This window comes from Natronorubrum halobium (assembly GCF_051351675.1).
Lineage (GTDB): Archaea > Halobacteriota > Halobacteria > Halobacteriales > Natrialbaceae > Natronorubrum.
Window position 1 is genome coordinate 2,252,585 of sequence record NZ_CP195595.1, and the last position, 115,343, is coordinate 2,367,927.

96 protein-coding genes, 1 tRNA gene and 2 pseudogenes (2 of these 99 running past the window's edge) are annotated in these 115,343 nt (G+C 64.2%); 53 read left to right on the forward strand and 46 right to left on the reverse strand.

Annotated features, from left to right (window positions below):
* The 4 genes from ACSFC7_RS11230 to tuf form a co-directional block, all read right to left on the reverse strand.
* Positions 1–239: the 5' portion of an NADH-quinone oxidoreductase subunit A gene (locus ACSFC7_RS11230; protein WP_436347769.1), read on the reverse strand. The gene continues 175 nt to the left of window position 1, outside the view; the window shows 239 of its 414 coding nt (coding positions 1–239); its start codon is at positions 237–239; its stop codon lies beyond the left edge, outside the window.
* Positions 240–555: 316 nt separating this feature from the next.
* Positions 556–1,188: an AIR carboxylase family protein gene (locus tag ACSFC7_RS11235; RefSeq protein WP_436347770.1), complete on the reverse strand. Its 633-nt coding sequence runs from the start codon at positions 1,186–1,188 to the stop codon at positions 556–558.
* A 55-nt stretch (positions 1,189–1,243) separates the two neighbouring features.
* Positions 1,244–2,458: a 5-(carboxyamino)imidazole ribonucleotide synthase gene (locus ACSFC7_RS11240; protein WP_436347771.1), complete on the reverse strand. Its 1,215-nt coding sequence runs from the start codon at positions 2,456–2,458 to the stop codon at positions 1,244–1,246.
* Between the two features lie 165 nt (positions 2,459–2,623).
* Positions 2,624–3,895 (reverse strand): translation elongation factor EF-1 subunit alpha, encoded by a 1,272-nt coding sequence (gene tuf, locus ACSFC7_RS11245; protein ID WP_436347772.1) that lies wholly within the window; start codon positions 3,893–3,895, stop codon positions 2,624–2,626.
* Positions 3,896–4,075: 180 nt separating this feature from the next.
* Between tuf and ribH the strand changes: the two genes are divergently transcribed.
* Entirely contained in the window at positions 4,076–4,507 is a 432-nt protein-coding gene (ribH, locus tag ACSFC7_RS11250; protein ID WP_436347773.1) for a 6,7-dimethyl-8-ribityllumazine synthase, read from the forward strand.
* Between the two features lie 18 nt (positions 4,508–4,525).
* Entirely contained in the window at positions 4,526–5,674 is a 1,149-nt protein-coding gene (locus ACSFC7_RS11255) for a pyridoxal phosphate-dependent aminotransferase (RefSeq protein ID WP_436347774.1), read from the forward strand.
* 364 nt (positions 5,675–6,038) lie between these two features.
* Here ACSFC7_RS11255 and ACSFC7_RS11260 read toward each other — a convergent pair whose 3' ends face one another.
* From ACSFC7_RS11260 to ACSFC7_RS11275, 4 genes are all read right to left on the reverse strand, one after another.
* Positions 6,039–6,644, reverse strand: coding sequence for a DUF420 domain-containing protein (locus ACSFC7_RS11260; protein ID WP_436347775.1), 606 nt, complete (start codon positions 6,642–6,644; stop codon positions 6,039–6,041).
* A 103-nt stretch (positions 6,645–6,747) separates the two neighbouring features.
* A complete protein-coding gene (locus ACSFC7_RS11265) occupies positions 6,748–7,542 on the reverse strand; it encodes a J domain-containing protein (protein WP_436347776.1) in 795 nt (264 codons plus the stop codon).
* A gap of 120 nt (positions 7,543–7,662) precedes the next feature.
* Positions 7,663–7,959 (reverse strand): HalOD1 output domain-containing protein, encoded by a 297-nt coding sequence (locus ACSFC7_RS11270; protein WP_436347777.1) that lies wholly within the window; start codon positions 7,957–7,959, stop codon positions 7,663–7,665.
* 193 nt (positions 7,960–8,152) lie between these two features.
* The gene (locus tag ACSFC7_RS11275; RefSeq protein ID WP_436347778.1) at positions 8,153–10,948 is read right to left on the reverse strand and encodes a class I tRNA ligase family protein; all 2,796 of its coding nucleotides are present in this window, start codon (positions 10,946–10,948) and stop codon (positions 8,153–8,155) included.
* Positions 10,949–11,141: 193 nt separating this feature from the next.
* Between ACSFC7_RS11275 and ACSFC7_RS11280 the strand changes: the two genes are divergently transcribed.
* Together ACSFC7_RS11280 and ACSFC7_RS11285 are read left to right on the forward strand one after the other, a co-directional pair.
* Complete coding sequence (locus tag ACSFC7_RS11280; RefSeq protein ID WP_436347779.1) at positions 11,142–11,573, forward strand: PPOX class F420-dependent oxidoreductase; 432 nt, start codon at positions 11,142–11,144, stop codon at positions 11,571–11,573.
* A gap of 220 nt (positions 11,574–11,793) precedes the next feature.
* The gene (locus ACSFC7_RS11285) at positions 11,794–12,759 is read left to right on the forward strand and encodes a hypothetical protein (RefSeq protein ID WP_436347780.1); all 966 of its coding nucleotides are present in this window, start codon (positions 11,794–11,796) and stop codon (positions 12,757–12,759) included.
* 259 nt (positions 12,760–13,018) lie between these two features.
* On the opposite strand, the gene ACSFC7_RS11290 is transcribed toward ACSFC7_RS11285, so the two are convergent.
* Positions 13,019–13,201 carry a hypothetical protein gene (locus tag ACSFC7_RS11290; protein WP_436347781.1) on the reverse strand — a complete coding sequence of 61 codons (183 nt, stop codon included), beginning with the start codon at positions 13,199–13,201 and terminating at the stop codon, positions 13,019–13,021.
* A 124-nt stretch (positions 13,202–13,325) separates the two neighbouring features.
* Here ACSFC7_RS11290 and ACSFC7_RS11295 point away from each other — a divergent pair, with 124 nt between their 5' ends.
* Positions 13,326–14,372, forward strand: coding sequence for an FkbM family methyltransferase (locus tag ACSFC7_RS11295; RefSeq protein WP_436347782.1), 1,047 nt, complete (start codon positions 13,326–13,328; stop codon positions 14,370–14,372).
* A 74-nt stretch (positions 14,373–14,446) separates the two neighbouring features.
* Entirely contained in the window at positions 14,447–15,685 is a 1,239-nt protein-coding gene (locus ACSFC7_RS11300; RefSeq protein WP_436347783.1) for a sensor histidine kinase, read from the forward strand.
* 25 nt (positions 15,686–15,710) lie between these two features.
* Here ACSFC7_RS11300 and ACSFC7_RS11305 read toward each other — a convergent pair whose 3' ends face one another.
* Entirely contained in the window at positions 15,711–16,676 is a 966-nt protein-coding gene (locus ACSFC7_RS11305) for a glycosyltransferase (RefSeq protein ID WP_436347784.1), read from the reverse strand.
* Between the two features lie 343 nt (positions 16,677–17,019).
* Here ACSFC7_RS11305 and ACSFC7_RS11310 point away from each other — a divergent pair, with 343 nt between their 5' ends.
* From ACSFC7_RS11310 to ACSFC7_RS11320, 3 genes are all read left to right on the forward strand, one after another.
* Positions 17,020–18,000 (forward strand): glycosyltransferase family 2 protein, encoded by a 981-nt coding sequence (locus ACSFC7_RS11310; RefSeq protein ID WP_436347785.1) that lies wholly within the window; start codon positions 17,020–17,022, stop codon positions 17,998–18,000.
* A 217-nt stretch (positions 18,001–18,217) separates the two neighbouring features.
* On the forward strand, positions 18,218–19,462 hold the full coding sequence (locus ACSFC7_RS11315; RefSeq protein ID WP_436347786.1) for a polysaccharide deacetylase family protein: 1,245 nt from the start codon (positions 18,218–18,220) through the stop codon (positions 19,460–19,462).
* 265 nt (positions 19,463–19,727) lie between these two features.
* Positions 19,728–20,666 (forward strand): carboxypeptidase-like regulatory domain-containing protein, encoded by a 939-nt coding sequence (locus ACSFC7_RS11320; RefSeq protein WP_436347944.1) that lies wholly within the window; start codon positions 19,728–19,730, stop codon positions 20,664–20,666.
* Positions 20,667–20,934: 268 nt separating this feature from the next.
* On the opposite strand, the gene ACSFC7_RS11325 is transcribed toward ACSFC7_RS11320, so the two are convergent.
* The 3 genes from ACSFC7_RS11325 to ACSFC7_RS11335 all read right to left on the reverse strand — a co-directional run bounded on the left by ACSFC7_RS11325 (position 20,935) and on the right by ACSFC7_RS11335 (position 27,512).
* Positions 20,935–24,042, reverse strand: a complete 3,108-nt coding sequence (locus ACSFC7_RS11325; protein ID WP_436347787.1) for an MEDS domain-containing protein — start codon at positions 24,040–24,042, stop codon at positions 20,935–20,937.
* Between the two features lie 217 nt (positions 24,043–24,259).
* On the reverse strand, positions 24,260–26,068 hold the full coding sequence (gene glmS, locus ACSFC7_RS11330; protein ID WP_436347788.1) for a glutamine--fructose-6-phosphate transaminase (isomerizing): 1,809 nt from the start codon (positions 26,066–26,068) through the stop codon (positions 24,260–24,262).
* 802 nt (positions 26,069–26,870) lie between these two features.
* Positions 26,871–27,512, reverse strand: coding sequence for a helix-turn-helix transcriptional regulator (locus tag ACSFC7_RS11335; protein ID WP_436347789.1), 642 nt, complete (start codon positions 27,510–27,512; stop codon positions 26,871–26,873).
* A gap of 344 nt (positions 27,513–27,856) precedes the next feature.
* Here ACSFC7_RS11335 and ACSFC7_RS11340 point away from each other — a divergent pair, with 344 nt between their 5' ends.
* The 4 genes from ACSFC7_RS11340 to ACSFC7_RS11355 are packed head-to-tail and all read left to right on the forward strand — an operon-like array spanning position 27,857 to position 33,270.
* Positions 27,857–29,257 (forward strand): nucleotide sugar dehydrogenase, encoded by a 1,401-nt coding sequence (locus ACSFC7_RS11340; protein WP_436347790.1) that lies wholly within the window; start codon positions 27,857–27,859, stop codon positions 29,255–29,257.
* 6 nt (positions 29,258–29,263) lie between these two features.
* Positions 29,264–30,331: a DUF354 domain-containing protein gene (locus tag ACSFC7_RS11345; protein WP_436347791.1), complete on the forward strand. Its 1,068-nt coding sequence runs from the start codon at positions 29,264–29,266 to the stop codon at positions 30,329–30,331.
* Positions 30,332–30,338: 7 nt separating this feature from the next.
* On the forward strand, positions 30,339–31,301 hold the full coding sequence (locus ACSFC7_RS11350; protein WP_436347792.1) for a glycosyltransferase: 963 nt from the start codon (positions 30,339–30,341) through the stop codon (positions 31,299–31,301).
* Positions 31,294–33,270 carry a DUF2206 domain-containing protein gene (locus ACSFC7_RS11355; RefSeq protein WP_436347793.1) on the forward strand — a complete coding sequence of 659 codons (1,977 nt, stop codon included), beginning with the start codon at positions 31,294–31,296 and terminating at the stop codon, positions 33,268–33,270. Before ACSFC7_RS11350 ends, ACSFC7_RS11355 begins: the two co-directional genes overlap by 8 nt.
* A 714-nt stretch (positions 33,271–33,984) precedes the next feature.
* Here the strand turns inward: ACSFC7_RS11355 and ACSFC7_RS11360 are convergent.
* Entirely contained in the window at positions 33,985–34,563 is a 579-nt protein-coding gene (locus tag ACSFC7_RS11360) for a metal-dependent hydrolase (protein WP_436347794.1), read from the reverse strand.
* Entirely contained in the window at positions 34,564–35,553 is a 990-nt protein-coding gene (locus ACSFC7_RS11365; protein WP_436347795.1) for a DUF1616 domain-containing protein, read from the reverse strand. It lies immediately after the preceding gene.
* A 388-nt stretch (positions 35,554–35,941) separates the two neighbouring features.
* Here ACSFC7_RS11365 and ACSFC7_RS11370 point away from each other — a divergent pair, with 388 nt between their 5' ends.
* Positions 35,942–36,532 carry a DUF7344 domain-containing protein gene (locus ACSFC7_RS11370; RefSeq protein ID WP_436347796.1) on the forward strand — a complete coding sequence of 197 codons (591 nt, stop codon included), beginning with the start codon at positions 35,942–35,944 and terminating at the stop codon, positions 36,530–36,532.
* Between the two features lie 27 nt (positions 36,533–36,559).
* Here ACSFC7_RS11370 and ACSFC7_RS11375 read toward each other — a convergent pair whose 3' ends face one another.
* Positions 36,560–37,087: a hypothetical protein gene (locus ACSFC7_RS11375; protein WP_436347797.1), complete on the reverse strand. Its 528-nt coding sequence runs from the start codon at positions 37,085–37,087 to the stop codon at positions 36,560–36,562.
* A gap of 138 nt (positions 37,088–37,225) precedes the next feature.
* Positions 37,226–38,920 (reverse strand): asparagine synthase-related protein, encoded by a 1,695-nt coding sequence (locus ACSFC7_RS11380; RefSeq protein WP_436347798.1) that lies wholly within the window; start codon positions 38,918–38,920, stop codon positions 37,226–37,228.
* Between the two features lie 221 nt (positions 38,921–39,141).
* Here ACSFC7_RS11380 and ACSFC7_RS11385 point away from each other — a divergent pair, with 221 nt between their 5' ends.
* Complete coding sequence (locus ACSFC7_RS11385; protein ID WP_436347799.1) at positions 39,142–40,479, forward strand: polysaccharide deacetylase family protein; 1,338 nt, start codon at positions 39,142–39,144, stop codon at positions 40,477–40,479.
* A 160-nt stretch (positions 40,480–40,639) separates the two neighbouring features.
* Here ACSFC7_RS11385 and ACSFC7_RS11390 read toward each other — a convergent pair whose 3' ends face one another.
* The 3 genes from ACSFC7_RS11390 to ACSFC7_RS11400 all read right to left on the reverse strand — a co-directional run bounded on the left by ACSFC7_RS11390 (position 40,640) and on the right by ACSFC7_RS11400 (position 44,430).
* Positions 40,640–41,956, reverse strand: a complete 1,317-nt coding sequence (locus ACSFC7_RS11390; RefSeq protein WP_436347800.1) for a PKD domain-containing protein — start codon at positions 41,954–41,956, stop codon at positions 40,640–40,642.
* Positions 41,957–42,102: 146 nt separating this feature from the next.
* Positions 42,103–43,290 carry a sugar-transfer associated ATP-grasp domain-containing protein gene (locus ACSFC7_RS11395; protein WP_436347801.1) on the reverse strand — a complete coding sequence of 396 codons (1,188 nt, stop codon included), beginning with the start codon at positions 43,288–43,290 and terminating at the stop codon, positions 42,103–42,105.
* Positions 43,291–43,440: 150 nt separating this feature from the next.
* Positions 43,441–44,430, reverse strand: coding sequence for a glycosyltransferase family 2 protein (locus tag ACSFC7_RS11400; protein WP_436347802.1), 990 nt, complete (start codon positions 44,428–44,430; stop codon positions 43,441–43,443).
* A 192-nt stretch (positions 44,431–44,622) separates the two neighbouring features.
* Between ACSFC7_RS11400 and ACSFC7_RS11405 the strand changes: the two genes are divergently transcribed.
* A complete protein-coding gene (locus tag ACSFC7_RS11405) occupies positions 44,623–45,879 on the forward strand; it encodes a polysaccharide deacetylase family protein (RefSeq protein ID WP_436347803.1) in 1,257 nt (418 codons plus the stop codon).
* A complete protein-coding gene (locus tag ACSFC7_RS11410) occupies positions 45,879–46,967 on the forward strand; it encodes a glycosyltransferase family 2 protein (RefSeq protein ID WP_436347804.1) in 1,089 nt (362 codons plus the stop codon). The genes ACSFC7_RS11405 and ACSFC7_RS11410 overlap by 1 nt, the downstream gene beginning before the upstream one ends.
* 247 nt (positions 46,968–47,214) lie before the next feature.
* Here the strand turns inward: ACSFC7_RS11410 and ACSFC7_RS11415 are convergent, their stop codons facing one another.
* The gene (locus ACSFC7_RS11415) at positions 47,215–47,427 is read right to left on the reverse strand and encodes a hypothetical protein (RefSeq protein ID WP_436347805.1); all 213 of its coding nucleotides are present in this window, start codon (positions 47,425–47,427) and stop codon (positions 47,215–47,217) included.
* A gap of 12 nt (positions 47,428–47,439) precedes the next feature.
* On the opposite strand from ACSFC7_RS11415, the gene ACSFC7_RS11420 reads away from it, so the two are divergent.
* Positions 47,440–47,730, forward strand: coding sequence for a hypothetical protein (locus tag ACSFC7_RS11420; RefSeq protein WP_436347806.1), 291 nt, complete (start codon positions 47,440–47,442; stop codon positions 47,728–47,730).
* A 123-nt stretch (positions 47,731–47,853) separates the two neighbouring features.
* On the opposite strand, the gene ACSFC7_RS11425 is transcribed toward ACSFC7_RS11420, so the two are convergent.
* Together ACSFC7_RS11425 and ACSFC7_RS11430 are read right to left on the reverse strand one after the other, a co-directional pair.
* The gene (locus tag ACSFC7_RS11425; RefSeq protein ID WP_436347807.1) at positions 47,854–49,485 is read right to left on the reverse strand and encodes a flippase; all 1,632 of its coding nucleotides are present in this window, start codon (positions 49,483–49,485) and stop codon (positions 47,854–47,856) included.
* Between the two features lie 171 nt (positions 49,486–49,656).
* The gene (locus ACSFC7_RS11430) at positions 49,657–51,291 is read right to left on the reverse strand and encodes a right-handed parallel beta-helix repeat-containing protein (RefSeq protein ID WP_436347808.1); all 1,635 of its coding nucleotides are present in this window, start codon (positions 51,289–51,291) and stop codon (positions 49,657–49,659) included.
* Between the two features lie 356 nt (positions 51,292–51,647).
* Here ACSFC7_RS11430 and ACSFC7_RS11435 point away from each other — a divergent pair, with 356 nt between their 5' ends.
* Complete coding sequence (locus ACSFC7_RS11435) at positions 51,648–52,148, forward strand: zinc ribbon domain-containing protein (protein WP_436347809.1); 501 nt, start codon at positions 51,648–51,650, stop codon at positions 52,146–52,148.
* 13 nt (positions 52,149–52,161) lie between these two features.
* Here ACSFC7_RS11435 and ACSFC7_RS11440 read toward each other — a convergent pair whose 3' ends face one another.
* From ACSFC7_RS11440 to ACSFC7_RS11460, 5 genes are all read right to left on the reverse strand, one after another.
* On the reverse strand, positions 52,162–52,824 hold the full coding sequence (locus tag ACSFC7_RS11440) for a helix-turn-helix domain-containing protein (RefSeq protein ID WP_436347810.1): 663 nt from the start codon (positions 52,822–52,824) through the stop codon (positions 52,162–52,164).
* Positions 52,825–52,923: 99 nt separating this feature from the next.
* Positions 52,924–54,609, reverse strand: a complete 1,686-nt coding sequence (locus ACSFC7_RS11445) for an alkaline phosphatase family protein (protein WP_436347811.1) — start codon at positions 54,607–54,609, stop codon at positions 52,924–52,926.
* A 270-nt stretch (positions 54,610–54,879) separates the two neighbouring features.
* Positions 54,880–56,205, reverse strand: a complete 1,326-nt coding sequence (gene glmM, locus ACSFC7_RS11450; RefSeq protein WP_436347812.1) for a phosphoglucosamine mutase — start codon at positions 56,203–56,205, stop codon at positions 54,880–54,882.
* Positions 56,206–56,396: 191 nt separating this feature from the next.
* Positions 56,397–57,029, reverse strand: coding sequence for a DUF7344 domain-containing protein (locus ACSFC7_RS11455; RefSeq protein WP_436347813.1), 633 nt, complete (start codon positions 57,027–57,029; stop codon positions 56,397–56,399).
* 659 nt (positions 57,030–57,688) lie between these two features.
* Complete coding sequence (locus ACSFC7_RS11460; RefSeq protein ID WP_436347814.1) at positions 57,689–58,741, reverse strand: DUF4352 domain-containing protein; 1,053 nt, start codon at positions 58,739–58,741, stop codon at positions 57,689–57,691.
* Between the two features lie 178 nt (positions 58,742–58,919).
* Between ACSFC7_RS11460 and ACSFC7_RS11465 the strand changes: the two genes are divergently transcribed.
* The 4 genes from ACSFC7_RS11465 (at position 58,920) to ACSFC7_RS11480 (ending at position 64,039) form a co-directional block, all read left to right on the forward strand.
* On the forward strand, positions 58,920–59,552 hold the full coding sequence (locus ACSFC7_RS11465; protein ID WP_436347815.1) for a hypothetical protein: 633 nt from the start codon (positions 58,920–58,922) through the stop codon (positions 59,550–59,552).
* Between the two features lie 149 nt (positions 59,553–59,701).
* A complete protein-coding gene (locus tag ACSFC7_RS11470; RefSeq protein ID WP_436347816.1) occupies positions 59,702–59,830 on the forward strand; it encodes a hypothetical protein in 129 nt (42 codons plus the stop codon).
* A 154-nt stretch (positions 59,831–59,984) separates the two neighbouring features.
* Entirely contained in the window at positions 59,985–61,874 is a 1,890-nt protein-coding gene (locus ACSFC7_RS11475) for a hypothetical protein (protein ID WP_436347817.1), read from the forward strand.
* A 281-nt stretch (positions 61,875–62,155) separates the two neighbouring features.
* Entirely contained in the window at positions 62,156–64,039 is a 1,884-nt protein-coding gene (locus ACSFC7_RS11480) for a hypothetical protein (protein WP_436347818.1), read from the forward strand.
* Between the two features lie 747 nt (positions 64,040–64,786).
* Here the strand turns inward: ACSFC7_RS11480 and ACSFC7_RS11485 are convergent.
* Positions 64,787–64,981 (reverse strand): hypothetical protein, encoded by a 195-nt coding sequence (locus tag ACSFC7_RS11485; RefSeq protein ID WP_436347819.1) that lies wholly within the window; start codon positions 64,979–64,981, stop codon positions 64,787–64,789.
* A 163-nt stretch (positions 64,982–65,144) separates the two neighbouring features.
* A complete protein-coding gene (locus ACSFC7_RS11490) occupies positions 65,145–66,191 on the reverse strand; it encodes a Gfo/Idh/MocA family protein (protein ID WP_436347820.1) in 1,047 nt (348 codons plus the stop codon).
* Between the two features lie 573 nt (positions 66,192–66,764).
* Between ACSFC7_RS11490 and ACSFC7_RS11495 the strand changes: the two genes are divergently transcribed.
* From ACSFC7_RS11495 to ACSFC7_RS11510, 4 genes are all read left to right on the forward strand, one after another.
* Entirely contained in the window at positions 66,765–67,583 is an 819-nt protein-coding gene (locus tag ACSFC7_RS11495) for a hypothetical protein (protein ID WP_436347821.1), read from the forward strand.
* 602 nt (positions 67,584–68,185) lie between these two features.
* Entirely contained in the window at positions 68,186–71,440 is a 3,255-nt protein-coding gene (locus ACSFC7_RS11500) for a bacterio-opsin activator domain-containing protein (protein ID WP_436347822.1), read from the forward strand.
* A gap of 165 nt (positions 71,441–71,605) precedes the next feature.
* Entirely contained in the window at positions 71,606–71,779 is a 174-nt protein-coding gene (locus tag ACSFC7_RS11505) for a hypothetical protein (protein ID WP_436347823.1), read from the forward strand.
* 519 nt (positions 71,780–72,298) lie between these two features.
* On the forward strand, positions 72,299–72,508 hold the full coding sequence (locus ACSFC7_RS11510) for a hypothetical protein (RefSeq protein WP_436347824.1): 210 nt from the start codon (positions 72,299–72,301) through the stop codon (positions 72,506–72,508).
* Between the two features lie 60 nt (positions 72,509–72,568).
* On the opposite strand, the gene ACSFC7_RS11515 is transcribed toward ACSFC7_RS11510, so the two are convergent.
* Positions 72,569–74,953 carry a S8 family serine peptidase gene (locus ACSFC7_RS11515; protein ID WP_436347825.1) on the reverse strand — a complete coding sequence of 795 codons (2,385 nt, stop codon included), beginning with the start codon at positions 74,951–74,953 and terminating at the stop codon, positions 72,569–72,571.
* Between the two features lie 756 nt (positions 74,954–75,709).
* Here ACSFC7_RS11515 and ACSFC7_RS11520 point away from each other — a divergent pair.
* From ACSFC7_RS11520 to ACSFC7_RS11545, 6 genes are all read left to right on the forward strand, one after another.
* Positions 75,710–78,229, forward strand: coding sequence for a bacterio-opsin activator domain-containing protein (locus tag ACSFC7_RS11520; RefSeq protein WP_436347826.1), 2,520 nt, complete (start codon positions 75,710–75,712; stop codon positions 78,227–78,229).
* A gap of 677 nt (positions 78,230–78,906) precedes the next feature.
* A complete protein-coding gene (locus ACSFC7_RS11525) occupies positions 78,907–79,086 on the forward strand; it encodes a DUF7563 family protein (RefSeq protein ID WP_436347827.1) in 180 nt (59 codons plus the stop codon).
* A gap of 16 nt (positions 79,087–79,102) precedes the next feature.
* The gene (locus ACSFC7_RS11530) at positions 79,103–81,538 is read left to right on the forward strand and encodes a bacterio-opsin activator domain-containing protein (protein WP_436347828.1); all 2,436 of its coding nucleotides are present in this window, start codon (positions 79,103–79,105) and stop codon (positions 81,536–81,538) included.
* Positions 81,539–82,020: 482 nt separating this feature from the next.
* On the forward strand, positions 82,021–82,632 hold the full coding sequence (locus tag ACSFC7_RS11535; protein WP_436347829.1) for a class I SAM-dependent methyltransferase: 612 nt from the start codon (positions 82,021–82,023) through the stop codon (positions 82,630–82,632).
* Between the two features lie 99 nt (positions 82,633–82,731).
* Positions 82,732–83,679 (forward strand): winged helix-turn-helix domain-containing protein, encoded by a 948-nt coding sequence (locus ACSFC7_RS11540; RefSeq protein ID WP_436347830.1) that lies wholly within the window; start codon positions 82,732–82,734, stop codon positions 83,677–83,679.
* 190 nt (positions 83,680–83,869) lie between these two features.
* Entirely contained in the window at positions 83,870–84,583 is a 714-nt protein-coding gene (locus tag ACSFC7_RS11545; RefSeq protein ID WP_436347831.1) for a hypothetical protein, read from the forward strand.
* 523 nt (positions 84,584–85,106) lie between these two features.
* On the opposite strand, the gene ACSFC7_RS11550 is transcribed toward ACSFC7_RS11545, so the two are convergent.
* The 3 genes from ACSFC7_RS11550 to ACSFC7_RS11560 form a co-directional block, all read right to left on the reverse strand.
* A tRNA-Gln gene (locus ACSFC7_RS11550) sits at positions 85,107–85,179 on the reverse strand.
* 232 nt (positions 85,180–85,411) lie between these two features.
* Positions 85,412–86,185 carry an ABC transporter permease gene (locus tag ACSFC7_RS11555; protein ID WP_436347832.1) on the reverse strand — a complete coding sequence of 258 codons (774 nt, stop codon included), beginning with the start codon at positions 86,183–86,185 and terminating at the stop codon, positions 85,412–85,414.
* Complete coding sequence (locus ACSFC7_RS11560; protein WP_436347833.1) at positions 86,182–87,180, reverse strand: ABC transporter ATP-binding protein; 999 nt, start codon at positions 87,178–87,180, stop codon at positions 86,182–86,184. The genes ACSFC7_RS11555 and ACSFC7_RS11560 overlap by 4 nt, the downstream gene beginning before the upstream one ends.
* A gap of 254 nt (positions 87,181–87,434) precedes the next feature.
* Between ACSFC7_RS11560 and ACSFC7_RS11565 the strand changes: the two genes are divergently transcribed.
* The 3 genes and pseudogenes from ACSFC7_RS11565 to ACSFC7_RS11575 all read left to right on the forward strand — a co-directional run.
* The gene (locus ACSFC7_RS11565) at positions 87,435–88,532 is read left to right on the forward strand and encodes a GNAT family N-acetyltransferase (protein ID WP_436347834.1); all 1,098 of its coding nucleotides are present in this window, start codon (positions 87,435–87,437) and stop codon (positions 88,530–88,532) included.
* 105 nt (positions 88,533–88,637) lie between these two features.
* Complete coding sequence (locus ACSFC7_RS11570; protein WP_436347835.1) at positions 88,638–89,594, forward strand: TIGR03557 family F420-dependent LLM class oxidoreductase; 957 nt, start codon at positions 88,638–88,640, stop codon at positions 89,592–89,594.
* Between the two features lie 86 nt (positions 89,595–89,680).
* Positions 89,681–90,598 (forward strand): annotated as a pseudogene (locus ACSFC7_RS11575) (formate/nitrite transporter family protein); the annotation flags it as partial.
* Positions 90,599–90,817: 219 nt separating this feature from the next.
* Here ACSFC7_RS11575 and ACSFC7_RS11580 read toward each other — a convergent pair.
* Both ACSFC7_RS11580 and ACSFC7_RS11585 read right to left on the reverse strand, forming a co-directional pair.
* Positions 90,818–91,225, reverse strand: coding sequence for a universal stress protein (locus ACSFC7_RS11580; protein WP_436347836.1), 408 nt, complete (start codon positions 91,223–91,225; stop codon positions 90,818–90,820).
* A 149-nt stretch (positions 91,226–91,374) separates the two neighbouring features.
* A complete protein-coding gene (locus tag ACSFC7_RS11585) occupies positions 91,375–91,707 on the reverse strand; it encodes a HalOD1 output domain-containing protein (protein WP_436347837.1) in 333 nt (110 codons plus the stop codon).
* 135 nt (positions 91,708–91,842) lie between these two features.
* Between ACSFC7_RS11585 and ACSFC7_RS11590 the strand changes: the two genes are divergently transcribed.
* Both ACSFC7_RS11590 and ACSFC7_RS11595 read left to right on the forward strand, forming a co-directional pair.
* Positions 91,843–92,847, forward strand: coding sequence for an aldo/keto reductase (locus ACSFC7_RS11590; protein WP_436347838.1), 1,005 nt, complete (start codon positions 91,843–91,845; stop codon positions 92,845–92,847).
* Positions 92,848–93,035: 188 nt separating this feature from the next.
* Entirely contained in the window at positions 93,036–94,661 is a 1,626-nt protein-coding gene (locus ACSFC7_RS11595; protein ID WP_436347839.1) for a potassium channel family protein, read from the forward strand.
* Here ACSFC7_RS11595 and ACSFC7_RS11600 read toward each other — a convergent pair.
* From ACSFC7_RS11600 to ACSFC7_RS11610, 3 genes are all read right to left on the reverse strand, one after another.
* On the reverse strand, positions 94,642–95,049 hold the full coding sequence (locus ACSFC7_RS11600; protein ID WP_436347840.1) for a hypothetical protein: 408 nt from the start codon (positions 95,047–95,049) through the stop codon (positions 94,642–94,644). The two genes, ACSFC7_RS11595 and ACSFC7_RS11600, sit on opposite strands and share 20 nt — an antisense overlap.
* Positions 95,050–95,192: 143 nt before the next feature.
* Complete coding sequence (locus tag ACSFC7_RS11605) at positions 95,193–95,834, reverse strand: DsbA family protein (protein ID WP_436347841.1); 642 nt, start codon at positions 95,832–95,834, stop codon at positions 95,193–95,195.
* Positions 95,835–95,900: 66 nt separating this feature from the next.
* Positions 95,901–97,334 carry a heme o synthase gene (locus ACSFC7_RS11610; RefSeq protein ID WP_436347842.1) on the reverse strand — a complete coding sequence of 478 codons (1,434 nt, stop codon included), beginning with the start codon at positions 97,332–97,334 and terminating at the stop codon, positions 95,901–95,903.
* Between the two features lie 184 nt (positions 97,335–97,518).
* Here ACSFC7_RS11610 and ACSFC7_RS11615 point away from each other — a divergent pair, with 184 nt between their 5' ends.
* Complete coding sequence (locus ACSFC7_RS11615) at positions 97,519–97,872, forward strand: DUF7410 domain-containing protein (protein ID WP_436347843.1); 354 nt, start codon at positions 97,519–97,521, stop codon at positions 97,870–97,872.
* A 34-nt stretch (positions 97,873–97,906) separates the two neighbouring features.
* On the opposite strand, the gene ACSFC7_RS11620 is transcribed toward ACSFC7_RS11615, so the two are convergent.
* Positions 97,907–98,215 (reverse strand): DUF7111 family protein, encoded by a 309-nt coding sequence (locus ACSFC7_RS11620; protein WP_436347844.1) that lies wholly within the window; start codon positions 98,213–98,215, stop codon positions 97,907–97,909.
* 145 nt (positions 98,216–98,360) lie between these two features.
* Here ACSFC7_RS11620 and ACSFC7_RS11625 point away from each other — a divergent pair, with 145 nt between their 5' ends.
* The 3 genes from ACSFC7_RS11625 (at position 98,361) to ACSFC7_RS11635 (ending at position 99,918) form a co-directional block, all read left to right on the forward strand.
* Positions 98,361–99,269 carry a DUF3267 domain-containing protein gene (locus ACSFC7_RS11625; protein WP_436347945.1) on the forward strand — a complete coding sequence of 303 codons (909 nt, stop codon included), beginning with the start codon at positions 98,361–98,363 and terminating at the stop codon, positions 99,267–99,269.
* A 59-nt stretch (positions 99,270–99,328) separates the two neighbouring features.
* The gene (locus tag ACSFC7_RS11630) at positions 99,329–99,628 is read left to right on the forward strand and encodes a PadR family transcriptional regulator (protein WP_436347845.1); all 300 of its coding nucleotides are present in this window, start codon (positions 99,329–99,331) and stop codon (positions 99,626–99,628) included.
* 65 nt (positions 99,629–99,693) lie between these two features.
* Positions 99,694–99,918, forward strand: a complete 225-nt coding sequence (locus ACSFC7_RS11635; RefSeq protein ID WP_436347846.1) for a hypothetical protein — start codon at positions 99,694–99,696, stop codon at positions 99,916–99,918.
* 35 nt (positions 99,919–99,953) lie between these two features.
* Here ACSFC7_RS11635 and ACSFC7_RS11640 read toward each other — a convergent pair whose 3' ends face one another.
* Both ACSFC7_RS11640 and ACSFC7_RS11645 read right to left on the reverse strand, forming a co-directional pair.
* On the reverse strand, positions 99,954–101,102 hold the full coding sequence (locus ACSFC7_RS11640; protein WP_436347947.1) for an acyl-CoA dehydrogenase: 1,149 nt from the start codon (positions 101,100–101,102) through the stop codon (positions 99,954–99,956).
* A gap of 211 nt (positions 101,103–101,313) precedes the next feature.
* Positions 101,314–101,958, reverse strand: a complete 645-nt coding sequence (locus tag ACSFC7_RS11645) for an SDR family oxidoreductase (RefSeq protein ID WP_436347847.1) — start codon at positions 101,956–101,958, stop codon at positions 101,314–101,316.
* Positions 101,959–102,242: 284 nt separating this feature from the next.
* Here ACSFC7_RS11645 and ACSFC7_RS11650 point away from each other — a divergent pair, with 284 nt between their 5' ends.
* Complete coding sequence (locus ACSFC7_RS11650) at positions 102,243–103,289, forward strand: phytoene/squalene synthase family protein (protein ID WP_436347848.1); 1,047 nt, start codon at positions 102,243–102,245, stop codon at positions 103,287–103,289.
* Here ACSFC7_RS11650 and ACSFC7_RS11655 read toward each other — a convergent pair.
* Both ACSFC7_RS11655 and ACSFC7_RS11660 read right to left on the reverse strand, forming a co-directional pair.
* A complete protein-coding gene (locus tag ACSFC7_RS11655) occupies positions 103,283–104,530 on the reverse strand; it encodes a hypothetical protein (RefSeq protein ID WP_436347849.1) in 1,248 nt (415 codons plus the stop codon). The two genes, ACSFC7_RS11650 and ACSFC7_RS11655, sit on opposite strands and share 7 nt — an antisense overlap.
* Positions 104,531–104,678: 148 nt before the next feature.
* Positions 104,679–105,533, reverse strand: a pseudogene (locus ACSFC7_RS11660) (3-hydroxyacyl-CoA dehydrogenase family protein).
* A 139-nt stretch (positions 105,534–105,672) separates the two neighbouring features.
* Here ACSFC7_RS11660 and ACSFC7_RS11665 point away from each other — a divergent pair.
* Positions 105,673–105,981, forward strand: a complete 309-nt coding sequence (locus tag ACSFC7_RS11665) for a hypothetical protein (RefSeq protein ID WP_436347850.1) — start codon at positions 105,673–105,675, stop codon at positions 105,979–105,981.
* A 51-nt stretch (positions 105,982–106,032) separates the two neighbouring features.
* Here the strand turns inward: ACSFC7_RS11665 and ACSFC7_RS11670 are convergent, their stop codons facing one another.
* Positions 106,033–106,782: a nucleotidyltransferase family protein gene (locus tag ACSFC7_RS11670; protein WP_436347851.1), complete on the reverse strand. Its 750-nt coding sequence runs from the start codon at positions 106,780–106,782 to the stop codon at positions 106,033–106,035.
* Positions 106,779–108,008 (reverse strand): molybdopterin molybdotransferase MoeA, encoded by a 1,230-nt coding sequence (locus ACSFC7_RS11675; protein WP_436347852.1) that lies wholly within the window; start codon positions 108,006–108,008, stop codon positions 106,779–106,781. The genes ACSFC7_RS11670 and ACSFC7_RS11675 overlap by 4 nt, the downstream gene beginning before the upstream one ends.
* Positions 108,009–108,172: 164 nt before the next feature.
* Here ACSFC7_RS11675 and ACSFC7_RS11680 point away from each other — a divergent pair, with 164 nt between their 5' ends.
* The 9 genes from ACSFC7_RS11680 to ACSFC7_RS11720 form a co-directional block, all read left to right on the forward strand.
* A complete protein-coding gene (locus ACSFC7_RS11680; RefSeq protein WP_436347853.1) occupies positions 108,173–108,295 on the forward strand; it encodes a hypothetical protein in 123 nt (40 codons plus the stop codon).
* Positions 108,295–108,687 carry a molybdopterin cofactor-binding domain-containing protein gene (locus ACSFC7_RS11685; RefSeq protein ID WP_436347854.1) on the forward strand — a complete coding sequence of 131 codons (393 nt, stop codon included), beginning with the start codon at positions 108,295–108,297 and terminating at the stop codon, positions 108,685–108,687. The genes ACSFC7_RS11680 and ACSFC7_RS11685 overlap by 1 nt, the downstream gene beginning before the upstream one ends.
* Positions 108,684–109,724: an AAA family ATPase gene (locus ACSFC7_RS11690; protein WP_436347855.1), complete on the forward strand. Its 1,041-nt coding sequence runs from the start codon at positions 108,684–108,686 to the stop codon at positions 109,722–109,724. The genes ACSFC7_RS11685 and ACSFC7_RS11690 overlap by 4 nt, the downstream gene beginning before the upstream one ends.
* A complete protein-coding gene (locus ACSFC7_RS11695) occupies positions 109,721–111,157 on the forward strand; it encodes a VWA domain-containing protein (protein WP_436347856.1) in 1,437 nt (478 codons plus the stop codon). The genes ACSFC7_RS11690 and ACSFC7_RS11695 overlap by 4 nt, the downstream gene beginning before the upstream one ends.
* Positions 111,154–111,525: a Rossmann-like domain-containing protein gene (locus ACSFC7_RS11700; RefSeq protein WP_436347857.1), complete on the forward strand. Its 372-nt coding sequence runs from the start codon at positions 111,154–111,156 to the stop codon at positions 111,523–111,525. The genes ACSFC7_RS11695 and ACSFC7_RS11700 overlap by 4 nt, the downstream gene beginning before the upstream one ends.
* Entirely contained in the window at positions 111,522–112,691 is a 1,170-nt protein-coding gene (locus ACSFC7_RS11705; RefSeq protein WP_436347858.1) for an XdhC family protein, read from the forward strand. Before ACSFC7_RS11700 ends, ACSFC7_RS11705 begins: the two co-directional genes overlap by 4 nt.
* Before the next feature lie 118 nt (positions 112,692–112,809).
* Positions 112,810–113,553 (forward strand): hypothetical protein, encoded by a 744-nt coding sequence (locus ACSFC7_RS11710; protein WP_436347859.1) that lies wholly within the window; start codon positions 112,810–112,812, stop codon positions 113,551–113,553.
* A 135-nt stretch (positions 113,554–113,688) separates the two neighbouring features.
* A complete protein-coding gene (locus tag ACSFC7_RS11715) occupies positions 113,689–114,483 on the forward strand; it encodes a class I fructose-bisphosphate aldolase (protein WP_436347860.1) in 795 nt (264 codons plus the stop codon).
* Position 114,484: 1 nt separating this feature from the next.
* Positions 114,485–115,343: the 5' portion of a class 1 fructose-bisphosphatase gene (locus ACSFC7_RS11720; protein ID WP_436347861.1), read on the forward strand. It continues 11 nt past the right edge of the window; 859 of the gene's 870 nt are visible here — the first part of the coding sequence; its start codon is at positions 114,485–114,487; its stop codon lies beyond the right edge, outside the window.

Below are 115,343 nucleotides of genomic sequence, written 5' to 3' on the forward strand. Positions count from 1 at the left end.
GCCCAGGGAAACAGGAGGACGGTCTCGATATCGAAGACCACGAACAGAAGCGCAACCATGTAGTACTGGATGTTGAAGCGGATGCGTGTCCCGCCGGTAGGTACCTCGCCACTCTCGTAGGTGGCACGTTTACTCGTTTCGGGAACCGACGGCCGCAAGAGGTAGGACACCACCATCATGCCGAGTGGTATCGACACCCCCACGAGCGCCAGCATCCCGATAGCGATCCAGTCGTTCATCTCCGTAACGTTCGGAGATTCATACCCCACGCATATAAGGGTTGATTGTTCGTTTTGCGGCCGCAGACGGGCCATACCGGCGACTTCCGCGGGATAGATCCCTCTCGAATAATCACCTTAAACTATATATGTACATTTCAGGAGCGAGCGAATCGGTATTCCCGGATTACTCGAACTCGAAAATCGCAAGGCTGCGGCCGGGTGCCCGAGTGCGCACGACGAGATCGCGATACCGGCAACCGAACGAATGATCAGTTTTAGAGAGTGTCGGTATCGCCCGCCATTCGATTGCTCGAATAGCGATGCGGGATAAAATTTACTGGGTCGAGAAGTCGACCGTACCTCCGTCGTGTAGCTCTCGAGAGACCGTCCCGACGCCCTCGCGGAGGCCGTCGTGGTAGGCGACGAGTCGGTCGCGAACGTCGTCGTACTGGCGCGCCAGAATTTGGGCCGCAGAGAGCGCCGCGTTGAACGATTTCCCGGCGTCGACGGCCACGAGCGGCGCGCCGGTGGGCATCCCGATGACGCTGTCGACGGACTTCTCCTGAACGGGGACGCCGATCACCGGCAGCGGGTACGCGATCGAGGCGGTCATGTTCGGCAGGTCCGCGGACTTGCCGCCCGCGCCGGCGATGACGACCTCGAGGCCGCGATCCTCGGCCGTCTCGGCGTAAGCCGTCATTAAGTCCGGCGTGCGGTGGGCGGAGGTGACGTACGTCTCGAACGTAAAGCGCTCCTCGGGCGGGCTCTCGAAGTCGGTCTGCTCGCCGAAGCCGAGTTCGTCGATGAAGGCGTCGTACGCGCCGCGGCGCGTCCCGCCGGTCATCATGACCTCGAGATCCGAGTCGCTGCCCATGACGATGCCGACGTCGGGGGTTTCCTCGGACGGACGGTCCTGTTCGGCCTCGCGGTGTAACCGGTCGATCAGGTCGGCGACGGTGTCGCTCATAGCTGCTACTGGTCGCGCGGGTGACTTCAATTCGCGGTAAACGCTATCGTCGGGATTACGACCGGAACGTCACCGCGTCCTCGAGTTCGCGCGCGGTCTCGAGAAGGTCCTCGACAGTCGCGTCCTCGTCGCGCCCGGAGACCGTAACGTGTCCCATCTTGCGCCCCGGACGGGCCTGGCGCTTGCCGTACCAGTGGAGGTTCGCACCGGGGGTCTCGAGCACGCGGTCGACGTGTCGCAACCGCGCGTCCTGCGTTTCCGCAACGTCGGCCAGCAGGTTCGCCAGCGCCGTCGGCGAGCGGAGTTCGGTCGAGCCAAGCGGCCAGCCGAGGACCGCTCGAGCGTGCTGTTCGAACTGCGAACTCCGTGCGCCCTCGATGGTCCAGTGGCCGGAGTTGTGCGGGCGCGGGGCGATCTCGTTGAGCAGGATGTCGCCGTCGGCCTCTTGCGGGCTTTGCCCGCTCGAGTCTTCCGAGGCGCGTGGCGCCTCGCTCGTTTCAAACAACTCGATTCCGTAGACGCCGCGCCCGTCCATGACCTCGAGCACGTCCCGCGCGACCTCGTAGGCTCGCTCCGTCGCTGCCTCGCTCGTGCGTGCGGGCACGATGGTTTCCCTGAGTATCTCGTCGACGTGGATGTTCTCGCCCAGCGGGAACGTGGTACTCTCGTCGTCTCCCTTCACCGCGATGACGGATACCTCGCGCTCGAACTCGACGAAGGCTTCGACCATCGCGGGACCGGCGACCGACTCGAGGGCCGCCGCCGCTTCGTCTTTCGACTCGACGGGGACGTTCCCCCGGCCGTCGTAGCCGCCCGTTCGCGCTTTGAGCATCACCGGCGCGCCGTAGTCGTCGATGGCGTCGCGAACGTCGTCGGCGTCGTCGACCGCCCGGAACGGCGGGACGGGGATTCCGGCGTCCTCGAGTTCCCGCTTCTGGACGAGTTTGTCGTGGATCGTCCGCAGCGTCGACGGCTTCGGATGGACCGGCGTCCCCGAGTCCTCGCTGACGCGCTCTAAGACGTCCTGGTCGGCGAGTTCGATCTCGAACGTGAGCACGTCCGCGCGGGCGGCGAGTTCGCGGATCCCCGCTTCGTCGTCGAAGTCGGCGACGATCTGATCGCGGACGACGGGCGCGGCCGGGCAGTCCGGCGTCGGATCGAGCACGACGACCTCGACGCCCAGCGGCGATGCCGCCTCGGCGAGCATCCGTCCGAGCTGTCCCCCGCCGACGACTCCGATCGTCGGGCCTGGCGTCCGTAGCGTTGTCATTGCGCGCCGGTTGACGGCGATTACGCTTAAGAATTGGTAATCCGCGACCGGTCCCGACGGCCGGCCACCTCGTCAGCGCGTTCTTCTCTCAGTTCCGCGAGCGGTCCGACCGTGGCTGACGCGGTCGATTCGAGGACCGCGTCTGACTGCTCAGCCGCGTGAGCGTCACTGCCGTTCGTGGACCTCGAGGACCTTGCCGGCCGCGATGGTCTGACCCATGTCGCGGATGGCGAAGCTCCCGAGTTCGGGGATCTCGCTCGATGGCTCGATGCTGAGGGGTTTCTGTGGTCGGATGGTGACCACAGCAGCGTCACCCGACTGGATGAAGTCGGGGTTCTCCTCGGCGACCTCGCCACTGGCGGGATCCATCTTCTTGTCGATGGATTCGATCGTACACGCGACCTGCGCCGTGTGGGCGTGGAAAACCGGCGTGTAGCCGGCTGTAATGACCGAAGGATGTTGCATGACGACGATCTGGGCCTGGAACGTCTCGGCGACGCTCGGCGGGTCGTCTGCGGGACCGCAGACGTCACCGCGGCGGATGTCGTCCTTGCCGATGCCGCGGACGTTGAATCCGACGTTGTCACCCGGTCGTGCTTCCGGGACTTCCTCGTGGTGCATCTCGATCGTCTTCACTTCGCCGCCCACGTCGCTGGGCTGGAAGGAGACGCTGTCGCCGACGTTCATGATACCCGTCTCGATTCGTCCGACCGGGACGGTGCCGATCCCCGAGATCGTGTAAACGTCCTGGATCGGGAGTCGGAGCGGCGCGTCCGTCGGCGGCTGAGGCTCGGGGAGGTCGTTGAGTGCCTCGAGTATGGTACGGCCGTCGTACCACGGCGTGTTGTCGGAGGCTTCGGCGATGTTGTCGCCTTCGAACGCCGAAATCGGGATGAACGAGGCGTCGTCGGTCTGGAACCGGACTTGCTTGAGCAACTGCTCGACTTCGCCGACGACCTCGTCGTACGTTGACTCCTCGTAGTCGACGACGTCCATCTTGTTGACCGCGACGATGAGTTCGTCGATACCGAGGGTTCGGGCCAGGAAGACGTGCTCCTGGGTCTGGGGCGCGACGCCGTCGTCGGCGGCGACGACGAGGACGGCGTGATCGGCCTGACTCGCACCGGTGATCATGTTCTTGACGAAGTCGCGGTGACCGGGCGTGTCAACGATCGTGAAATCGTACTCGTCGGTCGAGAACTCCTGATGAGCGATGTCGATAGTGACACCGCGCTCTCGCTCCTCGGCGAGGTTGTCCATGACGTAGGCGAACTCGAAACCGCCTTTTCCCTTCTCTTCTGCTTCTTCGCGGTGCTGTTCGATGACGTGCTCGGGGATACTCCCCGTCTCGTAGAGGAGTCGTCCGACGAGCGTACTCTTCCCGTGGTCGACGTGGCCGATGATGGCCAGGTTCTGGTGTTGGCTGTCTGCGCTCATATGTGATCAGCTAGTAACATCTACTCGGCGTTCACTCGTAAACCCTTGTCCAGCACTTCCTGATCGTTCGGAAACGGAGATAGTGGTCGCGTCGATACCCCGTGTTCGATTCACCCACTACGGCCCGATTCGCTCGCCGAGAACGGTACCTCTTTTACTCACCCTCTCCACCGCTGGCATATGACCACGCTCGGACTGGTGGTCGCGGAGTTCAACCGTCCGATCACCGAGCAGATGGAGCAGGAGGCACTCGAGGCAGCCCAATCCGCGGGTGCCGAGGTGTACGAGACGGTCACCGTTCCGGGCGTGTACGACGCGCCCCTCGCGGCGGACCGACTCGCCCGCCTCGAGGCCGTCGACGCCGTCGCCGTCATCGGGACGGTCATCACCGGCGACACCGACCACGATCAGGTGATCACGGACGCAGCCGCCCAGCGGCTCGCCGACGTGAGCCTCGAGCGTGACACCCCGGTAACGCTGGGCGTGACGGGTCCCGGTATGTCCGCCGCCGAATCCCGCGAACGCGTCGAAAACGCGGCGAAAGCCGTCGACGGGGCGCTCGACCTCGTGGACGAACTTCCCGACCCCGACGGACCAGCAGATTCAGCGTAACATCACCAATTCAGCACAATGACCATGGAATTCACCGACCGCCTGACCCGAGTCGAACCGTCCGCAACGCTCGCCATCTCCGCGCTCGCCACCGAACTCGAGAACGACGGCGCAGACGTCGTCGACCTCTCCGTCGGCGAACCCGACTTCCCGACGCCCCAGAACATCGTCGACGCCGGCCAGGACGCGATGGACGCCGGCCACACCGGCTACACCACCTCCGCCGGCATCATCGACCTGCGCGAAGCGATCGCCGACAAACTGGCCGACGACGGCCTCGATCACGGCCCGGAGAACATCATCGTCACGCCCGGCGCGAAGCAGGCGCTCTACGAGATCGTCCAGGCCCTGATCGCCGACGGGGACGAAGTCGCGCTCCTCGACCCCGCCTGGGTCTCCTACGAGGCGATGGTCGAAATGGCTGGCGGCGATCTGACTCGCGTCGATCTCTCCGACTCCGACTTCCAGCTCGAGCCCGCCCTCGACGACCTCGAAGCCGCAGTATCGGACGACACCGAACTGCTGATCGTCAACTCGCCGTCGAACCCGACCGGTGCCGTCTACTCCGACGCCGCACTCGAGGGCGTCCGCGATCTGGCCGTCGAGCACGACATCACCGTCATCTCCGACGAGATCTACAAGGAGATCACCTACGGCGTCGAGCCGACGAGCCTCGGCACGCTCGAGGGGATGGCCGACCGCACGATCACGGTCAACGGCTTCTCGAAGGCCTACTCGATGACCGGCTGGCGGCTCGGCTACTTCGCCGGCCCCGAGGAGCTGATCGACCAGGCGGGCAAGCTGCACAGCCATTCGGTCTCCTCGGCCGTGAACTTCGTCCAGCACGCCGGGATCGAAGCGCTCGAGAACACCGACGAGGCCGTCTCGGAGATGGCCGAAGCGTTCGAGGAGCGCCGCGATTTGGTCGTCGACCTGCTCGACGAACACGGCGTCGACGTCGCCGTTCCCGATGGTGCGTTCTACATGATGCTGCCCGTTGCAGAAGACGATCAGGCCTGGTGTGAGGGTGCGATCGAGGACGCCCACGTCGCCACCGTCCCCGGCAGCGCGTTCGGGACGCCCGGCTACGCGCGGATCTCCTACGCCGCGAGCGAGGAGCGACTCGAGGAAGGGATCGAGCGACTGGCCGAGGAAGGTTACCTGTAGGCGTTCGACGTTATAACGAGTACGACGACTATACGGTCGTTATATTCCCGTTTTTGGAACAAATACTGGTTGTCTCGAGCGTGCTGCTCACACCGGCAACGGTGACTTCCACGTCCTCTCCCGCCGATTTCTCCTCGCGGTACGCGGGACCTCTGGTCCCGCGCTATTCGCATTCGGCCCTCACTCCGTTCGCGCCTCGCATCGCTCACTACGGTTCAGCACGTGCCACCGCAGGTGGTTCGGTCGGTCCGAAATGGAGTTTCTACAGGCGGAGCAGGCCGAGTGCCTCGGGGCTTGACCCCGAGGCGGTTCACCAGCAGTACTGGTCGCGAGTTGCTGGTACAGCCTCGAACAGGGAGGAACGTCAGAACAGCGGGACGAAAACCATCCCGAACTCGTAGCTGAAGACGTGATTGAGCAGCAGGTAGGTGACGACGCCGAGGACGAGGCTCAGGACCCACGCACCAGCGGCGATCCGTCCGACTCGAGCGTGGGAGGTTTGTCGAAGCTCCGACGGCGTGTGCGTCAAGCCGAGGATCAGCGCGTAGAGCACGACCGGAACGGCCACGATCGAGAGGAAGATGTGGATCGCCAGCATGAGCAGGTAGGCGTAGTAGACCGTATCGGGGCCGACGAAGAGCTTCTCGCCGTCGCCGCCGCCGACGCGGGTCAGGTAGGTGACGAGGAAGAGCAGAATCAACGCGAACGCGCTGATCATCGACTTGCGGTGTTTCTCGATCTCGCCGACTCGGATCCAGTACCAGCCGGCGACCAGCAACACCGTCGTGACCGCGTTGATGACGGCGATCGCGTGCGTGAGGACGTTGACCTGCCCGAGCGTGAGATCCGGATAGATCGGCAGGTCGAGCACGAACGTTCCGATGACGAGCGCGTAGCCGACGATCGACAGGAAGATCGTGACACCCATCGGCCGCTCTCGGAGCCGTCGTTTCGCGTCGGCGGTTGCCATTATCGAGGGTTAGGATAGCCCGCGTATTTGTCTTGTTGTTCCGGACCGAGAGGGGTGATAGCGGCCGGATAGCTCGTTCTCAGTCCCCCAACCGGGAGTATCGTTACTTCCGAAACGGGAGTCTATCGAGCCGTTCGCGCACGAGCGGGCGGAGTTCGAAGAGGTACCGTTCGGTCTCGTCACCGGTCGTGCTGTCGCCCCCGGAAGCGCTGTTCGCGTCGTCCCCGGCGGCGTGCTGGGTGTATAAAATCTGCTCGACGGAGACGTCCGGTGGCATCTCCTGGGCGATGACGACCGCATCGAGCGCTCGACCGGGTCGGATATCGACGTCGGTCCCACACCACCGCTCGGGCAGTTGCTCGGCGTGTGGCGTGACGATACTCGAGCCCTGATAGAGAAAGCCGTCGTCGCCGATGAAACTCGTGTTCGCCGTCCCTCGCCAGGAGCGTTCCTTCGAGCTCGTGTTGTGGACGCGGAAGAAGGCGACCGTCCGATCGATCGCGGGAGGGACGTACTCGTCGACGAGGTCGGCGAGGGAGACGTCCTGGACCAGCGCGGAGAGGGTAAGCGTGAGATACTGGCCGCCGACTGTCAGCGTTTCGTGCCCGTCGATGGGAGAATCCCCGGTCGTCCGCGCGTCGGGATCGTACGTCGAACGGGTTGGCCGGGGACTGCTCGCACTGCCACGCGAATCCGCAATCGCTCCGCCGTCGGTTTCGCGTTCGCCCGGTGGCTGTTCCCCGACGATCACCTCGTAGGCCTCCTTGATCCGGAGAAAGCGTTCTCGAGAGCCACCCTGGTCCGGATGGTGTTCCTTCAGGAGGGTCCGGTAGGCTCGCTGAACCGCCTGCTCGTCGGCGGTCGGCGAGAGGCCGAGGACCTCGTAGTGGCTCTCCATCGTCCCGTAGTACGACCCGTCGACGAAAAGAGTCTTTCCGTCCGGCGAGCGCCGACCGGCAATTGCGGGGTGGATTCGTGACTCGTCGTCCGCCGTTCGCGACTCGAGCGAGGGGTGTCGCTACTCCGTGGACTCGGTTCGTTCTTCGAGTACTACCGACCCATCGCGTTCGACGGTAACGTCGTAATTACAGAACGGAAACGAGACTTCACCGCCGGGACGCGGTGTGCCGTCGGATCGGGGTGCAAAGAGCGCGTCGAGTGCTTCGGGATCGATGACAGTGTGCAACGACTCGTACGCCGGCGGATGCAACTGTTCGGGTGGAATTCCTTCCGCCGCAGCGATGGCTTTGATAACTTTCTGGCTCGGCACTTGCTGATACGACGTGTCGACACTGTCGCCGTCCCCCTCCGTCATACTGGTACCCTACCGAATCCGATGGAATAAAACTGTCCTTCTTGATCTCGATTCTGACAAAAATACGGCCGATCACCTTCGATATCGAAGGATTCGTAACGAAACTGTCCCCTAGCGATTTCGAGCGATCGGGCGGTTCGTTCGCACGAGAAGTCGATGATTGCTATTCTCTCGATGACAAGATAATCGATCGTTACCGAATACGGATCGCGGGTTTCCCCGGCCGTGCCCGCTCTGCCAGTTCGGCGTCGTCGCTCGCTCGGCGGACGACGACGTCGGCGTCGAACTCGTCGGTGACGAGCCAGCTGCTTCGATCGAGAAGCGCCAGTTCGTCCGCGGCCGCGAGCACGTGCTCGAGATCCGCGCGTTCTCCGCGGTCGATCAGATCGGCAACGAACGTGGCGACGGTTTCGCGATCGACCTCGAGTCCGCTCACTGCGTCAGTCTCGAGGACCTGATCGACGAGCGAACCGGTATCGACGTCGGCGAGCGTCTCGTCGACGCGGTCGTCGACGAGTCGGAGCACATCGTACTTCCACTCCTGTGCGACGACGAGTTCGATCCGCTCCGGATCGTCGATTGCTGCCGTATCGACGATGTCCCGGACGTCCGCGAGGGTGGTTTCGACGAGTTGGCGCTCGCGTCGGTAGTCGTCGAGGTCGCCCTCGGGCTCGGGCCAGTCGGCTTCGACGACCAGCCCGTCGCCGCGGAGTTTGTTCCAGCACTCCTCGCCGAGGTGCGGTGCCATCGGCGCGATCAGCGCGGCCAGCGCCAGCAGCCCTCGTCGGTAGATCTCGCCGTGTGGCCGATCGTACTCGCGGTAGCGCCGGAGCAGGCGGGCCAGTTCCTGAATCTCCGTCGCGGCCCGGTGGAACCGGAACCGATCGTACTCCTCGGTGACCGCGGCGATCGTCCGATCGATCTCGCGAGCGATGTACTCGTCGTGGTCCAGTCGCTCGACGCGCGTGTCGCCCTCCTCGACGAACGCGGCCGCCATGCCGTACAGCGTCTGCTGGAGGTCGTAGGCCCCGCGCACGTTGTTCGCGGTCCACTCGAAGTCCTGTTCGGGATGGGCCGCCGAGAGGACGAACAGCCGCGTCGTCTCCGAGCCGTACTCCTGTGGCGCGACGACGTTCCCCTTCGAACTGGACATCTTCTCGCCGTCGTACAGCACCGTTCCCTGGCTCCTGAGTTCCGTAATCGGTTCGCGCCGATCGAGCAGGTCCAGATCGGCCAGCGCCTTCGTGAAGAATCGCGTGTAGAGCAGGTGGAGGATGGCGTGTTCCTCGCCGCCCACGTAGACGTCGACCGGCAGCCACTCGTCGGCGAGTTCGGTGTCGAAGGGGGCGTCCTCGAGGTGCGGCGAGAGGAATCGCAGGAAGTACCACGAGGAGTCGACGAACGTGTCCATCGTGTCCGTCTCGCGGCGGGCCGACCCGCCGCAGTCGGGACACTCCGTTTCGCGGAAGGAATCGTGCGCCTCGAGCGGGTTCCCCGTCGTCCGAACGAACTCGGGCAGTTCGACTGGCAGCTCCTCGTCCGGCACGAGGACGTGGCCGCAGTCCTCGCAGTGGACGACCGGTATCGGCGTCCCCCAGTAGCGCTGCCGGGAGATCAGCCAATCGCGCAGGCGGTAGGTGACGTCTTCCTCGAGCGCGTCGTGCTCGGCGACGACCCGCTCGCGGGCGACGTCGCTCTCGAGGCCGTCGTACTCGCCGCTGTGCTCGAGGATGCCCTCGTCGGTGTAGGGTCCGTCCTCGAGGCTGGTGCGTTTGTCCGGAGTACTGGGGATGACGACCTGTTCGATGGGGAGGTCGTGCTCGAGCGCGAACGTGTGATCGCGCTCGTTGTGCGCGGGGACGCCCATCACGGCCCCGGTACCGACATCGTCGAGGACGTAGCCGGCGACGTAGACCGGCAGTTCCTCGCCGGTGAGCGGGTGGATCGCCGTTACGTCCGTCTCGACGCCCGCGAACCCGACCTCGCTCGGATCCTGCTCGCGAACCGTGTCGACGTAGTCGGCGACGGCGTCGTCCGTCTCGGCGAGTTCCCGCGCGAGGTCGTGGCCCGGCGAAACGGCCAGATACGTGGCGCCGTAGACCGTCTCCGGCCGGGTGCTGAAGACGTCGACGGTGCCAGCGTCGTCATCGCCGTCGTAGTCGGGCACCTCGAACGAAATGCGGGTTCCCTCCTGACGACCGATCCAGTTTCGCTGGATCTCGCGGACGCCGTCGGGCCAGCCCTCGAGGTCCGCGAGGCCGTCGTGGAGTTCCTCGGCGTAGTCGGTGATGGTGAAGAACCACTGGTCGAGTTCGCGCCGGCCGACGGGCGTCTCACAGCGCCAGCAAACCCGCTCGTGCTCGCGGCTCGCGGCTTCGCCGCTCCCTCGATCCGAGGACTCGCTGTGTTCGTCCTCGCGACTCGCGGCCTCACCGCTCGCTAACGCCGAGGTCTCACTTCGTTCGACCTCGCGCTCCTCGACCTGCGCCGCCGCGAGAACGGTCTCGCAGTCGGGACACCAGTTGACCGACGCGGCCTCGTACTCGACGAGACCCGCCTCGTAGAGCCGTTTGAACAGCCACTGGTTCCACCGGTAGTACTCCGGTTCGCAGGTGGTGATCTCCCGCGACCAGTCGTAGCCGAAGCCCATCGTCTCGAGTTCCTCGCGCATCCGACGGATACACGCCTCCGTCCACGACTGGGGGTCCGTCTTGCGCTCGAACGCGGCGTTCTCGGCGGGGAGACCGAACGCGTCCCACCCCATCGGGTGGAGAACGTCGTCGCCCTGCATCCGGCGGTATCGTGCGTAGGCGTCGGTGATCGCGTAGTTGCGAACGTGTCCCATGTGGAGCGTCCCGGACGTGTAGGGAAACATCCCGAGGACGTAGGTCGGATCCGTCGCGTCCTCGGGCAGCGCGTAGACGTCGTCGCGCTCCCAGACGTACTGCCAGAACTCCTGGACCTGCGCGTGATCGTAGTGATTGCTCATTGTAGCGGGCGCTCGTGCCGAATAGTGGTAGTGCCGGCTATATCATTGTTCGGTCGGCCGGCGGAGCGAGGGGGCGACGACGGCGGAGGCATCGTTTTGAACGGAATCGTCGCGGCACTTCGCGTGAGATTTCGATACGCGGGAATCGATCGTATCGAAAGGCCGAAACCGGTTCCGACGATCGTCAGTGATGATGGGAGCTTTCGAAACCCACAGCGGACGGATCCCCGAATCGCACCGCGACATCCTCGAGAAGCGATCGTTCGGCCACATCGCGACGATCGGTTCGGACGACCACCCACGGAGCAGTCCCGTCTGGGTCGACCACGACGACGGGGAGGCCGTGCTGATAAACACGCTCCGCGGCCGCACCAAGGAACGCAACATTCGAACGAACCCGGCGGTCTCGATCTCGATCGTCGATCCCGACGATCCGTACCGCTACGTGTCCGTTCGCGGCAGCGCAACGCTCTCGGAGGACGGTGCCGACGATCACATCGACGAGTTGGCCCGCCAGTACCTCGACGCCGAGGAGTACCCCCACCACGACGAGGAAGACGAACCGCGCGTCATCGTTCGGATTCCCGCCGAGCACGTCGTCGCCCGCGGACGCGAGTACGAGTAGCGGTCCGGACGTGTAGGGAAACGTCCCGAGAACGTGGGTCGGATTTCGGCCAACGTGTAGACGCCGTCGTGTCCGGCCATCGGTGCAGCGACCGCGCGGGCCCGCTGTAGCGATCTCGAAGGGCGATGAATACCCGTTCGGAAACGGCCACCTCGATCGATACTGCGAGCTTTGGGCTGGGCTTAACAAAGCCCGTCGGCCCGAAAGGGTGGATAACCGAATGGCTCGCTCAGACGACGATCCGGAGCCGGACGACGATCCGATACCGGCAGCGTCGACGTTGCTGGTGACCGTCCTCATCGTGTTGCTCACGTTCGGAGCGCTCGCGATGGTGTTCGCTCCGGGGATGGGGCCGGGCATGCCCGGCCCGGGTGACGAATCGGCGGAGGAGTCGCCGGCGAACGACTCGAGTAACGAAACGCCGTCGACGGACCTCGATCCCGACAATGAGTCGGACGATACCGAGTCAGATCCCGACAACGAGTCGAATGATACCGAGTCAGATACCGACGAATCGGCCGATATCGATTCCGAATCCGACGGTGAACCCGAAGAGACCGACGAGGAAGAACGGACCGACGACGACTCGCTGGACGGGTCAGACGATGATACCGAACCACCCGGACCGGACGGTGACGGCCCGCCGGGACAAGACGATGACGGCCCGCCAGGACAAGATGATGACGACGATGGACCGCCGGGACAAGACGATGACGACCCACCCGGACAGGACGACGATGACGGGCCGGACGAGGATCCGTTCGGCGGCGACGGCCCGTTCGGCGACGATGGGCCGCCGGATGATCCGTTCGACGACGATGACGGGCCCGACGAACCGAACGGTCCGTTCGACGACGTCGACGGCGAGGACGACGCCGATGAGGGAGACGATACCGACGATATCGGCGATATTTTCGACGACGAGACCGGAGACGAAGACACCGGCGACGCCACCGAAGAAGCGGACGATGGCGGTGATGCCGACGATGGCGGTGGCGACGACGACACTGATGCCGACGACGAGGACGATGCGGACGGCGGTGACGACGACACCGATGCCGACGACGAGGACGATGCGGACGGCGGCGACGCTGACACTGATGACGACGATGGACCGGGCGGACCGGACGGAGACGGTCCGCCCGGACAGGGAGACGGCGGGCCACCCGGACAGGACGACGACTGACCCTCGTGAACCGGTTCGCGTGCCCGTTCGCGCTTCGAGTGGGTGAGTAGAGAAACGGCCGCGATGGCCGCCCGAGACCTTCTCTCGTCCCGGTCGTCGTTCCGGTCCGGACGTCGGTCCCCGCTGCGGACGCGACGTCTGCCGCGAGTACAGCCACGACGACTCAGGGGACCGCGTTACTCGAGACGAGTCCGAAATCGGCGACGCCGAGATCCGCCATCGCGAACTGCCGCTCGAAGGCGAAAGGAGCGGCGACGGTCTATACCGCGGGCAAGGCGACGAGGGACGTCGCGCACGTACTGTTCGAGTGGTCGGTGACGATTCGGTAGTAGTTGTACCCAGCGAGCAGGAAGACTGCACCGCCGACCAGCGCGTTGTTCCGCGTGGTCGGCGCCGCAGTCTCGTAGGTCGCCGGCGAAACGGCGATCCAGAGTCCGATCACGGAGACGGTCGTCGCCGCGGTCTCACGAACAGAAAGCGGACTCGAGACTTATCCGTGTTCGTGAACTACCGAACGAATCAGGTATGGGGACGAGATCGATTGCGACACTGGCCGACCGGGACCGATGACCGCGACACGAACGCCCGCGAACCGGCTCCGTTCGGTCGTCGACGACGCACCGCAGATCGCGCAGTATCTGGGCCTCGAGGCCCGAAAACTGGGTCGTTTGCTGCGTACGGGCCGACCCGGCGCGGCCGTCGGCTCCGTCGCGGAGCTGGCGACCGGCCGGAATCCGTACTACGAGTACCGCCTCGAGGACCGACGCTACCAGGCCGTTTCGGTCGGGGACCACGAACTGGTCGTCGACACGAGCGACGCCGGCATCTCGCGGACGCTGCTCGCCTACGGCGTCCACGAGTACCGCTCGTCGACGGCCTTCGAGCGCGAACTCGAGCGCCTCGCTGCGGTCGTCGACGGGCCCGTCCGCGTCCTCGAGGTCGGCGCGAACATCGGCTACTTCTGTACGATCGAAGCCGGCATTCTCGGGGACCGGGCGCGGATCCACGCGGTCGAACCGATTCCGTTGAACGTCGAACTCCTCGAACACAACCTCGAGCGCAACGGCTACGCCGATCTCGCGGACGTCGACCGACTCGCATTCGGCGACGAGGAGCGGCCCGTCGAGATGACGCCGAGCACGCACTCGAACCAGCACCGGGTCCGCGACGGCTCGTCGGCGGCGGACAGCATCTCGCCGACAGCGGCGCTCGAGGACGGCGAGACCATTTCGGTCGAACAGACCACCGGAAACCGGTACCTCGCGGACCGCGACGTCGACCCCGCGTCGGTCAACGTCGTCCGGTTCGACGTCGAGGGCTACGAGCGCGAGGTGCTCGAGGGGCTAACGGACGTCGTAGAAGCGCCGGGACCGACGGTCGTCTACGTCGAGTTACACCCGCTCGACCTCTCCGACGCGGAGAAGACGACGGTCGTGGACCGTTTCGCGGAAAACGGATTCGAGGTCGTCTCCGCGGTTCGGACGGACGCCGCCGCCGGAGTTTCGGACGCGCGGCGCTGGCACGGCCTCGAGTGCGACGTCGAGGACGTCGGCGATCTCCGACGGGCGATGGCCGAGAGCGACCACTCGATCGAACTGATCGCGCGGAAGTGAGTCCCGAAATCCGTCGTCACGGTTGCGAACGACCAATCTCAACTGTTATTGTCGTTCTAGCCTACGACATTCTAATGGCTCGTACGAAGGATACCATGTCGACGATCGACGGACGACACGTCGTCATCGGTATCGGTGGTCTGTACGTCGCACTCGGTACCGCGCGGGCGCTCACGCAGCTGCCGTTGAATCGATCGATCGCGTCGATCGCGATCGTCTTCGCCTTCATCGCTGGATCGGGGGCCGCCCTCGTCGTCGGCGGCTATCGGCTGCCGGACGACGACATCCACCCGCAGTTCTATTCGACGATCGCCTGGTGGTGTCTGGGCGGGATCGGACTGATCCTCGGAATGCTCTCGCTCTACCACGTTCAACCGGACGCCGGGCTGACCGAACCGGAGCGATCCATCCCGATACTCACGGCGTTCGCCTGCGTCGCCGGGTTCGGTATCGGGACGTACGACGCACGAGCGAGGACGGCCACGTACAAACTCCAACAGCAAAACCGGACGCTCGAGCGCGTGCAAACGCAACTCGAGGAGTCGAACGAACGGCTCGAGCAGTTCGCGTACGTCGCCAGCCACGACCTGAAGGAGCCGCTGCGGATGGTCTCGAGCTACCTCCAGCTCATCGACGGCCGGTACGCGGACGACCTCGATTCGGACGGCGAGGAGTTCCTCGAGTATGCCGTCGACGGCGCCGAACGAATGCAGGGGATGATCGACGGACTCCTCGAGTACTCTCGTGTCGAGACGCGCGGTGATCCGTTCGAACCGGTCGACCTCGAGGCGGCGATCCTCGACGTTCGCAAGAATCTCGAACTCCGACTCGAAGAGACGAACGCCGACGTCGAGATCGAGCAGTTGCCCCGCGTCGAGGGTGACGCGAGCCAGTTACAGCAACTGTTCCAGAATCTCCTCTCCAACGCCGTCGAGTACAGCGGTGAGGAACCGCCACGAGTCTCCGTTACCGCCGAACGCGACGGTTCCGAGTGGATCGTGTCGGTCCGCGACGAGGGTATCGGGATCGATCCCGCCGATCAGGAGCGTATCTTCCGGATCTTTCAGCGGCTCCACAGTCAGGAGGAGCACGAGGGAACGGGTATCGGCCTCGCGCTCTGCGAGCGGATCGTCGAGCGCCACGGCGTCCGGGCGAACAGCGTGAGGCCGGGCTCGACAGACGAGCGAAGCGAGTCTGTCGGCGGCGAGATCTGGGTCGAGTCCGAACCGGGCGAGGGGACGACGGTCTCGTTCACGCTCCCAGTAGTACACGAGCACCGCCGCGGGGCGGCCGATATGCAACAATCGGCGTGAGTGGCGTTCGATCGTCGGGTCGAACTCACCGCGATGCGCTCACCCGCCTCCGGAGCGTTTCCTCGAGTCGACCTACCCCATTACAGACCCCACGTGCGTAGGATAACACGTAGGAACCGGCCTTCTCGCGGCGAGAGAGGTCGCTCCAGCCGTCGACGTTGCGGACGCGCTCGGGTCGCGGCGGGAGGTACGGCATCGGATTGAGCGCGACCGGCAGTTTGCTGTCGTACCGCTCGGGGTGGAACACGCGGAGCTGGTAGACGCCGCGACCGACGCGTCGCGACTTTCGCAGAATCGCGCCGGCCGTCGACCGCGTCGGATGGTACATCGTCGCGTCCGGAGCGAACTGCAACTCCCGGCCGGAGTCGCGAACCCGGTGACCGAACTCCCGGTCCCCGCCGGAGATCAGCCGCGAGTCGAACGGGCCGACGTCGTCGATCACGGATCGGCGGACGAGCAGACAACACGTCGGTGCGAACCCGAGGTCCTCGATGAAGTGATCGATGGGAAACCCGGTCTGGAAGTTGTAGCGTTCCGCGAGCGAGTCGCCGCCTTCGGAGGGGATCATCTCGACGTCACAGCCCATATAGTCGGCGTCGTTCCGTTCGAACGCGTGGACGGCGTCGGCGAGCCACTCGGCCTCGACGAGCATGTCCGCGTCGACGAACGCGAGTACGTCGCCGCTCGCGTGCGCGATACCCCTGTTGCGCGCCGCGTAGGAACTCTGCCTCTCGTCTTCGATCAGGAACGTGACGTGGTCGTGATCGTCTGCGAACTCCCGTGCGACGGCCGGCGTCTCGTCCGTCGAATCGTTGTCGACGACGAGTATCTCGTGGCCGTCGGTCGGATACGTCTGTCCCGTCAGCGAGTCGAGCGTGTCTCGGAGCCCCGCCGGATCGTTGTACACCGGAACGATGACCGAGACTCGCGGCCACTCGCTCGCGTCCACGTCCCCACCCCGTCGCCCGTCGCGTGTGCTGTGTCCGTTCATAGTGAACCGAAAGCGTGTGATGCTCGATTTCCGTTCGGTCACTCGAGACAGACCCTCAAAAGTATCGACAGCATTCCCTCGAAGGCGCTCGTTGAAGCCGGAGTAGTCGGTTCGAAATGGGTTTACACTCCCTGTGTGACCGTCTGTGCCACCGCCCGTCAAGCCGACGACGACGACACTCGTGACATTCCCGAAATCGGACGATAACCGCGGCGAGGGATCATCAGTGCTTGAGAATTCAGTTTACGGATAAGTGTCTCTGGACGATCGTTCACGGTATGTGTTCAGTAGCGCGCAGACAAACTACTCTCCACCGGATCCGATCGACAGGTGAGTTACGGCCGTGACGCTCGTCAGCGTGATTATTCCGACCTACGATCGGCCCTCGTTCATCGACGGTGCGGTCGAAACGGCGCTCGCCCAGACACACGACGAGATCGAAGTCGTGATCGTCTGTGACCCTCCCGTCGAGGAGACGCGGGGCGTTCTCGAGCAGTACGACGACGACCGCGTCCGGCCGTTCTACAACGACGAGCGGCTCGGGATCGCCGCGAGCAGAAATCTGGCGGTCGAGCGGGCCCGCGGCGAGCATATCTGCATTCTCGACGACGACGACCGATGGGATCCCGAGAAGGTCGAGAAACAGCTCGCCGTTATGGACGCCAATCCGAACTGTGGCGTCGTCTACACCGGCGGCCTCGTCGAACAGGACGGGCGAACCGTCGGCTCCTATACGCCCTCGATCCGCGGCGATATCTATCCGGAGGTCCTCGCCCAGTTCGACCTCAAGCCCTACTCGAGTCACATGATCCGCGCCGAGTGTTTCGAGCGGGTCGGCGGCTACGACACCGAGTTCGACTGCGGCGAAGACTGGGATCACGCGATTCGGATCGCCCGCGAGTACGAGTACGAGTACGTCGACGAACCGCTGGTCGTTCGTCAGTTCCACGACTGCAACGTGTCGGCGATGGCCGCGATCGAACGGGCCGATCGATTGCAACTCGAACTCGACGGCACCGCGGATCTCTTCGGCCAGATCTGGTCGAAGTATCGCGAGGAGATCGAGCGATATCCCGGTCTCGAACGCCGACTGCGATACGATCGCCACCTCTCCTGGGGCTGGACGGAGATCGACCGAAACAACCGACGACGGGCGCTGCGATACGGCTGGGAGGCCACGAAGCACGGACCGACGCTCGCAAGCCTCGCGATCTGTTGTTTCGCCGTTGTCGGACCGTCCGCGCTCGACTTCGTCCGCTCTGCTCGCGACGCGTTCGCCGACACGCAGTTCGGCCGGTCGAACGACACCCGACTCGCGGAGTAGGCACTCGTTCAGTGGTCCAGCCGTAGCCACCGCGAGCGCGTTCGACCGGTTATGACCCGTATAATCCCCCTCGAGAGCCCTCGGATCGAAGACCGGTAGCTACCGTCTGGCCGACTGCAATCCGATTAATAGCTGTATTAGAAAGGGCGGCACTCGCCTCTGCGCAGACAATATGACGAACGGCTATTCTCGACGACAACTGGTCGGCACGCTCGGTGTGGCCTCGACGACGCTGGCCGGCTGTCTCGACGCACTCCCCGGCGACGAGACGTCCGAATCCGGGGCCGAACAGACGAACGGTACGGACGAAGAGATACCGGACGACGCCGAACCGATCTGGCCCGCGATCGGTGACGGTGAGGCGATCTCGGCGTTCGAGTCAGTCGACCGCTGGGAGCCGGTAACGGGCGAGATCGAACCCGTCCCGGAGGAGGCGCGATTCGGGACCCAGGCGATGGCCGTCGAGAGCGAGTCGAACAGCGCGGCGGCACGAATCCGGTTTCCCGACGGACTCGATCTCGAGGGGTGGGACACGTCGCTGGCGGTCAAGATGGAGTCCGCAACCCGAATCCACGTCGAACTGATGGCGCCCGAGCGAGGCAGCCACCTGACCAGCATCCGACCGGCGCCGGACGGCTACGACGGCTGGCTGCGATTCGACTTCGGATACATCCAGAAACACGACGAGGAGGGCGAACCGGACCTCTCCGACGTCCGGCAGTTGAACGTCATCGCGATTGGCCCCGACGACGGGCCGACCCGAGTCGTGATGGACGACCTCCGACGAACCGAGTCGATCGTCAACGGGAAGGCGATCCTGGCGCTGTACGGCGGTCGCGACTCCCACTACGAGATCGCGGCGCCGATGCTCGAGGAACGCGACTGGGCTGCAGCGACCCCGGTCGATCCGGGACGAATCGGCGCCTCGGGACGGATGGACGTCGACGAACTCCGGGAGCTTCGCGACCGCGACTGGGACGTCTGTTCGTATCCCCGGGTCGACTACCCGCTCTCCGAACAGCCCGAGAGCCGCCAGCGACAGATTATCGAGACCACCAGGGACGGCCTCGAGGAACGCGGCTTCTCGGACGGGGCGCGTCACTTCTTCGTGCCCGACGACCGGATGAACGAGACGACGCACGACCTCCTCCGCGAACACCACGACTCGAGTTTCCTGTTCGGATCCTCGCCGACCGGTGCGCCGCCGACCGGGATCCATATGACGCCGCTGATCTGGGGGCCCGACCTCTACGGTGGGGTTCGTCGCGCGATCAACCTCTGCGATCAGTACGACCAGCTCGTGACGCTTCGAATCCCGCGAATCGTCGCGGACGAGGCGGACGTCGACGCGAACAGCATGTCCGCCGCGGATTTCGAGCACCTGCTCGATCACATCGCCCACCGAGGGCTCGACGTGATCACTCCCTCCGAACTGGTTGACGGTGCGGCGACCGTCGAGTAATGCCATTACCGCAGTACACGCGATCGGGCGTTTCAGTGCTGTTTCGGACTGTTTCACCGGATGAAACGGTCTTATCTACGGTATAGTGAACTGCCGAAAGGCGAAACGAACGGGTAGTGAACGTTCCCTCTCTCGTACGCAGTGGGTACTCCACCCACCAGCGTGCACAGACCCCCCGTCCAGATCGGTTTCCGGCGAACCGACCCGAACCCACACCGCCGAACCGAATCGCAGTCACGACGTAATGCAGATCCAACTATCAACAATGTGCCCCAACGTCAACCAACAACGGACGCAGACGAGTTCGGCGCAGCGTAGCGTGCAGGTACTGCTCACCGTCAGCGGTATCGTCTTCCTGGTAGCCGGACTGGCGCTCGCCGCCAGTGGGGCCTCTCTCGGTCAGGCACTCGGCTCGGTCAGCGACGACTGGGGTGACTCCGAGGGCGCGGCCGACGATATCGACTCGGACGACACTTCGGAGACCGACGACGGGAACGACGAGGCCGACGAGAGCGACGCGGGCGGTGATGACGGCACCGACACTGACGACGGAGATCCCGATGGCGGCGACGACAGCGATGGAGGAGATACCGGTGACGATAGCGATGGAGGCGACACCGGTGACGACAGCGATGGAGGCGACACCGGCGACGATAGCGACGGCCAGGACGACAGCAGCGACGACGAATCACATACCCTGACAGCGATCGTCGAAGACGACGCCGACGGCGATTCGATCGACGGCGCCACCGTCGAGGTCGACGGCGATACCGCCTCGAGTGAACGGCAGGACGCTTCCGACGGCGAAGCGGAGTTCGAACTCGAGGACGGTGACTACACGGTCACCGCGAGCGCGGATGGCTACGAAGACGCCGAAACGGACGTCGAGATCGACGGCGACGGCGATACGGTCACGCTGGAACTCGAGGCGAACGACGATGGCGACGGATCGTACACCCTGACGGCAGTCGTCGAGGACGACGACGGCGAGACGATCGACGACGCCACCGTCGAACTCGAGGAGGACGAACTCTTCGGCTCGAGCGAGGAGCAGGATGTCGACGACGACGGCGAAGCCGAGTTCGAGGTCGAAGACGGCGACTACACGGTCACCGCGAGCGCGGACGGCTACGAGGAAGACGAAACGGACGTCGAGATCGACGGCGACGGCGATACGGTCACGCTGGTGCTCGAGGACGACTAACCGGATCGCTGGCCCGTCTCGACGGCTTTCGAGCGACTCTTTTCGAATGCGCACGCGGATTCTGACGGGAACGTCTGCGACGACCGCCTCGTCGCGCCGTTCGGTCACACCCGTATCGGTCGACGAGAGTGCTATCGATCACGAATCAGCGAGGAACGGTGATCGGTCAGTCCGCGTCAAATCGCGGTCGCGAACGCTACGTGAGTTAGTATCGGAAGACCGGTCACATTCGCGACGTCCGGACGGACGGTCGAGACGGACGGCCGGTTTACTGATCGCGATTCTGTACTGCGGGAAGCGTAAACGAGACCGTCGTCCCCTCGCCCGGTTCGGACTCGACCCAGATCTCGCCGCCGTGGCGCTCGACGATCCGCTCGCAGAGCGCGAGGCCGATGCCCGTCCCATCGTACTCGCCGTGGGTATGTAGGCGGTGGAACACCTCGAAGATGCGGTCCTGGTCGGCGGGATCGATCCCGATACCCTCGTCGCGGACCGACACGACCCACTCGAAGCCGTCGGTTCCCGCGGCGGTGCCGCTCCCCGCCTCGCGCCGTTCCGCCGAGACGTGGATCCGCGGCGGCTCGTCGCCGCTGTAGGTGATCGCGTTCTCGAACACGTTCTGGAACACCTGCCGGAGCTGGCTCGCGTCACCCTCGACGCGGGGGAGGTCGTCGGCGGTAATCTCGGCGTCGTGCTCCTCGAGCAGGAACTGCTGGTCCGACAACACGTCGTCGAAGACGGTATCGAGGTCGAGGGGTTCCAGCGGGTCGCCCTGCATCTCGACCCGTGAATACGCGAGCAGTCCCTCGATCATTTCGCGCATTCGGTCGGCCCCGTTCACCGCAAACTCGAGGAACTCTTCGCCCTCCTCGTCGAGCGCGTCCTCGTAGCGGCGTTCGAGGAGTCGGAGGTAGCTCGAGACCATCCGCAGCGGCTCCTGGAGGTCGTGGCTGGCGGCGTGGGCGAACTGCTCGAGCCGTTCGTTCGACATCTCGAGCCTCTCGATCACTTCTTCTAACCGCTGCTCGCGGTTCTTGTGTTCGGTGATGTCGTGGGCCGCCCCGCGAAACGAATCGATGTCACCGTCGACGGTCTCCGGAACTCCCTGAAGCCGCAGCCAGCGTTCCTCGTCGCTGTGCGTACGGACTCGTACCTCGATATCGAAGGACTGGCCCGAGTCGAGCGCGTCTTCGACGGCACTCGTCACGACTGACCGGTCGTCCTCGTGGTACATCTCGAGGGCCTCGTCCAGCGGCGGTTCCTCGTCGTACGGAACCGCCAGCACGTCGAAGATGTGGTCGGTCCAGAACACTTCCTCCGTCTCCGGATCGATCTCCCAGCCGCCGACGTCCGCGATGCGCTCGGTCTTGTGGAGCAGGTCGAGCGTCCGCTCGAGTTCCTGTTCGCGCTCGACCTGTTCCGTGATGTCGCGCGTCAGTGCCAGATGGGAGATCGATCCGTCGGGGTGACGCAGCGGCGCCGCATGCGTTTCCATATGCCGGCGCGTGCCCTCCAGCCCGACGATGTCGAACTCCAGGGTCCCGCGTTCGCCTCGACAGATCCGCTCGTTGAACTCGCGGAACCGCTCGCGGTGCTCGGGGGCGATCAGGTCGTAGAGACACTCGCCGATCACGTCCGACTCCGAGTCGGCTTCCACCATCTCCAGTCCGGCGGAGTTCATCTGGAGTAGGGTGCCGTCGGCGCCGACAGTCTTGATGCATTCGGGCGCAGTCTCGACGAGCGCGCTGAGATGGTCCGTGCGCTCGCGGAGCTCCCGCTCGCGCTGGCGGCGCTCGAGTTCGTACGTCACCCACTGCCCCATCAGGTGCTGGAACGTCCGTTCACCCTCTGAAAACGCTTCCTCCCTCGGTTCGGTCGAAACGAACCAGAACGTCCGGTTGGCGGCGTCCTCGAGTTCGAGGTACGTTCCGAGGTAGGCCCGTACACCGAACCGGTCGTAGCACAGTTTGCCTTCGAACCCGTCGCTCACGGGATCGGTCATCGCACGGGTTCCCCCCTCGTTCGCAGCGATACGGCAGTACGTTTCGGAGAGCGGGTACGATTCGCCCGGAACGAGGTCTTCGTGCTCCTCGTTCGTACTCTCCACCTCGAACCGATCGGTCGCCGGCTCGGCGATGGCGAGACCGCCGACCTCCATATCGAACCGTTCGCAGCCGAGATCGAACAGGGCCTGGAGCTTCTCCTCGAACGTCCGATCGGGATCGGATGCGATCTCGTACAATCTCCGCTGGGCCCGTTCCCACTTCCTGCGCTCGCTTATATCGCGGACCACCGCGAGCACGACTGGACGCCCCTCGTGCTCCATCCGAGACGCGGAGACCTCCGTCGGAATCTGGCCTCGTTCTTTGGTGCGACAGGTGAGTTCGTCTATCCACCCCGTGCCGTCCTCGAACACCTCCTCGACGAACGTCTGGAATCTGTCGAGTTCGTCGGGGTGGACGTCGGAGGGGCCGAGGGTCAGCAGTTCGTCGTGCGTATAGCCGAGCATCTCGGCTGCGGCCGGGTTCGCGTCGACGATCTCGTCGGCCGCGGGGTCGATGACGACGATGGCATCGTGACTGCTCTCGAACACGCGCTCGAGGTACGTTTGCCGTTCCGCCAGCGCCGCCTTCACCTCGGTCCGCTCCTGCAGCGTCCCCATCATGCGATCGACCTTCGTCTCCATCTCCTCGGAGCCGAAGAACGTCTCGGGAGGTGTGTAGTAGAAGTTCTGCGAGACGGTCCCGTCGGCGACGATATACGGGTGGGTCTTGATAACGTCGTGGATGACCGATACCGGGAACCGCTCTCGGTTGTACTGGCACATGACGACGTACTCGTCGTCCTCGTAGAGCGAATTGAGCACGGCCTCGTACTCGGCCAACTCGTCGGCGGTCGTCTCCCCGTCTATTGCCCACGTCATCTCGGCGGCCGCTCTGAGACCCGTGTAACCGCCCTCGTCCGTCGCCTGCTCGAGTGACTCCTCCCAGAACTCCAGCATCGTGGTTCGATCGAACTCCCCGGTTCGGCGGTACGTGTCCGCCGGTTTGAGAACGGAGAGCGCCCCCGATTCGAGGGCGGCGTCCACATCGATGCCGTACTCTCGCATCGCCGTCAGCACGTCCGCTCTAGAGTTGTCGTCCGCGACGTACAGACACCGCTCGCCACGTTCGAGCCCCTGAGAGATAAACGGGATCGCGGACGCAAACTGGTCGTCGCGGTTCTCGTAAAGAAGTGCGAAATGATCGGTCGAGTGGTCGTGGTCCTCGGAGGGCTCGACCGGCCCACGAAACTCCGAGCTCTGGCGCAGCGCCTCGAGCCCGCTCTCACGGCCTAGTTCGTTCCGCTGGCCGCCGTGATCGGCTTCGTTACTCACTATGCGCGATAGTTCCCGCGACTTCTTAACTCTGGTTATCACGAGAACATGTGCTGCTGTCACACACTCTCACAGTCTCGCGTGAACTCCCCTCGCGGCGTCCCCGTTCGTGTTGCTCCTGTGCGGACAACTGACGGACGAACGGACGCGCTCCAGAAGTGACGCGAGCTACGTACGAACGGTTCAGAGAACAGTCGTCAGTAAGTGGGAGCCTCGATCACTCGACCGTCACGCTCTTCGCGAGGTTGCGCGGCTTGTCGATCGGTCGCTCGAGCAGATCCGCGGCGTGATAGGAGACCAGCTGGAGCTGGACGTTCGCGAGCAGACCGGCCCAGACGGGGTGGGTGTCGGGAATCGACAGGTGCACGTCGGCGACGTCGACGATCGGGTGGTCGTCCGGACTGACGGCGACGATCGGCGCGCCGCGGGTCTGGGCCTCGATCGCGTTCGTCTTCGTCTTCCCGTCGCCGCTGCCGGTGGCGACCGCGAACACCGGCGTCTCGTCGGTCACGAGGGCGAGCGGACCGTGTTTGAGCTCCCCGGCGGCGAATCCCTCGGCGTGTTCGTACGTGATCTCCTTGAACTTCAACGCGCCCTCGAGGGCCACCGAGTGGCCGAGGCCGTTACCGATGAAGAAGTACGACTGGCTGTCGACGGTGTCCCGGGCGAGCGCCTCTGCGTCGGTGGTTTCGAGGACGCTCTCGACGTGTTCCGGGAGGTCGTTCAGCTTCTCGAGCATCGTTTCGCGGTCCGCGGCGGGGGTCGCGTCCGGCATGTCGGCCGCGAGTCGCTGCGTGAGCAACGCGAGCGTGACCGCCTGCGACGAGAAGGTCTTCGTCGCGGCGACGCCGACCTCCGGACCGGCGCGGATGTAGACCGCGTCGTCGGCCTCGCGAGCGGCCGTCGATCCCACAACGTTGGTGACGGCGAGCGACCGAGCACCGCGTGCGGTCGCCTTGCGGACGGCGTCGAGGGTGTCGGCGGTTTCGCCGCTCTGGGTGACCGCGACAACGAGCGTCCGCTCGTCGACCGGCCCGGACATCGACGCGTACTCGCTCGCGCGAACGACCTCCGTACTGACGGTGGCCGATCGCAACAGGTGGGCTCCGTACATCGCCGCGTGGTAGGAGGTCCCGCAGGCGACGAACTGAACGGTCTCGATGTCCGCAAACGTACCCGTCGGAAGCTCCTCGAGTGCGACGTCGCCGTCGTCGATCCGACCCTCGATCGTGTTCGAGAGGGCCGTCGGCTGGTTGTGAATCTCTTTGAGCATGTAGTGATCGTACTCGCCTTTCCCCGCGTCCTCCGGGTCCCAGTCGACGGTGTCGGTCGAGCGATCGAGGAGGTTGCCCTCGAGGTCGGTGATCCGGTAGGAGTCGGGATCGAGGACGACGAGGTCGCCGTCCTCGAGGTAGATCACTTCGTCGGTGTAGTCGAGAAAGGCCGGAACGTCGCTGGCGAGGAACCACTCGTCGTCGTCGAGTCCGAGCACGAGCGGCGAGCCCTTTCGCGCGGCGTACACCGCCTCTTCTCCGTCGACGATCGCAGCGATCGCGTAGCTCCCTTCGAGCGTCTCGACGGCGCGGCGGACCGCCAGTTCGCTGTCGCCGGTCTCCGCCCGGTACTCGTCGATGAGGTGGGGGATGACTTCCGTGTCGGTGTCGCTCTCGAACTCGTGGCCCTTGGCCTGAAGCTCCGCCCGGAGTTCGTCGTAGTTGTCGATGACGCCGTTGTGGACGACCGCGACGTCTCCGACCGTGTCCGTGTGCGGGTGTGCGTTCTCGTCGGTCGGCGGTCCGTGGGTGCTCCAGCGCGTGTGGCCGATCCCCATGTTGCCGTGGGGCTGGCTCTCGAGCGATGATTTGAGGTCGGAGACCTCGCCCGAACACTTGTGGACCTTGACGCCGGAGCCGTTCTGGACGGCGATCCCGGCGGAATCGTAGCCGCGGTACTCGAGGTTCTCGAGTCCCGACAGCAGCGTCTCCGCGGCGTTACCGTGACCGATACGCGCGATGATTCCGCACATCAGCTGCTCACCTCCGCTCGAGCGGCCGTCGTCGCGTACGTCGAGGCTGCCAGACGGTGTGCAACGGGACGTACCGTGTTTTCGACGGTCGTATCCAGTCGGTTCGAGGAGTCTGCCTGACGTACAGAGCCGTTGTGTGTCATTGATATTCACCTACCAGCACCCGTCGTCTGCGAGACGGGGCGGGTCGTTACATACGGCAAGACCGACAGCGCCCATTACTATACCACGAATAAGATGGGAGCTATCGTCTGTATAATCCGGAATTCGTTTGCATTCCGTGCAAACGAACTACCGTTCGTCACGTTGTGCGGGGTCTGCGGGCGCTACAGCGGAACCGACCGCTCCGGTTCGAACGGCGTCGGACCCGCCGTAGCGCCGGGTCGTTGTAACGATACGAAATCGGGGTAAATTCGAGACTGACGTCGATCGGCGGCGGTTCTGTGTCCGGCAGTACCCCGATCCGGAAGCGGTGGCTCCGTGTCAGACGCCACTCCCCTGGGTAGCGATGGCTCCGTATCAGACGACGCTCCCCTGGGCAGCAGCGACTCCGTGTTAGACAATACGCTCGCTGGAAACAGTGATCCGGACGGCAAACAGCCGTCCGGTCTATATCGATAGCCTGCCGGAAGAAGCGACGGCAACGTACTGACCGGTTCGATGCCCTCGGTCTGGGCCGTCGTCGTATGGCGTGACCGGATCCGACCGCTCGTCGCCGTCGACCGTCGGTACACCCGATCGCACGGTTATCGTACGATCGGGGTGTAAATCGTTTCAGTTGGTGCGAGAGTGTGGTGCGTGCTCACTGAAGCGGTCTCTCGGTGTCGGTACACTGCGTCTCCGTCGGCGGTTCTCGATCGGACAGGGTGATGAGGTTCTCTCGGCCGACCGAGGTCTTCTCGATCGTGCCATCGGTGTGCATCTGCGAGCAGATCCGGCTTACTTTCGACTTCGACCAACCGGTTTCGTCGGCGATCTGGTGCTGGCGAATGCGGCCGTGGTTTGCCACGAGCAGTCGAACCACTTCTCCCTTGTCGCTCAGGAGCTCGGCCGGTGTATCGGGTGAGAGATACTGTTCGTAGGGTCGGTGATCGTCGGTGGGTGAGCTGTTCATCTCATCCGACTCTGCCGCTGACTGTGATATCAGCGGGTGCGTAGAGAGTTCGACCTCGCGGTTCGACAGCAGTTCTCGCAGGCGGATACCGACGAGCCCGCTGATCAGCAAGAACAGAACCGTAATCATCGCCACTTCCCAGAACGACGTGCCACGCAGTATCGACAGCCAGGATACCGGTCCACCGAACTGATCGCTATCGCTGGGAACTGCCGATGCGAACGCCTGGACGTCGAGTCGACGAATCGGAACCGGAACCGTGCTCGAGAACACACTGCTGTGAATCGAGGCGAGTGCGGGTCCGACTTCGATCTGGGAAGTTGACACCATGTGTTTCACGGTTCTTACGCGGTCGGTGTATGGCCGAATCACGGCGTCGTGATCGAACCGACCGCATGAATCGTCGGCGCTACGGGGCCTTCATTATGGATCCGTATAGTGGCGTTTAACACCAGTATAAGCCGCAGAACCGGTCATCGACACAGATCTTCTGAACTGGCAACAGCTCCCGCAACGGGCGGGATCAGTCGCGGATGATCGTGGTGCAACCGTTTATTCTGGCTATAGTAAACCGCCCCAGGAGTCTGGATGAAGTCGAGGCACGCGAACGGAACCGCTCCGGACAGGCACCGTCACGCGACCGCGTGTGACGGCCCAGCGCCCACGTATCATCTATGACCACGACAATCAGCGACACCGAGAATCGAGCGGACGAACGAGAGCGCGAACGACTGCCCCTGCGATCGAGCGACGAGAACGGCACCCTCGAGCGCGTCGACGAGCAGTCCGCCCGAGAGGCGACGATCTGCGTCGTCGGGCTCGGCTACGTCGGCTTGCCGCTCGCGGTCGGCTTCGCGCAGTCGGACTACCGCGTCATCGGCTACGATATCGACGAATCGACGGTCGAGCGACTCCAGGACGGCGTCGACACCACTGGCGACCTCTCCGACGAGGCGATCCTGGACGGTGACATCTCGTACACGACCGACGCAGCCGAGATCACCGAGGCCGATTACGTCATCATCGCCGTTCCGACGCCGATCGACGACGACGATCGGCCGGACTTGCGCTTCGTCGAGAGCGCGGCGACCACCGTCGGCTCGAAACTGACCGCCGGAACGACGGTCGTCCTCGAGTCGACAGTCTACCCGGGCACGACGCGGGACGTGCTGATCCCGGCGCTCGAATCGGCGTCCGATCTCGATGCGGGCCAGGACTTCTTCGTCGGCTACTCGCCGGAACGCGCGACCCCCGGCGACGACGAACACGGGCTCGAGCACGTCGTCAAAGTCGTCGGCGCACGGACCGAGCCGGTGCTCGACGACGTAGCGACGCTCTACGAGTCGGTCGTCGACGCGGGCGTCCACCGCGCCCCGTCGATCGAGGTCGCTGAGGCGTGCAAAGTCGTCGAGAACACCCAGCGCGACCTCAATATCGCGTTCGTCAACGAACTCTCGATGGCGCTCGAGCGGATGGACGTCGACACGCAGGCGGTCCTCGAGGCCGCGGGCACGAAGTGGAACTTCCACGACTACCGCCCGGGACTGGTCGGCGGCCACTGCATTCCGGTCGACCCGTACTTCCTCGCCCACCGATCGGCTCAGGAAGGGTACGAGCCCGAACTCATTCGCGCCGGTCGAGACGTCAACGAGTCGGTGCCGGACCACGTCGCCGACCTGACGATCAAGGCGCTCAATCAGTGTCACAAGACCCTCCGCGAGAGTCGCGTGCTGGTCCTGGGACTGTCGTACAAGGCGGACGTCGGCGACATTCGGAGTTCGAAAGTCGCGAACGTCGTCGACGCGCTTCGGGAGTACGATATCGACGTCGAGGGGTTCGACCCGTTCGCGGACGTCGATGCGGTACAGGACGCGTTCGATCTCGAGGTCCAGGAGACGCTTTCGTTCGACGGCTTCGACGCCGTTCTCCTCGCGACGCCACACGCCGAGTTCGAACGCCTGGATCTCGAGGCCGTCGCGGCCGAACTGGGAGCAAACCCCGCGTTGGTCGACATAACGGGAACGTTCGAGGAGGACGCGGCCCACGACGCGGGATTCGTCTACCGGAGGTTGTGATCGCCGATGCGAGTCGTGATTACGATCCAGCACCCCGGACACGTCCACTTCTTCCGGAATCCGATCGAGGAACTGGACGCCCGGGGACACGAGGTCCACGTCTTCGCTCGCGAGAGCGACGTGGCGATCGCGCTCCTCGAGGCCTACGACATCGACCACGAGGTGCTCGCCGGCGAGTCCGACTCGCTGCTCTCGCTGGCCGCCGTGCAGGCGACCTACGAGACGCGGCTGTTGGCCCGGGCGCGCCGGATCGATCCGGACGTCATCACGGCTATCGGCGGCGTCGCCGCCGCCCACGTCGCGTCGGTGTTGGGCTCCAGGAGCGTCGTCTTCTACGACACCGAGCACGCGACGCTCATCACGAAGCTCGCCTACCCGTTCGCGGACGTGATCTGTACGCCGGCGTGCTACCGGGACGACATCGGCTCGAGCCAGGTGCGCTACCCGGGGTATCACGAACTCGCGTATCTTCATCCGGACCGATTCGAACCCGATCCGGCCGTCCTCGAGTCGGTCGACCTGGAGCCCGGCGACCCGTTCGCCGTCGTTCGACTCAGTAGCTGGGAGGCCTCCCACGACGTCGGCCACGGCGGGTTCGACGATCCGCGCGAGGCCGTCGATCGGCTCGAGGACGCCGGCCTCGAGGTGTTGCTCACCGCGGAGGGTGAGCCGCCGGCCGATCTCGAGTCCTATCAGTTCTCGACGCGGCCGGAACGGCTCCACGATCTGCTCGCCGCCGCCGACATCGTCGTCAGCGAAGGCGCGACGACCGCGACCGAGGCGGCGGTGCTCGGCACGCCGGCGGTGTACGTCAACCCGCTCTCGCTCGGGTACACGGCCGAACTCGAGGCCGAGTACGGACTGCTGTTCGGCTGCAACGGTGACGATCGCCACGCTCGAGCGCTCGAGGCGATCGACTCCGTCCTCGAACAGCCCGCCGAAACGTGGGACGAGCGCCGTAAGCGCCTGCTCGAGGAGCGGATCGACGTAACGGCGTTCGTCGTGGACGAAATGGAATCGCATGCGCGTACACGCGCGGCGAGCCGATCGACGCCGACGACTAATACACGCTAATCTACTCATGAACGTACTTCAGTTGGTCACGTCCCCGCGACCGTTTTTCGACCAGCAGGTGTCGGTGCTCGAGGACCGCGGCGTCGACTGCACCGTCGTCCGCGTCCCCGGCGCACACAGCGGTGACTCGAGTCGGGCGCCGACGGACTACGCGAAATACTACCCGCAGATCCTCTCGGAACTCCGATCGGAAGCGTACGACCTGGTTCACGCGAACTACGGCCTCGTCGCGCCGTTCGCACTCGCACAGCCGACTCGCCCGGTCGTGGTGACTCTGTGGGGCTCGGATCTAATGAGCGATCACGGCTGGCTCCGCTCGCTCAGCCGGTTCGGGGCCCGCCGTGCGAACGCGGCTATCGTCCCCAGTCGAACCATGTCGCGCACGCTCGAGACCGAGCACGAACTGATTCCGTTCGGCGTCGACACCGACCTGTTCAGACCGATTTCACGGCGGGACGCACGCGAGCGCGTCGGCTGGGAGACCGACCGGCCGATCGCGCTCTTTCCGTACGATCGAACTCGAGACGTCAAGGACTTCCCGCGAGCTCGCCGGTTGGTCGAACGGGCCGACGTCGACCTCGAACTACGGACGGTCACCGGGGTCGACCACGAGGAGATACCGTACTACATGAACGCGAGCGACGTCCTCCTCGTGACGTCGAAACGGGAGAGCGGCCCGATGGTCGTCAAGGAGGCCGCCGCCTGCAACCTGCCGATCGTCTCGACCGACGTCGGCTTCGTCCGCGAGACGGTCGCGGACGTGACCGACTGCGTCGTCTCCGACAACGACGAAGCCCTGATCGAGGGGCTCGAGTACGTCGCCGACGCCCGCGAGCGATCCGACGGCCGCGAGGCGATCGACGGGTTGGGTCTCGACGCGCTGGGAGAGCGCCTCCTCGACGTCTACCGCGACGTCCTCGAGCGAGACGAACCCGCGGGCCATCGAACGGAGGCGGGCCACGGTGTATAGCAGGCTGTCGGAGCTGCGGCCGTTGCGACTCGACACCGTCGCGGCGATCGTCGGCCTCGTGCTCGCGCTGGCGTTGCTGCCGCTGCGGTTTTTCGCGTCGCAGATCTATCTCGAGACCGTCCCGCTGATCCTCGGAACCGCGTGTGCCCTGTATCTGGTCTCCCTCTATCAGGGGGCGAACTCGACCGGCGTCCCGACGCTACCGTCGGGGGTAGCGATGGCGCTTCCGAGCGTCGTTCTGGCCGGACTCTCTGCGCTCGTCGCTCTCACGGTCGTCCAGGGCGCACGAACGCCGATCTTCTTCGGGGTCGCGAGCGTCGTCGGGACGCTCGTCCTCGGCCAGATCGTCTTCGTGAACGACCGCGAGTTGCACCCCGGGATTCTCCTGCTCCAGATCGTCGCCTTCGCGTTCGTCTTCCGGTTTACCGCACTCTACGCGACGCCGGGATACGTCGGAATCGACGTCTGGACCCACACGGAGCTCACGCAGGCGGTTCTCGACGCGCGGTCGGTCGGCGGCATCTCTCACGACAAACACTACGCGGCGCCGTTTTACCACCTGTTAGTCGCGTCCTCGTCGCTGCTGTACGACGTGTCGCTGCGGACGGCGCTGTATCTCTCCGTCGGACTCGTGATGCCGCTGTCGGTCCTGCTCGTCTACGCCACGGCGAACCTGCTCGTGTCCGCGCGGTGGGCGACGCTGGCGACTGCCCTCTTCGCTGTCGCCAGCCACGTCTCGCTGTGGGGACTGCACCTCATCCCGACGAGTCTGGGACTCGTGTTCTTCCTCGCAATGTTGTACGCGCTGATCCGCGTGATGCGCATCGAGTACGCGATCCGGGACTTCGTGTTGCTGGTCCTGTTCAGCGTCGCCGTCATCCTCACCCACCAGGTGTCGACGTTCATCATGCTGGTGCTGTTGCTGGCGGCGTTTCTCGCCCAGCTCGTCTTCGAGGTCGACCCGCTCGGACTCACTCGAGTCGACACGAGCGTCTTCCGGACGAAGAAGCCGGTCAACCTCATCGGGCTCGTCGTCTTCAACTTCGGGCTGACGATCTTCGTGTGGTCGCTGACGCCGTATCGCGAGCAGTCGTTTCTCGCGACCGTTCTCAGCTTCTTCACCCAGACGTTAGAGGAGAGCGCCGGCTTCCTCAACATCGCGAGCGATACGTCGGATGCGAGCGAGGCCGAAACCGCGGAGGCGGCGACGACACTGATCGACCAGGTCGTACCCTACGTGGACGCGCTCGGCTTCCTGTTCCTGCTGGGGGCGACGTTCGTCGGCTGTCTGTACGTCGTCCACCGGCGACGCGCCGAGCAGTCGGTGTTCACGCTCTTGCTCGCGGCGGCGGTCATGCTGGTGTTCGTCCTCGGACTCCCGATGTTCGGGATCCGAAACTTCATCCCGACGCGCTGGTTCGCGTTCCTCTTCGCGCCGATGGCGATCCTCGGCGCGATCGGTCTTCGGACGGTGATGCAGGACCTGGATCCGAAGATCGTCGTCTCCGTCCTGTTGATCTTCGTGCTCGTCTATCCGGGCGCGATGATCATGGCGGCCGAAAGCAACGTCGACCAACCGGTCTTCGACGACCACCACGAGCGCCTCGCGTACGACGAGACGGAACTCGCGGCAGCCGAGTCGATCGCCGCCCTGACCGGGGCGCCGGACGGAAGCGAGATCCGTCCGGACCAGCAGTTACACACCGATCATCCGTATCAGACGATGCTCTCCAGAACGGGCGCGTATCCGTCGACGACGACCGCAACGGTTCCCGACGGCGGCGTCGCCGAGCACGACTACGTGGTCTACCGCTCGGCGCAGTCGAACGACGCGGTCTACTTCGACGACGCCGACGGAAACGGACGGATCGAGCAGATCGACCAGTCGCAACTCTGTCGTCCGGATCAGGCCACGGTCTACACGAACGGCGACGTCACGATGTGTACGCCCGGGCCGGGATCCGGATAGCTGTCGTCGACTCGTCGCTGAACCGCTCGTTCTCCGCTCGAATACGCAGCAACTGAGAGGAACCGTTTTCGGACGTTCAGTACGGATGACATTCCGTCGCTCTGTACGGCCGGACCACAAAGTATATTCCATCTGCCACTGCCTGGTCTGATAGGACGGTGGACAGCGGGTAGGGGTACTCGCGGTTTCTGTCCACCAATATATTGCCCGTGTAGCAACGCCTATCGCCGTCGTTCGGTGTCCGCTCACGCGAGAGCCGTTGGCATTATCGCTGCTCACAAAGCAGTCGTCGTGATCGGCAGTTTCACTCGAGGCCGCGGTAGAACGCGGATTTCAGTAGCGAACCGAGCGGCTGGTTCTGCAGGCATCGGGCCGAAGGTCACGCGAGTCGGACCCGGTCGATTTCTGACGGCGGACCGGCGACGCTCGACGGCAGATACCGACGGAACCGCGTCCGGCACACTGTGACACGACTCACGTGATCAGACATGCTGTGGCACAACCCACGCGATCAGCTACACTGTGACACGACCCACGTGGTCCATCACAGTACACCTCACTCGGTGCAAGAGCCGCGGATTCGTCGATCGGACTTCCGAGAACGAGACCAGTAATACTCGCTCTCGTGCGTTCGACAGCCAGTCTGTGCCTTCGATAGCCTCGAGTGGATGGTACATCGATCGAGCAAACGAACTGTCAGAAAGCGGTTCGAACTCATGCCCGAAGACGGGCGCGGAACCACCGCCAGCCGTCGGCGGCGATCGGTGCACCGTCGATCAGCCAGAGCGCCAAGACGGCGACACCGAGTCCGAGCTGGAGGGCGATCGATGGCGTCAATCCGCCGGTGAGCAGCTCGTTGACGTACCGGAAGAAGTAGCGGGCAAAGTGGTCCAGAAACCCGCCGTGATCGCCCGTTGGTGGCGACTCGAGCGGCCAGAGGACGGCGCTCGGCTTGAGCCTCGAGCTCTCGCGTAACGGGTCGTAGATATCGGTTACGAGATGTGAGCCGTACGCGAGTGCGAACGCTCCGGCGAGCGGCCGATCGCCGCGTCGAGTGGCCACCGCGTACACCGCGAGACAGACGACCGGAACGACGAATATCGAGTGACCGATCGAGTAGCCGGTCTCCGTGATCTCGAACGTCCAGGCGAGGGGCTTGTCGACGAGGTCGGGTATCTGCGAGCCGAGTCCGACGGCGATCGCCTCACGACCCGTAGGAGGCCGTCTGAAGACCGCTTTCGCGAACAGGGAGTACAGGACGTACGCGACGGCGAGGTGCTCCCACGGCCACATCTATTCGACCTCGATCGGGAGGTGGATCACCCGATAGGCGTTCTCGCTCGTCGGCTCCGACGGCGGTTCGTCCTCGTAGAGCAACAGTGTCAACCGGAGGTCTTCACCCTGCATCGACGGCGCGATCTCGAGCGTCTGTTCGGCCGTGTCTCCGTGGGCGACCGTCGCCGACTGTCTATCGAGTTCGGCCGTTTCGTTGACGGTCACGTCGTCGCCATCGTCGCTCACCCGCTCGAGCAACGCCACGGTCGTGTAGCTGCGTTCCTCGTGTTCCTGATTGGTGATCGACACGCCTAGCTCGGCGGTCTCACCGGAAGTGTACGTCGACTCGTACATCGTGTCGATGTCGCCGTTGACGTCCTCGGTCTCGGCGGAAAATTCGGTGAACCCGTCCTGCTGAGGCGGGTTCGCGATCGCGAAGCCGGCACTCGCGACCAACAGAACCAGCGTGACGACGATCGCCACGTTGTACGGCCGAGTGTTCGTTCGTGAGTACGCGGTCGGTTGTGCCGGCGTGTGGAACAGCGACACCGACGAGAGCGACGGCGCGAATCGGTGGTCCGGCTGACACCGATAGCGAGAACCGATAGCGAGCACCGATAGTACGACCGTGAACAACGCAATCCCGGAAAGGACCGTTTCGAGCATCAAACCCCTAGGGGTTGCGGACGAGAGAAGGGCAACCAGTGGAACGGTTGCGACACTAAAGATGACCGACAGTATCGCTCGCTCGACCGCCTCGAGTCCGCCGGTGACGACTAGCGGGTTTCCGAGCGCGGTTTTCTCGTCGTCGAACGGCTGGTACTCGTCGGTCGGTTCGTCCGGGAACAGCGCAGAGACTAACGCATAGCCCGGAAGAAAGCAAACGAGCGGAACCAGTGCTACCGTTCGTACGACGCCGCCCACTCCAGAAAATATCGCGAACGTACTGATGCCAGTGATTGCGATGACGGCTGCCAGATCGAAATACCACCACTGATTGTCGCTCATGACGTAGTCGATAGGAGCACGAGTGGTTTATTATCGGCACGGTAAGCGGCCGATCCAAGGGGGAGTCAGCCAGCTGTCTGACGCCGATATACCACAATCCCGACATAGATTTCGCTTAAGTCTCTTTCGCCGGTTCTGAACGATCCCACGAGAGACAACGGTACCAAATTCGGGTAGATGGTTTGCAATATTTCTAGCCTGGTACGGGAAATAAAGAATATTGATAGATGTCCGATTATGCCATATTCGGCCCATATAGGCCGTCTATAGCAGATATGAAATCACTAGAAAAGAGATCAGGATGTGTGAATTTAAGCAAACTGTGGATATCCCAGATATACAGTTCCAATGGTTTATTACCCCCTTCTGTTTACGGGAGATTGGTGCGATGAACGCGACATATATCAGCGAAAAAGAACAGAGTGAGCAGGGCTCGGATGGTGACGCTGACCATCCATCGGAAACGCCTGCGTTTTCGAAGGACGAGATCTTCCACCTCTTGCAAAACGAACGTCGTCGAATGGTTCTGCAATACCTTCGCGGTACCGAAGGTCCGGTCCGCATGCGCGATATCGCAGAGCAGGTCGCAGCATGGGAGCACGATACGACCGTCGAACAGCTCACATCCACGCAACGCCAGCGCGTCTACATCCCGCTCTACCAGTCACACCTGTCGAAACTCGACGAAGCGGGTATCATCGACTACCAGAAAAACCGCGGCATCGTCGAACGCAAACCGCTGGCGAATCAGGTCGATCAGTATCTCCAGATCGAGCCGATGGACGCATCGACGGCCGAGCAAGCGACCGACGAAAACTGGGACGACTACTACATCGGCGCGACAGTCCTCTGTTACGTCCTCCTCGTCGGTGCAGTCATCGAACTGCCGTTCACCTCGTTCCTCTCGGGGATCGCGTTGAGCGCGTTGATTCTGCTCCTCTTCTCGGTGTTAACCGTGAGCCGACTCGTCAACCGATAGCGGCCGACTAACTGACACCCGCCGCCACTACACGACGAACGCCATGGCGACGAAAATAACCGCGCTCAGAAGGATGATCGAAAGAAGCACGAGAACGCCAACGGACGGATTGCCCAGGGCTGTTCGTGAGCCGGACGACGCGACGGCGATGCCGGCCTGCGCGTTCGGCTGCAGGTGTGACGGACGCTCGACGATGCCTTGGGACTCGTCGAACACAATATCGCCTGTGGCGTCGAGTTTAGGAAGCCGATCCTTGTGCAGCCGCTCGTGGACGGTCGCCCACGTCTTGACCGGTGGCCGTGCCGGCTCGATCAGCTGATCGGCGACCTCGTCGACGGTCGCTGGTGTACTCATCTCCTCGAGGACGGCCACCAACGCGGCATCGGATTCGGGGATGAAGCTTGCTGCTCGTCGCTGGGACACAGACGTATCTCCTGTGACCTCGCTCGGCGGAGAGTGATAGATCGTCACTCCCGTGGACGTATCGGGGTCGTCGGAACCCTCCTCGGGGGAATCCTCCGATGAAGAGCGAAACCAAGGCGGCGTCAGACGCATATTCCGCGCTAAAACTGCACAGCATATAAGTATTGTCTCGGTTTACCGGCTGCAAATAATCTACCCCGTCGTTAGAAGGGTTTCGGTCGGTGTTCTATCTCGTCGAAGTGTATCGGTGAACGGGACTCTCCCGCTACGTCATCCGATCGTCGTCTGCGGTGGTGACAGCCACGGGATCGACCGGCCCCGCGAGTCCGTACAGCACTCGAGCCACTCGCGAAGATCGACCAGCCGGAGTTTGTGTCTGGCGGGGAGTTCGTGGACGTGCTCGGCGTCGGAAAGCAGCCGCCGGTCGAAGTCGTGGCGCTCGAAGAGCGTCTGTCGATCGGGCCACGGTGGCTGAAACGACGAGAGAAACGGGGTCTTTCGACGGGCGAACCGCTCGATCTCGTTGAACAACATCGTATCGTACGGGCGGTCGGGCGGCCTGTGTCGCAACACGTCGCCGTCGAGCCGTTTACACGCCTCGAGGAACGTCTCCGTCGTTCGGTATTCCGGGGGCGTCCGGAGGTGCCAGTCGACGAGTTCGCGGTCGGTCGCCAGAAACGACGTCAAGAACTGATCCGAGAGGTGATTGTGAAACGGAATCGACGGCTGGTTGGCGATGCCGACGCAGGTGAGCGTGTTCTGTACCGTCTGTGCGCGCTCCCCCCTCGCGTCGAACTCGGCGTCGATCGCCTCCCTGACGAACGATTCCGGGTCCACGTCGAACGACGTCCGCTCGGTGAGGTCGAGACTGGCCTCGCGACTGTAGCCGAACTTCTCGAGGAGCGACTCGACGGGGTCGGGGTCCGGGTCGAGGCGGCTCATCGGGACGCGCTTCCCGAGGACGTCGACCGTCTCCTGTGCGGTGAAGTGGCCCCGGAAGAACGTATCACAGAGGAGGCCGTGATACATCGTATCGACATCGATTTCGTCGGTGTAGCCGGCGTGGTGGATGTGCAGTGACTCCTTGATCCCCTGTGAGTACTGAATCTTCGACTCGTCGGGGCGGAGATAGCGCTCGTCCGGCGAGAACGCGGTGTGGCTCGCGTCGTACTGTTCCGCGAGGCGTTTCGCGCCCTGTACCTCCTGTGCGTCGGGTGACCCGACCGTGTAGCTGTGGTCGATGCCGGACACCTGCGAGAGGATGATCCGCGAATCGTAACCCGCCGAGAGGAGCACGCCTTTCTCCCCCGGGAGCGCCGCTCGCCGTCGAAGTGCTCGTTCCAGTCGCTCGGCGAGTTCGGCGACGTAGTCGAACTCCTGGGGTCGATAGACGAACCGCTCGAGCGAGTCGACCGACCCGGCCGTGAGGAGACTGTCTATCGGGAGCCGACGCAGTTCCGTGACGGCCATTTTCTCGCCGAGGGTCACCCCCAGATGGAGAAACTCGAGGATGCCGTCCCGGTGGAGCGTCGGGTCCGCGACGGGACGACTGACTTCGGCGGGGTCGGTGCCGAAGACGCGGACGCCGGGATCGTCGGTGTAGAAACACTCCCGGGAGCGGACCGCGTCGGTCGCGACGAACGCCTCGCCGGTCGCCGCGGAGTCGAGCACGGCGACGTACGAGCCGTTGAGTTCCGAGAGCGCGTCGCGGCCGTTCGTCTCGTAGCGCTCGAGGAGCCACCGGGCGGCGTTCGACGTCTCATCGGGGACGTACACCTCTCCCCAGACGACACAGTAGCCGTCGTCGCCGGCGTATCGGGCGCTCCAGCCGTGAGTTCCGAGATCGGAATCCCTGATACCGACCGTGATGGTCGAGCCAGCGAGTACCTCGTCGAACTCGTCACTGGATCTGAATCGGTCGAACGTCTCGATACCCCCGAATACGCCGAAGAGTTCCCTATTCATCGTCGAAGATCACTGTAGTGCCGACGTACGAGAGACGACGACCTGATCGATCGCCGGTCGCCACGCACGTACGCCTGATTGGTTCGTCCTCCGAACGGAACGTCGTTAACTATGCCATTGTTAAGCGCCGGAACGGCCGTTCAGCGGCGATCTGAACGATCGAGGATTGCGACTATCGAATCTATAATAATGGGGTCGCTGTCGATAGTTTCGACTCGTCTATGCCACCCAACCGAACGACGCGACGACGAGTCCTCGCACTGTCCGGTGCAACCGCGGCCGCTGGCCTCGCGGGGTGTACCGATCGCCTCCAGTCACTCACCGGCAGTTCCGACGGTGACGACCCTTCGGAGGAGGAGGAGGGAGAAACCACGTCGCGTGCAGCAGCGCTCGCCGACGGTGTCCCGTCGCTCGAGACCGAGTACAACAGCCGCGAACAGTACCGGCAGCCGGGAGCGTCCTTCGACGACTTCAGCAATCTCGACGACTGGGAGGTCGTCCAGGGCTCCGGGGAGGCCGACGAGGACGTCGTCTTCGACGGCGATCAGAGCCTCAAACTGACGTCCGACAACAGCGAGAACGTCATCGCACAGCGGGACCTCATCGGCGAGGATTTCTCCGAGACGGACCTCTCGTTTGCGATCCGAACGACGACGCCACAGAACATCACGATCAACCTGCGACTCGTCGACCAGTTCGGCAGCGAGCGAGTGTACTCGCTCCGCGAGATTACGTACCGCGCCCCCGACGTCGGCTGGTTCCGCTCGAGCCCCGGCGTCTTCGAGGAGAGCGAGTTCGAACCCGCGATGGATTCGCTCGACCGACTCGAGATCCAGGTCCTCCACTCGATGGACGAGGCGGAGGTCTGGATCGACGACCTGCGAACCCACGAAAAGCCCGAGCAAGGCTACGTCATGCTGGTCTGGGACGACGGTACCAGCGACTACTACGAGACGGCCTCGCCGCTGCACGACGAGTACGGGTTCCCGGCGGTTCAGGCCCCGGTTCCCCGATGGGTCGAACAGGGCCGAGAGGGCGTCATGTCGATCTCCCAACTCCAGGAACGCCAGGCGGAGGGTGACCAGATCGTCGTCCACGGCACACACACGGCCATTCACGAGTACGAGGACGACGAGCGGACCGAGAACAGGCTCCGGCAGGACAAACAGTGGTTCATCAACAACGAGTTCGAGGGCGCCGACTACATCGTCTACCCGCACAACAGCTACGACAGATCGAGCCTCGAGCAGAAGACCGGCTACCACTACTGCGGCGGCTTCAACCAGGCGGGCAACGTCAACACGACGAGCGTCTACGGCTTCGATCCGCTCGCGTTGCCGCGGACGATCGGCCACGACGTCGACATCGCGAAGCGCTGTGTCGACCTCGCCGCCGAACACAATCAGTGTACGATCCTGAACTTCCACGAGTTCGAGGCGAACAACACCATGCCGGAAGACGCCTACGAGGACCTCCTCGAGCACATCGACGACGCCGACGTCGAGGTCATTACGTTCGACGGCCTCTGGGAGCTTCGAACCGCACAGCACTACGAATAATTCGTTCCACCGTCGACAGCCCGGTTGCTGTTTCTCGTCGATCGACTCCGAATCAGGCCCGTTCGTCGACCGCGAGTTCGGGGCGGTTCCGGAGCCGAGATCGCGTTCGGCCGCGTCCGCAGTCACAACCGTCGAAAACGATTTCGACGTGAGCGACCGCTCAGTTCGCCGAGAGCGTGATTTCCTCCGTGGCAGTCACTCCGGCATCGTCGGTCACGCGCAACACGACCGAGTGATCGCCGTCCGCACTGATCGTTACCTCGAGCGTCTCACCGGTCGCGTCGAAACAGCCGTCACGGCCGACGTCCCACTCGTAGCAGACGAGTTCGCCGTCCGGCGCGCACGAACACGAGCCGTCCAGGACGACCGTCTGCCCGGAGTCGAGCGACAGTTCGTCGGCGCCGCTCGGATCGGTCGTGATCTTCGCAACCGGTGACTCGCGATCCGGCGTGTCGGCGCCGTCCTCCGTCGTATCGTCGGGACGCTCTTCGACTGGCTCGTCCGCGTCGTCGGTCTCCTCCGGCCCGCCGTCGGCTTCGTCTGCTGGCTCGTCATCTGCGTCGTCTGCAGGCTCGTCGTCGACCTCGTCTGTGTCGTCTGCTGGCTCGTCGTCGATCTCGTCTGTCGACTCGTCAGTGTCCTCGTCGCCGGGGTCCTCGGGAGCGTGACCGTTGTCGGGGACCTCCTCGGGGAACAGTTCGTCGGTGACGAGTCGCTCGACGATCACCGAGTGCCACTGAAGGCGGCTCTCGAGGTCGACGTCGGTCGACAGCGTCTCGACGAGGTACGCGTCGGCGCCGAGGTCGCGAGCGGCCTTGTGAACGAGCAGGCCCTGTGGATTGCTGTTTGGCCCGGAGAACCGGCCGGTCTGGAACGCGAGATCGGGATCGTCCACGTAGTTCGCTGTAACGTAGTCGACGGCGTCCGCCGCCGTCGCCGGGGCTCCGCCGCCGTCCGAGTGGAAGATCGCTTGCCCGACGCCGTCGACGGGATCACCCGCGTAGATACCCGTCGATTCGTGGAGGTCGACGACCACGTCGGGGTCGGCCTCGGCGACGACGTTCCAGATCGCCCGTGCGAGTTCCGTCTCGGGTTCGCTGCCCTCGTGGAACTGCCGGTTCAGGTCGCTGCCCTCGTCGTCCGTCCGCGTTCCGCGCTCGATTGCGACGGCGTTCGCCTCCGGAATCGTGACGAGCGTGCCGGCGTCGATCGTCCAGTCGGCGACCTCGTCCGCGGCGACGTAGCCGGCGACCTCGTTGCCGTGGACGCCGCCGACGACGACGACCGTCGGGCCGTCCGCTTCCGCGGTCGTGACGTAGACCGTCGTTTCCTGTTCCGTTCCGTCGAGTATCTCGAACGACTCCCGTGAGACGCCCTCCTCGGTCTCGCTGCTCGCCGTGGTGACGCCGAGGCCCGCGAGGACGGAGCCCGCTGTAAGTGACAGTGCCGTTCGTCGTGACAGAGATTTCCGTTGCATCCGGTCCCGACTTCGACAGGACCGGTGTTTACTATCGCGAGAATAACCCACGAATTCATTTCCTTCCGTTCCTGCAATGGTTACCGTGACGACTCGAAGATCGTTTCAGCAGGGAAACGGTTCCACAGCCGACACGCCGGCCCGTTCTAACACACGCCGTGGCGTTCGTAGAACCGTCTGACTCGGTCGTCCGTCAGCAACGGCCCGTGGACCTGGATCGATTTGAGGCCGGGATAGCTGTTCGCCTCGATCACCGAGAACTCGCCGTCGTCGCCCGTGACGATGACGTCCCAGCCGACGTAGGGCACGAACGAACAGGCGTCCGCCATCTCGAGGATTCGCTCGCGAATGTGGTCCCAGCCGGGAACCTGCACGCCCTCGACCGGCGTCTTCGTCTCGGGGTGGACCGAGTGCCACTCGAGGTCGCCGTCGCCGGGCGGTTGCACGCCGGGGCCGAGTTCGCCCGTCTCGAGGTCGATCGCCGCGGAGAGACCGCCCTGCGTGAAGTTGTCCAGCGGGGCGGATTCCGACGTCCCGATCCGCTGGATCGCCGCGGCGACGAACGGCTCGTCGTTCTCCGCGTCGTACATCGTGATGATTCGGATGGTGTTCGGCGTCCCCGCGTAGAGCCCGTCCGCGAACGAACCCTGTTCGACGTACTCGCAGACGAGGTACTCCTCGAGGTCGGACACCAGCGATCTGAACTCGGCCTCGGCGTAGCGGTCACCGTTCACCCGGTAGCCGTCGTCCGCGCGCTCACATAGGAGGACGTTGTTCCCCCCACCGCCGCGGACCCATTTGAGCACCAGTCGGCCGTCGGACTCGAGTCGTTCGACGACCCGCTGGGCGGCGTTGCGGGTTTCCGCGGGTTCCCGTCGCTCGGCATCGCTCGAGTCCCGACGCTCGGCAGCCGTCTGCGGATCGGTTTCGTCCTCGCCCCCGTCCTCGGTCGGGACGACCGCGCCGCCGTCGGTCAGCTGTCGTCGACTATCGTCCCCGTCGACGGCGTGGAACGACCCGTTTCGGATCATGCCGTAGACGCCCATCCGGTGGGCGTCGAACGGCTGCATCACCCGGTGGAAGAGGAGTTTGTTCGACAGCGCGACCGACCACGTCCCGTTGATCCGCTTCGTTCGGACGAACCGCTGGTAATCGTTCAGATACTCCCGATGCGTCGCCTCGTCGATATCGTAGACGGCGTCGGAGCGGCTCAGAAAGCCGCGACGCCAGAGCCAGAGCCGACGGCGAATCGACGGCGAAGCGGCCGATTCGCGTTCGGTCGCCGCGAGATCCTGCAGCCCTCTGACCGTGTGGTAGAGTGTCCTGACGTTCACGTGTGTCCCTGCCGGAGAGACGGTGTTAGTTATCGATTCGACAAGACCGTTGCAGCCGCGAGAGTGATCGCAACATCGTTTCAGCCAGCAAAACAACAGATACTACGTCTTTCTTCGGAATCGTCAACGTTCGTGCTACCGGAACGACAGCTAGTCGGTGAACACGCGACGAGCGACCGCACCTCGCGCCAGAACGGTCGCGACGAAGACGAACGCGACCGTCGCGACGATCGGCACCGGTCGCCGTCGAACGCCGGAGCCGGCGGCCCAGCAGAGGCCCGGATACTGTCGTGGCGACGGCGCCGCCTTCCGGAGGTGCCACAGGCCGCGGAGGAGTCGTCCCTCCGCGAAGTAACACTTCGCGAGGATGAGCTGGTGGCTCGAGCGGATCTCGTAGCCGACAGCCTCGAACCGCTCGACTTCGTCCGCGTACATCGATAGATACTGCTCGTCGGCGTTTCTGATGACGTCCGCCGGCGGTATTCCCGTCTCCTCGCGGACGACGAGTTCCTCGTCGACGTACGCGAGGTTGCCCGCCTCGAGCACCCGGAGACAGAACTCGGGGTCCTGGAACCGGTCGAGTCGCACGTCGAACCCGCCGATCTCGCGGGCAACGTCGGTTCGGACGAGCAGCGTCGACCCGGCGCCCGGCTGGACGTTGTCCGCCAGAATCTCGCCGATCAGTTCCTCGCCACCTTCCATGGCGGGCTGGTCGTCCCCCCGAGCGAGGACGCTCGCCGCAGTCGACCGGAGCCAGCCGTCCGTTCCCGACAGCTCGAACACCGAATCGCAGTAGGCGCCGACCCAGTCGTCCGAGCGATCCTCGAGTGCCTCGAGTTGTCGCTCGAGTTTGTCGGACCGCCACTCGTCGTCGGAGTCGAGGAAGGCGACGTACTCGCCGCGGGCGTGATCGATACCCGTGTTCCGGGCGACGTTCGCCCCCTGATTGGTCGCGTGGACGACGGGCCGAACTCGCGGGTCTTCGTACCCCGCGAGCACCGAGTCGGTGTCGTCCGTCGAGCCGTCGTCGACGACGACGACCTCGAGGTCCTCGACCGTCTGTGCGAGCGCGCTGTCGATCGCTCGTGGAAGCGTCGTCGCTCTGTTGTACGTCGGGATGATGACGCTGACGCGAGTCATTTCTCGGTGCTAGCCGTCCGCGTCGCATTATTATCGAGTCGATAAACGCAGCGACACCGCCTCCTGACCGATCTCACGAGTCGACCGACCGGCGCAACGGACGCGTGACGAGACTGGCCGAAGGACACGAACCGACGCGCTGCGGGCCTAACAACTCTATAAGAAAGACCGCACGGTTCGTCGACGTCGGCAATGACGAATCGAAACCGACGATCGTTCGTGACTGCTGTTGCCACGGCTGGAACGATAGGCCTCGCCGGCTGCCTCTCGACCGTCCGCGAGTGGCGCGACGGTGGCAGCGAGCCGACGGCCGAGGCGCGGTCGCCCGACGACGACGACGACGGCTCTCTCGACCTCCCCGGCGAGTCGATCGAGGACTTCGAGGATCTCGACGGCTGGGCGTCGATGATCGACGCCGGCGACCTCGAGGCCGAGACGAACGCTCCCTACGCGGGATCGCAGTCTGCTCGCCTCACGGCGACCGAAGACACCGACCGAGCGGCCGTCTATCAGGTGCGCTCCGACGGCACGGATCTGTCAGAACGAAATCTCTCGCTGGCGGTCAATTTCACCGGTCGCGATCAGCTTCACCTCTCCCTCGAGTTGCACGCCCCGAACTCGCGGAACGCGTACGCGATGAATCGCACCCTCACCGGGCCGACCGATCGGTGGGTGCGCGTCGACTTCGGTACCAGCGGTATCGACGGCCAGCCCGACCTCACGGACGTCCGCGAGATCCGCCTGACCGCCCGCCGACGGGGCGATCAGTCGGGATCGATCGACTGTCGGATCGACGACCTCCGGGCCGTCGACCGACCCGAGACGGGAAAGGTACTGCTGTTGTTCGACGGCACGCTCGAGAGCCACTACGAGAACGCGCTCGAACCGATGGCGGACTACGACTTCGCCGGCGTCGAGGCCGTGATCTACGAGGCGCTGGGGGAGTCCGACCGGCTCACGATCGACGAACTCGGCGAACTGGACGACGCCGGCTGGGATATGGCGGCTCGGCCGCGAACCGGCGCGCGGTTCCTCCACGAGTACTCGCCGGAAGAACAGGAGGGCGCGATCAGGCGGACGAAGGCGTTCCTCGAGAACCGCGGCTTCGAGGACGGGGCGAGACACTTCGTCACGCCGCGGAACGTGCTCGGTCCGGAGACGATCGACCTCGTCAGGGAGTACCACGAGCAGGCGTTCCGATACGGTGGCGCTCCGAACGCCCTCCCGCTGACGGACCCGCACAACCTCGGGGTCTTCTCCGGGACCGACGGCGAGACGACGAAACGGTACGTCGACCGCGCCGCCGAATACGGCCAGCTAGCCGTCTTGCACTTCGAGCACATCGGCGAGGACGGGCTGTCGACCGAGGCGTTCGAGGACCTGCTCGAGCACGTCGACGACGCCGACGTCGAAGTCGTCACCGCATCGGAGCTCCTGGAGGGGAGCTGATGTATCGAGGAACGAGCGTCGGCGTCGTGATGCCCGCCTACAACGAGGAGGGGTTCGTCGGCGACGTGATCCGCGAGATGCCCGACTACGTCGACCGGATCTACGCCATCGACGACCGATCCACCGACGGGACCTGGGACGAGATCCTCGAGGCGGCCCGGGAGGACGCGAGTACGGACGCGACGAGCGACTCGAGGGAGGACGAACAACTCGTCGCCGACGGTGGATTCGAGGGGGGACGAGCGACTCTCGACCGCGGCGTCTCCGCGCTCGTCAAACGCGCGTCGGTACGCGACCCGATCGGCCGCGTCGTCCCGATTCGGCACCGCGAGAACCTCGGCGCCGGCGGGGCGATCAAGACCGGCTATCTCGCCGCCGTCGAGGACGGCGTGGACGCGACGGTCACCGTCGACGCGGACGGCCAGATGGACCTCTCCCGGATGCCCCGACTCCTCGACCCGATCGTCGAGGGCGAGGCAGACTACGCGAAGGGGAACCGGCTCCTCTCGAAGGAGTACCGGGCCGCGATGCCGCGGTTTCGGTTCGTCGGCAACGCGATTCTGACCTTCCTGACGAAGATCGCCTCGGGCTACTGGAAGACGATGGACCCCCAGAACGGGTACACGGCCATCTCGAACGACGCGCTCGAGGCGATCGACCTCGAGAACCTCTACGAGTACTACGGCTACTGTAACGACCTGCTGGTGAAGCTGAACGTACAGGACGTGCGCGTCGCCGACGTCGCGATGCCGGCCGTCTACGGCGACGAGGAGTCGAGCATTCAGTACTCCAGTTACATTCCGAAGGTTTCGACGATGCTGCTCCAGAACTTCCTCTGGCGGCTGAAGACGAAGTACCTCGTGCTGGACTTCCACCCGCTCGCGCTGTTCTACCTCGTCGGCGCCGGGTTGGCCGGTGCGGGCGTTCTCACTGCCGGCGTAGCGCTGATCACCGCGCTCTCGAGTCTCGGCGCACTGGTCCAGGGATCGACGACCGTCGTGTTGTTCGTCGCCGGCGTCGCGTTCCTGCTGTTCGCGATGGTGTTCGACATGGCCGAAAGCGAACGGCTCGAGACGCAGGTGCAGTAGCGGATATTCGAATACCAGTCGGTTGGAGTACGGTTTCGGTATTCAAGAGTACCTCTGAACTCGCGATCAGCATCGGCGAGGGACACACCGTTCGGTACAGACTAAGCGCGTATCCTCACTCAGACAAAGAACATCTGCGGGTTTCAAAAGTGAGGTGGGAAACGGGTTTTATCGGTCAGTTCACACCCATCGGTAGTCTCTATTCGATCTGAAACTCGTCCGTGTTCGGATGTTCAAACAGCGCTCCTCAGTTCGGCTCGAGGGCCTGAACACTCACCGAGATAAAGTAGACAAACATAAACAAGAAGAATCCGACGACGAGCGGAACGAGTCGCTGATCGATAACGGCGAGTTCCAGGAGTGCTGATACGGCGATTCCGCATACGAAGACCAGAATAACGAATACGCCGATCGCGTAGTAGAATCGAAGATCCGATTCGAAGTATTCTGTTACTCCCATGTTGGTCCGTTGATGACTGGCGGAGAAAAGGGTATTGTTAGTACCGACGCCGAGTTGCGCGTGACTCGTCTCGTCGGTTTCGAGGTCGTCGACGAACGCGATGGCGATCGAGGTATCGCTCTCGCCGTCATCGGTGGCGACGGTCTGTCCGTCCGCCGTTCGGTGTCCGTCCGCCGTTCAGACCGCCAGCACCGCCAGTCCGGACAATCGGTTACCGTCCCGGTAACGGTCGACGTGTACTCCCAACCGTCCGGCACGCTCGAGGGCGCTCGATTCCCGCTTCGTCGAACGGCCACACGGTAGCAACACGCCGACCGCCGAACGCGGTTTCGAACTGACACCGACCGCAGAACGGTGGTCGTCAGCTGACGGAGAGAACGGAGCGGATGCGTCTCGAGAACGACCTCGAGAACGCGTCGTCCCGCATCAGGGCGAGACCAACAGCACGTCCGACCCCAGGACCCCCAGTGCGATCCCCGAGACGAACAGCGACAGGCCGGCGACGAACAGCAGATGCTGATACCAGCTCCGCGTCCGTCCGTCGCCATCGCTCTCGAGTCGCCCCTGGATCGACTCGGCCCTCGAGCCGATCGGCTCGGGGAAGATCGACAGCACCTCGAACGGCTCCGCCGGGTCGAGCGCGCCGACGAGGAGCGCGAAGCCGACGAAGATCGCGAACCCGGCCGGCGGGACGACGGCGAGCGCCAGCCACGGACTCGAGAGCGCCGTCGCGAGGGCGACGATCGGGACGCCCGCGAGGGCGGTCGTCAGCGCGATCCGACCGATTCGGGCGTCCGCGAGCGGATCGAAGCCGACGCGTCGCGCGCTCACGCAGTGGAAGACGAACATCGTCCCGTAGCCGACACTGGTCGCGGCGGCTGCACCGTGCATCCCGTAGCGCGGGATGAGCGCGAAGTTCAGGACGACGTTGATCAGGGCCGCCGCGCCGGTCGCTGCGACCGGATACCGGAGCGTCCCTTCGCCCTGCGAGACCGCGAGGATCGGCCGCGCGAGCGCGAAGCCGATCGCACCCGGGAGTAACAACAGGAGCGGTTCGATCGCCGGGATCGCCTCGTCACCGAAGTAGATCGGCACGGCGACGTCGGCCAGCGCCGCGAGGCCGACCGCCATGACGGCCGTCAGGAGGAACGTGTACCGGGTCGCCTTGGACGCGAGTTCCGAAATCTTCCGGTGGCGATTCTGCGACCAGAGTTCGGAGGTCGAGTGGACGAAGACGGTCTGGATCGCCAGCGGGACGAACCAGAGGAACTCCGCGAGCGTCAGTGCCGCCCGATAGTTCCCCACGTCCGCGCTCTCCCGAAACCGCTGGAGCATCACGATGTCGATGTGATAGAGCGACATCAACAGGAACACGAGGACGATGCTCATCGAGTTGAACGTGAGCATCTGCTTGCGCGGGAACCGCTCCGTCGGCTTGCTGTAGATACACGACAGCGGGATTCGACGGTGGACGATGACGAGTCCGGCGACGGCGACGAGCAGACTCGCGGCCAGGTGTCCCGCGAGCGCGCCCATCACGCCGAAGCTGTACGCCAGCGGAATCGCGACGACGACGAACCCGACCTTGTCCAGGATCTTCAGCGGCTCCGAGTATCGCTCGAGGCCGAATCCCATCAGCGTCTTTCGGGCGTAGTCGCGAAACTGCGCCGTCACGACGAGGAGGGCGAGGACGTAGAAGTAAATCGTGAGTTCGTCGCCGAACGCCAGACCGACGAGTCCGAACTGGGCGGCGAGTATCAACAGGACGGCACCGACGGCGGCGAGGCCGATCGCCAGCCGGAAGTAGAACCCGACGACGTGTTCGCTCCAGTTCGCCGCGTTGCGATCCTCGGCGAGAAACTTCCGGACGCCGTCGGTGACGCCGGAGCTGACGAAGATCATGTAGATGGCGAACACGGAGAGCAGAAACGAGTACTCGCCGAAGCCCGACGGGCCGAGAAAGCGGTACAGAAGCGGCGTCGAGAGCGCGGTGAGTACGAGCACCACGACCTTCGCGCTAACGACCGAAAAGACGCCGCTCGCGATACTTCGGTTCACGCGTTCACCCGGGAGCGTTCCAGCCGAGAGCCGACGGCCCCCCTCGCCGACGTTCGTTCAGCGTCCACCGTGCTCACAGTGGTGAAGAGTGGCGACAGCGAGGCGTTATTATACGGGTGTTAAACGGCCACTCGAGGGCGTTACGGGCACTTTCGTTGCAGCCGTATCGACCTACTCGTAGCTGTTCTCCCAGGTCGTAACCCCGCTCGCACCGAGGTCTCGAATCCCGTCGACCAGTCGATTCTTCTTGAACGTCGGGTCCTCCGCGGACGCGTAGAGGCAGACGGCCTCCTCGTTGCCCGACGACTCGAGGACGGAGTCGCGAACGACCGTGTCGGTGCCGAGATCGACGTACGGATACTGGCTGGCGCGCAGTTCGCTCCGGTAGACGGTCAGATCGCTGCCCATGTTGACGATCGCGTTCCGATCGGCGCCGTCGCGACCGGGCTGACTGACGTCGACGTGGCTGAACCGGCAGTTGTCTCGCTCGCAGCGAATTCCGTCGCGGAAGCCACTGTCGTCGCCGGCTTCCCCCGAAATCGTGACCTGCTCGACGAGTACCTGTTCGGTCCTGTCGCTGTCGCGGATCCACAGCGGATAGCCGCCCGCCGTCTCGTGGGTGATCTCGGTGTCGGTGATCACGGTCTCTCCGCAGTCCGGAGAGAGGACGATCCCGTGGTTTACGTCCGAACCGCGCAGGTCGACTCGCGTGTTCTCGATCCGAGCGCTCTCGCAGGAGTTCATCACCGAAATCGCGTGACTGGTCGGCATCGGCGAGGTAACCTCGACGGCAGCGCCGTGGATCTCGACGTTTCGTCCGTTCTCGATCCGGATTCCGCGCTGCGTTTTGTCCTCCGGTCGCGTGTCGTCGACTTCGACGGTCGGCCACCGAATCTCGCTGTTCTGTCCGCCGACGCGGACGTTCGCGCCGTTACTGTTCCGGTAGAGGCCGCCGTGGACGACGATCTTCCCGTCACCGCCCGCCGCGTACAGGCCGTTGTTCGGGAAGCCGCCGAGCCAACAGCGCCTGAACTCGAGCGTGCCCGCGTTCTGATTGGCCTCGATACCGATCGGACCGCGCCAGCGGTTGCCGGCGTAGGGCGTGTTATTGACCCAGGCGGCCCCGTCCGGCGCGCGGAAGCGTTCGACGATCCCCCAGCCGTCGGGATCGGTGACGTTGAACAGTCCGGGACCCCACGTACCGCTGTCGTGTTCGCCGTGGACGGTAACGTCGCGCACCTCGAGTCGGTCGGCGACGTTGGCCTCGATGACCCGGATCCCAGTGTCGGGAGCCCGCTGGTCGACGTCGAACCCCTCGAATCGGAGGTGACTGCCGGGGCTGTACGAGACGCCGAGCCGAAACAGTCTGTACTGCGGGCCGGCGAAGTCGTGATAGTTCGCCGGGACCAGCGTCGCATCGTCACCCACGACCCCGAAGTTCTCGAATCCGGTGAACCGGAACTGTTCGTCCATGTAGTACCGCCCCTCCGGAAACACGAGCAGCGTGTCGTCCGCCCGTAGGTCCTCGAGAACGGAGGTAATCGATTCCTCGCCAGTGTTGTCTGCACCTGCGTCGACGACGTCGACGACGTTCCGGTAGTCGTCCTCGTACTGAGCGTACGGTTCCGAGGCCGCTCCGGCGGCCGACGTCAGACCGATTCCAGCGGCCCCGGTGGCCGCAACACCACGCAAAAACGTCCGTCGTGTTCGGGAATCTCTCGATTCGTGACCGTCATCCCAACGGGCCGACCGAGCTTGCAGAGAATCCTTCCGATTCGAACGCCGCATACCACTTCGTTCCGACATTGATAGTCATTTGTTTTGAGCAATGAAGGGGTCCAGTATCTATGGATTCGGATAGCAAGCTTTTAAGTGCGAAATCGAGCATCGTCAGTGTAATACTACCAACATTAACAACTGATACAGACGATTTCACCTCGTACAAGTGACGGATATAGGTCCGAAAACGCTCGTATTCGGACGTGTACGGATGCCAGGTTATCACCTAGCTAAGAATACAGATATCAGTCATCGGTTCGAATATGGGTACGGGTGCACCCTATGGGATACGGTCGTGATCGGTCGGCGACCGGCGAACGGAGTTACAGCGGTAGCGAGGCGAACGTTCATCGGCAAGGCCGAAGCGGCAGGGCCGGCAGGTCGTGGAACGCAACGCGGTCACCGTCGCGGGTGATCTCGGTGGCATCCGCAGGGACAGCGACAAGGGGCGGTACGTCAACGACGAGACCCGCAAGATACCGTTCGCCCGCCTGCTCAGCCACATCGAGTACAAAGCCCACGACGCAGGTATCGACGTGCGATCGGTCGAGGAGTACGACGCGTCGAAAACGTGCAACCGCTGTGGCTGCGAGGGCTTCCGCGAGACGCAGGGACGCTTCGCGTGCCCCGAGTGCGGACTGGACGGCAACGCGGACGAGAATGGTGCGTTCGAAAACCGAAGATTTTCGGATGCGTGCGAATCTTCGGTTCGCAACGCGCTGAACATCGGCAACCGAGCCTCAGGCGAGTTCTCGAAACCGCTGGCCGAGGCGGAACCGTACTGGCACGGGCCGAAACGCAGGTCGTCGTCGCGTGCGACGACGACCCCGCGAACCGCTCCGTCTTCGTGGGTTCAACCCCCAAGGGGACCCCCACAGCGTTAGCCGCGGGAGGATGTCAGGCCCAGTTGCTCGGCGTGCGATCGTTCTCGAGCGTGGCGGCGATCAACTCCGAGACGGCGCGTCTGAGTCGCTGGGAGACCGCCGAGTCCGAAATATCGAGCCGTTCGGCGAGCCCGTCCTGCGTGATCCCGCGCGGAATGTCGTAGTAGCCGGCGTAGTACGCCATGAGGAGAATCTCGTGTTGTTGCTCGGTCAGGAAGTAGGTCCCGTTGTCGGACACCGAGAGGTCGTACAACTGTTTCACGCGAAACGAAACGCCGCGGTCGCGACTCCAGGCCCGGAACGCGGTCAGCGCGTCACGGTCCGGCAGATGCACCCGTGCGACCCAACCCCGTTCGGCGCTCGTAATCGTGAACACGAACAGCCCATCCTCCGCACACCGATCGGGGACGATTTCGACGTCGGTCTCGACCGCTACGCGGTAGATCGCCCGATTCTCGAAGGTCGCGACGCGCGTCGGATTCGAAACGGTGTGGTCGGCCTCCATCGCTCCCTCCAGGGGCGCGTACGCGTCGCTAAAAACGGAGACGAACTGCAGCGTTCGATCGGTGGTCGTCGCGTCGTACTCGTATCTCACCGTTACGTCGGGATAGCGCGCTATCGTCGGAGCCAACACGAAATCGTCGTGAACGAGGTGGACTTCAGCGATAAATCCCATAGACCCGTGTCTCGTGTGGTGCGACCGACGGTCCATACTTATTGATCGCGTAACCGGCCGTTGCAGCGGTCGAAACCGTCCGTAGGTCGGTCCACGGGATCAGTTCAGGTAGCCGAGATCGGCCAGGCGATCGGTCACGTCCTCGTCCGGTGACGTTCGCTCGCCCTCACCCTCGTCGTCGTAGGCCGCGTACGACGCCGAAACGACCGGCTCCACGACCGGAACGACGTCTCCGTCCATGCGGTCGCTGTACGGGACTCCCATCGCAGCCAGAACCGTCGGTGCGACGTCGAAAATGTGGGCTCGATCGAGCGACTGGTCGTCGTCGATCCCGTCGCCCGTCGCGACGAAGATCCCGTCCAGTTTGTGATTCCAGGGCTCGGCCGGGCCGAAGTAGTCTCCGTCGGCGACCTGTTCGGAGATCATGTGGTCGAACCCGTTTGGGATCGTCACGATGTCGACGGTGTCCTCGACGTAGTCACCGTGGAAGTAGCGCTCGCGCGGCGCGACCGTCTCGAAGAACGGCTCGCCGTCGGGCGTTTCAACGGTACGGAGTTGCCGAATGAGCCGCTCGCGGAGTTCGTCGTACTCCTCGGGCGAAACGACGCCCGACGGATCCCGCCCCTCGAGGTTGATCCGGACGCCGAGTTCGGTTCGCGCACGGACGTACGCCTTCGACTCGGCGAAGTCGACCTGCTCGTTCGCCGTCCGAGAGACGCCCCCCGGCGCGTACTCGACCGCGATGTCGGCGAGACCGACCCGTTCGAGCGTGGTCCTGATCCGACGGGCGGTGATGCCGAACTTGGCGGCGACCGACGCCGCTCGGGCAGCCGTTCCGGGCTCCCACGTCTCGCACTCTTCGCCTTCGCGGAGTCGCCGCCGCATCGGCGTCCAGGAGGGCATCCCCTTGCCGCCGGTCGTCATCTCGAGGTAGCCCTCGTCGCGGAGGAACTCGTTGATCCGGAACTCGTAGCCGTCGTACGGTCCCATCCCGTGATCGCTGACGAGAAAGACGCGGTCCGGGTCACAGGTCTCGAGAATCTCGGCGAGCTGTTTGTCGGTCGCCTCGTAGACACGTTCGACCATCTCCTCGTCGCCGTCGAACTCGTGGAAGACCGTGTCCGTCTTCTGGAACTGGACGAAGCCGAAGTCCGGTTCGAACTCCCCGACGAGATACTGGAACGCCGCGCCGCGCATTCGGACCAGCCGCTGATACTCCGCGATCTTCGCCGCGTCGGAGACCGTGTCGTCGTCTCGCGTGTACTTCGGATAGACGCGGTAGTCGCCGATCGCGTCGCGAACCTCGTCCAGCAGCCCCTCGGGGTGACAGGCCGGATCCTCGGGGCCGAGAAAGCCGGGAATCACCGCGCCGTCGAACTCGTCCGGCGGGTGCGTGACCGGTGCGTTGACGACGACGCTCGAGCGGTCGTGACGGTCCAGTAGCGTCCAGATCGGGTGCTCGTTGACGTCGTCGTTGTTCGTCACGTGCCAGTCGTAGCCGTCGTAGCCGACGAAGCCGACGACGCCGTGTTTTCCGGGGTTGACCCCCGTGTAGATCGACGGCCAGGCGCTCGGCGTCCACGGCGGAATCTGCGACTCGAGCGGCGCGGTGACGCCGTCCGAACAGAGTCGCTCGATCGTCGGGATCCGGTCGTCCTCGAACAGTCGCTCGAAGACCGGCAAACAGCCGGCGTCGATACCGACGAGCAGGGTGTCCAGTCCGCTCGAGTCGGTCGCGGTAGTCGTAGTCGATACGTCGTCGTCACGGGAAAACGTCCCAGTCATCGGTTCAGTGCCTCTCCATTTTCACTAATGTTCCGTTCGCCCGCCGGCGAACACGTTCCGCCAGCGGTGTCGTTCGTTCCACCACGGCTATCTATCCCCGGAGAGGAAGACATCGGACTTCATTATCTGGCCGTTAAATCGGTTATCGGGCGTTCATACACCGAGTTCTGGAAACAGCCAGATGACAGATTCGCCGGTCGCGTCGACAGTCGGCCGCAGACGCGCCGGATCGATTCGCGGCGTGTTCACGTCGATTCGTGCTCGCCCGGATCACGATGACCCCGCGATCGCGTTCTCGAGAATCCCCTGAGCGTCGGCGGTCAACTGGTCGACTCGAGGCGCCGTTCGCGCTTCGACCGTGATTCGGACGACCGGTTCGGTACCGCTCGCTCGCAGCAGGATCCAGCCGTCTCTGACGTCGGCGTAGGCGCCGTCGAGCATCCCGACGTCGGTGTATCGTTCGCAGACCTGATCGCGGATTCGATCCATCACGGCCGTCTTCTCCGCGACCTCGATCGACTGGCGGTAGATGGGGTACGTTTCGACGTCCTCGACGAGCGAGGAGAGCGACGCGCCGTCGCTGACGAGTTCGACCAGTTTACACGCAGCGAGCGGCCCGTCCGGACACAGCGTCTCCGTCGGCCAGATCCACGCGCCGCTGGGCTCACCGCCGAAGACGACGTCCGGGCGCGTCGCGCGGTCGGCGACGAATTCGTTACCGACTCGCGTTCGACTCACGGACCCACCGACTGCCGCGAGCGCGTCGTCGACGACCATGCTGGTATCCACCGGTGCCGCGACGACGTCGCCGGCGGTCGCGACGTCGCGCGCGAACAGCGCCATGAGCACGTCTTTCGGGACGAACGTCCCGGTGTCGTCGACGGCCACCATTCGGTCGGCGTCGCTGTCGTGGGCGATTCCGAGCCGGACGTCGGTCGCCTCGACGAGCGACGAGAGATCGGTGAGCGTCTCTCGAGTCGGTTCGCTCGGCCGACCCGGGAACTGACCGTCTCGGTGGCCGTTCAGCGTGACGACGTCACAGCCGAGGTCGGCGAGCGCGCGGGCGGTGATCGCACCCGTCCCGTTTCCGATATCGAGGGCGACGGTCGGCGGGTCGTTGATCGAGACGGCGTCCGTCACTGCCCTCGCGTGGCGATCGACCGCCCCGTCGAGGGGCTCGATCGAACCGTACTCGTTCCAGGCGCCGATGTCGTAGTCGTCGCGTTCGACTCGCGTCGCAATCGCACTGCACTGCTCGGGGTCGAACGCCTGCCCGGACGCGGACCAGAGTTTGAGTCCGTTGTCGGGTGCGGGGTTGTGGGACGCCGTCACGACGATTCCGGCGTCCGACTCCGTCCACGAGGCGGCTCTGGCGACCGTCGGCGTCGAGACGATACTCGCCTCGAGCACGTCCGCTCCACACTCTCGAAGGCCAGCGGTCAGTGCATCGAGCAGCGCCTCGCCGCTCTCTCGAACGTCGCGTCCGACGACGACCCGATCGTAGCCCTCGGAGGCGACGGCTCGACCGACGGACAGTGCGAGCGTCGTCGTTACTTCGTCTCCGGCGGTTCCTCGAATACCACTGGTTCCGAACATACGCGAACGATCGATGACGCGGCGATTACTATGGGTCAGTTAAGAGACGAGCTGCGTGCTCAGTCCGTCGTTCCGACAGGAAACGCGAACACGCGTTCGTCACCGAGAGTGGAATACGGAAAATCGAGCGCGGACACCGTTCGCGTGCAGATCCCACGCGCTGGCTACGACGTGCAGAGCCCGCCCGTGAATCAGTGAACCGAACGGCCGTCGACGCCGTCGGTCGTCGCGAGCGAGTCGGTGACCGTCGTCGCGACCGTCGCCAGCGTGAAGAGGCCGACGATGAGTACGGCGAGCGTCAACTCGGGGATCTGGAGCAACCCGGCCATCGTGGCGACCAGCAGTCCGGTGCTCGCACACGTCGACGTCACGTGATAGTCGTTGACGGCGCTCGTGACGATCGACTGGAGGGAATCGCGGCTCGAGCCGTCGGTGTCACCGGACGTCTCCTCGAGATACGGGCGGAATATCTCGATCCGGTCGGTCGGTCGAACGATCCCGCGGGACTGCTCGTACTCGATGATTCCCTTCTTGTCGAGTTTCGGGAGGTGAGACTGATAGAGCGGGATGTAGGCGCGCTGGCGCTGTGCCGACGTCAGGTTCGCGACGGTCGTGTCGTTTTCCGCTGCAGCGACGTACTCGGCGACGTCGCTCATCTTGACGGGACCGTCCTTGTCTATCAGATACGTGATCGCATCCCGTCGACGGTTCGTCTGTAGCACGTGGAAGATGTCGTCTTGGGAGAGCGTCGACGATCGGTCAGACGCGATAGCGTCTGCGGGTTCGTCAGAGCGGCAGTGGTGTTGGTTCGATGTGGGCGTCATGGTCTGCATTCCAAGCAGGTTCGTAGATCGATGTAAAGCTTCTGTTCTAGAAATCACTCACAAATATTTTCATCGGATATTACAGAAATTAGAGAGCCTACGCTCCGTGTGTTCTAAAACGGTCGGTAGAGACGAAGATCGCGGCGTCACCGCAGAGCGGTGGATCGTCCCGTATTGTTGATCCCTCGAGTACTACTTCGAGAATGCGACCGACCACCCAAAAGCGTAGTACCAACACGCTTTGGATCGCGTGTGACTCTCTTCCAGGCACCGGCGCTCGACGCCGCTTCGGTACTGGGCTCGAGCCACCCGAGACCCGCTACGCACGACGTCGTACACCGAGACGTGTTTCGTGCGGCCGCGAAACCCGGCCGTCGCTGACTCTCGACCACCCGTCGTCGTCGGCGGGGGCTGAAACGGCGACCGCTGGTCGGACGAGGTTGCCATATCGAACACTCGACGGCGGAGGCTTCTAAGCGTAGCCCGCATTCCCGGTCACTGGGATACAAGCTCAGTTGTAGGCGTACACCGTCGTGAAAGGCACGCTCGCTGCGCGTGCGAACTGACCACTGGTCGATTCGCCCGCCTCACGTCTACTCCGCTTCGAAGGATGAGGGATCGTGCCAGTTCACCACACGAACAATCACAGCAGTATCAGTTCAGCGTAACTGCCAAAACGCTCGTTGGACGTCACCCCACTCGGTGAAATCGAATACCCAGTACAGTTCGGAGAGTCCTTCTTCGACCTGATACGCGATTTTCCCCTCGTATTCTTCACCGTCGTTCAGTGTCGCGCCGTCGAAGTCCTCGAGCGCTCGCAAGATTCCCGGCGCGTGGTCGTGGATTCGTCCGAACTCGTCCTTGAGCTGGACCTGTTTTGACAAAAGCGTCCGGTCACGTCCGCTCCCGTTTTCGACGGTGACGCCGACGGCGACGATTTCGTATCCCTCGTCGGACTGCATGAATCCGCCGAGGTTGTTCCCGTGCTCGAGGCTCGCCACCGTGATTTCGATATCCGCTCGTTCGACTCCCTGAGAAAAGCCGAGCACGTCGTCGGCGAGGTCGTGTTCGAGCGACTCGCTGGCGGTCGCGTCCCGCTTCGCAGCGAGGGCGACGGTGCCCGTCTCGTTTGCCGTCAGTGACTCGAGTTCGAGCACGAGTTCCTCGGTATCGTCGCCGATCTCGTAGACGAGGTCGCCCCGAACGACTTCACCGGGTGCGAGGTGACTTTCGGTTGGATCGAGCGCCGCAGCGTCGAGTTCGTCGACGCGGTCGTACGTTTCGTCGTCTTCGTCGCTAAGGGTGACCGTTACTGCGTCGTCGACGTCCACCACTGCCTCGTCACCGACGTGCTGGAGTGCGAGGTCGACGACCGCGAACGCCGCTCCGTCGTCCGCCTCGAGAACTTCGCGGTCCGATCCGGTTACGACGTCCGCGACCAGATCCAGATCGGCGACGACGGCGTGCAGGTCACCCACCTCGAGGCGGTCTCCGATCCCGAACTCGGGAGTCGTCCCGTCCGACTCGTCGCTCCCATCTGAGCTACCGGGCTCGTCGCTCGAACCGGAGCCGTCGGTCTCAGCGGCCGACCGTGTTTCGTCGTCGTCGTCACGCGCCTCCCTCCCGTCGTCCCCGTCACTCGTGCAGCCGGCAATAGCGATCGTTCCACCTCCGATCAACGTAAGGTACGTTCGACGGTCGATGCGGTCCATAGTCGGTACCGGTTACGCCGGGGGAAGTACAGTGGGTGAAGACGCTCGCCGAACGGGGAAGCATCGCGTGGAAGTGGTGGGACCGTCGCTCCAACGGCCGAGGTCCCGCTACGAGTAGCGACCCGATTCTTCGACCTGTCTTCATACTCCGTCAACGCCTGTTCGTCTTACAACGCCGATGACAACACACTGCACTTACTGCGGGGACTCCGTTCCCGACGACGACTACGAAACTCACCTCAGGCGGACACACGCCGACGAACTGACGGGGATCGACGAACGACGAGTGGGGACGTCGTCCGACGGGTCGAAGCGCCGAAATATGGCGCTCTACGCGGGCGCCGGCGTCATCCTCGTCGTATTCGTTCTCGGATACAGTCTGGTGTTCCTCGATTCCGGCGCCGACGCCAGTTCCGCGGCCGTCCAACCCGACGCGACGGCTCAGATACACGAACACGGACTGATTACCGTTCAGTACGACGACACCACCGTCGAGTTTACCGAACCACGGTACATCGAAGCCGACGGTTGTTTCCACTTCCACGGAGGCGACGCTCAGGTCTGGCACGCTCACTGTGAGGACGTCACGATCGAGTACGCCCTCGAGACGCTCGGCATGGACGTGACGGCCGACACGTTCACCGTCGACGGGCAGACGTTCGCCGAGGAGGACGGTGACGACGTCAGTGTGACCGTTGACGGCAAGGAGGTCGATCCGCAGGAGCACGTGCTCGAGGGCGTCGAATCCATCGACGAGGCGGGTGATGGGGCGGGTGACACCGTCGAAATCGTCGTCCAATCCGGTGACTGAGCGGTCGCTTCGGGCCCGGATCACCCGGAGCGGCCGTAGACGGGAACAACGTGCATGGCACAGCGGACCTAACGCGGGTGACTTTGTTTCCTAATCTTCGCCGTCGTTCACCGACCCTATACGATCCTACCCGACGTTCGAGACGGTATATGACGTACCAGAACCCGTCGCTGTGCATTACCTGTGGCCACACGTACGAGCAGGAGAAGAGATACCACGCCTACTACTGCGTCGACTGTCGCCTGAAACCGAGTGAGCAGCGCGGCGTGCAAGCGTAGTATCTCCCTCCGAATCCCCGAACGACCGGCTTTTACCGCGATTCTTCCCCACTCTTCGTCGTCTCTATTTGACCGGGACCACCGAAGAGCGACCAGTCTAGGGACCGATTCCGCAGCGTAACTGACAGTCATACTAGATATTGGACAGAAACACATGATAGACCGAGTTGGTGTCCTCGCGTTGATTGCTCTCGTGGTGTTAGGTGGCGTCGTTGCGGCGACTGGCTCCGTCACTAACGGTGACGACAACACCGTCATATACACCATGGACGACGAGCGATGCGACGTGAGCGAACACCTGGACGAAACCGTCGATATCGCGAACGAGATCGACGAGCGAGAGAGTCAAAGCGAGAGCGAGCGTGATCGGGCGAACAACGATCACCGCGAGAACGAACGCGACTACGACGTTAGCGAGAGCGACAGCGAGCGCGACAGTTCGAGCGCTGTCGACGAGAGCGACCGCGACGTCAGCGAGAGCGATAGCAGCTCCGACAGCGAGTACGATCGCGACGGAAGCAGTTCCGCCGTGAACGACCGCGACGAACGACGCGACTCGAGCAGCCAGCGCGACGCCAGTTCGAGCGACGAGAGCGAACGCGACGTCAGCGAGAGCGAGGTCGACGATACGGACGTCGAGACCGACGAAAGTGAGCGCGACAGCGAGCACGACGTCAGCGAACACGACGCGCACGAGTCCGACGCCGACAGCACGCGTAGCGAGACCGACTCGAGCGCCAGTGACAGTGCCGCCGACGAGAGCGAGGCGGGCGCCAGCGACAGTTCGAGTGACACCGCCGAAAGCGAGAGCTCCGCCGACGAGAGCGCGAGCGATCGCAGCGAGAGCGACGTCGACCACGACGACGCCGAGCGCGACGTGAGCGAACGCGACAGTAGCGATACCGAAGCGAACGAAAGCGAGACTGCGTCCGACGAAAGCGACCTCGAGGAGCGCACCGCGGACGAAAGCGAACGCGACGTCATCGACGGAGAACGCGACGAGCGCGACAGCGAGCACGACGCCAGTTCGAGCGACGAGAGCGATCAGTCCGCGAGCGAGACGGACTCCGAACGGATCGACGCGGACCGATTCGACCGCGGTGACGACGCCGACGTACAGGAGCACGTCGACGCCGAGAACGCCAGCGACAGCGAAGCGAGTGAATCGAGCGAGCAGGACGAACGCGACGGCGAGCGCGAGACGAACGAGTCGGACCGCGACGAGAGCGAGCGCGAGGCGAGCGAGAGCGACCGCAGCGAAAGCGACAGGAACGACTTCGACAGCGAGTCCTTCCGCGGCGAGAGCTTCGAGTCCGCCCTCGACGACTACGAAAGCACTCGAGCGGGCAGCGAGAGTTCCCTCGACCGGAGCGACCGCGACGCGAGTACTGCCGAACGCGACAGTTCCCACGCCGACTTCGACAGCGAGGAGTTCGCCGGAGATCGCACCGAATCGGCGAGCGAGCAACGCGACACGAGTCTCGACACCGCGGATAACGACTCCGAACGCGACGAGAGCCGCCGTACCGACCGCGGCAGTGACAGCGACCGAACCTCGATCGAACGCGACGGGAGTACGTACTCCGACGAACGCGACGAGAGCGATCGAGACCGCAGCGAGTCAACCGAGTCCGCACTCGACACCGAGAGCGAGAGCGACAGGGGAATCGACGAGCGCCAGGACACCGACACCGAACGCGAACGGGCCAGCGATCGCGACAGCGACCGCGACGAGAGCGAACGCGACCGCAGCGAGCGCGCGGACGAGAGCGAACGCGACAGTCAGCGCGACGAAAGCGAGCGCGAACGCGGCCTCGAGACGCGTGACAGCGACCGTAGCGAGTCCGACGCCGACAGCGAGAGTGAACGAACGGAGAGCGAGCGAGACCAGAGCGAGCGCGAACAGACGACAGACTCGGACTGTGAGACGATCTCGGAACGACTGATCGTCACCGGCGACAGTCCCCAGGAACTCGAGCGAAAAGGCGTCCTCGTCGAGAACGGTGACGGATCGTACGACGTCGACGTCAGCAAACTCGAGTGAGGCTACATCGACCGGAGCAGTTCCGGCCCGCGTATTTTTCGGCGTCTCGGTTCGAAGACGATCACGTACGCCGCCACGCGGGTGTCAACGAGGGTCCGTCTTCGCGGAGACGGCGTTTCTCGCACGCCGGGTGAGTTTCGAGCAGTGGCCGCGTTCCGTTCGGCGTCCAATCGACGTTAGAAGGCCCGATCTCCCCCGTATCTCCCCGAGGCTTCGTCTCCAGTTCTTAACACCCTCTGGCAAAGAGGGCAGTGACCTACGAGATAGGTTTCGAGCATAGCATGAAACAGAAATTAACGATCCTCACAGTGATCGGTCTCTTGCTGTTGTCCGGAGCGGCCGGCGTAAGCGGGGTGGCTGGAGCGAGTTCCGGCGCCAATATGCAAGTGAACGATCGGTGTGACGAAGGCGAAACCGCCGAAGATAGTACGTCGACGGCAGCCGACAAGGAAGACAGTCAACGTGACAGTAGTAGCGAGCACGATCGCTCCAGTAGCGATCTCCGAGAGAGTTCGAACGACGCCGATTTAAGCGAACGTGATAGCTCGAGTGATAGCTCGAGCGACGTCGACGAGAGCGAACGAGACCAGAGCGAGCGCGACAGTTCGAGCGACAGCGCGTCCGACCGCGACGGAAGCAGTTCCGACGTGAACGACCGCGACGAACGACGCGACACGAGCAGCGAGCGCGACGTCAGCAACGTCGACGAAAGCGACCGCAGCGAGAGTCAACGCAATATCGACGATGCGGACGTCGTGATCGACGAGAGCGAATCCGACCTCGACCGTGACGTCAGCGACCGCACCGAGAGCGAGTCCGATCGGGACAGCACGCTCAGCGAGAGCGACTCGAGTGCTAGCGACAGCGCCTCGGATGCGAGCGAGTCGAGTGCCAGCGACAGTTCGAGCGACACCGACGAGAGCGACAGCGCGTCCGACGAACACTCGAGCGAGTCGAGTGCCAGCGACATCGACCACGACGACTCCGACATCGACGTGAGCGAGCGCAACTCGAGCTCCACCGACGAGAGCGACAGTTCGAGTGATCTCGACGAGAGCGACGTCGACGAGAGCGACAGCTCCGAGAGCCAGAGCGACACCAGCGATCACAGCCTCGACGAGAGCGACAGCGACTCGGAGAAGAGCGAAAGCGACGAGAGCGATAGCTCCGACAGCTCGCGCGACTCCGAACACGACGAACGCGACTCGAGCGACCGCGGTGAGAGCGACCGCGACACCTTCGATCGCATCGACAGCAGCAGCGACAGCGACTCCGACGAGAGCTCACAGAGCAACAAAGACTCGAGCGAGAGCGACCGCAGCGTGAGCGAGAACGCCTTCGACGAATCGGAGCGCGACGCGAGTCAGAACGACCGCACCCAGAGCGACCGCACGAGTTCCGACAGCGACAGCGACTCGAGCTCGAGCGACGACTCCGAGCGCGACGCGAGCAAGAGCGACCGTCACGGCTCCGAGAGTTCCCTCGACGAGAGCGACCGTGACGCGAGTACCGCAGACAGCGACCGGACCCACAGCGAGTCCGCCAGCGACCAGAACACGAGCGACAGCAGCGACTCCCAGAGTGATCAACAGGAAAGCAGCCTAGACAGCACGGACAACGACAACGAACGCAGTAGCAGTGCAAACGACGAGCACGAAGTCTCGAGCGACCGCACCTACAGCGAGAACGACCAGAGCACGACCACTGACGAGAGCGACGTGAACGAGAGCGACCGCAGCGAGAGCAGCGAGTCCGCACTCGACTCCGACAGTGAGAGCGACACTGGCGTCGACACCATCGAGAACACTGACGTCGAAAGCGAGTCCAACAGCGACACGGACAGCGCCTCCGACAGCAGCCAGAGCGACCGCAGCGAGAGCAGCGCCGACAACGAGAGCGAGCACAGCCTCGACAGCAGCGACAGCGACAGCGACGTCGACAGTCGCGACAGCTCCCGCAGCGACTCCAGCACCGACTCCGAGAGTGCGAACTCCCAGAGCGAGTCCGACGACAGTAGCTTCGACGAGTCCTACGACTCCAACTGTGGCCACGGCGACTCCGACGCGGACGACGACACCGACAGCTCCGACAGCATCGAGCGATCCAACGTGACCTCGAGCCTCGGCGCAGCAGTCGGGAACCTCGTGTCCGCCATCCTCGGCTAGAGACGCGAACGCGAACCGCCGGTTCTTTTTTGGTTCACCGTCGACGACTCGAGAGCGGCCGCATCGGATGTCGTTCGAGTCGAACGAACGCTGTGACCGCTGTCTCCGTCGACACGTTCCATCGCCCGCAGAACCGTCCGTGCGCCGTTGTACTCGACCAGCGTGCGGGTATTGAGGGACGGACTCGTGCACATGCAAGACCGCCGACGAACGCAACGGGTATCGCGACGGAATGTTATAAGGATCAAGGAGAATACCCGCGCCTTTAGGCGTGGGATGAATCCGACAGCTCAGGATTCATCCGATCATCCGTTGTGACACGGGAGTTCCCGTTAGAACTCCCCGAGATAAGTCCGACGAGGTCGGCGTCGCCGTGATCGACGGCGAGGCGGTCGTCCTCGTGGAAGATCGATCATCAGTAGCGACATCGATTCCGAGTCAGTAACACCATCGACGTCGGGCGTGGAAAGCGTCCGGACGCGTCAACCCCGTTTTCACAGCCGATACAATTACTGATTCGGCAATTCTCGAGGCCGCCCATGCTGTTGTCGGGTGTATCACATCATTAGGGAGCGTGAGGCTCGAAGAACCGATCGGTGTCCCGTCGTGGAGTGGTCGAGGCGCTCAGAGTGACGGTAATGAACGTCAGATCTCCTCGTCGGAAAACTGCCGCTGCAACGATTTGTCCGTCCGATCTCACAACCACCGTACGTGCAATGACTTTCGGTAATTCTCGCCGCCGATCGATTAGTCGTCGACGGGCTTCGTGACTCGTGAAATTTCGATGTCGAGGTCGGGGAGATCCTCGTCGCTACAGCGATGGGTCCACGCGCCTTCGGGTGAAATGTCGTTCGCCGTGGCGCTCGTAATGAGATCGCAGAGGGCGCTGTGGAACTCAGATTCGGTCGTAATAGGAAAATCGATCGATGGGTTGGGTTGCATTTGTGATCACGGTATCCGTTTCTGAGACTCGGTTGGGAACCCGAGAGCGTTGCTGGAGCGGGCTTCCACTCTCACTTCAGGATAACACAGTGAGATACGCGCTCGTTACAGATAACCTGTGTGCCAAAGGATGTCAATTGGTGCATCTTCCGAAACGGTCGAGTTATCTCGATTCCAGTTCGTGTCGAGGGGGATTCGCCGAGACCCCCTGTTCAGCGGTCGAGAACAGCGGACCGTTCACGTGCTCGAGACCGGACGACTGATAAATATCGTCGATCACGCGCTGGACCGCTAACGCCTCTTCGACGGTGTTTCGCTTCGGATCGACGTCGCGTTCGACCGCGTCGAGGAACGCGCGCGCCTGCCGCTCGTACGGATCGATTCGGTCGATGTTGATAACCGTTCGGCGACCACCATCGAATAGCTCGAGTCGTTCGTCACCGGGGGTCAGTTCCGCACTCCCGTCGATACCGTCGATCACGAACGCCCTGTTGTCGGACCCGTTCGTCCGCCAGGCGACTTCCAGAGAGATCGTCGTTCCGTCAGCGCAGCGAATGAACGCGCTCGCCGCGTCTTCGACGTCGAACGAGCGGTCGGGACCCCGGCGAGTCGTTCCGACTACTTCTTCCACGCGAGGAAAATCGAGGAGATACAGCGCGAGATCGATCGCGTGAACGCCGATATCGATCAGCGCGCCGCCGCCGGAGATATCTCCCCGAGTGAACCACCCGCCGTGTTCCGGAACACCGTTCTGGCGGACGTAGTTCGCCTGTACGTGCGTAAGCTCGCCGAAGCGACCGGCCAGCTGAAGTCGTTTGAACTGTTCGACGACGGGGCGATAGCGGTTGTGAAATCCGATCATACAGACTCCGTCCGCCGTCGCAGCGACGTCGGCGATTCGCCGGGCGTTGACCCAGGTATCTGCCATCGGTTTCTCGAGAAACACGTCGAGTCCGGCTTCGAGAGCCGCGATTGCGTACCGCTCGTGATACGTATTTGGTACGGCGATAACGACGGCATCGACGACGGTGAACAGGTCGTGATGGTCGTCGAATACCGGCGCGGTAAAACTTTCGACGAACCGTCGCCGCGCATCGTCGTTGCTATCAATCCCGACCACGTCCGCACCGAGTGCAACGAAACGCTCGGCGTGAAGGTGACCGATATTTCCGAGACCGATGATTCCGATGGTTGTGTTTGTGGGTTTCATAGTCGTAACCAGAGACGCTGCGAAATGTTACCGAGACGAATCGATTAGGACGGGGTGATCCGAGCTAATCCACGCGGTGGGCCGACGCATATCGTAGATGACGGCCGATCCCTCTTCGGTAGCGAACGACACGAAGCGGGCGAGACGATCCGGCCCTTCCCCGTCCGAAATAACCGATCGATTTGGATTGTGTCTGCCGTGGTACATCAGTGGATCACGGATTACTAGAGGTGCGCTCGGGGGATTACGTTTCAGCCTAATTATGTGTTTTTCGCGGCCCATCTGCGTGACCGACAGCCGGTATCGTCGCCTCGATGCCTCGATAAGTAGGTTTCAGAAGAGACGACCGGACCTGTTTCGTGCGTGGTTTCGGACTAGACGGAGCATCGTAACGAGTCGGCGTACGTCGATCGCCGGTCGCTTCGAAAGCGGCTTGCTATCCCTCCGTTCCGTCCGATCGATTTCGAGCGCTACGGTCGGGTCGTGAATCGGGGAGCGGAATCCACCCGTCCCTTCTCTACTCGCGGTCATCGTTCGTCGCCTGTTAAAAAGGGTGCCGAGACTGGTATCGCTATGAGACGACGCACATTGCTGACAGCGGTTGTTGGAGTGGTCCTGGCGGGCTGTTCGACGGCGGAGTCCGACGGCGACCCCGAAGCGGACGAGACCGACAATCGATCGGCGTCGGGTACTGGAGCGGGCACGGAGAGCGAGGAGTTGAGCGACGCCGACATCCTCGAGCAGTTCGGTTCCGAACTCGAGGCGAGCGGATTCGACGAGGTGGTCGTCGACGCGGTTGACGACGGTATCGAAATAGGATACGACGCGAGCGGAACCACCGAAGACGACGTTGCTGCGGAAATCGAACTGATCGCAGACGGGTATACGAGCACTATCGAATACGGGCTGTCGTCGACGCACCTCGACGCGACCGCCTTCGATCCGGACGATCAAGAGCCGCTCGATCGCTTTTCGATCGACAGCGAGTGGATCGACGCGTATCTCTCGGAATCGCTCGAGTGGCGCGAGTTGCTCACTCGAATTGCGGAGACGTTCGAGTCGGAAGAGCCGGCCGACGAGGAAGGGGATGAAGCGGAGCCAGACGCCGAGGGGGAGAGCGACCCTGACGAGGAAGGCGAAGGAGACGACGAAACGCAGAGCGACGATAATGGCGGAGATGGTGGCGATAGTGACGACGGAAACGACGGCGACGACGGCAGAAACGAAACTGAGGGAGACGGCGATGACGGCGGAAATGTAACTGAGGGAGACAGCGATGACGGCGGAAATGTAACTGAGGGAGACGGCGATGACGGCGGAAACGAAACTGAGGGAGACGGCGATGACGGCGGAAACGAAACGAAGAAAGACGGCGACACGAACGATGAATGATACCCGCGGTTGGTCCTGAACCGCCTTTGGAGAGGACGTACGCCGTCGGATCCACCACGTTCGAGGGGGCGAGTCGAGACTGGTCGGATCCGGACTACGCGTTCGGTACGGCGGCGACGTACAGCGTGAGTGCTCCCCCGTCGCTCGTCGAAACCGATCCGGGACCGAACGGCGGCGAAGCCGTCGAGAACTCGGGACCGTCGACACAACAAAGACGCAGTGACGCGAGAACCCCGGTCGAAATCGAATGGGATTCCTCGAGCCCCGTTATCGCGCGAGGAGCGTATACAACAGTCACAGAACGACGCCGTACACGGCGTGGCCCAGCAGACTCCGGACGCTCCAGTCTGGCACGGGTGGTACCATCTCCGTCATCACACCGACCAACGCGGGAACGACGGACGATACGAGGACGATTCCGTAGGCGAGCCCGGCAGCTTCCCTCCCGCTATCGAGTCCGCCTCGTTGTCGCGATCCGTAACCGTGCTAATCCTTGACAACCACGTTTCGAGTGGTTATACTGTTCTGTTTCTAATGCAAGACTATTATTTCGTAATTTTGTATGGAACACTTATCTCTTCAGGAGGCGTCAAATTACGCTGATGAACGCCGCATCTCCCCGAGTCGACGACACGTTTTTCGAGGACGTGATAGAAACCGTTACCGAAGGTGTGGTCAGTTTCGAGGCCGACGGAACGATCGTTTTCGCCAACCGGGCCGCACGGGAACTACTCGGATACGCACCCGGAGAGTTGCTCGAGCGATCGGTCGGCGAACTGCTCCCGGACGACCAGCGATCGGTATTTGACCGCCTCCAGCGGCGAACGACGGGAACAAAGGAAGAAACGGTTCCGTTTGCATTTCTGGACCACCGCGGCCGCGAGGTTCCAGTCACTCTCGCACTGCACCGTGCGACGCGGACCGACGACCCGCTGTATATCGCCAATTTTCACGAACTCGCGGGCGGTGACGACTCACCTACAGTACGAGCGCCGAGGTCGACGTTCGAACCCGTATTCGAGCACCCGTCCATCGGAATCGCCGCCTTCGATCCCGAATCGTGGAGGATCACCGACTGCAACGATCGATTTCGAGATCTTCTCGATCACTCGAGCGACGACGTTCGCTCGCTCGAACTCGCAGCCCTCGCTCCGAGCGACGAAGATTCGCTTCGAACGCTCCTCTCGGCGACGATCGATGAAGGATGGGGTTGGAGTAACGATATCAGGCTCCGGGGCGGAGGTGGCGAAGACGTCCGCGTAGTGATCTCGACGTCGACGATCGGACGCTCGGATCGGCTGCGCGTGCTCGCAAGCGTCCATACGTACGTCCAACGAACCGAATACGAACGTCGACTCGAGGCACTCAACGAAGCGGCTCGAGAACTCATGGTCGCTGAAACTTCCGAGCAAGTCGGGCAGATCACCGTCGACGTCGTCGAAACGGTACTGCAACGAACGTTCGCGGCAGTGTGGTGTGCTACTGACGACGAGGACGTCCTTCGCGCTACGGCCGCGAGCCAGGAAGCCACCAGTGCATCGGGCGGATCGGCGGCGGAACCCATCGCGCCGATCACCGCCGAGACGGCCGAGATGACGGTTTTCGAGGACGGCGAGCCGATGATTCTCGAAGCGTACGAGACGGTCACAAATCCGGCACATCCGGAGATGGGACTCGACAAACGGCTCGTCGTTCCGCTCGGAACGCACGGTCTACTGGCAGTCAGTTCCACCGGCAACGAGGAGATCGACGCCCCCCTGCAGGAACTCATCGAGATCCTCGGAAAACACGCGCGAACGGCGTTCGACCGACTCGAGCACGAGCGGCTGCTTCGCCAGCGTTCCGCGGTTATCGACGCAGCCATCGACGGGATGGCGATCGCGAACGAAGACGTCGTGTTCACGTACGTGAACGACGTGTACGCCGACCTGTTCGGATACGACGATTCGAGCGAACTCGTCGGAACGAGCTGGATGGATCTCTTCGGCTCGGGCGAAATCGAACGCTACGAGTCCGAGGTGCTCCCGGTAGTGTCCGAGCGGGGATCGTGGCGCGGAGAGGCGATCGGGAGATCCCGGACGGGCGACGACGTTCCGCTGGAGATCTCGCTCTCCGTGCTCGCCGACGGCTCCTCGGTCTGCATCGCTCGCGATATTACCGAGCGGAAAGCTCAGGAGCAGCAACTCGAGGCGCTTACCGACGGTCTCCGATCGTTGATGGCGGCAGAGGATAGCGAGGCGGTCTGCCAGACGAGTGTCGACACGGTCGAGGACGTTCTCGGCTTCGAGCGGGCCTGTATGCGTCTCTTCGATTCGGACACGAATCGCCTCGATTGCGTCGCGCTTACGGACGCGGCCGAAGCGCTGCTCGAAACGCAGCGGGCGTACGACCTCGAAGCGACCCTCGCCGGTCACGCGTTCCGAGAAAGGCAGACGGTGATCAACCACCGAGCGCCCGAACGGCGAGGGAACGATCACTCGAGTCTACACGTGCCGGTGGGAGAATACGGTGTTCTTACTATCGTCTCCGACAGCGAGGAGGAACTCGACGAACGCAACGTACAACTCGTCGAAATGCTGGCCGTCAACGCGAGAACTGCGATCGCTCGGGCGGAGCGAGTTCGGCAACTCAGAACGCACGAACAGGAGATGCGCCAGCAGCGTGATCAACTCGAAACGCACAACCAGATCAACAATCTCGTTCAGGAGATCGGTCGTCGACTCCTCGAGGCGACGACGCGCGAAGAACTCGAACAAACGATCTGTGAACAGCTGGTCGACACCGAACTGTACCAGAGCGCGTGGATCGGTGATATCGAGGCGAACACCGACCGAATCACGACCCGTGTCGGGTTCGGAATCACGGACGACGATCTCGAGGCGATCAACGAGATGTCGATCTCGAGCGTCGGACGCGGGACCGTCGAACGGATGCTCGAGACCGGTTCGCTCGAGGTCGTGAGATCCTACCAGTTCGCGGGTGAGTACCCGAACGGTGAGGAGTCGTCCACGGAAGTCCTGTCCACCGCAGCGATCCCCCTCACGTACGGCGATCAGCTGCTCGGCGTACTGGTGGTAAACGGTACGGGCGGCAGTCCCTTCAGCGAAGAGACGGTAAGTGGATTCGAATCGCTCGGGAAGGTGACCGGGTTCGCCATCAACGCGACCAGGAACAGGCGGCTGTTACTGACCGACTCGGTGATCGAACTGGTGCTTCTCGTCGAGGATCCACAGCGGTTCTACCTCGCCGTTTCCTCCGAACTCGACTGCGAATGCCGGTTCGAGCGATCGGTTCCGATCGAGGCGGGGAAGATCCTCAACTACCACACGGTCACGGGCAGTGATCCGACATCGGTTCTGGAGGTCGCTGCGAACTCCGCGCAGATCGAAAACGCACGCGTGATCAGCGAGGGCGACGATAGCCTCCTGCTCCAGACGCTCACGTCGAAGTCGACGGCACACGTCGCCCTGCAGGCCGGTGCAACTCTCCAATCCGCGGTCGCCATCGGTGGTGAAGCGCGAATCGTTCTCGAGACCCCGCAGACGGCCGACGTCCGTAAAATCGTCTCCCTATTCGACGAGCAGTTCTCGAACGTGGAACTCGTAGCGAAACGGGAGCGCGATCGATCGATCGAGACCGCAACGGAGTTTCGCCAGGCCGTCGACGACGGTCTCACGGAGAAGCAGCGTTCGGCGCTCGAGTCGGCGTACGCCTCCGGCTACTACGACTGGCCTCGAGCGATCACCGCGGAGGAACTCGCGACATCGATGGATATCTCCTCGTCGACGCTCCATCAGCACTTGCGAAAGGGTATTTGGAGCCTCCTTCGGGCATTCCTCGACGACCAGTCCGAGTGAACACGGGACGGACGGTACGACTACCTGCTAACGTATTCCGGTCGGAGGAGTTGACGTAATTCGGCGTCCGACGGTTGTTCTCGGGCCTCGTAACGAACGGGAAGACGTGTGTGGTGGCTACGTAGAACGCGAACGACCGCTGCGCATCGAAAACTCACGCAACTCATGGTATCGTACGATAGTTCCGACGGTCAACGTACCAACCCCGAACACCCACTCATTCCGACGACCATCGTCGCCGATATCGATCGCAACGGGGTAGTCACGATCTACGACGAGCATCGAGAGACGGCCTGGCTCAGTTCGACGTTTGCGGTCTCGCTCAAACACGTGGTGTGAACGACGGTTCGACTCGAGTCCGCAAAGGGTCGCGTCGTCGGCCGACCGGTCGTCCGGAACTCGAGCGATCGGTTGGTCGGGAGTCGTCCGCGCGTCGTGGGTGTGCCGTTCGAACGCACTCGCCGTCGAATAGTCCCGGGTCTTCCCGATCCACACCGTCGCTTCGACCGGGGTTTAGGTTCGAGGTGGCCCCCTCTGTAGACGACACGAAGCCACTTCGGTCGAACGGCCAGAGTCGTGTCGAGAAGATCGCAATCATGGTTCAGAAGCTACAGACACGACCCAGGAGGAACCCACGTGGCGACGAGCAGGTCGCCTGGGAACACTTTTGCAGAACGGGGGGTATCGTCCCCGAATACGCGTACGTAATCGCGAGAGAATTGAAAGTACGACGCGAACAGGACAATCGGGTTCGGGACACGGAGACGTGATCGACGTGTTCGGCGGAACTGAACCGACGGTCCAGAGTCGGACGAGGAGACCCCCTACCGCTGCTGAGCCGATCTTCTCCGGTGGTAATTGGCACCACAACGAAGCGACGAACGGCCACCGGACGGTGCGATGACGACACACATCAAACTTCACGGATCGAAGGCACACCGGTTCGAAGAAGTCAAACTCGAGTTGAGCGAGCGGATGGGCTACGAGCTGAGCAACCCGGAAGTCCTCGGGCTCCTGATGGCGGGGCTCGGTTCGGACACCGTTACGACCACCGAAAAGCGACCCTGAGTCGACTCCCGACCACCTACCGGTAGCCGGAGTGTTCACTGGACGTCGTTCGAGTGCCGATCACTCCCCGAGGGTCACTCGCGTCGTTTCTTCGGTCGTCTGTTCGAAGTAGTCGGTCACCCGTATCGTGACGTCGTACGCCGCTTCGTCGTCGTCGGCGGCTCCGTCTCTGAGCGAGTCGGTTCCCGACGCTTCCTCGCCCCTCGCCATCGAACTCGACTCGTCGACCACCTCGTCGTCGCGACACAACTCGAGTTCGACGCCGTCGAGTTCCTCGCCGTCGTCCGAGACCGCCCAGTCGACGACGGCTTCGGGCGTTCCGAGGAAGTCGTCGGTCGTGACCTCGAACCGGTCGATACCGGGCGCCGGAGAGCGCTCGTCGAGCGACGTTTCCTCGGTCTCTTCGGTGACGTTCCCCTCGGCGTCCGTAACCGTCAGCGTGATTTCGTACTCCTCGCCGGCGCCCTCGAAGCGATCGCTGTTTCTGACCGTGTGGATGCCGCTCTCCTCGCCGCCTTCGATCTCGGACGCGACGCGGTGGAGTTCCTCGTCGTCGTCCGCGTAACGAAGTTCGGTCGCGACGAGTTCGAGGTCGCCGTCGCGATCTGCAACGCCCCAGTGGACGTTGCACCGAACGAACTGACCGTTGCTGTCGTCGGTGAGTTCGAACCGTTCGATCTCCGGAATTCCGGGTTCCGGGTCGGTTTCGACCGTCGCCGTCTCGCCGCTCGTCCGCTCGTTACTTCCGTCGGCAACGGCTTCGACCTCGTATTCGGTTTCGGGCTCGAGTCCCGCAATGTCGTCCTCGTACGTCCCGATCGAGTCGCGGTCCTGCGAGTCGGTTTCCTCCCACTCGTCGCCGTCTCGCCGAACGCTGAACGATACCTCGACGCTTTCGGCGTCGCCCAGCCCTTCGAGTTTCCCGACCCCCTGAATCGTTCGGTGATCGATCGCCTCGACGTCGCCCGTTTCGACGGCGAGCTCGTCGAGTCCGGTCGCGAACGTCTCCACGTTCGCCGTCGCGGTCTCGTCGCCGTCGTCGAGGACGCCACGGACGTCGTACTCGGTTTCGGGCGTCAGCTCGTCGATTGCGACGCTGAACTCGTCTCCGGGCTCGATCGACTCCGTTTCCGTCTCGGTCCACTCGGACTCGTCCGATTCGCGCCACTCGAAGCAGACGTCGACCTCGGACGCGTTCTCGATCGATCTGACCGACCCGTTGAGCGTCGCGGTGGTCGCACGAACGTCGGTGACGTCCTCGGTGGTGATCGGTTCGAGTTCCTCGAAGGCGTCGAACGCGTTGAGGAGACCGAACCCCTGCTCGTCCTCGTCGAAGCCGACGTCTTCCGCGGTTTCACGGAGGAGTCCTCGAGCGCCACCGGGATCGTCGACGTCGTCGGTGTTTTCGGCGTGTGGAACCCCCTGGCTCATCAGCTGAGCACCGATGGCCGCGACGTGCGGCGTCGACATGGACGTCCCCTCCAGATAGGCGTACTCGTCGTCGGGCAGCGTCGATAGGATGGCGTCACCCGGTGCCACGAGTTCGATTCCGTCGCCGCGGGCCGACCAGTCCGGAACCTCGTCCCGGTCGTCCGTCGCACCGACGGCGATACACTCGTCGTAGCCGGCGGGATAGTCGACTCCGGCGACTGAACCGCCGTTGCCCGCCGCAGCAACGACGAGCACGCCGCGGTCGTACGCGTACCGCAGGGCATCCTCGAGCACCTGTGCCTCGTCGCTCCCGCCGAGACTCAGGTTGATGACGTCAATGTCGTTGTCCGCACACCACTCGATGGCGGCTGCGATGTCCGAATCGTAGCCCGAACCGTCACCTGCGAGGACTTTGAGCGCACAGAGATCCACGTCGGGAGCGGCTCCGACGACGCCAGTACCGTTGTCCTGTGCAGCGACAGTCCCCGCACAGTGGGTCCCGTGACCGATTTCGTCGTCCCACTCGGTCGCACAGAAGCCGCCGTTACACTCGGTGAACGCTTCGCCGTCGGCCACCTCGAGACTCTCGTGTTCGGGATCGATCCCGGAGTCGAGAATCGCGACCGTCGCGCCCAACTCCGTTCCTCCCTTTCCGTGGAAATCCGTGGCGCCGATCCGTTCGACGCCCCACGGCGTCTCCTGTTCGTCGGACAGATCCACGCTCTCCGACGGTTCGACGGCGCTGTGGAGCTGTTGTCGGCGGACGTGGTCTTTCTCGACGTATCTCACGTCCGATCGGGCCTCGAGCTTCCGACGGACACCCTCGTCGAAATCGCCGACCACGACGCTCCCGCCCGACGAGAGGTTCAGCGATCGGTACAGCTGCGTCGCACCTCGGGAGACGCTAGCGGTCGACGTTCCCGCCTCGAGACCGACGACGTATCGATCCTCGTCCCCGTTCTCGTCACCGTCTCCGTTCGTGTCCTCGGCGGACGCCGTGATGGCACCGAACAAACCGACGAGACCGACACCGAACGACCCGAGGATCGACCGTCGCGTAGTCCCCTGTCGAACAGTGAGCGGTAAAACGAAGAGAAGTAGACCGAGTAACGAAAGCAGAGCCGTACGGAGATACCGTCTCGGGGTGCGTATCAGAAACGGCACGGTTTCGGCGGTAATCGACCGCACCGACAGCCCCTCGCCGCGACGGGCTTCGCACTTCTCTCGATCGTCCGGGAGGGCTGGCGTGGATGCTTCGTCGATCGGGTGGGATCGTCCCTGTTCGGTCATATCGTTCTTCGACAGGGACTCTTTTGGACACGACCAAAACCGCTGGCGCTACGTGGATAGTCCGACGCTCAGGACGAATCTATCCGAATAGTGTCTTCGTTCGATCATCCTTCTCTTCCCGTTGCTTGCTTGCTGTTTTCCAGGCCAGAAAGTCAGGAAAGTGACTGTACGGATTGATAGAGTGGGGTCGTCGTGTGATGCGTCCCCAACACTGAGCGATCGCCCGCTCGTCGGTCGGCGCTGCCGAGCGAACGCGGATAACGTACGTCGGTCCCGAGCGATTACGAGCATTGGCTTCGCGTTTCTATGCCTGTGTCGCGTCCTACAGGGCGTGTGTACTGCTCCGCTCGAGAGACTGGAAAATCGATACCGTCGAGCGGACGAATCGACCGACCCGGGGCGAGCGCAGCGAGCACGGACGACACCGGGTGCGCATCCGGCCGCCTCGCGGGTAGGTCCGGCCGATCGGAGTGACCATCGATGAGTAGCACGACGCCGTCACGGGGTTCTTCGGATTCGAACGATTCGATCCAGGTCCTCTTCGTCGACACAGGTAACACGACCGCTGAAGCCGTGAAACCCGTTTTCGAAGACGAGTTCGGGATCGACGTAACGACCGCCTCCGAGGCCGAAGACGTGGTTCGATCGCTCGACACGGTCGACTGCGTCGTCAGCGAGATACGGCCACCGGCGTTCGACGGGCTGGACGTGTTGCGGGACGTTCGGAAATCAGCACCCGGTCTCCCGTACATCGTTTTTTCGGAGGTTCGAGCCGCCGAACTCGTCGGTGAAGCGCTGTCGGCGGGGGCGACGGATTACCTGCGAACGGACGCGGACGACGCCGGATACTGGGTACTCGCCTCGAGAGTAGCGACTGCAGTCGCACGCCACCAGCAGAGAACCGGCGCCGACCGATCGAACGTACCGGACATCGACGTACTGCACGGCAGTTGTCTACTGAACGAATCGCTGCGGTTCGTTGCCGTCAGCGCGAGCTACGCCGAACTTCACGGCCACGACCCGGAGCAACTCGTCGGTGAACCGTGGGCGACCGTGTTCGTGGACGACGACGCGACCGCGCTCGACGACGTCGTCGAACGCGTACACTCCCGAGGGAGCGCAGTCGGGGAAGCGACTGCACGCAGCGGAGACGGGCGTACGTTCCCCGCGCTCGTATCGCTCGCCGGCGCGACTCGAGAGCGGTACGTCTGTACCGCCTTCGACCGCGGTCACCGTCCCACCGTCGCCGGCGGCGATCACGGCACCATCGGTCTCGAGCGTGCACTCGTGAGGGTCGAAACGCTCTTTGCGACGCGTTTCGGGGACGAGGCGTCCACCGTTCGAGATCTCTGTGAGGCCGTCGTCGAGACGATCGAAAACGAAAACGAGTCGGCGGTCGCCGCCGTCTACCTGTACGACGAGAAAATCGACGCACTCCGGCGTCGGGCGGTGACTCCTCGGTTCGAAGACGCGGCCGTCACGTTACCGTTCGACGAGGAATCGACGGCCGTCTGGAACGCCTTCGTCGAACGCGAACCAGCGCTCGTCGCCGATGTACACACTCGGCCGGACGTTCCCGTCCGAGATCCCGCCACAGCCCGTGCCCTCGTCACGCCGGTCGGAACCCACGGCGTTCTCGTCGCGGGGACGCTCGAGGGAGCACGGCCGACGCCGCTCGATCACGCGTTCGTCCGTCTCGTCGGTGCAACTACTGGGCTGGCGCTGGATCGCCTCGACGCTCGACGGCGACTCGATGCGTGTGAACGACGGCTCGAAGCGGCGACCGTGAGCACCGAACGCCTCGACAGCACGGTCGAACTCGTTCGGGGCGTCGCTCGAGTGATCGGCGGCGCGTGGACCCGAGACGAACTCGAGAAGCGAATCTGTGAGCAACTCGTCTCGAGTGAGCGGTACGCGTTTGCCAGAATCGCCGCGCTCGACGAGGTCGACGAGGAGATCCGCGACCGAGCGTGGGCCGGGTCCGAGAAGCGCTACCTCGAGAGCCTCGATTCCAGTGTGAGCGCGCTCGTCGAACAGAACGAACCGATGGCGGGTGCGATCCAGACGCTCGAGTCGCGTGTCGTGCGGCAGTTGCCGACGGGACCGACCGACGAACGCTGGCGACAGGATGCGATTACGCGAGGATACCGATCCGTCGTCGCCGTCCCCCTCGTCTTTCGGGAACGAACATACGGCGGACTGACTGTGTACAGCGAACAGCCGGGCGCATTCGACGAAACCGAACGCGAGATATTCGAGGCGCTCGCCCGGTGGGTCGCACACGCGATGCACGCCATCGAGACGAGAATGGCCCTCGTCGGTCGGGGAGACGTCGAACTCGAGTTCCACATCCGTGATCGAGGGATCCAGTTCCTCGAGTGGGCGCGAGAAACGGGATGTACGGTCGAGTTCGAGACGGTCGTTTCGCGACCCGACGGATCGATTCGCGGCTTCTTCACGACCGACGGGGCATCGGCCGAAACGGTTCTCGAACTCGCCATCCGATCGCCGTCAGTTACCGAGACGCGACTCGTCACGAGCCGGGAGGACAAACACCTGTTCGAGTGTACGTTTACCGAAGACAGCGTCGTTGGCCACCTGCTCGAGTACGGGGTCGTTCCGAAGACGATTTCGACGTCGGAAGTCGCGGGACACCTGGTCGTTTCGCTTCCCGAGCACACGAACGTCAGGGAGTTCGTCGACTTCTTCACCCGGCTGTATCCGGATTCGACGCTCGTCCGACGACAGGATCACGAGTTCATCGACGAATCCGGCTACGGATTCCGTTCGGAACTCGAGAACGCACTGACGGCAAAACAGTTCGAGGCGCTCGAGACGGCGTTCGTGAGCGGCTACTTCGAAATTCCTCGGGATAGGACCGGGGAAGAGACCGCCGAGGTTCTCGGAATCTCGCAACCCACGTTCAACAATCACCTCCGCATGGCGCAGCGGAAACTGCTGTCGATGGTATTCGCCCACGAAACGGATCGCGACGAATGAGGTGGTCGAACGGATGTTACGGCCACCGCTGGGCGCGAGCCGTCTTCGTGGCCCGTTTTCGCTCAGCTGTCGACTCGCGCGACGGGGAGTTGCCCGCTCGAGCGACAGAGATCTGCACGCTCGCGCGGCGGAGAGCCGCAAGCGCACCGAGTTATTCGGTCGATAGCGCGGCGCGGTCTCCAAAACCGGCAGACGAGACCACGAATGCGAGCCGACCGATGGATCTAGGTTGTACGTCATCCAACCACATAGGCGGATAACTCGTACCATAGCGTGTCGTTTGTGATCGTATAGTAGCTGTTGACCGTCGTTCGGAGTTCGTTCACGAACCGGTCGATTGCTGCTATCTCGGGCGACGAGCGTCGGCGCGACACGATCCGGAACTGCCACGGTGTGTCGCCGTCGCCATCACCGTCACCCCTGCCGGTGGCCTCGAGAACGATCTCGACGGATACCGGCGTGCGAGTCGCCGTTGGGCGGCAATCTGCGGTCGCGGAGACAGTCAGACCAACCCATGACATCACACATCAAACTCTACGGTTCGAAGAGTAACCGATTCGAAGAGATCAAAACCAGTATGGAACGGCAACTCGGGTACGAGCCATCGAATCCCGAAGTCGTCGGCCTCATCATGGCCGCCTACGAAACCGAGGAAACCAGCGCACTCCGCGTCGACAATGCACTCCTGTAACACCTGCGGGAGCGACCTCTCTCGAGCGTACACGCGCGTGTTCGGAGACAACGACGGTAGCGTGAGGGCCTGTCTGTACTGTGCGGAGCCGGCACGGCAACGGGAGCGTCTCTCGTCCGACCGTGGCGCACGGACTGCTCCCTTCACACTCGAGCAACGCGTATGAGAAGGTAACGAGAAGCATGGCATTAGAGAATACATTAAACGGAGACCGGACGGATCACGCGATCGAATCCATCGAGAACGCTGTCGACGATGGCATCTACCAACTCGATAGCGACGGGCGGTTCGTTACGGTCAACGATCGGGTCGCCGACGTGACCGGATACGATCGTGACCAGTTACTCGGGAGGCACGTCTCGGTTCTTCTCGACGACGCCACGATCGAGCGGATCGAACGGCGAATCAGCGACCTGGTCCGCACGGGCGAGGAGGCGGCCACGCTCGAACTCGACGTCCGAACGGCGACTGACGGCGTAATCCCGTGTGAGCTGCGGCTGACCGTCCTCCTCGCAGACGGCGAATTCGTGGGTACTGTCGGTGTCGTCCGGGATATCACCGACCGCGTCGAGCGCGAACACGAACTCAGCCGACGGTCGGCGATGATGGAATCGGCCCTGGACGGGATGGGGTTCTCCGACGAAACCGGGGTACTTCGCTACGTCAACCCCGCACTCGCCGACCTTCACGGCTACGACGACCCCGCGGACCTCACCGGGACCACCTGGCACGTCCTCTTCCCGGACGACGAAGTCAGTCGTCTGGAACAGGAGGCCCTGCCGATTCTTCTGGATCGCGGCTACTGGCGCGGTGAAGCCGTCGGCGAGCGGGCGGACGGATCGCGCTTCCACCAGGACCACTCGCTCACCGCCCTCGACGACGGGATCGTGTGTCTCGTCCGCGACGTCAGCAAACGAGAAGCGCGGGAGCACCAGCTCGAGGCGCTCAACGGGGTCTCCCGGGAGTTGATGAGCGCCGACACGCACGACGACATCGCCCGGATCGGCGTCGAGGCGGTCGAGAACGTGCTCGGGTTCGAGTTCGCGTGCGTCCGTCTCTTCGACCGCGACGTGAACCGTCTCGAGTACGGCGCCCTGACCGACAGTGCTCGGGAACTCCTCGAGACGCGGACAGCGTACGATCTGGACGCGACGCTCGCCGGATCCGCGTTCAGAACCGAAGCGACGCAGGTACAGCTGGTCTCGGGGGACGCGCCATCGAGGTCGACCGACGACTCGAGTGTCCACGTTCCGATCGGCCCGTACGGCGTCCTCAGTCTCCTCGTCCCCGGTGCCGAAGCGGTCGACGATAGCGACGTCTACCTCACGGAGATGGTGGCGATGGGTATCGAAGCGGCGTTCGTTCGAGCCGATCGAACGCGCCTGTTTCGCACCCAGGAACGAGAGTTGCGACGGCAGCACCAGAAACTGGAGACGCTGAGTCGAATCAACACCGTCAATACCGAGATCCAGACTGGGCTCATCGCGGCGACGACCCGCGACGAACTCGACCGAACGATCTGCGAGGGGCTGGTCGATTCGGAACTCTACCGAAGCGCCTGGATCGGTCTCCTCGACGGCACTACGGATCGGATCGTGAGATCCGTCGGCGCCGGCGTCGAAGAGAGTTATCTCGACGCGATCACGAAACGGCCGCTCTCGAGAATCGGCGGTGGAACCGTCGAGCGAGCGATCGAAACGAAGGAGATGCAGATCGTTCGGCAGTACCACATCGCCGGTATCGACGAAGCGAGCGAGCGTGAATCCGACGCGAATATCGAGGCGATCGTAGCGGTCCCGCTGCTGTACGGCGATCGGACCGTCGGCGTTCTCGTCATCAATAGCATCCGCGACGACGTCTTCTGTGAGGACGCGATCGCCGGCTTCGAGGCGCTCGGCAGGATCATCGGCTTCGCGAAGAACGCACTCAAAGGTCGGGAGTTACTCCTCTCCGACTCGATCGTCGAACTCGAGTTCACGCTGCGTGACCCCGCCGTCTTTTACACGCAGGTGACGGACGATCTCGACTGCCGTTGCGAATTCGAACGCGCCGTTCCGATCGAAAATGGGCGGGTCATCACCTACGACACGGTCTCCGGCGCCGAGCCGGCGGCCGTCCTCGAGACCGCAGAGCGCGCGGCCCATATCGAAAGCGCTCGCGTGGTCTCGGAGTGGACTGACGGGTTCGTGCTTCAATCGGTTACGTCGCACTCGATGGTTCAGTTTGCGCTCGAGCAGGGGGCGTCGGTCCGATCTGCAGTCGCGGACGGTGGGGAGGGAACGGTCGTTCTCGAAGCGCCGCAGACGTCGGACGTCCGCGAGATCGTGGCAGCGTTCGAGCACGAGTTCGAGACGCTCGACCTCGTCGCCAAGCGCGACCGCGAACGGTCGATACTGACCGCCCGCGAGTTCCGCGACGGCGTCGCGGAGCAACTTACGGAGAAGCAACGCGCGGCACTCGAGGCCGCGTACCTCGCCGGCTACTACGACTGGCCGCGGAAGACCACCGCAGAGGAACTCGCCGATTCGATGGGCGTCTCGTCGTCGACGCTGCACCAGCACCTCCGGAAGGGGGGCCTGAGCCTGCTATCGGCGTTCTTCGAGGACGCACTGGAGTAAGATATTCGGCGATACCGCGGTGCGGTGGTCTCGATATACAACGTCCGCTATACACGATCGACAGGTACACGAACCGAGTACGTCGGTCGTTCGACGGACCTGACATTCTGAGTTTCGCATCTTCGACAGACGGTATCGTTGGCGACTTCGGATCCGTCTCGGTTTCGATCGAAGACCCGTCACCGGTAAGAACGGGGATGACGCCTTCTCTCGTGGCCTCTCGCTGACTCGGCCGTCGACGCTCTTGCCTAGCGGCCGAACGAGGGATCACACGGATCGGGAGCAGCATAAGCGTACCGAAGAGGTCGTGTAAATGGAAGCGATCGCCGGGGAGCCGACTCGCCGGTCTGACCACTGTGTGGGTCGCTATCGGTCGCGGGAAATCGGATTATTGATTAGGTGAAATTATAATATACTGTGTGAGTAATGTGAACCGATCGGATCCCCCAACCTATGAGAGAGACTCCACACAAGTATCCGATATGAGGAAATCCGTCGAGGAGTTCGCCAGCGCCTTCGACGACTGGGCCGAGGAGTACGACGAAGACAACGACTTCGAGGAGCGCCGAGTGATGGAATCTCTGGTGGTCGAACACGCGTCCCCAGGATCTGCGGATACCGTCGTTGACTTCGGAACCGGAACGGGCGCCATCGCTCTGAAGTTGGCCGATGATGCCGACGAGGTCATCGGACGAGACATCAGCACCGGGATGCTCGAACAGGCCCGGAAAAAGGCCGCCGAAGCGGGGATCGAAAACGTGGAGTTCGGAACCGGCAGGTTCCGCGCACCGAACGTCGCAGAAGCGGATGTCGTAGTAACGAACCTCGCTCTCCACCACCTATGCGACGCGGAGAAGCGCGAAGCGGTCCGAACCATCGCGGATCTTGGGCCGCGGCGGATCGTGTTCGGCGAAGCTATGTACTTCGACGATCGAAATCCGGTCGACCCGCTTTTCAGCCCGGACACAGTCTATCCGTCGACGGTCGGGCACATGGTGGACGCGATCACAGCCGCCGGGTACGCGGTAACCGCCGTGGAGAGAGTCCACGAGGAGGCCGGAGTACTGGTCGCGGAGCGGTTCGATGGTTGGTAACGTCTCGTACGCTGCGCGGTCCGGTGTCTTCGCCGTTCATCCCGTTCGCTTCACGCGTCAGAACCGAATTTTACGTGATCGGTCACCGTACCGCTGCATATGACAGAGGATACCGATCACCACCCGTCCACCTACGAGCCGGACGACGCCTTCGCCGTCCTCGGCAACGAGACTCGTATGACCATCCTGCAGATTCTCGGCTCGGCCGACGAGCCCCTGTCGTTCTCGGAGCTGCGCCATCGTCTCGGGATGCGGGATAGCGGCAAGTTCAACTACCACCTCGACAAGCTCGTCGGCCACTTCATCCGCAAAACCGACGAGGGTTACCGGCTCCGGCAGGCGGGGAAACGCGTAATCGAGGCCGTGCTCTCGGGCGCGATAACCGAAACCGCCGTACTCGAGCCGACCTCCATCGACGCGTCCTGTCCCTACTGCGGAGCGGGAATCGAGTTACTGTACCGCGAGGAGCGACTCCTCTATCGCTGCCCCGACTGCCCCGGAACGTTCGCGGGCGAGGCGGCCACTTCCGAGGCGTTCGGCTCGTTGCCCTCCGGAACGATCGAACTCGGCCACTTGCCGTCCGCAGGCCTGCAGGACCGAACCCCTGAGGAGATCGCCGCAGCAAGCAGCGTGTGGGGCGAAGCGGAGTGTCTCGCGCTTGGCAACGGCGTCTGTCCGCGGTGCTCGGCGGTCGTCGATCGAATCGTCCGGGTCTGCGACGATCACAGGTATGGCGACGTCTGTTCAAACTGTGGTCGACGATACGCCGTCCGAGTTGACGCCGCGTGCCGAAACTGCCCGGTACATCACGGCGGCGTTTTGCTGTGGTACCTCGTCTCCGATCCGATGTTTCGATCGTTCTTCGACAGCCGCGGGATCGACGTGTTCCAGCAAGACCCCGGCGACTGGCGTGTCCTCGCGAGGTACGATGAAGAGATCGTCGAACGGGAACCCTTGGAGGTGCAACTCACGTTCACCGTCGACGACGAGGATCTCGTCGTGACTCTCGACGAAGCTCTCGACGTGGTCGAGCGGACGATCGAGTAATCCGCTGAGCTGGCAAACCGTCCATTGTACCGGGTAGACTCGAGCGCGCCCTTTCACGGCGGAACGAAAGACAGTGTATATCGACAGTAACTGAATTTCAGTTCTGTCCCAACGGCGACAGAATTATAATTCTGCTAACACATAAGTGGAACCCGGCCGTCGAGTACGATGGACGTCACGAAGTGATACCATGTTCGAACTCGACCGAACCGAACGAATCGCCGAAGGAACGTACGTTCAACCGTCCGGTATCGCCGGTGTTGATCCGATTCGGAAACTCGTCGCCCTCGCTGCTCCGATCGGTGCCGCGATCGCCATGTGGATCCACCCCCACGCCGACCACGACGTTTATGCGAGCCTGTCGCCGGTTATCGACGCTTGGGTCGTCGGGCACCTCCTATTGTTCACTTCGATGTCGTTCCTCGCAGTCGGTCTCTACCTGCTGCTGGCCGGCTATCGAGGTGCCGTTGCGACGATCGCCCGTATCGGGACCGCGACCTTCGCATTCCTGTATCTCGGATACGTCGCAATCGTTGGGCTCGCGTCGGGCTTGGTGATCCGCGAAGCCCAGTCGCTCCCGGCAGAGCAACAAGCGGGCGTCGCGGCAGTCGTCGAGTACCTCCACACCGAGCCGCTGCTGTTCTGGGCAGGGGCCCTCGGCGCCGTCGGGTACCTCATTGCGGTCACCGGCATCGCGATAGTGTACTACCGGGCCGGCGCACCACGTATTCCGCTGGTCGGACTAGTCGGATCCGTCGTCGCGCTCGCTGCTCACTCCGGTCTCGGAGCCATCGCGGGAATGGCGCTGTTTTTCGTCAGCGTTGTGTGGCTCGAGTTCGGGTGGACGATCGGGGAGCGCCACGAACGAGACTCATCGACGACCAACGGCAGGACTGGCACCTGAACTGGAAAGTGGCCGGAAAACGAGCGTGTCTATCCTTCCATCTTGCCACCGTTCGCTTCTCGCGGCCGTGAGGTTCCGAATCCCGAAGTGGGTCGCCTTGAATGGACATGAGACTCCGAGTTTTGCATCTTGGAACACTGTGTGTCCGGATGAGTCGATCTATAAGAAGATGTAAAAACATTTATTATATAGTATATATTTATTTAAATATGCTTTGAATTAGTTTCATATACTGCGTTCGCCACTATGTCGTATAGGGAAACTAGTAATCACGTCTGAAGGGCGGTAGACAGAGAGCGATCAAATTTCCTTGACACTACGGGATTTGCGTCATCATCAATCGCTTCCGATGAGGGTTCCAAAAACGGGGGACCGACTCACCGAACGCTCTAACGGCTGTCAGGATTCGACCTCGGAATGCATAGTCCCGGGCGGATTCGAACCGCGGTCACTCCGCTTCGCTCCGTTCCCTGATTCGAATCCTTGGGGATATTTACGCCTCACGAGTTTGTTCGGCGTAAAATAGTCCCGGGCGGATTCGAACCGCCGTCATAGGCTCCAAAGGCCCATATGATTGGCCACTACACCACGGGACTTCTCACTTCGTTCGAAGCCTCGTGTGCCTCGCAAATCCGTTCGGATTTGTTCACCACCACGGGACTCCTCGTTCATCCTCGAGTGCTCGCAGTTCCGGCAGAACTGCGTTCACTTGGGGCTCCAGTTGCGGGATATGAGATGGCCGCACAATAGTGTTACTTTTCGTCTCGAGAAGCGTCCTGCCGTCGCCCGTTCTCCGGCCGTCGATCACCAACCGAGGACGCGCGAGTCTCAATCAGTTCGCGGAATCGACCGCGCGCCGAGACCGAAGGCGACGACGGCCAAGACTGACAGAATCGCGAGGTTCGCCACTGCGGGCTCGAGACCCGCAACTGCAGCGGTTCCGGCCTCGGGGAAGGTCGCCGCGCGAACGCCGCGAGCGAAGTACGTCAGCGGCGAGACGTTCACGAGCGGTTCGAACCAGCCCGGGAGTTGCTCGAGCGAGATGAACGTCTCCGAGAGGAACAGCAGCGGGAGCCCGATGGCGTTACTCGCGGCGACGGCCCCGTCCTGGGAGTCGGTGTAGCTGCCGAGCAGCGCGCCGACGCCGCAGAAACAGACGACGCCGACGAGGATGTACGGCACGAGCCAGAGCGAAAACGCGATCTCGGCGTCCGTCAGGCCGACCACGAGCGCGAGGATGAGCAGACTCGCGAGGCCGATGATGACGGCGTTGACCAGCGTCTGGGCGAGCAGCCACTCGCCGCGGGTCAACGGCGTCGTCGCGAGTTTCTCGAAGCGGTTGCCCTCGCGGTGGCGCGCGACCTCGCTGCCCATCCGCGAGAGCGGGGTGAAGAGCACGACGACGGCGAGATAGGCCGGGACGTAGTACGCCGACGGCTCCGTGAACAGCCCCTCGCCCGTCGGATCCGTTCGTACGAGCGCGCCGAAGATGACGATCAGGATCACCGGGAAGAAGAACGTGAAGAAGACCGCCGTTCGGCGACGGACGAACGACCGCCACCCGGCGCTGGTTTCGGCCCGAACGCGACCGAGCCGACTCACGCCGTCTCACCCGCGCGAGTGAGGTCGTCGGCGCCGGCCTCGTCGGCAGGCCCGCCGCCAGCGCTACCAGTTCGCTCGAGTTCCGTCCGATCCGCCAGCGTGAGGTAGACGTCCTCGAGGTCGGGTTCGGCCCACGAGAGGCCGGTGTACTCGATTCCGCGGGCCTCGAGGTAGTCGACGATCGTGCCGATCGCCGCCGGTTCGATGTCGCGGACGACGACCGCGCTCTCCGACGTTCGATTGCGGGTTCGACCCCGCTCCGGTCGGTCGACGGGGTACTCGAGGTCGGCGAAGGCGTCGGGATCGGCCGCCGTCTCGATCGTGAGTCGACTCGAGCCGCCGTGTTCGCGAACGAGCGCGTCGGGCGTGCCGCGGGCGACGAGCGAGCCGTCGGCGAGCAGGCCGACGCGGTCGGCCAGCCGCTCTGCTTCGGCCATGTCGTGGGTGGTGAGGACGACGGTCGTCCCGCCAGCGGCGAGGTCCTCGATCAGCCGCCAGACCGTTCGGCGGCCGGCGGGGTCGATCCCCGTCGTCGGTTCGTCCAGAAAGAGGACGTCGGGATCGTTGACGAGCGTCGAGCCGACGCAGACGCGTCGTTGCTGGCCGCCCGAGAGGTCCTCGTACCAGGTGTCGCCGGCGTCCGCGAGTCCGACGTCGGCGAGCACTTCGTCCGGATCCCGCGGAGCGTCGTACAGTCCCGCGTAGTAGGACAGCAGTTCGCGAGCGCCGAGCCGATCCGGCGGGGAGAAGTCCTGCGGGAGGACGCCGAGGCGGCTCCGATCGACGGCCGCCGGCGCGTCGCCGAGCACTCGAGCCGATCCCGAATCGGGTTCGGTCGTCCCCGTCAGCGCGCGAACGAGCGTCGTCTTTCCGGCCCCGTTCGGGCCGATCAGCGCGAAGACCTCGCCGCCCGCGACGGAGAGCGACGCCCCCGACAGCGCCGTCGTCTCGCCGTAGGCTTTCTCGACGTCCGTCGCTTCGACTACGGCTGTCATACGGGCCGATTTCGGTCGACCGGGCGTAAGGGGTTCGGTTTGTTGCGACGGTCGTCCTCGACTCGCAGCATTCGAATTCGCCGAGGATCGCTACTGGATCGGTGTTCGTCTCCGCTCTTTCTTGAGGTATGACGTATATACAGTTCGTATTCGTCCCGTACACGAGACGGGGTTCGACCGCTTCGCTCGTCTCAATACCACCGTACCTAGATATATCCGCATAACGAAGGCCGAATCCGTCGGTTATTGATTGAATGGCGTTGGAGAAGCAAACGGGTAGTAATTCCGACGAGTACAGCGTTAGAACGTACGAACCGGGGGATCGGGACGGGATTCTCTCGTTGTTCGAGACTGAATGGGGGTACAGACCCAGTGTCGACTGGTTCGACTGGAAGTACGTCGACGACCCGTACCTCTCCCACGTTCCGATCACGCTCGCCGAACGGGACGGCGAGATCGTCGCCGTGCAGGGATACGTGCCCTGTCGGGTCCGGCGGGGAGAGCACGTCGTCCTGGCGCTCAAACCCGTCGACGCGGTCGTTCACCCGGACCACCGTCGAAAGGGGCTGTACTCGCGAATTACCGAACGAGGGATCAGTTACTACGGCGAGCACGAGTCGGCGTTTTTCTTCAACTTCCCGAACGCCGCGTCGCTCGGCGCACAGCAGAAACTCGGCTGGTCGGAGGTGAGCGTAGTATCGATGTACTACCGGCTGAACCGTCCCAGCGACGTTTTACCGAGCGGTCAGCCGTTCGATTCGGCCGGACAGGTGACGGACGCAGTCGCACGGACGGGTCTGGGTCTGTTCGATCGGCTTACCGCGTCCGGTGCAGGATACGACATCGAACGATACGCGTCGCCCCCCGTGGACGTCCTCGAGTCGATCTACGAGTCGAACGTCCCCCGCGCGTTACACGCCCACCGGGAGGCGCAGTACTACCAATGGCTCCTCGACGCACCGTCCGCCGACCACACCGTGTACGTGGCCGCCCGCGACGACCGTCCCGCCGCTGCTCTCGTCACGCGATCCAACGGCGAGGGGGACGTGATGGTGTTCGATTCGGTACCGCTGGCGTCGAATCACGACGCGTTCGCCGACCTGCTCGGCGCGGTCATCGCCGATAACAGGGACGCCGGCGTGCTGTCGGTGACCGACTATTGCCTTCCACCGTCGCTTCTCTCCCGCTTCGGGTTCGTCAGTTACGAGACGCCGATCCTCTCGCGATACTGTAAACCCACGTATATGGCGGTTCGACCGCTCTGGAACGAGGACGAGTCGGTTCCGTTCTCGCGACAGGAGCTCGCCGACGCGGAGAACTGGTGCGTCTCGTTCCTCGAGGTGAAAGATTAACGGTCGTCGGCGGAGCCGCGTGTTTCAGTCGCGAACACCGGGGTTCCGGCTTCTTGCCCTCGCAGGGTCAACCATTACCCGCCGATTCGTGGTAGCGACGCGGGAATGACGCAGATCGGATACACCCTCTCGAGCGAGGAGCACGGCCCGAGCGAACTGATCGAGATCGCCCGGCGCGCCGAGGACGCCGGCTTCGACTTCCTCTCCATTTCGGACCACTTCCACCCGTGGGTCTCCCAACAGGGAGAGTCACCGTTCGTCTGGTCGACGCTCGGCGGGATCGCCGAAGCAACCGACGACATCGAGGTCGGCGTCGGCGTCACCTGTCCGACGATCCGGATCCACCCGGTCAACGTCGCTCACGCCGTCGCCACCGTCGACGAGATGTTCAGCGACCGGTTCACGTTCGGCGTCGGGACCGGCGAGAACCTGAACGAACACGTCACGGGCGAGCGCTGGCCCGAACACGACGTCCGCCTCGAGATGTTAGACGAGGCGATGGACGTCATGCGCGACCTGTGGACCGGCGAGACGACGAGTCACCACGGCGAACATTACACGGTCGAGAACGCGCGCCTCTACACCGTCCCCGACGAGCGGCCGACGACGATCGCGAGCGCGTTCGGCCCGCAGACGGCGGAGTGGACGGCGGAGAACGCCGACGGACTCTGGTGTTCGGGACCGAAGGGGGAGCCGGTCGAAGCCTACGAGGACGCGGGCGGCGAGGGGCCGAAGTACACCCAGTTGCACGGCTGCTACGCCGAAACCGAGGAGAAGGCGATCGACACGATCTACGAGCAGTGGCCCAACGGCTCGATCCCGGGCGAACTCGGCCAGGAGTTGCCGACGCCGGCTCACTTCGAACAAGCCGCGCAGATGGTCGAGAAAGAGGACATCGCCGAGGCCGGGACGACTACCAGTCCGGACCCGCAGGATCACGTCGACAGCATCGAACAGGCCATCGACGCCGGCTACGATCACATCTACTTCCACCAGATCGGGCCCGACCAGGATCCGGCGATCGAGTTCTACGAGGAAGAAGTGCTGCCGTCGTTCCAGTGACCGGTCGGGGACGCTGCTGGTGACACGCCACTAAAATGAGGAGCAAATAAGAGCTGTTTTCACTGGGGAACTCCGAAGCCGAACCAATGCCGGACTCCGATCGGGATCTTCGAGAGAGCGTAGAACGATCGAGACACGGCGCGCCAGCGGTAGGGGCTGTGGTCCGCGACCGTTTCGAGAGCAACGAGGTGTTCCAGCGGATCATCGCGGCCGCGGACGACGAGATCGACACGGGCTTTCGCGAACTCTTCTTCAGCAGCCTCGCGGCCGGCTTCGCGATCACGCTGACCTTTCTCGCGTACGCCTCGATGTACGCCAAATACGACGGCGATCCCATCCTGAGCGGCTTCATGTATCCGATCGGGTTCATCTACATCATCCTCGGCGGCTACCAACTGTACACCGAGAACACGCTGCCACCGGTCGCGCTGGTCCTCGAGCGCCTGGCGAGTCTCCCCGCCCTGTTCCGGGTCTGGGTGATCGTCCTGATCGGCAACTTCGTCGGTGGCTCGATCGGTGCGCTCGTCCTCTCCCAGACCGGCGTGTTCTCGGACGATGCAGCCATCGAAGCGACCAACATCGCCATGAAAGGAATGGAGACGCCGTTCGCCGACCTCTTATTCAAGGGGGCTTTCGCCGGCCTGATCGTCGCCGGCGTCGTCTGGCTCGACTTCGCCTCCCGCGACACGATCACCCGGTTCTTCCTGGTCTACATGGCCTTCCTCATGATTCCGTTCGCTGACCTGTTCCACGTCGTCGTCTCCTTTACCGAGGTGATGTTCCTCGTATTCAACGGAGAGGTCGCACTCTACGCGGGCCTGACCGAATTCGTCCTGCCAGTGATGCTCGGCAACACGATCGGCGGCGTGTTGCTCGTGACGGTCGTCAACTACTTCCAGACGACCGAACGGCGCCTCGAGGCCGCCCGTCAGGACGGTGCTGAGCGCCAGTTGACGCTCCGCGAGTGGCTCATCGGCGGCCCCGTCGGTCGAGCGTACGTCCCGGCGATGCCGGCTAGCGGTCCGGATCTGACAAAAGAGTCACCGGAGGGCGACGCCCGTTCCCGCTCCGAGCAGCCGGGTGACGAAACCGGCCGCCGGGATCGCGATCCCGATCGAGCAGAGGCCGCGAGCGAGCGAGCGGGCGACGAACTCGAGTATCCCGAAGACGAGCGAGCGTGATCGTCGGCGGACGATCGATGGACGCCGATCCTCCTCCGGCCGTCACCGAACGACGGTAACCGGACAGTCGGCTCGGCGAAGAATCGTCTCCGCGATGCTGCCGAGTAACACCCGTTTCACACCGTCCTTGCCGTGGCTTCCGACGACGATGTGATCGATATCGTTCTCCTCGGCGTAGGAAACGATCGCCTTGGCCGGATGGCCGAACACCAGTTCGGTCTCGATCGACCGTTCGTGCTCCGCTGCGATCGACGTCGCCGTCTCGAGAACGGCGTGCGCCTGTTCCTCCGCCTCGTCGGTCACCGATTCGGCGTTGGAATCGAACGACATCGTCGGCACCTCGGGGACGTGGGCCACGTATATCGTGGTCTCCGGGAACTGCTCGAGTGCGTAGTGCAGTGCATCACGCGCCTCGGGAGAGTCGTCCAGGGCGACAAGAACGCGATCCATACGTCGTCTTGTACGCGAACCGCCAAAACGTTCAACGCTGAGTGTGCCCGTGATCCGTGCGCTCGGTGGGTCCCATCCGTCTGCGCCGACCGACGGATCCGCTAGCGTGCGCTACCCACGAGGCGGGCGATGAGAACGTGATGGCGCCGCTACCGTGGCGCGCTGGATCGCTGGACCTCGATACGTCCGTCGTCGGAAATATCGACCGTATACGGCCGCTCGTTCGAGATTTTGAACGTGATAACCGTCTCGCCGTCCCCGGTTCCGTCGCCGAGGAGCGTATCGAGCGCGTCCGGATTGATGTGTTCGTGGAGGACGAACCCGAGTTCGGTCGGGGCCTCGATCGGATCGACGTCGCTGACGGCGCAGATCGCGTGGATGACGGCGATGCTGGCCGGCGTCGCGGCGTCGTACTCGTGAACGATCGTATCCGACGCGTCCGCAGATCTGAGTTTACGGACGACCGACTCTCTCGATCCCATTAGCCGATGTGGCAGGCCGGACACTGAAGACGACTGGCCATGGGCCAGCAAGCATCGCCCCGGGCGGAGACTCGACGACGGGGAGCGATTCACCGCTTCCCCATCCGTTTTGCCCCTCGCAGTCGAACGCGGCGTATGGAGTACACCACGCTCGGTAACACGGGCACGACCGTCTCGAGAGTCTGTTACGGTACCTGGCGATTCGGCCGGGAAACCGGCGGCGTCGTCGAAACCGACCGAGAGGAGGCCCACGAACTGCTCGACGCGGCCCGGGATCACGGCATCAACTTCATCGACACGGCCAACGTCTACGGCGATCCCGACGGGAAGAGCGAGCAGTGGATCGGCGAGTGGCTCGAGGACCGCGACCACGACCGCGAGGACTTCGTCATCGCCTCGAAGGTCTACTTCCCGTTCGACGGCTGGGGCGCCCCCGGTCCGAACGACTCCGGCCTCGGGCGCAAACACATCCGCGCCCAGATCGAGGGCACCCTCGAGCGGCTCGGAACGGACTACCTCGACCTCTACTACATCCACCGATGGGACGAGGAGACGCCGATCGAGGAGACGATGTCGGTGCTTTCGGACCTCGTTCGCGAAGGCAAAGTCAACCACCTCGGCGCGAGTACGATGGCCGCCTGGCAACTCACCAAGGCGCTCTGGACCAGCGACGCCGAGGGCCTCGAGCGCTTCGACGTCACCCAGCCGATGGTCAACGCCGCCCACTACGACGTCGTCGGCGACTACCTCGACGTCTGCGCCGATCAGGATCTCGCCGTCTGTCCGTACTCGCCGCTGGGCGGGGGCTTCCTGACCGGGAAGTACGACCAGGCCGAGGACGGCTCCGTGGAAGCGCCCGACGGCTCCCGCGCCAGTCTCGACGATCTGTTCGAAGACCGCTACGCGACCGACCGCGCCTGGGACGTCCTCGAGGCCGTCGAGGCCGTCGCCGACGAGGTCGACGCCACGCCGGCGCAGGTCTCGCTGCGCTGGCTGATGGACCAGGGTCGCTTTACGTGTATTCCGATCGTCGGTGCGCGCTCGCCCGACCAACTCGCGGAGAACGTCGGCGCGGTCGAGGTCGATCTCAGCGACGAGCAGTTCGAGCGGATCGACGCGGCCCGAAACGGCGACGAATAGGGTCGCCACTGAACGTCGGTGCGCACCCGATCGCACGACAGCTATGCGGTCGGTGTGTGAACCGGTTCAGTTAGTAGGATCGTACGATCGGTCGAGCGATCCCTTCGAGCGATCATTACGGGCGAACGACCCGAACTGGGGACGGAAAACCAGCAGCTTTCATACGCTCTACTTTGTAGAATGGGCTAATGAATACGTGGTGGCGACGGATCGGGCTCTCGCTCGTCGCCGTTTTCGGGATCGTGGTCGTTTACGCCCTCATCTACCAGTGGGGGATGGCGACGTACGAAGGCGAGGAGCGGACCCTGATCAAGTCGACACAGCTCGTCATCGAAATCCTGACGACCGCCGTGTTCGGCGGCGATACGGATTTCTGGACCACTGCGCCGATGAACCTCATCGTCATCGGGATGAATCTCAGCGGCGTGTTGCTCGTCTTTCTCGCCCTGCCCTTCGTCGTCGTGCCGCTCTTCCAGCGGGCCCTCGAGACCCAACCACCCGAGTCGACCGATCTCGCCGATCACATTATCATCTGTTCGCACTCCGAACGGGAAGACGTCCTCAGAAACGAACTCGAGGCCGCGGACGTCCCGTCCGTCTTCATCGAGGACGATCCCGAGGTGGTGACGGCGCTGATCGACAACGGGATCGAGGCGATGATCGGCGATCCGGTGCAGGTAGAGACGCTCAGGGCGGCGAACATCGGCGACGCTCGCGCCCTCGTAGTCGACGTCTCCGACGAAGCGAATCCGGAAGTGATCCTCACGGCGCGGGAACTCCGCGACGACATCAGGATCATCAGCGTCGCGGAGGACCGCGAGGTCGCGACCTACCACCGGTACGCCGGCGCGGACGAGGTCGTCCGGCCGCGGCAGGTACTCGGCCGCAGTCTCGCCGGGAAAGCGGCCATGGCGGTAACCGCCGAGCTGCAGGAGACGATCGAGCTCGGCGACCAGCTCGAGATCACCGAGTTCCTCGTCGAGCGAGACAGCGAGATCGCCGGGCAAACGATCGCCGAGTCGGGCATGCGCGATCGAATGGGGATCGACGTGATCGGGGCGTGGTTCAACGGTGAATTCGTCCCGGCTCCCGACCCCGAGACGGTCATCGACACCAATACGATCCTGCTCGTCGCCGGTTCAAACGAGACGCTGACGGAACTGACCTCCCGAACGATATCGCCGTCGAGCGGCTCGTACCGCGTGGTCGTCGGCGGCTACGGGGAGGTCGGTCGCACCGTCAGCGAGACGCTCACCTCGTCCGACGTTCCGCACACGATCATCGGCGATTTCGAGAACGAAAATATCGACGTCGTCGGCGACGTTACAGACGTCAATACGCTCATCGGCGCGGACATCGAGAACGCTCGCTCTATCGTCCTCGCGCTCGACGACGACACGGCGGCCATCTACGCAACGCTCGTCCTCGAGAAAATTGCGCCGAACGTCGAAGTGATCGCGCGGGCCAACGAGACCGAGACCGTCCGCAAACTCTACCGCGCGGGCGCCGAATACGTCCTCGCGCTGTCGACGGTGACGGGGCGGATGCTCTCGTCGGTCTTGCTCGAGGACGAGGAGATCCTGACCCCGGAGACGCAGTTCGAGATCATCCGTACGACGGCGCCCGCGCTCGTCGGTCGGAGTCTGGGGGAGGCCGACGTTCGCGCGCGAGTCGGCTGTACGGTCGTCGCGGCCGAACGGAACGGCGAGTTGCTGACGAACCTCGGCGCCGATTTCACCGTCCGGGCGGACGACACGCTCATCGTCGCCGGCAGCGACGAGACCGTCAACCGGTTCATCGAAATCGCCCGGTGACGCCTCGCGGGGAGGAAACGACGGCGGGGACCAGTCCACTCGTTTCGGGAACGCCGACGACCTCGAGCGTCACCACGCCAGCGGCGGCGAGGATCACGAGCACGATCAAAACGGTACCCCAGGCGATGGCCGCGATTTTCGCCGCATCGATCCAATCGCCGGGATACCGCCGGCCGATCAGCGCGACGTAGACGACGAACAGGAGGAGCTGGCCGAGCACCGGCACCCAGCCGAACAGCGCTCCGCCGACGACCAGCACGAGCGCGCCGATCAACCCGGTGATCGCGGCGTTGACGTAATCGTCCGAGTCGAGGACGTACCGAGCCCCGAGGTAGACACCCAGCCCGCCGGTCAGCAGACTGGCGACGAACGTGGTGACGAAGACCATTCGTTCGCACTATCGACGCGAGACCCAGGGTGGTATCGCTTGCACCTGCCCCCCTCCGGATACCGATTCTTCCGGCACCCGATATCGGCTCTCGGGACCCGGCGTTCGCTCGAGGAGCGCCGAGGTACGCTCGCGATGGGCGCTCAGGACGCGTCCTCGACGCCCGCGAGAATCTCGTCGGTGTCGAACGGATCGTCGACGAATTCGCCGTCGACGACGACCGACGGCGTTTCCTCGACGCCGGCGTCCTCGCCGCGTTCCCGGTCGGCGGCGATCGTCGGATAGTAGGTCCCGTCCTCGAGCGCGACCGCGACGACGTCCGGATCGACGTCGACCGTCTCCGCGGCCGTCGCGAGGGCTTCGTCGCTCCGATAGTCGTTCTCGTACAGCACGCGCTTGTACGCGAAGAACTCCCCGGCGGGTTTCTCGTCGGTCCCGGTCTCGGCCTGGACGGCTCGAGCGGCGTTCGCCATCGGGACGGCCTCGTCCTCGACGGGGATCGGAAAGTCGGTGTGGCGGTACGTGATCTCGCCGGGCTCGATCAGCTCGGTCTCGAGTTGCGGAACGACGTCGCTCTGGAAGTCGCGGCAGGACGGACAGGTGAAATCGGTGTAGACCTCGACGGTCACGTCGCCGCTGTCGAGCGTCGGCGGCGAGAGCTGTCGGTCGGGCTTGACGTCCTCGAGTTCTTCCGGACTCCGTTCACCGAGCAGCGAGGTGCAGCCGGCCAGTCCGGCCGTCAGGCTCGTTCCGACGGCGACGGCGAGAAACGATCGACGGTGCATTGAACTGGAGAGACGACGGAGACGCGGTTAGGGACATCGATACGCGTCGGCGCGGCCCGGTCGGCGTCAGATGACGAGCGCGTCGATCAGCACCGCCACGAGGACGGCTCCGAGGAAGGCGTTTGAGGCGTGGAACGACCGGAACGCCGCGACTTCGGTCTGCTCGAAGTGGAGCCGGATCGCGGCCCACAGGAAGATCCCGCCGAAGACCGCGACCGTCGCCGCGTAGAGCGCGCCGAGGTCGGTGATCCAGGCGAGCGCGATCGTCCCGACGAGCGTCGCGGCGATGTAGTAGACGATGTGTTTTCGGGTCTCGGTCTCGCCGCGCACGACGGGCATCATCGGGAAGCCGCCGCGAGCGTAGTCGTCCTTGTAGGCCAGCGCGAGGTTGTAGAAGTGCGCCGGCGTCCAGAGGAAGATCACGCCCGCGAGCGCGAGCGCCGGCCAGCCGATCTCGTTGGTCACGGCGGCCCAGCCGATGAGCGCCGGCAGCGCGCCGGCGGCGCCGCCGATGACCGTGTTCTGGACCGTGTTGGGTTTGAGCACGAGCGTGTAGACGACGCTGTAGAAGACGATCGCGGCGAGTCCGAGCGCGGCCGCGAGGCGGTTGATCGTCAGGAAGGTCGCCAGCGAGGCGATCGTCAGCAGCACGCCGAAGGCCAGCGCGTTCCGAACCGGAACGAGCTGCGTCGCCAGCGGTCGGTCGGCCGTCCGGGACATCCGCTGGTCGACGTCGCGCTCTAAGACGTGGTTGAACGTCCCGGAGGCGCCGATCGCGAGGACGCCGCCGCCGAGCGTGGCGACGATCACTTCGGGAGTCAGATCGGGGCCGGCGGCCAGCGCCATCCCGGCGGCGGCGACGAGACAGAGCAGCCACATCAGGCGCGGCTTCATCATCTTGAAGTACGCGAAGGCGGTGAGGCGGGCTCGAGCGAGCCGTCCGGTGGGAAGCGAACGAGCCCCGGTAGCCTCCCCCTCGGCGGTGACGGCCTCGAGCGGTTCGGGTTGCTCGATCGTATCGTTCGCCTCGCCGGTCGCGAGTTCGAGGTCCCAGGCGAGCGCGAGCACGACGGCCGTGAAGATCACGAGGCCGAGCGTGAGGTGGAGTCCGGGGACGATCGCCGCGGGCCCGAAGACCGCCGTCGCGGCACCGACGCCGACCTGAACGACGTAGAGGACGGCGGCGGCGAGGATCGTCCACCGGACGCGACTCGAGACGTCGCCGAGGACGGTGGCGACGGCCGTAGCAGCGACGAGCAGACCGACGAGGACCGCTGCGAGGCGGTGGCCCCAGGCGATCACGAGTTCGGTCTGACTCAGCGGATCGGCCGGTGCGTGGCAGGTCGGCCAGGTCGAACACGACGATGCCGCGTTCGTCAGCGAGGTCGTTGCGCCGACGATCAACAGGAGGTAGACCCCGAGCGCGGTCGCTGCGAGGAGCGCAGAGAAGCGTTGTCGGCTACCGATCGGGCGGGGAAACGACGACGATGTAGTTGCCACGACTGTTCTCGTCTGAAACGTTCGACTCTGCGTATTTATGAGTCCCGCTTTTCCCGCTATCCGGCGGGCCTCGGGAGCCAAACTGGGCGAACTGGTTCGGTCCAGTACGTCTCGATCCCGGCGTTCACGATCGCTGAAACGAGGCCGAGCAACGATAGGGGATGCCCGCGTATCGGCCGATACCGTGTCCCCGTCCGACGCGTCTCGCGCGACGACCGATCCCGAGAGCAGCGATAGCGACCGGGACGGCGACGATCCGGGAACGACGCTCCGCGATGCCGGTCCGGAGACGGCCGTCCGCGGCGACGAGCCGGCGGCGCGCTGTCCCTACTGTCACCAGCCGTTCCACGAGGCGCGATTCGAGACGCTGCACCGCGGCCTCGAACACCCGTCCGAACTCTCCGATCGCGAACGGGCCGCGTTCGAACGCGCCTACGCCGACGAAGGGGCGGACATTCGCCGGTTCCGGCTGCAGGCGCTCGGGGCACTGCTGCTCGTCTACTTCTGCCTGCTCTTTCTGTACGCGGTGGTCATCTGAGGTGCGAGCGAGTTCCGCCCCGCCCCGAACCGATCTACATTCCCATGTCTTCGGCCGCCGTCGGGATCGGGAGGTCGTGCGGGGAGACCCCCAGCAACTCCGCGGCGTGATCGAGCGCCATGTCGAACCCGTAGTAGCGCTCGAGTTCGTCGCCGTCGGCCGTCGGTCGCACTTTCAGCATCGCATAGCCCTCGAGATTCTGGGCGATCGCGGCGGTCGCGCCGGCCGGGGGGTGAGATCCCGCACCGTCGCCGGTCGCGCCGAACTCGAGGACGCGCTCCGTCTCGGTTTCGTCGTAAGTCGCCCTGATACCGTTCGCCTCGGCCGTTCGATCGTCGGTCATGCTCGACACTCGCGGATCGAGGACCGGGAAGCTATCGGTTCCGGCGAGTTCCCGACAGGGCCGCGACGAGAAGTGTGACTCGAACGCGGGAACCCGACGGCGGGGAATCGACACCGATATTTTCGACCTCCGACAGGATGTGGTCGTGAGCCGAACGGAGTCCCACGAGTCACCGCGACCGATCGCGACGTTTCGCAAGACGCGATCGGTGGCGATTCAGTGGGCCGTCGTCTCCGCGATCGGTTTCTTCGGCTTCGCATACGGGTTCGCGCACGTGCTCGCCGCGATTCGGGGCGTCCCGCTCGAGCCGATCGTCATCCCGGCCTTCGGGCCGTCGGACGCCCTCGTCTGGATCGCCGCCTCGGCGGGACTGGTCGCGCTCGTCGTCCTTCCGCACGAGCTACTCCACGGCGCGTTCATGGCCCGCTACGGCGGGAGTCCGACCTACGGCGTCGGCGTCTCGCACTTCCTGCTGCCGTACGCCTACGCGGAGACGGCGGGGACCAGCTACACTCGGAACCAGTTACTCGTCGCCCTGCTGGCTCCGTTCGTCGGCATCACCGTCGTCGGCCTCGCGGCGATGGTCGTCTATCCGTCCTCGCTGCTGGTCGTACCGCTGGCGGCGAACGCCGCCGGCTCGATCGGCGACCTCTGGATGGCCGCCGTCCTGTGGCAGTACCCCGCGAACGTCCGCGTCTCTCCGCTCGCCGACGGCGACGCGCAGGGGTTCGGCGTCTACGGCTCGAGCGATCGGGACGTCGACCGAGGGACGGGAATGCGGCTGCTCTCGACGGTCGCCGCGGGCGCGGTGGGGACGCTCGCAGTGTGCTCGACCGCGCTGATCGGCGCGGTGTTTCTCTCGCTCGCCGTCGGCTCCGGGACCGTCGTGCTCGGCGACCCGGGCGGTCGCTGGCTGCTCTTCCGGCACGAACTGTACCCCCACGGCACGGTCGTCCTCGAGATCGGTGCCGCGTCGTGGCTCGCCGTTGCGACGCTCGGCGGCCTCGGCTGGGCAGTTATCGACGAGTGCTGCCGATCGATCGGCGCCGACTAATCTCCCGCGACGGATCCGAAACCGTAACGCTCGAGCGTCCGCCGCGTCGAGACTGGGATATGACCAAGTGGCTTCGGAGCGGCCGCCGCCGGGACATCTGTTTCCTGCTCGCCGCCGCGGACGAGGGAGAACTGCGCAGCCAACAGGTGAAATCCCGCCTCGAGTCCCACTACAACGACCACCTCGCGCCGAAGGCGTTCTACGGCTCGCTGTCGGCGCTGGTGGATGCGGGATTCGTCGAGAAACGGACGGAGGGGATCTACGACGTGTACGCGCTCACCGAGGGCGGCGAGCGGCGGGTGCGCGAGCACTACGGCTGGGTGCAGGCGTGTCTCGAGGGAGGGCCGGACGACGGCTGAGTCGCGCTGTCCCGCGTATCTGCACTGAAAACTATACCGCTCAGCCGCGTACGACGACGGAAGCGATGTCCTCCTCGTCAGACGCGAGCGAATCGGCCGACGGATCGTCGGTGACGGTCGAACGCGAGTGGCTCGCGTTCGGTCTCGCACTCGCCATCCTTCAGTTCGTGTTTCTGGTCCTCGTCGTCGGCCTGTTGCAGGTCGACGTCGTCCTCGGACTGGCCGTGGCCGCGACGCTGAGTATCGCCGGTGGGATCGGGAGTATGCTCTTCGTACTGTGGTGGAGGTAGCGCCCGCCCGATGCCGGGGTCGAGGACCGGTCCGTTCAGGCTTCGTCCAGCAACTGATCGCCGATCGTGTTCCGGAGCACCTCGCTGGTTCCCTCGTAGATCTCGTTAAGTTTGGCGTCGCGGTAGAACCGCTGGGCGGCGAAGTCCTTGGTGTAGCCGTAGCCGCCGTGGATCTGGATGCCCTCGTTCGCGACCTCGCGGCTCACTTCGGAGGCGTAGAGCTTGGCCTGCGAGGCGTCCTTGATGTAGTTCTCGCCGCGGATCTTCTTGTCGGCGGCCTTGTGCATCAGCATGCTGGCGGCCTGAATCTTCGTGTCCATATCCGCCAGCTTGTGCTTGATCGACTGGAACTCGCCGATCGGCTGGCCGAACTGCTCGCGCTCGTTCGCGTAGTCGCGAGCCTCCTCGAAGGCGGCGCGGGCGATACCGACGCCGCGTGCGGCGATGGTGATGCGGCCGCCGTTCAAGGTCTTCAGCGCGTGGACGAATCCCTCGCCCTCCTCGCCGAGCAGGCGGTCTTCGGGGATGCGCAGGTCGTCGAACCGGAGTTCGGCGGTCGGACAGCCCTTGTCGCCGAGTTTCTCCTCGGTGCCTTCGACGATGAAGCCGTCGTCCGCCTCGGGTTTGACGACGAACGAGGAGATCCCCTTGTTGCCCGCCTCGGGATCGGTCTTCGCGAAGAGCGTGACCGTGTCCGCGACGGAGCCGTTGGAGATCCAGAGCTTGCCGCCGTCGATCACGTACTCGTCGCCGTCTTTCTCCGCGGTCGTCTCCATCGCCGGCACGTCGCTGCCGGCCCCCGCCTCGGAGAGCGCGAACGCGCCGATATCCTCGCCCGCAGCCAGCGGCGTCAGATACTCCTCCTTCTGTGACTCGTCGCCGAACTCGTAGAGCATGTTACCCGCCAGCGAGGTGTGGGCCGCGACGATCGTTCCCAGGCCGCCCGAGCCTCGCGAAATCTCCTCGAGACCGATCGCGTAGGAGTGGTAGTCCAGTCCGGCGCCGCCGTACTCCTCGGGGAAGGGCATCCCCATCAGCCCCAGTTCGGCCATCTCGCTCACGAGATCGGCGGGGAACTCGTCCTCGTGATCGATCTCGTCGGCGACGGGGACGATCTCCTCGTCGACGAAGTCGGATACCATATCCCGGATCTGTTGCTGCTCGGTCGAGAGTGCGAAGTCCATGCTCGAGATATCGGTACCCGCGTTGTTAGTGGTGTCGCTGGACACGGCCGTTTCGAACTTCGGTCGGGCGAAACGGGTTCCGGCGGGTGACCGACGGACGTCGAGTCGGTGACGGACAGCGAACGCGGATCGGTCGCGAGGTGACGCGATTCGCTCGCGAGGTGAGACGAGACGGTCGGTGACCGATGCGCTTCGCTCGCGGGGTGGACGATCAGTTCGCGGCGATCGTCTCCAGGGCCTCCTCGATCGGCTCGTCGCCCGAGAGGATCTCGAACGTCTCCCCGATCAGGACCTCGTGTTCCAGCGCGGTCACGAGCGTCCGAGCCACGTCTTCGCGGGGGATATCACCGGCGTCCAGCCCGATGTCGTCCCCGACTTCGATCGTCCCGGTCCCGGACTCGTTCGTCAGTTCGCCGGGACGGACGATCGTGTACTCGAGGCCGCTCTGGCGGAGGTACTCGTCGGCTTCGGCTTTCGCCGTCAGGTAGTCCTCGAGCGCGTCTGGACCCGACTCGGGGTCGTCGGCTCCCATCGAACTGAGCATGACGAACCGGTCGACGCCCGCCTCTTCGGCGGTCTCGATCAGGTTGATCGCGCCGTCGCGGTCGACACCGTAGACGTCGTTCCCGCCGGAGCCGGCGACGAAGACGATCGAGTCGCAGCCCTCGACGGCGTGGGAGACGGTCTCCGTCAGATCCGCGACGACCGTTTCGTCGGCCCCCTGCGACGTCATCTCCGCGACCTGGTCGTCGTCGCGGACCATCGCCCTGCCCACGTGGTCGCGCTCTCCGAGAATAGCTGTCACGTGCTGTCCGACCTGTCCGTGAGCGCCGGCAACGAGTACGGTCTGAGTCACGCTCGTGTTTCGCCGGCGTTTGGGATAGCCGTCGTGTCGGAATACGCCGGGTGGTCGTCGTTCGGAAGCGGTCAGGTGGCTGTCGTGTCGAACGCGCCGGGAGTACGTTCGTCGAACTCGACAGGTCGCCGACCGCAATTGCCGACGGAATCGAGCGATCGCGAGTCAGATCGCCAGCCCGGGCGTCGATCGGTCGCACAGGAACGGTACCGCGCCTATCGAACGGAACATTCCGCCGAGACCGCGGTGTTTTTCCGGGGTGGGAACAAACCCTCACAGAGTAGATGACCACGGGCCAGCCCGAATCGCCAACTGACGCCGACCTGGAGTGGTGTTACGACGCGGTTCACGACGTTTCGCGGACTTTTTCGATCACTATTGATCGGCTCGAGGAGCCGATGGCGAAACATATCTGTCTCGGGTACCTCCTCTGTCGCGTCGCAGACACGATCGAGGACGCGGGTCATATCCCGCCGGACACGCAGAGCGACCTGCTCACGACGTACGATCAGTTGCTCGATCCGACCGCCGACCAGACCGTCTCGGCGTTTATGGACGACATCGAGCCGTGGATCCCCGAGGAGCGCACCGACGACTGGACGGTCGTCGCCGAGACGCCGCGGGTCCTGCGGACGTTCGAATCGCTGGACGAGGAGCCCCGCGAGATCATGCGCGACCCCGTCCGCGAACTCGTCGACGGGATGGCGATGTTCACGAGTCGGTACGCCGACGAGGGCGGGCTGCGCCTCCAGACGCTCGAGGAACTCGAGGAGTACTGCTGGTACGCCGCCGGCACCGTCGGCACGCTCATCACCGGACTGGTCGCCCGTGGAGCCTCGCCGGAGCGCGCCGAGGAGATGCGGAACAACGCCCGTTCGTTCGCCCTGCTCTTGCAACTGGTCAACATCGCCAAGGATGTCGAGTCGGACTACCACGAGGAGAACAACGTCTATCTCCCCGCCGAGTGGCTCGCGGAGGAGGACGTCGACCTCGAGGCGGTCACCGACGAGTCCAATCAGCGCGGCGTCACCAACGTCATCAAGCGCGTCACCGGACGGGCCGAAACCTACCTCGACGACGCTCACCGCTACCTCGAGATCGTCCCCGAAACCCACGGCAACCGGCTCTCGGCGTGGGCGATTCCCTACCTGCTCGCCGTCGGCACGATGCGCGAACTCCGCGAGCGCCCCGAAGACGTCGTCCGCGAGGGCGACGTCAAGGTCTCTCGATCGGAGGTGTACGCGCTGCTCCAACTGTTCGAGGAGGATATCTCGCGGTCGCGACTCGACGATCTTCGCAGCGAGATGGCCGAAAAGCCGCTCCATCACTGAACCGTTTCTCCGCCCGGGACCGGGTCGCTTCCGCGTTCGGCAGCGTACCGTCCGATCATCGAGAGGGCGTACCCGACGACGCCGGCTCCGAGTGCCAACGGTACGAACAATAGCCAGGCAGCGATCGGTCCGATCCCGAAGCCGTAGTACGGCGCGAGCGCGGTAGTCGCTACGAGCGGCGAGGCCGTCGCCGGGAGACCGAAGCGCCACGCGGAATCGCCACGCTCGAGTGCGTACCCGAGCGGGAGAAACAGCGCCGCCGCGAGCCCGAACGGGCCGAGAAGGGCAGCCAGGGGCGCGCCGAACGCGAGCCACACGCCCAGCGTGAGCAGGGCCACCGAGCCGACGGCGAATCCGACGACCGCTCGCCGCCCGAGCGTCCAGCCGAACCGGTCACAGACGCCCGAGAGCAACGCGCGTCCGTTCTCGCCGACGATCCGACCGGGGCCGGTGGCGACGCCGAACCGTCCGCCGCCGAGCCGTCCCGCCGCGACGGCCGCGAGACCGACGATGGCGATCGGAGCGAGGCTCGCGACGACGCCGTGTGACAGCACCAGCGGCCCGAAGACGACTGCGGCCGACGACCACGAATCGAGCGTCCCGGTGACGCCGCTCGAGCCGTAGGTCACGTACGTCCGCGACGTGATCCCACCCGCTCCGGTCTCGCCGGGATCGGACTTCGTCCACGTCACCGACCCGTCCTCGGCGCGAGCGTTCGGCGGGGCGTTCGTCACCCGCGTCTCCTCGGGCACGTGAATCGTGACGCGATCGGCCTCGAGGTCGTACCGGTGTTGGGTGCCGCCGGCGTAGAGGTAGTCGAAGACCCAGCCGTCGCCGACGCGGGATTCGGCGACGTTCGGGACGGCGTAGTCCACGCGGACGATACCGTCGTCGATAGACGCCTCGACGTCCCGGGCGTCGTCGATCGCGACGTCGTACTGATACCAACCCTCGTCGACGGCGGCCTCCAGGGCGGCGGGGTCGTTACGATAGGTCTCGGCGGCGCTCTCGTTGACCGGCACGCGTGCGACCCAGCGCGAGTCGCCGTACTCGTCGACGTGCACGTCGAGCGTCCCGGCGTCGGTCGCGCCGTCGACCGAGCCACAGACGCCACAGACCGATAGCGGCGGATGGCCGCCGACGACGAGGCCGGAACTCGCGGCCACGACGACGAGACCGAGGAGGAGGGTTCCGGCGAGGAGGCGGCGAGTGCGACGCGGGAGCGCGTCTGTCCAGGGCATATCTCGTCTGACTGTTTCCCGAGAAAATAAATCTATTCCAACACGTTGTCGGACCGGGTGTCGGTCGGGATCGCTCCGCTCGAGTGCCAACCGTACTCGTCAGGGGTGTCAGTCGTGCTCAAAGTCTCAGTCGCGCTCGCAAGGACCGTCAGTCGTACTCGTAGAACCCCTCACCCGTCTTCTTTCCGAGGTCGCCCGCTTCGACCTTCCGCTTGAGGAGATAGGCCGGAGTGTACCGGTCGCCGAGTTCCTCGTACAGCGTCTCGGTCGCGTGCAGACAGATGTCCAGGCCGATGTGGTCCGCGAGCGTCAGCGGCCCCATCGGGACGTTCGTGCCGAGTTCCATGCCCGCATCGATGTCTTCCTTCGTGGCGACGCCCTCGTCGTAGGTCCGGATCCCCTCGTTGATCCAGGGCATCAGGATTCGGTTCGTCACGAAGCCGGGTTTGTCGTCGGCCTCCCAGGTCGTCTTCTCGAGATCCTCGGCGAGGTCGTGGGCCAGTTCGGTCACTTCACCCGTCGTCTTCTCGCCGACGACGACTTCGACGCCTTCCATGATCGGGACGGGGTTCATGAAGTGCAGGCCGATCACGCGCTCGGGGTGGTCGAGGTCGGCTGCGATCGACGTGATCGAGATGGTGCTCGTGTTCGTCGCGAGCACCACTTCCTCGTCGCAGACGCGCTCGAGGTCGGCAAAGATATCCCGTTTCACATCGAGCTCCTCGAGGGCGGCCTCGATCACGAGGTCGCAGTCAGCGAGGTCGCCGATGGCCGTCGTCCCGTCGATTCACCCGCGGATGGTATCGGGATCCTCCTCGAGGGCGTCCCGACCGTCGAGTCGTCCGAGACTGTCGTCGATCGTGTCGAACCCGCTCTCGACGAACTCCCGTTCGATGTCGCGCATCACCACGTCGTAGCCGTGGGTGGCGGCAACCTGTGCGATGCCGCTGCCCATCGTTCCCGCGCCGACGACGCCGATCCGCTCGAGTTGGTCGCGAACCATACACGCTGTTCGTGGAAACTTACGGTAAGCCTGACGGTGCGTTCGACCGGTAGCGCTCGAGGCCGTCGGGTCCACGCGTGCGACCGGTCCGGATCGTTCCGTCAGAAACTATAACATGCCCCATCTCGACGTACCCTTCATGTGTCGGGAAACGAAGCGAGAACCGGCGTGGGTGTCGGCCATTCGGCTGGCGTTCCTCCGGGGGCAGGTCGACGTCGACGGCGTGATGGAAGAGGCGAATCTGATCCCGGGCTACGAACGAACGGTCCGGGACGTCCTCTCGACGATGGCCGATCGAACCTCCTGGAACCGGTGCCGGGAGCGGAGGACCGTTACGTTCCGGGCGCCGTCCTCATCGAGTCCGAGTAAGCGTTCTGAGGGGACGTGCCCGCCGCCTCGAATTTTCGCTGGCGGATGGCGGTCGGCTGAGACGCTTGGAACGCAGTGACATCACTGAGAGGCGGGGCAGAGTCACTGTGGACCGTGGGGCTCCCAGATCTCAGCGGTCGCGCTCGGAATCGGCCGAAGCGTCGATGTCATCCGGGACGTCGACGTCACGACGCACTCCCGGATCGGCGACGGAAACGAGGACGCTCGCGTCGCTCTCGAGCAGAATCTCGCGGCCGCCGATATCGCCGTCGACGGCCGTAAGCGGCGCGAAAAAGCGTCGGTCGAACAGCACCGGATTACCCCGGACGCCGTCCGACACCGGCGCGATCGCATCGCCGGCGCGCGACGCGTACGCGTCCACCAGCGTCTCGACCGTCGTCGGATCGACGAACGGCATGTCGCCGAGAGCGACGACGACGGCATCGCACTCGCCGTCACGCTCCCGAATCGCTCGTATTCCGGCACGGAGCGACGACGCCTGCCCGGTATCGTACGACTCGTTGACGACCGTTTCGACCGGGAGCCCGTCCAGGGCCGATCGAACCCGCTCCGCTTCGTGGCCGAGCACGACGACGACGGGGTCGACGCGACTTCGAACGAGCGTCCGTGCGGCGCGGCGAACGATCGGTTCGCCGTCGTGTGCCGCCAGCAGCTTGTTTCGACTGCCGAACCGACTGCTCGTTCCGGCGGCGAGCAGGAGGCCGGCCACCGCTGGGGCCGCCGCGCCATCGCCGGTGTCGGTATCAGTATCGTTCTCGTCGGGAGTTCCAGCCCCCTCGGATAGCCGTTCGCCGTCGACGACGGGAAGGTCGCCCGCCGCCGCTCGCTCACCCGTCTCGTCGCTCCGGTCCGCCGTCATCGCTCCAGCACCGTCGCCGGGACGACATCGACCCGCTGGTCGGCGGCGACGGACTCCTTCGTCAGCACGAACCCGTCGGCGCGACTCGCCCGCGTGCTCGAGGAGAGCACGCTCGGGTCGAACGTCTCGTCGTAGACCGGGAGCGCGGAGTCGACGTGGCCGAGCGGCATCGCGACCCCGTCCTCGAGCGTGACCGGAATCGCGTACGTGAAACCGGGCGTCGCGATGTCGACGTCTCGAGCCAGCCGTGCTGACACCGTCGGCAGCGCGTCGTCCCCGGTGAAAAACGGTCGGACGACGAGCGCCGTCACCAGATGCGCGCCGACCGGCTTTCCCGGAATGGCGATCGCTACCGCGTCGTGGTCGGGGAGTCGGGCGACGGCGATCGGTTTGCCCGGCCGGAGTCGAACGCGGTGGAAGAGCACGTCGCCGAGGGCGGCGAGCGAGCGGATAACGTAGTCCTTGTCGCCGACGCTGGTGCCGCCGGTCGTGATGACGACGTCGTGCTCGCGGGCCAGTTCGTCGATCCGCGACTCGACGCGGCCGCTCTCGTCGGGAACCGAGCCCTCGTAGGTCGGCTCGTGACCCCACGCGCGAACGAGTCCGGCCAGCATCGGCGAGTCGAGATCGCGGTGGCGTCCCTCGTGGATCTCCGTCCCGGTCGCGAGCAATCCGACGGAAAGGGGTTCGAAAACCGTCACGTCGTCGTACGCGAGGTCCCCGAGCAACAGCGCGTCCTTCGGCCCGAGACGTTCGTCCGCGTCGAACAGTTGCTCCCCCTCCGCGACGTTGCTCCCGCACTCGTAGACGTAGGCTCCGGGCTCGAGCGCCGGTCCCGAAAGTCGGCCGTCGTCGACGGTCGCCTCCTCTCGCTTGAGTACCGCGTTGGCCGCGGGTGGAAGCGGTGAGCCGGTTGCGATCCGCACTGCGGTCCCGGACTCGAGCGGTGGCGGTTCGTCTTCGGGGAACACCGTCGTCTCGATCACCTCAAGCGGATACTCGTCGGTCGCGTCGAAGGCGAAGCCGTCCATCGTCGCGTGACTCCGTGCGGGGACGTCGCCGGGCGCGTGGATCGGTTCGGCGAGTGTCCGGCCGGCGGATCGCTCGAGCGGGACGCGTTCGGTCTCGCGCCGGGGCAGCCAGTTCGACCGAAGCGTCCGCATTCGCTCGGTAGCCGCCTGTAGCTCGATCAAGTCGTCACCGTCGTGTGGAGTCTCGTCCGTCATCGATCTGGGAGGCTCCCGAGAGCCGATCCGAAACTACCACGAATAGTTATTTGCGTGGTACGGCATAACATACAGTGTGGTAACTAGTATGCACATAGTGCAGGGTTATAAAAGATAACGTGTGCCAGGGAATCACTATCTCGGGCCGCGACCGGGTGGTCGTAATGGAGTTCGATGGCGGATTCGAACTCGAGGAGGTCCCGCCGGAGAAGGCGTGGATCGTCCTCTCGGACCCGGTCGCGGTCAGGAACTACTGGAGTACGATCTCGCGACGATGCCGACGCTGATGGACGACACCCAGGACGTGCTGGTCAACGACACGGCCTACGGCACCCTGACGGCGGCGTACACCAATACCGCGCCGGGCGGCGTCGCGTATCGGTGTTCGTTCCGCGTGACGGAGGCCGTCTCCCTCATCGAGCGGATGGTGAAGGTCCTCGCGGACGAACTCGAGATGGACCCCGCCGAGATCCGGCGGAAGAACTTCATCCAGCCCGATCAGTTCCCCTACGAGAGTCCGACGGGGTGGAACTACGACTCGGACGACTCCGCCGACGCGCCGAGCGTCACGCACGAGGGGACGACCGACCACTTCTGTTGTCACGGCCGTGCCGACAGCTTCCGGACCGATCCCGACGACTATCTCGACGCGGTCGAAGACGAGGAACTGACACCATGACCGACGAGTCGCCGACCGGGGCGTTCGACGCGGTCTCGGAGTCCGCGCTCCGCGAGCGGTTCGAGAAGCTGAACTACGTCGCCGACGACCGCCTCGTCACGACGGTCTACCTCGCGTTGCAACTGGGGCGGCCGCTCCTCGTCGAGGGGCCGCCCGGAAGCGGGAAGACCGAACTCGGCAAGGTCCTCGCCGAGGGCTTCGAGACGGAGCTGATCCGGCTCCAGTGTTACGAGGGGCTGACCGCCGAAAACGCGCTCTACGAGTGGAACTACACGAAACAGCTGCTCGCGGTCCAGTCGAACGAGGGGAGCGTCGGCGCCACGGGGGCGGCCGAGGGCGGAGCGCCCGATCCGAACGCTCGGGATGCTCCGGACGCGCCGGACAGGCCGGACAACTCCGGGTCGGACGCCGAGCGACCCCGTTCCGTGTTCGACGAGGAGTATCTCCTCGAGCGGCCCCTCTTGCGTGCACTCACCGCCGGTGAGGACCGGTCGCCGGTTCTGCTGATCGACGAGATCGACCGCGCCGACGAGGCGTTCGAAGCCTTCCTGCTCGAACTCCTCTCGGATTACCAGGTGTCGATTCCGGAGTTGGGAACGATCAGCGCCGACAATCCGCCGATCGTCGTCCTCACGTCGAACCGAACCCGCGGGCTGAGCGACGCGCTCAAACGGCGGTGCCTGTACCTTCACGTCGAACCGCCGTCGTTCGAGACGGAGTACGAAATCGTCTCCCGCAAGGTGCCGGAACTCGACGCGGCGATCGCGGCCGAAGTGTGTGCCGTCGTCGAACGCCTCCGAGAGGAATCGTTTCTCAAGCGACCCGGCGTCGCCGAGACCCTCGACTGGGCTCGAGCGGTCGCCACGCTGCGATCCGAGGGCCGGAGCGAGTCGCTCTCGATGGACGAAATCGAACGGACGATCGGCTGTCTGCTCAAGGAAGTCGAGGACGTCAGCCGGGTCGATAGCTCGCTTCTGGAACAGCTTCGCGACGCCGCGACCGCGGCCCGCGAGCGAGCCGACACCACCGAACTATGACGCCGCGCCGAACGCCGTCCGAGACCGAGGGGGAAGCGGATCGACTCGAGACCGAGACCGACGGCGGCGGCGGACTCGATCGAACGCCGGCCCGTCACACCGCGCCGGACTTCGAGGCGGCGCGCGAACACGTGCTGACGGAGCTCGTTCGCTTCGTCGGTCGGCTCCGCCGCGAGGGTGCCAGCGTCCCGGCGAGCGCCGCGTTAGAGGGGGCGCGGGCCCTCGCCGTCGTCGGGTTCGCCGACCGCGACCCCGCCGCCGACGCGCTTCGCGCGACCCTGCTCACCGAGTCGGCCGACGACGAGGTGTTCGATGCGGAGTTCCCCGCGTTCTGGCACCGTTTGCGGACCGGAATCGAACGGATTTCGACGCGCGACGACTCGCCCGCGCGGGACGGCGGCGAGACCGACGAGTCGGAGCGACACGCGGCATCGCTACGGGGTTCGGACCTGCCGTCGGGAGCGGAGCCGCCGCCGACCGAATCGGACGACGGCCCCGAGACCGTCGACGGCCGTCTCGCGACCGGTCGCAGGCACGCGACCGGCGAGCGGCCGGAGTCCGACGGCGACGACGGTGACGATGCGCGGCTGTACAGCGCCGTCGGGAGGCGCGAACCCGTTGACGCGTCGCCGAGTCCATTGACCGCCGACGAGACCGCCGCGGTCGATCGGTTTCTCGCCGCGCTGTCGACGATTCCCGGCCGCCGAACGCGCCTCGCCGCCACCGGCGATCGGATCGACGCCCGGCGAGCGCTCCGCGCCAGTCTGGGGACGGGCGGTACCGCGATGGACCTCCCGACTCGCGAACGGGTGCCGAGCGAACTCCACTGTTGCCTGTTGATCGACGTCAGCGGCTCCGTCCTCGACACGATCGATCGCGACACGCTCCTCGCGGTCGCGGACCGACTGCAGACCGCCGCGCGGCGGTCGTCCGTCTTCCTGTTCGATACGGACCTCGTCGAGGCGACCGAGCAGTTCGCGCGAGCGGACGGCGACCCCGCCGGAGCCCTTCGCGACGCCGAGATCGAGTGGGGCGGCGGGACGCGAATCGGAGACGCGTTCGACGCGCTCCGGCGGCGCCATCCCCACGCGGTGGATCGACGAACGGTCGTCGTCGTCATCAGCGACGGACTCGACGTCGGCGATCAGGAGATCCTCGAGGAGAGCGTCACCTGGCTCGCGGGCCGGGCCGACGCGACCATTTGGCTCAATCCGCTCGCGGTTTCGCCGGCGTACGAGCCGCGCTCGCGAGGGATGGCGACAGTGCTTCCCTACGTCGACGGGCTGTTCGGCTTCGCGACGCCGACCGATCTCGACGAGGCGGCGCGACAGCTCGAGCGCTACGGGATCGACGGCCCGATCGGGTTCGAGCACGACCCCCGTCGCAGGAGGCCCGACGCCGAGACCGACGACGGTGGAGGTGACCGCGGATGATCGACCCCATCCGACCGGCCATCGTCGACCGGCTCCGTAGCCGCGGGATCCCGGAGGCCGCGCCGCCGGAAGCGACGGTCGTCCTGATCGGCGCGACCGCGTCCGGCCTCCCGGAACCGGCGTTCGAGGCCGACGTGGACGTCGTCGCCGGGGCCGACGTGGTCGCTCCCGATCGGGTTCGCGACGCCGTCAAGCAGGGTGCGTGCGGAACCGATTTGCACGACGCCGGCGTTCGGAAGGTGTACACGGTGGCCGACGGCGTCGCCGATCCGGATGGGGGGCTACGGGGACCGACGAGATCGAACGAACCCGTGGAACGAAGCGAGCGACGGAGCGACACGACCGACAGGAGCGACTCGAACCAATGACACGAAGTAACTGGAGTGTTCCGGAGACCGAGGTGGTACAGCGCATTCACGAGCGTCTCGACGCGGACGGAACCGACGTCCTCGCGACGATCGTCGACGTCGAGGGAAACGCGTACCGGCGGCCGGGCGCGAAGATGCTCCTCGACGAAGCGGGCGACGGCGTCGGCAGCATTACGGCCGGCTGCCTCGAGGACGAGCTCCTCGTCGCGGCGGAGTCGGTTCGGGACCGCGGCCGTCCGGAGCTGGTGACGTACGATCTGATGGAGGACGACGACGACGTCTGGGGCCTCGGCGTCGGCTGTAACGGGATCATCGACGTCCTGCTGGAGCCGCTGACCGACGCCTATCGCCCGGCCGTCGAAGCCTTCGACGACGGTCGAAGCGTGGCCGTTCTCACCGTTCTCGAGGGGGAGGGCGGACCGCTCGCTCGCGGCGATCGAGCGTACTACCATCCCGACGAGGGAGTCCTCGCGACGCCGGACGGTGAGCCGGCGACGGAGTGGCCCGACGACCTCTCGGGTCCCGCGACCGATCTCGCCGAGCGCGGACGAGCCGACGTCGTCGAACTCTCGGTTGGGGGAGAACAACTCGAGGTGTTCGTCGACGGGCTCGCGGCGCCGACGGAGCTGGTCGTTTTCGGATCCGGTCACGACGTCGGGCCGGTCACCGAACTGGCCGCGAAGAACGACTTTCGGGTCACCGTGGTCAGCTTTCGAGGAAGCGTCGACCTCGAGGAGCGGTTCCCCGACGCCGACGAAACGGTGACCACGTCGCCGGCGGCGATCGACGAGGCGATCGACCTCGACGACCGCACGTACGCGGTCGTCATGACGCACAATTTCGTCGACGATCGGTTGACGATCGAACGATTGCTGGACTCGCCCGTCCCGTACGTGGGACTGATGGGGCCACACGAACGGTTCCAGGAGATGACCGAGGCGTTCGAGAGCGAGGGGACGACGTTCGACGAGGCGGCGCTGTCGTCGCTGTACACGCCGATCGGTCTCGATCTCGGCGGCGGTTCGCCCTACCAGATCGCACACAGCATCGTCGCGGAGGTGCTGGCGGTGTCCAACGATCGGACACCGCGCCACCTGAGACGGCGTGAGGGCCACATTCACGACCGAGTGAGCGTCGGCTCGGAGAGCGACGGCTCCACGCAGTAACGCGGCGCTCCCGGACGCGAATTTTCAGACAGGGCTGGCGTCGCGCTCCGAGGCGCCAACGAACGGAGTAACCTTCAAGACGAACGCGTGTGAGTTCCAGACAGATTCGGTGAATGGTGTGAGTAAGAAGAACGTCGTCAGGGGTCGGAATGTGGAGACGGGGAGCGATAGCGGCGACGAGCGGACCGAAACCGTCGACCTCGGCATCGGTATCTCGGTCGATCTCGAGGTCGATGCCATCGAGACCGTCGACGCCGACGACGGCGTCGAACTCGCGTTCGACGAACGGGAGATGCTTGAGTCAGCCGACGACGGAACCGGAGGCGAATCGACCCTCGCTACCGGTTCGGAGACCGACTCCGAATGCAGAGAGGCCCTCGAGACGGCGGATATCGATCCCGATTCGGTTTCGGAGAAGGAGTACTCTTACCGGATGTTGCTGGACGCGGGTGTCGACGAGTCGATCGCGGACGCGCTGCGGCGGCAGTTCTCGCTGCCGTGGTCGTTCGAGAGCGACGGCGACCTCGAGCGTCGGTCGAGCGAGGTCCGCGGGCTCGGAGCGGCCGAACGCGAGTGGATCTCCGCGAGCGGCGACGAGGACTGGCAGGCGTTCGAGTACGAACACGCGACCGACGCGACGGTCGGGCGGGAGCCGCCGTCGGAGCGCCCGTGTCCCAGGCCGACGCCGGTGACGGCGGTGACGGGCGTCGGCCCCGACGACGCCGACGAACTGGCCGAGGCCGGCGTTTGCTCGGCGGAGCGGCTGGCGACGATCAGCGCGTTCGACGTCGCTCGAGTCCTCGATCTGAACGTCGTTCACGTTCGGACGTGGCGACACAACGCCCGGGAATTGCTCGAGTGACGAAACTCGGCCCGGTAAATTTCAACGATCGGGGAGGAATCCGGGCGGTTCACCGCGGAGATAACTACGATAGTACGTAATTTCGATAATCCGGACCATCAGAGATTTATAGCGGCCTGTTGGACCCTCTTACAGATGATTCCGATCGACGATTCACCGATCGTACGCGACGGTAAGTCACTGATTCTGGCGATGGATCACGGATTAGAGCACGGTCCAGTCGACTTCGAGGAGGTGCCGGAGAAGCTCGACCCGTCGACGGTGTTCGAGACGGCGACGCACGACGCCGTCAGTGCGATGGCCGTCCAGAAGGGGATCGCCGAGGGCTACTACCCCAGCTACGAGGACGACGTCAACCTCCTGTTGAAGCTCAACGGGACCTCGAACCTCTGGATGGGCGAACCCGACTCGCCGGTCAACTGCTCGGTCGACTACGCCGCCGAACTCGGTGCCGACGCCGTCGGCTTCACCGTCTACAGCGGTTCCAATCACGAGGTCGAGATGTTCGAGGAGTTCCGCGACGCCCAGGAGCAGGCCCGCGAGCACGACCTGCCGATGGTCATGTGGTCCTACCCGCGCGGACAGGGGCTGAAAAACGACACCAAGCCCGGCACGATCTCCTACGCGACCCGGATCGCACTCGAGATCGGCGCCGACATCGCGAAGGTCAAGTACCCCGGCAGCCCCGAGGCGATGGAACACGCCTGCAAGGCCGCCGGCGACATGAACGTCGTCATGAGCGGCGGGTCGAAGACCTCCGACTACGACTTCCTCTCGACCGTCGAAGCCGCAGTACAGGCCGGCTGTAAGGGTCTCGCCGTCGGCCGCAACGTCTGGCAGCGAGAGAACCCGACGCGGATCCTCGACGCCCTCGAGCGCGTCATCTACGAGGAAGAGACGGCCGACGCCGCACTCGAGGCCACGGAATAGGATGACGGTGTCCGATCCAGTCGTCGAGAGCGTGATCGCGACGATCAGCCGCTCGGCGACCGAGATCAGACAGGGGCTCATCGGCCGTCGCAGCACCGTCGACGAGGAGAATCCCAGCGGCGAGACGCAGGTCGAAGCCGACGTCTGGGCGGACGACCTGCTCGGCGACCGACTCGCCGGCATCGACGGCGTCGGTCAGTACGCGAGCGAGGAACGAGCCGACGTCGAGGACTGCGGCGGCGACCCGGCGACGGAGGACGTCTACGCGGTCGCCGTCGATCCGCTGGACGGCTCCTCGAACCTCAAGTCGAACAACGCGATGGGAACGATCTTCGGCGTCTACGACGACGCGCTCCCCGCTCGAGGCGAGACGCTCGTCGCCGCGGGCTACATCCTGTACGGGCCGATCACGACGATGGTGCTCGCCACCGAGGAGTCCGTCACGGAGTATGAACTGACCGGCGGCGAACGGACCGTCGTCGAACGGGACGTCCGGCTTCCCGACGATCCGGTCGTCTACGGCTTCGGCGGTCGCGTTCCCGACTGGCCCGACGACTTTCAGCGCTACGCCCGCGAGATCGAGCGGGAGCTCAAACTCCGGTACGGCGGCGCCATGATCGGCGACGTCAACCAGGTGCTCACCTACGGTGGAATCTTCGGCTATCCCGGCCTCGAGTCCCGGCCCGAAGGCAAACTTCGCCTCCAGTTCGAGGGGAACCCCATCGGCTACATCGTCGAACGCGCCGGGGGTCGCTCCTCGAACGGAGTGCAGTCGCTGCTGTCCGTCGAGCCCGACGGCCTCCACGACCGAACGCCGGTCCACGTCGGCACCGGCGACCTGATCGAGCGTCTCGAGGATC

Bases quoted from the DNA above. Each gene is read 5' to 3' on its own strand.
- ACSFC7_RS11235 (WP_436347770.1), bottom strand. From the start codon at position 1,188: ATGAGCGACACCGTCGCCGACCTGATCGACCGGTTACACCGCGAGGCC.
- ACSFC7_RS11240 (WP_436347771.1), bottom strand. From the start codon at position 2,458: ATGACAACGCTACGGACGCCAGGCCCGACGATCGGAGTCGTCGGCGGG.
- tuf (WP_436347772.1), bottom strand. From the start codon at position 3,895: ATGAGCGCAGACAGCCAACACCAGAACCTGGCCATCATCGGCCACGTC.
- ribH (WP_436347773.1), top strand. From the start codon at position 4,076: ATGACCACGCTCGGACTGGTGGTCGCGGAGTTCAACCGTCCGATCACC.
- ACSFC7_RS11255 (WP_436347774.1), top strand. From the start codon at position 4,526: ATGACCATGGAATTCACCGACCGCCTGACCCGAGTCGAACCGTCCGCA.
- ACSFC7_RS11260 (WP_436347775.1), bottom strand. From the start codon at position 6,644: ATGGCAACCGCCGACGCGAAACGACGGCTCCGAGAGCGGCCGATGGGT.
- ACSFC7_RS11265 (WP_436347776.1), bottom strand. From the start codon at position 7,542: ATGGAGAGCCACTACGAGGTCCTCGGCCTCTCGCCGACCGCCGACGAG.
- ACSFC7_RS11270 (WP_436347777.1), bottom strand. From the start codon at position 7,959: ATGACGGAGGGGGACGGCGACAGTGTCGACACGTCGTATCAGCAAGTG.
- ACSFC7_RS11275 (WP_436347778.1), bottom strand. From the start codon at position 10,948: ATGAGCAATCACTACGATCACGCGCAGGTCCAGGAGTTCTGGCAGTAC.
- ACSFC7_RS11280 (WP_436347779.1), top strand. From the start codon at position 11,142: ATGGGAGCTTTCGAAACCCACAGCGGACGGATCCCCGAATCGCACCGC.
- ACSFC7_RS11285 (WP_436347780.1), top strand. From the start codon at position 11,794: ATGGCTCGCTCAGACGACGATCCGGAGCCGGACGACGATCCGATACCG.
- ACSFC7_RS11295 (WP_436347782.1), top strand. From the start codon at position 13,326: ATGACCGCGACACGAACGCCCGCGAACCGGCTCCGTTCGGTCGTCGAC.
- ACSFC7_RS11300 (WP_436347783.1), top strand. From the start codon at position 14,447: ATGGCTCGTACGAAGGATACCATGTCGACGATCGACGGACGACACGTC.
- ACSFC7_RS11305 (WP_436347784.1), bottom strand. From the start codon at position 16,676: ATGAACGGACACAGCACACGCGACGGGCGACGGGGTGGGGACGTGGAC.
- ACSFC7_RS11320 (WP_436347944.1), top strand. From the start codon at position 19,728: ATGTGCCCCAACGTCAACCAACAACGGACGCAGACGAGTTCGGCGCAG.
- glmS (WP_436347788.1), bottom strand. From the start codon at position 26,068: ATGTGCGGAATCATCGCGCGTATCGGTCACGGTAACGCCGCGGAGACG.
- ACSFC7_RS11335 (WP_436347789.1), bottom strand. From the start codon at position 27,512: ATGGTGTCAACTTCCCAGATCGAAGTCGGACCCGCACTCGCCTCGATT.
- ACSFC7_RS11340 (WP_436347790.1), top strand. From the start codon at position 27,857: ATGACCACGACAATCAGCGACACCGAGAATCGAGCGGACGAACGAGAG.
- ACSFC7_RS11345 (WP_436347791.1), top strand. From the start codon at position 29,264: ATGCGAGTCGTGATTACGATCCAGCACCCCGGACACGTCCACTTCTTC.
- ACSFC7_RS11350 (WP_436347792.1), top strand. From the start codon at position 30,339: ATGAACGTACTTCAGTTGGTCACGTCCCCGCGACCGTTTTTCGACCAG.
- ACSFC7_RS11360 (WP_436347794.1), bottom strand. From the start codon at position 34,563: ATGTGGCCGTGGGAGCACCTCGCCGTCGCGTACGTCCTGTACTCCCTG.
- ACSFC7_RS11365 (WP_436347795.1), bottom strand. From the start codon at position 35,553: ATGAGCGACAATCAGTGGTGGTATTTCGATCTGGCAGCCGTCATCGCA.
- ACSFC7_RS11370 (WP_436347796.1), top strand. From the start codon at position 35,942: ATGAACGCGACATATATCAGCGAAAAAGAACAGAGTGAGCAGGGCTCG.
- ACSFC7_RS11375 (WP_436347797.1), bottom strand. From the start codon at position 37,087: ATGCGTCTGACGCCGCCTTGGTTTCGCTCTTCATCGGAGGATTCCCCC.
- ACSFC7_RS11380 (WP_436347798.1), bottom strand. From the start codon at position 38,920: ATGAATAGGGAACTCTTCGGCGTATTCGGGGGTATCGAGACGTTCGAC.
- ACSFC7_RS11385 (WP_436347799.1), top strand. From the start codon at position 39,142: ATGCCACCCAACCGAACGACGCGACGACGAGTCCTCGCACTGTCCGGT.
- ACSFC7_RS11390 (WP_436347800.1), bottom strand. From the start codon at position 41,956: ATGCAACGGAAATCTCTGTCACGACGAACGGCACTGTCACTTACAGCG.
- ACSFC7_RS11400 (WP_436347802.1), bottom strand. From the start codon at position 44,430: ATGACTCGCGTCAGCGTCATCATCCCGACGTACAACAGAGCGACGACG.
- ACSFC7_RS11405 (WP_436347803.1), top strand. From the start codon at position 44,623: ATGACGAATCGAAACCGACGATCGTTCGTGACTGCTGTTGCCACGGCT.
- ACSFC7_RS11410 (WP_436347804.1), top strand. From the start codon at position 45,879: ATGTATCGAGGAACGAGCGTCGGCGTCGTGATGCCCGCCTACAACGAG.
- ACSFC7_RS11415 (WP_436347805.1), bottom strand. From the start codon at position 47,427: ATGGGAGTAACAGAATACTTCGAATCGGATCTTCGATTCTACTACGCG.
- ACSFC7_RS11420 (WP_436347806.1), top strand. From the start codon at position 47,440: ATGACTGGCGGAGAAAAGGGTATTGTTAGTACCGACGCCGAGTTGCGC.
- ACSFC7_RS11430 (WP_436347808.1), bottom strand. From the start codon at position 51,291: ATGTCGGAACGAAGTGGTATGCGGCGTTCGAATCGGAAGGATTCTCTG.
- ACSFC7_RS11440 (WP_436347810.1), bottom strand. From the start codon at position 52,824: ATGGGATTTATCGCTGAAGTCCACCTCGTTCACGACGATTTCGTGTTG.
- ACSFC7_RS11445 (WP_436347811.1), bottom strand. From the start codon at position 54,609: ATGACTGGGACGTTTTCCCGTGACGACGACGTATCGACTACGACTACC.
- glmM (WP_436347812.1), bottom strand. From the start codon at position 56,205: ATGTTCGGAACCAGTGGTATTCGAGGAACCGCCGGAGACGAAGTAACG.
- ACSFC7_RS11455 (WP_436347813.1), bottom strand. From the start codon at position 57,029: ATGACGCCCACATCGAACCAACACCACTGCCGCTCTGACGAACCCGCA.
- ACSFC7_RS11460 (WP_436347814.1), bottom strand. From the start codon at position 58,741: ATGGACCGCATCGACCGTCGAACGTACCTTACGTTGATCGGAGGTGGA.
- ACSFC7_RS11465 (WP_436347815.1), top strand. From the start codon at position 58,920: ATGACAACACACTGCACTTACTGCGGGGACTCCGTTCCCGACGACGAC.
- ACSFC7_RS11470 (WP_436347816.1), top strand. From the start codon at position 59,702: ATGACGTACCAGAACCCGTCGCTGTGCATTACCTGTGGCCACACGTAC.
- ACSFC7_RS11475 (WP_436347817.1), top strand. From the start codon at position 59,985: ATGATAGACCGAGTTGGTGTCCTCGCGTTGATTGCTCTCGTGGTGTTA.
- ACSFC7_RS11480 (WP_436347818.1), top strand. From the start codon at position 62,156: ATGAAACAGAAATTAACGATCCTCACAGTGATCGGTCTCTTGCTGTTG.
- ACSFC7_RS11485 (WP_436347819.1), bottom strand. From the start codon at position 64,981: ATGCAACCCAACCCATCGATCGATTTTCCTATTACGACCGAATCTGAG.
- ACSFC7_RS11490 (WP_436347820.1), bottom strand. From the start codon at position 66,191: ATGAAACCCACAAACACAACCATCGGAATCATCGGTCTCGGAAATATC.
- ACSFC7_RS11495 (WP_436347821.1), top strand. From the start codon at position 66,765: ATGAGACGACGCACATTGCTGACAGCGGTTGTTGGAGTGGTCCTGGCG.
- ACSFC7_RS11500 (WP_436347822.1), top strand. From the start codon at position 68,186: ATGAACGCCGCATCTCCCCGAGTCGACGACACGTTTTTCGAGGACGTG.
- ACSFC7_RS11505 (WP_436347823.1), top strand. From the start codon at position 71,606: ATGGTATCGTACGATAGTTCCGACGGTCAACGTACCAACCCCGAACAC.
- ACSFC7_RS11520 (WP_436347826.1), top strand. From the start codon at position 75,710: ATGAGTAGCACGACGCCGTCACGGGGTTCTTCGGATTCGAACGATTCG.
- ACSFC7_RS11525 (WP_436347827.1), top strand. From the start codon at position 78,907: ATGCACTCCTGTAACACCTGCGGGAGCGACCTCTCTCGAGCGTACACG.
- ACSFC7_RS11530 (WP_436347828.1), top strand. From the start codon at position 79,103: ATGGCATTAGAGAATACATTAAACGGAGACCGGACGGATCACGCGATC.
- ACSFC7_RS11535 (WP_436347829.1), top strand. From the start codon at position 82,021: ATGAGGAAATCCGTCGAGGAGTTCGCCAGCGCCTTCGACGACTGGGCC.
- ACSFC7_RS11540 (WP_436347830.1), top strand. From the start codon at position 82,732: ATGACAGAGGATACCGATCACCACCCGTCCACCTACGAGCCGGACGAC.
- ACSFC7_RS11545 (WP_436347831.1), top strand. From the start codon at position 83,870: ATGTTCGAACTCGACCGAACCGAACGAATCGCCGAAGGAACGTACGTT.
- ACSFC7_RS11560 (WP_436347833.1), bottom strand. From the start codon at position 87,180: ATGACAGCCGTAGTCGAAGCGACGGACGTCGAGAAAGCCTACGGCGAG.
- ACSFC7_RS11565 (WP_436347834.1), top strand. From the start codon at position 87,435: ATGGCGTTGGAGAAGCAAACGGGTAGTAATTCCGACGAGTACAGCGTT.
- ACSFC7_RS11570 (WP_436347835.1), top strand. From the start codon at position 88,638: ATGACGCAGATCGGATACACCCTCTCGAGCGAGGAGCACGGCCCGAGC.
- ACSFC7_RS11580 (WP_436347836.1), bottom strand. From the start codon at position 91,225: ATGGATCGCGTTCTTGTCGCCCTGGACGACTCTCCCGAGGCGCGTGAT.
- ACSFC7_RS11585 (WP_436347837.1), bottom strand. From the start codon at position 91,707: ATGGGATCGAGAGAGTCGGTCGTCCGTAAACTCAGATCTGCGGACGCG.
- ACSFC7_RS11590 (WP_436347838.1), top strand. From the start codon at position 91,843: ATGGAGTACACCACGCTCGGTAACACGGGCACGACCGTCTCGAGAGTC.
- ACSFC7_RS11595 (WP_436347839.1), top strand. From the start codon at position 93,036: ATGAATACGTGGTGGCGACGGATCGGGCTCTCGCTCGTCGCCGTTTTC.
- ACSFC7_RS11600 (WP_436347840.1), bottom strand. From the start codon at position 95,049: ATGGTCTTCGTCACCACGTTCGTCGCCAGTCTGCTGACCGGCGGGCTG.
- ACSFC7_RS11605 (WP_436347841.1), bottom strand. From the start codon at position 95,834: ATGCACCGTCGATCGTTTCTCGCCGTCGCCGTCGGAACGAGCCTGACG.
- ACSFC7_RS11620 (WP_436347844.1), bottom strand. From the start codon at position 98,215: ATGACCGACGATCGAACGGCCGAGGCGAACGGTATCAGGGCGACTTAC.
- ACSFC7_RS11630 (WP_436347845.1), top strand. From the start codon at position 99,329: ATGACCAAGTGGCTTCGGAGCGGCCGCCGCCGGGACATCTGTTTCCTG.
- ACSFC7_RS11635 (WP_436347846.1), top strand. From the start codon at position 99,694: ATGTCCTCCTCGTCAGACGCGAGCGAATCGGCCGACGGATCGTCGGTG.
- ACSFC7_RS11640 (WP_436347947.1), bottom strand. From the start codon at position 101,102: ATGGACTTCGCACTCTCGACCGAGCAGCAACAGATCCGGGATATGGTA.
- ACSFC7_RS11650 (WP_436347848.1), top strand. From the start codon at position 102,243: ATGACCACGGGCCAGCCCGAATCGCCAACTGACGCCGACCTGGAGTGG.
- ACSFC7_RS11655 (WP_436347849.1), bottom strand. From the start codon at position 104,530: ATGCCCTGGACAGACGCGCTCCCGCGTCGCACTCGCCGCCTCCTCGCC.
- ACSFC7_RS11665 (WP_436347850.1), top strand. From the start codon at position 105,673: ATGTGTCGGGAAACGAAGCGAGAACCGGCGTGGGTGTCGGCCATTCGG.
- ACSFC7_RS11670 (WP_436347851.1), bottom strand. From the start codon at position 106,782: ATGACGGCGGACCGGAGCGACGAGACGGGTGAGCGAGCGGCGGCGGGC.
- ACSFC7_RS11675 (WP_436347852.1), bottom strand. From the start codon at position 108,008: ATGACGGACGAGACTCCACACGACGGTGACGACTTGATCGAGCTACAG.
- ACSFC7_RS11680 (WP_436347853.1), top strand. From the start codon at position 108,173: ATGGAGTTCGATGGCGGATTCGAACTCGAGGAGGTCCCGCCGGAGAAG.
- ACSFC7_RS11685 (WP_436347854.1), top strand. From the start codon at position 108,295: ATGGACGACACCCAGGACGTGCTGGTCAACGACACGGCCTACGGCACC.
- ACSFC7_RS11690 (WP_436347855.1), top strand. From the start codon at position 108,684: ATGACCGACGAGTCGCCGACCGGGGCGTTCGACGCGGTCTCGGAGTCC.
- ACSFC7_RS11695 (WP_436347856.1), top strand. From the start codon at position 109,721: ATGACGCCGCGCCGAACGCCGTCCGAGACCGAGGGGGAAGCGGATCGA.
- ACSFC7_RS11700 (WP_436347857.1), top strand. From the start codon at position 111,154: ATGATCGACCCCATCCGACCGGCCATCGTCGACCGGCTCCGTAGCCGC.
- ACSFC7_RS11705 (WP_436347858.1), top strand. From the start codon at position 111,522: ATGACACGAAGTAACTGGAGTGTTCCGGAGACCGAGGTGGTACAGCGC.
- ACSFC7_RS11715 (WP_436347860.1), top strand. From the start codon at position 113,689: ATGATTCCGATCGACGATTCACCGATCGTACGCGACGGTAAGTCACTG.